At 34.7% G+C, this 115,343-nt stretch carries 92 protein-coding genes (2 of these 92 cut by a window edge); 39 read left to right on the forward strand and 53 right to left on the reverse strand.

Annotation, left to right across the window (positions count from 1 at the left end):
* The 5 genes from PQ462_RS14005 to PQ462_RS14025 all read right to left on the reverse strand — a co-directional run.
* Positions 1-2,604, reverse strand: the 5' portion of a protein-coding gene (locus PQ462_RS14005) for a glycoside hydrolase family 2 TIM barrel-domain containing protein (protein ID WP_274250438.1). Its footprint begins 738 nt before the window's first position; the window shows 2,604 of its 3,342 coding nt (coding positions 1-2,604); the start codon lies at positions 2,602-2,604; its stop codon lies beyond the left edge, outside the window.
* A 139-nt stretch (positions 2,605-2,743) separates the two neighbouring features.
* Complete coding sequence (locus PQ462_RS14010) at positions 2,744-3,868, reverse strand: glycosylase (RefSeq protein ID WP_274250439.1); 1,125 nt, start codon at positions 3,866-3,868, stop codon at positions 2,744-2,746.
* Positions 3,869-4,023: 155 nt separating this feature from the next.
* The gene (locus tag PQ462_RS14015) at positions 4,024-5,652 is read right to left on the reverse strand and encodes a hypothetical protein (RefSeq protein ID WP_274250440.1); all 1,629 of its coding nucleotides are present in this window, start codon (positions 5,650-5,652) and stop codon (positions 4,024-4,026) included.
* A gap of 387 nt (positions 5,653-6,039) precedes the next feature.
* Complete coding sequence (locus tag PQ462_RS14020) at positions 6,040-8,226, reverse strand: alpha-L-rhamnosidase-related protein (RefSeq protein WP_274250441.1); 2,187 nt, start codon at positions 8,224-8,226, stop codon at positions 6,040-6,042.
* Positions 8,227-8,709: 483 nt separating this feature from the next.
* Positions 8,710-9,528: an AraC family transcriptional regulator gene (locus PQ462_RS14025; protein WP_274250442.1), complete on the reverse strand. Its 819-nt coding sequence runs from the start codon at positions 9,526-9,528 to the stop codon at positions 8,710-8,712.
* A 101-nt stretch (positions 9,529-9,629) separates the two neighbouring features.
* On the opposite strand from PQ462_RS14025, the gene PQ462_RS14030 reads away from it, so the two are divergent.
* Positions 9,630-10,844 (forward strand): MFS transporter, encoded by a 1,215-nt coding sequence (locus PQ462_RS14030; RefSeq protein WP_274250443.1) that lies wholly within the window; start codon positions 9,630-9,632, stop codon positions 10,842-10,844.
* Positions 10,845-11,001: 157 nt separating this feature from the next.
* On the opposite strand, the gene PQ462_RS14035 is transcribed toward PQ462_RS14030, so the two are convergent.
* Positions 11,002-11,205, reverse strand: coding sequence for a SymE family type I addiction module toxin (locus tag PQ462_RS14035; RefSeq protein WP_274250444.1), 204 nt, complete (start codon positions 11,203-11,205; stop codon positions 11,002-11,004).
* Positions 11,206-11,369: 164 nt separating this feature from the next.
* On the opposite strand from PQ462_RS14035, the gene PQ462_RS14040 reads away from it, so the two are divergent.
* Positions 11,370-11,579 (forward strand): helix-turn-helix transcriptional regulator, encoded by a 210-nt coding sequence (locus PQ462_RS14040; protein WP_274250445.1) that lies wholly within the window; start codon positions 11,370-11,372, stop codon positions 11,577-11,579.
* A gap of 67 nt (positions 11,580-11,646) precedes the next feature.
* On the opposite strand, the gene PQ462_RS14045 is transcribed toward PQ462_RS14040, so the two are convergent.
* The 5 genes from PQ462_RS14045 to PQ462_RS14065 form a co-directional block, all read right to left on the reverse strand.
* Complete coding sequence (locus PQ462_RS14045; RefSeq protein WP_274250446.1) at positions 11,647-12,300, reverse strand: RloB family protein; 654 nt, start codon at positions 12,298-12,300, stop codon at positions 11,647-11,649.
* Between the two features lie 2 nt (positions 12,301-12,302).
* Positions 12,303-13,682 (reverse strand): AAA family ATPase, encoded by a 1,380-nt coding sequence (locus PQ462_RS14050; RefSeq protein ID WP_274250447.1) that lies wholly within the window; start codon positions 13,680-13,682, stop codon positions 12,303-12,305.
* A 233-nt stretch (positions 13,683-13,915) separates the two neighbouring features.
* The gene (locus PQ462_RS14055) at positions 13,916-15,496 is read right to left on the reverse strand and encodes a sodium:solute symporter (protein WP_274250448.1); all 1,581 of its coding nucleotides are present in this window, start codon (positions 15,494-15,496) and stop codon (positions 13,916-13,918) included.
* Positions 15,493-16,557, reverse strand: a complete 1,065-nt coding sequence (locus PQ462_RS14060; protein WP_274250449.1) for a Gfo/Idh/MocA family protein — start codon at positions 16,555-16,557, stop codon at positions 15,493-15,495. Before PQ462_RS14060 ends, PQ462_RS14055 begins: the two co-directional genes overlap by 4 nt.
* A 151-nt stretch (positions 16,558-16,708) precedes the next feature.
* Entirely contained in the window at positions 16,709-19,207 is a 2,499-nt protein-coding gene (locus PQ462_RS14065; RefSeq protein WP_274250450.1) for an L-rhamnose mutarotase, read from the reverse strand.
* A 433-nt stretch (positions 19,208-19,640) separates the two neighbouring features.
* On the opposite strand from PQ462_RS14065, the gene PQ462_RS14070 reads away from it, so the two are divergent.
* Both PQ462_RS14070 and pelA read left to right on the forward strand, forming a co-directional pair.
* On the forward strand, positions 19,641-21,323 hold the full coding sequence (locus tag PQ462_RS14070) for a glycoside hydrolase family 28 protein (protein ID WP_274250451.1): 1,683 nt from the start codon (positions 19,641-19,643) through the stop codon (positions 21,321-21,323).
* Between the two features lie 13 nt (positions 21,324-21,336).
* Complete coding sequence (gene pelA, locus PQ462_RS14075; protein WP_274250452.1) at positions 21,337-22,527, forward strand: pectate lyase; 1,191 nt, start codon at positions 21,337-21,339, stop codon at positions 22,525-22,527.
* 300 nt (positions 22,528-22,827) lie between these two features.
* On the opposite strand, the gene PQ462_RS14080 is transcribed toward pelA, so the two are convergent.
* The 5 genes from PQ462_RS14080 to PQ462_RS14100 all read right to left on the reverse strand — a co-directional run bounded on the left by PQ462_RS14080 (position 22,828) and on the right by PQ462_RS14100 (position 27,649).
* On the reverse strand, positions 22,828-23,664 hold the full coding sequence (locus PQ462_RS14080; RefSeq protein WP_274250453.1) for an amidohydrolase family protein: 837 nt from the start codon (positions 23,662-23,664) through the stop codon (positions 22,828-22,830).
* 6 nt (positions 23,665-23,670) lie between these two features.
* Positions 23,671-24,468: an SDR family oxidoreductase gene (locus PQ462_RS14085; protein ID WP_274250454.1), complete on the reverse strand. Its 798-nt coding sequence runs from the start codon at positions 24,466-24,468 to the stop codon at positions 23,671-23,673.
* A 184-nt stretch (positions 24,469-24,652) separates the two neighbouring features.
* On the reverse strand, positions 24,653-25,666 hold the full coding sequence (locus tag PQ462_RS14090; RefSeq protein ID WP_274250455.1) for a zinc-binding alcohol dehydrogenase family protein: 1,014 nt from the start codon (positions 25,664-25,666) through the stop codon (positions 24,653-24,655).
* A 217-nt stretch (positions 25,667-25,883) separates the two neighbouring features.
* On the reverse strand, positions 25,884-26,738 hold the full coding sequence (locus PQ462_RS14095) for a fumarylacetoacetate hydrolase family protein (RefSeq protein ID WP_274250456.1): 855 nt from the start codon (positions 26,736-26,738) through the stop codon (positions 25,884-25,886).
* Positions 26,739-26,884: 146 nt separating this feature from the next.
* Positions 26,885-27,649: an SDR family NAD(P)-dependent oxidoreductase gene (locus PQ462_RS14100; RefSeq protein WP_012026095.1), complete on the reverse strand. Its 765-nt coding sequence runs from the start codon at positions 27,647-27,649 to the stop codon at positions 26,885-26,887.
* A gap of 324 nt (positions 27,650-27,973) precedes the next feature.
* On the opposite strand from PQ462_RS14100, the gene PQ462_RS14105 reads away from it, so the two are divergent.
* From PQ462_RS14105 to PQ462_RS14170, 14 genes are all read left to right on the forward strand, one after another.
* Complete coding sequence (locus tag PQ462_RS14105) at positions 27,974-29,122, forward strand: ABC transporter substrate-binding protein (protein WP_274250457.1); 1,149 nt, start codon at positions 27,974-27,976, stop codon at positions 29,120-29,122.
* Complete coding sequence (locus PQ462_RS14110; protein ID WP_274250458.1) at positions 29,119-30,261, forward strand: CaiB/BaiF CoA transferase family protein; 1,143 nt, start codon at positions 29,119-29,121, stop codon at positions 30,259-30,261. The genes PQ462_RS14105 and PQ462_RS14110 overlap by 4 nt, the downstream gene beginning before the upstream one ends.
* 147 nt (positions 30,262-30,408) lie before the next feature.
* A complete protein-coding gene (locus tag PQ462_RS14115; protein ID WP_274250459.1) occupies positions 30,409-31,545 on the forward strand; it encodes a CaiB/BaiF CoA transferase family protein in 1,137 nt (378 codons plus the stop codon).
* A gap of 2 nt (positions 31,546-31,547) precedes the next feature.
* Positions 31,548-32,774, forward strand: coding sequence for an extracellular solute-binding protein (locus tag PQ462_RS14120; RefSeq protein WP_274250460.1), 1,227 nt, complete (start codon positions 31,548-31,550; stop codon positions 32,772-32,774).
* A 35-nt stretch (positions 32,775-32,809) separates the two neighbouring features.
* Positions 32,810-33,868: a Gfo/Idh/MocA family protein gene (locus tag PQ462_RS14125; protein ID WP_274250461.1), complete on the forward strand. Its 1,059-nt coding sequence runs from the start codon at positions 32,810-32,812 to the stop codon at positions 33,866-33,868.
* Positions 33,869-33,977: 109 nt separating this feature from the next.
* A complete protein-coding gene (locus PQ462_RS14130; protein WP_180856636.1) occupies positions 33,978-34,421 on the forward strand; it encodes a MaoC/PaaZ C-terminal domain-containing protein in 444 nt (147 codons plus the stop codon).
* A gap of 126 nt (positions 34,422-34,547) precedes the next feature.
* A complete protein-coding gene (gene fucP / locus PQ462_RS14135) occupies positions 34,548-35,846 on the forward strand; it encodes an L-fucose:H+ symporter permease (RefSeq protein WP_121360837.1) in 1,299 nt (432 codons plus the stop codon).
* Positions 35,847-36,124: 278 nt separating this feature from the next.
* A complete protein-coding gene (locus PQ462_RS14140; protein ID WP_274250462.1) occupies positions 36,125-36,712 on the forward strand; it encodes an RNA polymerase sigma factor in 588 nt (195 codons plus the stop codon).
* Between the two features lie 241 nt (positions 36,713-36,953).
* Complete coding sequence (locus tag PQ462_RS14145; protein ID WP_274250463.1) at positions 36,954-37,997, forward strand: FecR family protein; 1,044 nt, start codon at positions 36,954-36,956, stop codon at positions 37,995-37,997.
* A 200-nt stretch (positions 37,998-38,197) separates the two neighbouring features.
* On the forward strand, positions 38,198-41,581 hold the full coding sequence (locus PQ462_RS14150) for a SusC/RagA family TonB-linked outer membrane protein (protein ID WP_274250464.1): 3,384 nt from the start codon (positions 38,198-38,200) through the stop codon (positions 41,579-41,581).
* An 11-nt stretch (positions 41,582-41,592) separates the two neighbouring features.
* Positions 41,593-42,969 carry a RagB/SusD family nutrient uptake outer membrane protein gene (locus tag PQ462_RS14155; RefSeq protein ID WP_274250465.1) on the forward strand — a complete coding sequence of 459 codons (1,377 nt, stop codon included), beginning with the start codon at positions 41,593-41,595 and terminating at the stop codon, positions 42,967-42,969.
* A gap of 65 nt (positions 42,970-43,034) precedes the next feature.
* On the forward strand, positions 43,035-43,982 hold the full coding sequence (locus tag PQ462_RS14160; protein ID WP_121360832.1) for an ABC transporter ATP-binding protein: 948 nt from the start codon (positions 43,035-43,037) through the stop codon (positions 43,980-43,982).
* A gap of 11 nt (positions 43,983-43,993) precedes the next feature.
* On the forward strand, positions 43,994-46,261 hold the full coding sequence (locus PQ462_RS14165) for a Gldg family protein (protein WP_274250466.1): 2,268 nt from the start codon (positions 43,994-43,996) through the stop codon (positions 46,259-46,261).
* 12 nt (positions 46,262-46,273) lie between these two features.
* Positions 46,274-49,087 carry a M16 family metallopeptidase gene (locus PQ462_RS14170; protein WP_274250467.1) on the forward strand — a complete coding sequence of 938 codons (2,814 nt, stop codon included), beginning with the start codon at positions 46,274-46,276 and terminating at the stop codon, positions 49,085-49,087.
* Positions 49,088-49,208: 121 nt separating this feature from the next.
* Here the strand turns inward: PQ462_RS14170 and PQ462_RS14175 are convergent, their stop codons facing one another.
* The 4 genes from PQ462_RS14175 to PQ462_RS14190 all read right to left on the reverse strand — a co-directional run bounded on the left by PQ462_RS14175 (position 49,209) and on the right by PQ462_RS14190 (position 55,760).
* Complete coding sequence (locus PQ462_RS14175; RefSeq protein WP_274250468.1) at positions 49,209-49,697, reverse strand: hypothetical protein; 489 nt, start codon at positions 49,695-49,697, stop codon at positions 49,209-49,211.
* A 305-nt stretch (positions 49,698-50,002) separates the two neighbouring features.
* On the reverse strand, positions 50,003-51,409 hold the full coding sequence (locus PQ462_RS14180) for an efflux transporter outer membrane subunit (protein WP_274250469.1): 1,407 nt from the start codon (positions 51,407-51,409) through the stop codon (positions 50,003-50,005).
* 17 nt (positions 51,410-51,426) lie between these two features.
* Complete coding sequence (locus PQ462_RS14185) at positions 51,427-54,600, reverse strand: efflux RND transporter permease subunit (protein ID WP_274250470.1); 3,174 nt, start codon at positions 54,598-54,600, stop codon at positions 51,427-51,429.
* A gap of 5 nt (positions 54,601-54,605) precedes the next feature.
* Positions 54,606-55,760, reverse strand: a complete 1,155-nt coding sequence (locus PQ462_RS14190; protein WP_012026106.1) for an efflux RND transporter periplasmic adaptor subunit — start codon at positions 55,758-55,760, stop codon at positions 54,606-54,608.
* A 266-nt stretch (positions 55,761-56,026) separates the two neighbouring features.
* Between PQ462_RS14190 and PQ462_RS14195 the strand changes: the two genes are divergently transcribed.
* The 6 genes from PQ462_RS14195 to pdxR all read left to right on the forward strand — a co-directional run bounded on the left by PQ462_RS14195 (position 56,027) and on the right by pdxR (position 61,938).
* Positions 56,027-57,070, forward strand: coding sequence for a sensor histidine kinase (locus PQ462_RS14195; protein ID WP_012026107.1), 1,044 nt, complete (start codon positions 56,027-56,029; stop codon positions 57,068-57,070).
* A complete protein-coding gene (locus tag PQ462_RS14200; protein WP_012026108.1) occupies positions 57,070-57,801 on the forward strand; it encodes a LytR/AlgR family response regulator transcription factor in 732 nt (243 codons plus the stop codon). Before PQ462_RS14195 ends, PQ462_RS14200 begins: the two co-directional genes overlap by 1 nt.
* 19 nt (positions 57,802-57,820) lie before the next feature.
* A complete protein-coding gene (locus tag PQ462_RS14205) occupies positions 57,821-58,114 on the forward strand; it encodes a DUF3861 domain-containing protein (RefSeq protein ID WP_012026109.1) in 294 nt (97 codons plus the stop codon).
* 114 nt (positions 58,115-58,228) lie between these two features.
* A complete protein-coding gene (locus PQ462_RS14210) occupies positions 58,229-59,227 on the forward strand; it encodes a glycoside hydrolase family 130 protein (RefSeq protein WP_274250471.1) in 999 nt (332 codons plus the stop codon).
* Positions 59,228-59,554: 327 nt separating this feature from the next.
* Positions 59,555-60,451, forward strand: a complete 897-nt coding sequence (locus tag PQ462_RS14215) for a dienelactone hydrolase family protein (RefSeq protein WP_274250472.1) — start codon at positions 59,555-59,557, stop codon at positions 60,449-60,451.
* Between the two features lie 74 nt (positions 60,452-60,525).
* On the forward strand, positions 60,526-61,938 hold the full coding sequence (gene pdxR, locus PQ462_RS14220; protein WP_274250473.1) for a MocR-like pyridoxine biosynthesis transcription factor PdxR: 1,413 nt from the start codon (positions 60,526-60,528) through the stop codon (positions 61,936-61,938).
* Here pdxR and PQ462_RS14225 read toward each other — a convergent pair.
* The 3 genes from PQ462_RS14225 to PQ462_RS14235 all read right to left on the reverse strand — a co-directional run bounded on the left by PQ462_RS14225 (position 61,933) and on the right by PQ462_RS14235 (position 63,349).
* Entirely contained in the window at positions 61,933-62,538 is a 606-nt protein-coding gene (locus PQ462_RS14225) for a MarR family winged helix-turn-helix transcriptional regulator (protein ID WP_274250474.1), read from the reverse strand. The two genes, pdxR and PQ462_RS14225, sit on opposite strands and share 6 nt — an antisense overlap.
* A gap of 73 nt (positions 62,539-62,611) precedes the next feature.
* Positions 62,612-62,875 carry a DUF2024 family protein gene (locus tag PQ462_RS14230; protein WP_274250475.1) on the reverse strand — a complete coding sequence of 88 codons (264 nt, stop codon included), beginning with the start codon at positions 62,873-62,875 and terminating at the stop codon, positions 62,612-62,614.
* Positions 62,876-63,121: 246 nt separating this feature from the next.
* Positions 63,122-63,349 (reverse strand): thioredoxin, encoded by a 228-nt coding sequence (locus PQ462_RS14235; protein WP_012026115.1) that lies wholly within the window; start codon positions 63,347-63,349, stop codon positions 63,122-63,124.
* Positions 63,350-63,533: 184 nt separating this feature from the next.
* Between PQ462_RS14235 and PQ462_RS14240 the strand changes: the two genes are divergently transcribed.
* Positions 63,534-64,265, forward strand: coding sequence for a YggS family pyridoxal phosphate-dependent enzyme (locus PQ462_RS14240; protein WP_274250476.1), 732 nt, complete (start codon positions 63,534-63,536; stop codon positions 64,263-64,265).
* 30 nt (positions 64,266-64,295) lie between these two features.
* A complete protein-coding gene (locus PQ462_RS14245) occupies positions 64,296-65,027 on the forward strand; it encodes an AAA family ATPase (protein ID WP_274250477.1) in 732 nt (243 codons plus the stop codon).
* Between the two features lie 48 nt (positions 65,028-65,075).
* Here PQ462_RS14245 and PQ462_RS14250 read toward each other — a convergent pair whose 3' ends face one another.
* From PQ462_RS14250 to PQ462_RS14310, 13 genes are all read right to left on the reverse strand, one after another.
* Positions 65,076-65,690 carry a thioredoxin family protein gene (locus PQ462_RS14250; protein WP_121360820.1) on the reverse strand — a complete coding sequence of 205 codons (615 nt, stop codon included), beginning with the start codon at positions 65,688-65,690 and terminating at the stop codon, positions 65,076-65,078.
* Positions 65,691-65,693: 3 nt separating this feature from the next.
* Positions 65,694-66,170, reverse strand: a complete 477-nt coding sequence (locus PQ462_RS14255; protein ID WP_274250478.1) for a TlpA family protein disulfide reductase — start codon at positions 66,168-66,170, stop codon at positions 65,694-65,696.
* Positions 66,171-66,440: 270 nt separating this feature from the next.
* Entirely contained in the window at positions 66,441-67,094 is a 654-nt protein-coding gene (locus tag PQ462_RS14260; protein ID WP_274250479.1) for an Imm19 family immunity protein, read from the reverse strand.
* Entirely contained in the window at positions 67,087-67,680 is a 594-nt protein-coding gene (locus tag PQ462_RS14265) for a hypothetical protein (RefSeq protein ID WP_274250480.1), read from the reverse strand. Before PQ462_RS14265 ends, PQ462_RS14260 begins: the two co-directional genes overlap by 8 nt.
* A gap of 5 nt (positions 67,681-67,685) precedes the next feature.
* Complete coding sequence (locus PQ462_RS14270) at positions 67,686-68,438, reverse strand: DKNYY domain-containing protein (RefSeq protein ID WP_274250481.1); 753 nt, start codon at positions 68,436-68,438, stop codon at positions 67,686-67,688.
* 89 nt (positions 68,439-68,527) lie between these two features.
* A complete protein-coding gene (locus PQ462_RS14275) occupies positions 68,528-69,250 on the reverse strand; it encodes a DUF1963 domain-containing protein (protein WP_274250482.1) in 723 nt (240 codons plus the stop codon).
* 22 nt (positions 69,251-69,272) lie between these two features.
* Positions 69,273-70,217: a DUF6985 domain-containing protein gene (locus PQ462_RS14280; RefSeq protein WP_274250483.1), complete on the reverse strand. Its 945-nt coding sequence runs from the start codon at positions 70,215-70,217 to the stop codon at positions 69,273-69,275.
* A 432-nt stretch (positions 70,218-70,649) separates the two neighbouring features.
* A complete protein-coding gene (gene tnpA / locus PQ462_RS14285) occupies positions 70,650-71,111 on the reverse strand; it encodes an IS200/IS605 family transposase (protein ID WP_274250484.1) in 462 nt (153 codons plus the stop codon).
* Between the two features lie 262 nt (positions 71,112-71,373).
* On the reverse strand, positions 71,374-72,723 hold the full coding sequence (locus tag PQ462_RS14290; RefSeq protein ID WP_274250485.1) for a DUF6138 family protein: 1,350 nt from the start codon (positions 72,721-72,723) through the stop codon (positions 71,374-71,376).
* A gap of 7 nt (positions 72,724-72,730) precedes the next feature.
* A complete protein-coding gene (locus PQ462_RS14295; protein ID WP_274250486.1) occupies positions 72,731-73,402 on the reverse strand; it encodes an SMI1/KNR4 family protein in 672 nt (223 codons plus the stop codon).
* A 2-nt stretch (positions 73,403-73,404) separates the two neighbouring features.
* On the reverse strand, positions 73,405-74,106 hold the full coding sequence (locus tag PQ462_RS14300; protein WP_274250487.1) for an SMI1/KNR4 family protein: 702 nt from the start codon (positions 74,104-74,106) through the stop codon (positions 73,405-73,407).
* Between the two features lie 177 nt (positions 74,107-74,283).
* A complete protein-coding gene (locus PQ462_RS14305; RefSeq protein WP_274250488.1) occupies positions 74,284-74,727 on the reverse strand; it encodes an SMI1/KNR4 family protein in 444 nt (147 codons plus the stop codon).
* Positions 74,728-74,811: 84 nt separating this feature from the next.
* Positions 74,812-75,132: a winged helix-turn-helix transcriptional regulator gene (locus PQ462_RS14310; protein WP_012026132.1), complete on the reverse strand. Its 321-nt coding sequence runs from the start codon at positions 75,130-75,132 to the stop codon at positions 74,812-74,814.
* A 153-nt stretch (positions 75,133-75,285) separates the two neighbouring features.
* Between PQ462_RS14310 and PQ462_RS14315 the strand changes: the two genes are divergently transcribed.
* Positions 75,286-76,203, forward strand: a complete 918-nt coding sequence (locus PQ462_RS14315; protein WP_274250489.1) for a DsbA family protein — start codon at positions 75,286-75,288, stop codon at positions 76,201-76,203.
* A 63-nt stretch (positions 76,204-76,266) separates the two neighbouring features.
* Here PQ462_RS14315 and PQ462_RS14320 read toward each other — a convergent pair whose 3' ends face one another.
* Together PQ462_RS14320 and PQ462_RS14325 are read right to left on the reverse strand one after the other, a co-directional pair.
* Positions 76,267-76,614 carry a hypothetical protein gene (locus tag PQ462_RS14320; protein WP_274250490.1) on the reverse strand — a complete coding sequence of 116 codons (348 nt, stop codon included), beginning with the start codon at positions 76,612-76,614 and terminating at the stop codon, positions 76,267-76,269.
* A 115-nt stretch (positions 76,615-76,729) separates the two neighbouring features.
* A complete protein-coding gene (locus PQ462_RS14325) occupies positions 76,730-77,203 on the reverse strand; it encodes a CinA family protein (RefSeq protein WP_274250491.1) in 474 nt (157 codons plus the stop codon).
* A gap of 251 nt (positions 77,204-77,454) precedes the next feature.
* Here PQ462_RS14325 and PQ462_RS14330 point away from each other — a divergent pair, with 251 nt between their 5' ends.
* From PQ462_RS14330 to PQ462_RS14340, 3 genes are read left to right on the forward strand one after another with little or no spacing between them, the layout of a single operon-like run.
* On the forward strand, positions 77,455-77,937 hold the full coding sequence (locus PQ462_RS14330; RefSeq protein ID WP_121360802.1) for a hypothetical protein: 483 nt from the start codon (positions 77,455-77,457) through the stop codon (positions 77,935-77,937).
* Positions 77,938-77,966: 29 nt separating this feature from the next.
* Complete coding sequence (locus tag PQ462_RS14335; RefSeq protein WP_073410721.1) at positions 77,967-78,386, forward strand: hypothetical protein; 420 nt, start codon at positions 77,967-77,969, stop codon at positions 78,384-78,386.
* 13 nt (positions 78,387-78,399) lie between these two features.
* The gene (locus PQ462_RS14340) at positions 78,400-78,624 is read left to right on the forward strand and encodes a PrgI family protein (protein WP_274250492.1); all 225 of its coding nucleotides are present in this window, start codon (positions 78,400-78,402) and stop codon (positions 78,622-78,624) included.
* 144 nt (positions 78,625-78,768) lie between these two features.
* Here PQ462_RS14340 and PQ462_RS14345 read toward each other — a convergent pair whose 3' ends face one another.
* The 5 genes from PQ462_RS14345 to PQ462_RS14365 all read right to left on the reverse strand — a co-directional run bounded on the left by PQ462_RS14345 (position 78,769) and on the right by PQ462_RS14365 (position 86,290).
* Positions 78,769-79,149: an STAS/SEC14 domain-containing protein gene (locus PQ462_RS14345; RefSeq protein ID WP_012026140.1), complete on the reverse strand. Its 381-nt coding sequence runs from the start codon at positions 79,147-79,149 to the stop codon at positions 78,769-78,771.
* A gap of 408 nt (positions 79,150-79,557) precedes the next feature.
* Positions 79,558-81,324, reverse strand: a complete 1,767-nt coding sequence (locus PQ462_RS14350) for a RagB/SusD family nutrient uptake outer membrane protein (RefSeq protein WP_121360800.1) — start codon at positions 81,322-81,324, stop codon at positions 79,558-79,560.
* 3 nt (positions 81,325-81,327) lie between these two features.
* Positions 81,328-84,612, reverse strand: a complete 3,285-nt coding sequence (locus tag PQ462_RS14355) for a SusC/RagA family TonB-linked outer membrane protein (RefSeq protein ID WP_274250493.1) — start codon at positions 84,610-84,612, stop codon at positions 81,328-81,330.
* Between the two features lie 72 nt (positions 84,613-84,684).
* Positions 84,685-85,608: a FecR family protein gene (locus tag PQ462_RS14360; RefSeq protein ID WP_274250494.1), complete on the reverse strand. Its 924-nt coding sequence runs from the start codon at positions 85,606-85,608 to the stop codon at positions 84,685-84,687.
* 157 nt (positions 85,609-85,765) lie between these two features.
* Positions 85,766-86,290, reverse strand: a complete 525-nt coding sequence (locus PQ462_RS14365) for an RNA polymerase sigma-70 factor (RefSeq protein WP_044047986.1) — start codon at positions 86,288-86,290, stop codon at positions 85,766-85,768.
* A 267-nt stretch (positions 86,291-86,557) separates the two neighbouring features.
* On the opposite strand from PQ462_RS14365, the gene PQ462_RS14370 reads away from it, so the two are divergent.
* Complete coding sequence (locus PQ462_RS14370) at positions 86,558-87,607, forward strand: phosphatidylinositol-specific phospholipase C1-like protein (protein WP_274250495.1); 1,050 nt, start codon at positions 86,558-86,560, stop codon at positions 87,605-87,607.
* Positions 87,608-87,830: 223 nt separating this feature from the next.
* Here the strand turns inward: PQ462_RS14370 and PQ462_RS14375 are convergent, their stop codons facing one another.
* The 6 genes from PQ462_RS14375 to PQ462_RS14400 all read right to left on the reverse strand — a co-directional run bounded on the left by PQ462_RS14375 (position 87,831) and on the right by PQ462_RS14400 (position 105,069).
* Positions 87,831-89,756: a metallophosphoesterase gene (locus PQ462_RS14375; protein ID WP_274250496.1), complete on the reverse strand. Its 1,926-nt coding sequence runs from the start codon at positions 89,754-89,756 to the stop codon at positions 87,831-87,833.
* A 242-nt stretch (positions 89,757-89,998) separates the two neighbouring features.
* On the reverse strand, positions 89,999-92,872 hold the full coding sequence (locus PQ462_RS14380) for an RICIN domain-containing protein (RefSeq protein WP_274250497.1): 2,874 nt from the start codon (positions 92,870-92,872) through the stop codon (positions 89,999-90,001).
* 244 nt (positions 92,873-93,116) lie between these two features.
* The gene (locus PQ462_RS14385; RefSeq protein WP_274250498.1) at positions 93,117-94,742 is read right to left on the reverse strand and encodes a glycosyl hydrolase family 18 protein; all 1,626 of its coding nucleotides are present in this window, start codon (positions 94,740-94,742) and stop codon (positions 93,117-93,119) included.
* A gap of 180 nt (positions 94,743-94,922) precedes the next feature.
* A complete protein-coding gene (locus tag PQ462_RS14390) occupies positions 94,923-97,577 on the reverse strand; it encodes a beta-1,3-glucanase family protein (protein WP_274250499.1) in 2,655 nt (884 codons plus the stop codon).
* A gap of 172 nt (positions 97,578-97,749) precedes the next feature.
* On the reverse strand, positions 97,750-101,700 hold the full coding sequence (locus PQ462_RS14395) for a family 16 glycosylhydrolase (protein WP_274250500.1): 3,951 nt from the start codon (positions 101,698-101,700) through the stop codon (positions 97,750-97,752).
* A gap of 438 nt (positions 101,701-102,138) precedes the next feature.
* A complete protein-coding gene (locus tag PQ462_RS14400; RefSeq protein ID WP_274250501.1) occupies positions 102,139-105,069 on the reverse strand; it encodes a triple tyrosine motif-containing protein in 2,931 nt (976 codons plus the stop codon).
* 616 nt (positions 105,070-105,685) lie between these two features.
* On the opposite strand from PQ462_RS14400, the gene PQ462_RS14405 reads away from it, so the two are divergent.
* The 5 genes from PQ462_RS14405 (at position 105,686) to PQ462_RS14425 (ending at position 109,061) form a co-directional block, all read left to right on the forward strand.
* Positions 105,686-106,501 (forward strand): alpha/beta fold hydrolase, encoded by an 816-nt coding sequence (locus PQ462_RS14405; protein WP_012026153.1) that lies wholly within the window; start codon positions 105,686-105,688, stop codon positions 106,499-106,501.
* 87 nt (positions 106,502-106,588) lie between these two features.
* Entirely contained in the window at positions 106,589-106,885 is a 297-nt protein-coding gene (locus PQ462_RS14410; RefSeq protein ID WP_274250502.1) for a GNAT family N-acetyltransferase, read from the forward strand.
* Positions 106,886-106,897: 12 nt separating this feature from the next.
* On the forward strand, positions 106,898-107,518 hold the full coding sequence (locus tag PQ462_RS14415) for an alpha/beta hydrolase (protein WP_274250503.1): 621 nt from the start codon (positions 106,898-106,900) through the stop codon (positions 107,516-107,518).
* Positions 107,518-107,868: a hypothetical protein gene (locus tag PQ462_RS14420; RefSeq protein WP_274250504.1), complete on the forward strand. Its 351-nt coding sequence runs from the start codon at positions 107,518-107,520 to the stop codon at positions 107,866-107,868. Before PQ462_RS14415 ends, PQ462_RS14420 begins: the two co-directional genes overlap by 1 nt.
* A gap of 254 nt (positions 107,869-108,122) precedes the next feature.
* Complete coding sequence (locus PQ462_RS14425; RefSeq protein ID WP_274250505.1) at positions 108,123-109,061, forward strand: ring-cleaving dioxygenase; 939 nt, start codon at positions 108,123-108,125, stop codon at positions 109,059-109,061.
* Between the two features lie 75 nt (positions 109,062-109,136).
* On the opposite strand, the gene PQ462_RS14430 is transcribed toward PQ462_RS14425, so the two are convergent.
* The 3 genes from PQ462_RS14430 to PQ462_RS14440 all read right to left on the reverse strand — a co-directional run bounded on the left by PQ462_RS14430 (position 109,137) and on the right by PQ462_RS14440 (position 111,320).
* Positions 109,137-109,775: an HAD family hydrolase gene (locus PQ462_RS14430; RefSeq protein ID WP_274250506.1), complete on the reverse strand. Its 639-nt coding sequence runs from the start codon at positions 109,773-109,775 to the stop codon at positions 109,137-109,139.
* A gap of 94 nt (positions 109,776-109,869) precedes the next feature.
* Positions 109,870-110,334 carry an NUDIX hydrolase gene (locus PQ462_RS14435; RefSeq protein WP_274250507.1) on the reverse strand — a complete coding sequence of 155 codons (465 nt, stop codon included), beginning with the start codon at positions 110,332-110,334 and terminating at the stop codon, positions 109,870-109,872.
* A gap of 65 nt (positions 110,335-110,399) precedes the next feature.
* Complete coding sequence (locus tag PQ462_RS14440; protein WP_274250508.1) at positions 110,400-111,320, reverse strand: nuclear transport factor 2 family protein; 921 nt, start codon at positions 111,318-111,320, stop codon at positions 110,400-110,402.
* Between the two features lie 187 nt (positions 111,321-111,507).
* Between PQ462_RS14440 and PQ462_RS14445 the strand changes: the two genes are divergently transcribed.
* A complete protein-coding gene (locus PQ462_RS14445; RefSeq protein ID WP_274250509.1) occupies positions 111,508-112,677 on the forward strand; it encodes a DUF4861 family protein in 1,170 nt (389 codons plus the stop codon).
* A gap of 233 nt (positions 112,678-112,910) precedes the next feature.
* Here PQ462_RS14445 and PQ462_RS14450 read toward each other — a convergent pair whose 3' ends face one another.
* Entirely contained in the window at positions 112,911-113,984 is a 1,074-nt protein-coding gene (locus PQ462_RS14450) for a substrate-binding domain-containing protein (protein WP_337992977.1), read from the reverse strand.
* Positions 113,985-114,144: 160 nt separating this feature from the next.
* On the opposite strand from PQ462_RS14450, the gene PQ462_RS14455 reads away from it, so the two are divergent.
* Positions 114,145-114,594, forward strand: a complete 450-nt coding sequence (locus tag PQ462_RS14455; RefSeq protein ID WP_274250510.1) for a YhcH/YjgK/YiaL family protein — start codon at positions 114,145-114,147, stop codon at positions 114,592-114,594.
* 80 nt (positions 114,595-114,674) lie between these two features.
* Positions 114,675-115,343, forward strand: partial view of an SDR family oxidoreductase gene (locus tag PQ462_RS14460; protein ID WP_012026164.1) — the 5' portion only. Its footprint extends 144 nt past the window's final position; only the first 669 of its 813 coding nucleotides appear in the window; it begins with the start codon at positions 114,675-114,677; its stop codon lies beyond the right edge, outside the window.

Here is a 115,343-nt window from a genome sequence, read left to right on the forward strand (position 1 = left end):
GTCGTTATCTGTAAGTGGTCTTACGAAGTTTGGCAATAGCGGTGCAAAAACTTGTTCCTCTCCGTTAAAAACATAAGAACTCAAAGCTCCGTTTGTTTTTCCAATTGTAATATCAAAAGTTTTTCCTTTGATTTTGAAATCTGAATCTGATTCAGAAACATTCAGCGTTTCTTTTTTAGATTCTGGAGAAACAACTTCTTTCTTTTTCAATATGAATTGATCTTCCGCTACAGCGTAACCTTTTGAAGCCCATAATTCATCTTTTGAAAGTTGGAATTCTATATTTAAAATATATTCCGCATCAGCTTTCATTTTTGGAAGATAAGAACTGATATCTAATGTTGTTGATTGTCCAGCTTCTACTTTTAATGGTTTTAAAATCTGAGTTTTAATCACGTTTCCGTTTTCCAACACTTTTAAAACCGGAATATATCCTTCTAAAGACTTAACCGCCTGACGATTTTTAATTTCTAATTGATTTCCGTTTAAAGTCGAAATCGCTGGCTGATACACCCATTTGTTTTCAAAAATTGAACCTTTTGGTTTTCCGTTAGAATCTACAATTCCTTTTGTATTGAAGTTGCCATCATGGTATTTTTCGCCAAAATCTCCTCCATGAGCAAAATAATTCTGCCCTGATCTTGAATCAAATTTCAAGATTCCCTGATCTTTAAATTCCCAAATACAACCTCCAATAACTCTAGGAAGCGAACGGAATTCATCCCATAATTCTTTTAAATTCCCAACTGAATTTCCCATAGCATGAGAGTATTCCACAAAAATAATCGGACGTGTATCTTTCTTTTGATCTACTAAAAATTTCGGTGTGAAAACGCCCGGATAAAAACGGCTCACCATATCAACATACGAATCATCCTGCGGATTTTCGAATCGATAAGCGTGATCGATTGTTTTTGGATATCCTGGATCAAGCGGATCAATGTAACCGTCTAATTTGGCATTTCCTTGCGCTGGTTCGTAATGAACTGGACGTGTAATGTCGAAATCGTGAACCCAACCCGACATTGCAGCATGATTTGGTCCTTTTCCGCCTTCGTTTCCTAAACTCCACATCACGACCGATGGATGGTTTTTATCTCTTTCAACCATTCGGATCATTCGTTCCATATAAGCATTTGTCCAAAGCGGATCGTTGCTTAATTTTCCGCCAATTCCGTGTGTTTCCTGATTCGCTTCATCCATTACCATGATTCCGTATTGATCGCATAATTCGTAGAAATAAGGATCATTTGGATAATGGCTCGTACGTATAAAGTTGAAATTAAATTTCTTAATCGTGGTAATATCTTGTTTGATATCTTCTCTTGTAACCGCTTTTCCTCTCGTTGGATGATGATCGTGACGGTTTACGCCATATACATAGGTTTGTTTTCCGTTGATGAGCATTTTTCCATTCTCTTTCGAAAATTCAATCGAACGGAAACCAACTTTACAGCTTTTGGCTTCAGTAACATTTCCGTTTTTATCTTTTATAGAAATAACCATCGTGTATAAATTCGGCTCTTCTGAACTCCATTTTTTTGGATTTTTGATCTTTTCTTGAAAGAATCCGAAACGCACATTATCCAAACGAGGATAACTTTCGTTGATTAAATCTATCACAGGTCTTTGAAGCGGTTCTTTGAACATAGCTGTATTATTGGCATCATACAACTGAACATTCATCGTATAATCTTTGATTTTTGCTCCTGTAAGATTTTCTACTTTTGGACGCAGTTTAAAAATCGCATCTGTGTATTGTTTGTCTAATTTCGTTTGAACAAAGAAATCCTGAATACGCAGTTTCGGCTCAGCCATAATGAAAACTTCACGCTGGATGCCGCTCATACGCCAGTGATCCTGATCTTCTAAATAAGAACCATCTGTCCAACGGATTACTCGAACTGAAACTACATTTTCTCCTGCTTTTAAATAGGGTGTAATATCAAATTCTGATGGCAGAAAACTGTCTTCGCCATAGCCTAAAAATTCTCTGTTTAACCAAACTTCAAAACCTGAACTTACAGCTCCGAAATGCAAAGTTACCGTCATATCTTTCCAGTTTTCTGGAACGGTAAAACTTCTTTGGTAAGAACCAACTCCGTTATAATCTTTAGGAATATAAGGCGGATTTATTGGTCGAAACGGATAAACGGCACTTTTGTAAATGGGATTGTCATACCCTTTCATTTCCCAATTCGAAGGCACTTCGATTTTATCCCATCCTGAAACGGTATTTTTATAGAAATCTTTTGATGCTTCTTTTAGATTTACAGCATATTTAAAATCCCAATCGCCGTTTAGCATTTGGATTCTGCTTTTGGTTCTATCGCCTTTTAAAGCATCTTCAACACTTGCATATGAATAAGCTGTCGCTCTCGATGGCTGTCTGTTGATACTTGTAATTGTTGGATCTTCCCAAGGAGCAAATTCGTATTTTTTATGCAATTCTGGAACTCCCGCTGGTTCTCCTGTTACGGATTGTCCTTGCGTGTAAGTTGTGAATAGTAAAATGTAAAATGTATACGTCAAAAATCGTAATCTGAAAAATGGATTATTGTATTTTGATTTTGATGTATACATTGGTTTTATATTATTGTTCATTATTATTTTGATTCAATTGTCCCTATGGGACAAAATTTTCTATGCGATAATTTGTTTTTTCTACCAACCAAATACTCCTAACGGAGTATTACATTAAGACGTTTTACTTTTCACATTTAACATCTCACAATTAACTCAATTATTGTTTCTTCTTTTTCGCCGGCGGTGCCACAAAATTCAATTTGCTTTTTCCTAAATCTTTAGACGTTGCAATGGCAATTCCTCTTTGTTCTGCTTTGTTCACAGCGCAATAAAAATGATACACAATTCCGTCGTGTTTTACAACAAATGACTTATGCGCAAACATATCATCATAAGGTTCTGATGATTTAACTAAATCGTCTCCTTTCCAGTCGGTCCAGTTTACTAAATCATTCGAAACGGCAAAACGGTTAAATGCACCTTGATTCCAACCCGTCCAGAAAGCTCCAAAATAGAACATTACCCAAGTATCATTAATACGCTGAATATAAGCATCTCCCGAAATTCCCTTATGATGATTGATTAGAGGTTTATCGCCATAACGCTTCCACTCTTTCATATCGTTTGATACTGCCATCGCAATACGCTCTGCGCCTTTAGCAGGATTGATACTATCGCCACGGGCATTATAATACATGATAAAATTATGTCCTGTCACTTTATCTTTATCACGAATCACACTGTTTTTGTACATTGTGCTATTGTCCCACCATTTGGCATCTTTGTCTTTTGGTGTTAAAACCGGATTTTCTAATCTCTGGAATTCGTGTGGTTTTGTCGGCGCTTCTTTGCTGTATGCCATTCCGATTGACAAAACACCTGCTTCGTAACCTTTACTATCTCCACCAAAATAACTCATCCAGTATTTGTCATCGTATTTTTCCCATTCGTAGCTTCCGCCCCAAGTCAAATCTTGCAACGAAATATATCCTGCTTTTTGGTTAACATCCCAATGTTTTTCATTTTCTGAAAACGACATTACTTTTCCTAGATATTTCCAGTCTAGAAGATTGTCGCTTTCTGCTAACCAAGTTTCATAACCTCTTCCATCGTAAATTAAATACGTCATATACCATTTGCCGTCTTTTCTAAATACACTCGGACAATCCATTTTGTATGAGTTGTCAGTTGGAACCATCACCAAACCATATTTATAAGGCGTTTTGATTTCTTCGTAAATCTCCTGCATTACACTTTCGGTAATTTCTCTTTTCTTGTATTTGGTCGCACAGCTGGTTATGACAAGTGCTGAAATGGCTACGATTAGATATTTAATTTTCATTTTTATGTTTTTTTTGCCTTTTAGGCGCTATCCCGATAGCTATCGGGACTAAGTTTTTTTATTTTTTGTTTCACGCAGATTTTACAGATTTAAGCAGATTATTAATTGATTTTTATCTGCGTTAATCAGCCAAAATCTGCAAAATCTGCGTGAAATTATTTTTTCAATTCTTTTAATTTAGATTCCATTACATCTTTGTTCAGTTTGACTTTTACCATTCCTGTTGGATGAAATCTTCTTTTCAGATCGATTGCGTTATAGACTATGGTATAAACATCATTTCCTTCTGGGATTAAACACAAAGGCGTTCGCATAATATCCCACCATTTATCTACTTTGGTTTCTATTGGTAAATAATGTGCTTCTACCCAATTAATTCCATCTGCTGATAATGAATACGCAATCAAGTTTGGCAAATGATGCCCCCAGCCGTCTGGACCTCCGTCGAAAATCGCGATATACATTCCGTTTGGTAATTGACTTACAATTGGATTTTCTACGAATAAAGGATGCATTGTTTTAATGGGTTCCAAACCTTTGTTCATTCTTAACCAAGGACCTTCTAAACTTTTAGATTCGGCTAAAGCCACAAACCAGCCTTTTCCTGATTTCTTTGGATAATCTGCCCATGAATTGAACGGATACGCACCGCTGTAAAATCCGAAGTATTTATCGCCAACCTGATATGGAAAAAATGAAGCTACACCCTGACGACCTTCCCAAGGTTGAGAATCTAGTCCTGGTTCCATAATGATTCCCATATCTTTATAAGGCCCGCCAATTCCGTTGATTCCGTCTACAGTCGATTCACAACGCCATATTCTTCCGAATGAATGATTTGGTTCTATTTCTTTACTTACGGTATAAGCTAAATAATAGCCGTACCATTTGTTTGCTTTTTCATTAAAAACTGGCATATAAGACCAAATAGCTGCACGACGATCATTCATTGGATTATCGTCTTCAGTAACGGCGTAAGTTCCGCTTGCTTGGTAAATTGTAGATTCTCTTTTCCAGTGAATGGCATCTTTACTTGTCCAGTGTCCGATTTTGGTTTTTACTCGATCATAATAGTAATCAACGCCTTTTTCACCAGCTCTTTCCGTTGGAAACATATGATACGTATCGCCAACTTTTACGACACGTCCGCCTTCAAAACCTCCCTGAATACCTTCCGTTCCAGACATTCCCTCATCTATAACGGGTTTATTTTCTCCTCCAATAACTTCGAAAAGGGGTTTTTCATCTGAAAATCCTTCTACAATAAAAGTTGGATTCCAAAGTTTTCCGTCTGGTAATTTAGCATCTCTCGCATTCAACTGCTGGTCGCTTTTCAAAACTCCCAAAACAGCAAATAATCCTTTTTGATTTGGCAAAATAGTGTGAGTTCCTTTTCCGTAAGGAATTGCATAAACACTTACTGGCGGTAAGCCTGTAATTGTAACTCCGTTTTCAAGAATCTCATTATTATTTCCAATTTGATTGGGTTGTAGATATTCCGCATTTTTATCCTGAAAAATACCTATTAAAACTGTCACAGGTTCTTTAAATTTTAATTGTAATGGAGTATTAGTTCCGTTTTTATATTGATCTAAAGGAAGTTCAATTCCAGTCAAACCTTGCAATTCCGGAGCTAAACGAACGATATTGTGTTTGCTTCCTGAAAATACATGAGCGTATTGTGTGGTTTTGAACGTTTTGTAATTTGATTTTACAATTTCAAATGATGCTGGTTTCCATGCTGTGATTTGTGCTGTGGCTTGGATGCAAACGGTTAATAGCATTAAGAATGCTATTTTTAATTTGAAGCTGTATTTTGTGTTTTTTGAAAACATTGGTTTTTTATTTTTTATTAACTCTGAATTTCTTCAATCTTGTCATTTCGAGGAACGAGAAATCTTCGCGAGAAACTCTACAAAGATTGGCGACATTCGGTGCGGAGCTACTTGCGAAGATTTCTCCTTACGTCGAAATGACAAACTGTACGTGATAATCTTTGTGGTTACGAGTGTGATTTGCTTCGCCCATTCGCTATCGCTCGAGTCTCCTTCGTCGGAATGACAAACAAGAAGTTATAAGCTAACGGCTAATTACTAATTACTCATAACTCATAACTCATAACTCATAACTCATAACTCATAACTCATAACTCATAACTCATAACTCATAACTCACAAAGCCTTATAACTCACTTTATACTCTACATTCGGTTTTACAATCAATTGATATTTATTTTTTGCTAATTCTGTAATGGTACCTGAGTTTGTTTTAGGTTTGCTGGCACTTTCAAAAATCAATTTCCCTTCTCCTTCACCTGCTTTTACTTTGATTTCTTTGGTACTGCAATACACGGCAACTTCTCCGTTTGGAGTTGGCACTTTTCCTTCCATCCATTTTAAACCTCCTAAACTAGGTTTGATTTCGTATTCTGAATAACCCGGTGCGGTTGGTTTTACTCCTAAATAATATTTTCCTAGCAAATAAATCGGACTTGCGCCCCAAGCATGGCAAAGGCTTTTTCCGTAAGGGCGACCGTACATCGTTAAATGCTCTGTTCCTTTTTTGTTCGGATTGTATTCTTCCCAGAAAGAGGTTGCGCCTTCATTCAGCATTCCACCCCAATAATCTTTCATTTCTTTTAAAACGTAGTCTTGTTCGCCCATTGCGCACAAGGCTTCCAACTCGTAAAATCGCATATATGGAGTTGTGATTTGAAGAACATCTTTATTCAGCAACACTTTATTTTTCACACTTTGCTTCTGTTCTTCATTAAAGTAATTGAAGAAAATACCAAACATATTAGCATATCTGGTTACAATATCTTGCATTTTACCATCGATACGCTGGTGTTTCATGACGTTTTCTTTTTTATCCCAAAACACATCAAATAATTTCGTTTTTAAATCATCACCTAATTTTTGATATTGTTTTTGTTCTTCACTTTTACCAGCAATTTCAGCACTAACCGTCATAGCTTCTAAACTTCTTACTAAGAGCATTTGTTCAAAACTAACTTCACCCGTTTTCGGAAGTCCGTCAGCCCAATCAATAAAAACCCAATCGCCTTCTAATGGTTCAAGGAATCCGTTTTTATTTCTTCTATCTAAACAGAAATCCATAAGTGATTTCATTCTTGGATAAAAAGTTTTGATGAATTTCGTATCGCCTGTGTGCAAATAATAATCGTAAACACCAACAAACCAATACAGCGAATAATCCATTATGATATTTACGTGAGCCGTTACAGGATCTTTTCCGCGAAGTGCTAACAAAGTTCTTTCTACAGAAGCCGAATCAAAGAACAAATAATAATTCATTAAATAACTTTGATAAGCGTCGCCAGACCAAACCCAGCGGTCACGTTTGATTCCATCGATAAAAAATTCGCGGGACGTTAAGTGCATCGTGTAAGCCGACACATCCCAAATTTTGTTCAATTGTTCATCCGAAGATTTGAATGCGCCACGGTAATCTAATGGCAGATATTCATAAAGCATCGAAATTGAGTCATATTTTACCCCTGCGTCTGCTTGCACCTGAACATAACGAAAGGCTTTCGATCCATCATGCGTATAAGTTTCAGATTGTTTTCCGTCAAAAGATAAATGATCTAAAGTTTCGCATTTAGCAGAATCTAAAGCTTCTTCACGAGATTCTCCATAATACAATGCTAGTTTGCCTTTTCCTTTTAAACCGTGAATTTTAATATAACCGAAAGTTTCTTTTCCAAAATCTACTAATTGACCCGCTCCTATTTTTTCTGTTTTTTTAGCGCTTAAAGGTTTTGTCGTTAATTTGAATCCTGAAGGTTTATTTTCTGGTGAATTAAAATTCCAAGAACCAACAGGAACCCAAGGAGTACCAGATTGTTGTGCTTTTCCGGTTTCATCAATCCAAAGTTTATCTTCGTTGGTTACTTTCCAAGAAGCATCAGATTTCACATATTGACCCGAAATATAAATAGCCGGCAATACTTCCTGATTGTAAACTTTAAAAGAAATTTTGTGTTTACCGGCAGGAACTGTAATCGATTTTGGCTGTCCGTAAATTTGAACGCCATCTAAAAGTAATTGAAAAGGTCCTTCTGAAAAGATTTTTACCTCATCAGGTTTTGGAATATCTACTTCTGTCTGAAAAGTAACCAAAGCATACGGACTGTAATATTGCCAAAGCGGAGGAAATACGGCTTCACGTTCTGTACGTCTTACTTGCATTTTATTGCTTAACCAAACTTCAAAATCTCCTGGATACCAGATCCATGTCGCTTCTTTTGGTTTTTCTTGTGCAAATGACAGCGAACAGGAAAAAAGGGCAACAAAAAGAAGTAAAGTCTTAAAAATGGAAAAGCGGTTTAGCATAGTTAGTTTATTTTGGGACTAAAGATAAGTGTTATTTTTACATTTCACAAGCTGTAGTATCCTGTTATTTCATAAAAAACTATGATTCTTGATAAATTTTTAAGGGAAAAATTATGACTTATCACTTTTTTAGTATTAAAAAAAATGATGTTAGAATTTTATGGGACACGGATGAGACGGATTTTTTCTTTTTATACTATTAATAGCTTTGTCAAAGTTTTGAAATTAAGAATATAAGAAACTTTTATAAAGGCTTAAATTTAAAGCCAGCTTACGCATTTTTGTCATTTCGACGAAGGAGAAATCTTCGCAAGTAACTCCGCAACGAAAGCCCAATCTTTGTCGAGCTTCTCGTGGAGATTTCTCTTTCGTCGAAATGACAAAGATTGTGTTATTTTGGATAACTAAAAGAAAAAATCCGGATTAATCCGCGTCTTTACGAAGTAAATCCGTTTTATCCGCGTTCTAATTTAGGCTAACAATCTAAGCAATCATCTTTTCAGATTCATTTTCATCTTCTAAAATATAATTAGAAGGCGTTTTGCCCAAATGTTTTTTAAACATATAGATAAAGGCACTTGTAGTTTCGTAACCTAAGTTAAAAGCAATTTCTTTAATAGATTGTTTTTCGCCCAAACGTTTTATAGCTTCGAGTAATTTTAAACGAGTACGCCAGTCGCTGAAATTCATTCCCAATTCTTTTATGAATAATCGCGATAAAGTTCGGCTGCTCATAAAAGAAAGTTCGGCATAATAATCAATTGTTTGTTTACTCGAAACATCACTCATTAAAAGTTCTACCACTTTCTGTAGCCTTTCATCATTTGTAGTAGGCAAAAAAGTGGCGCTTGGCTCTATTAAAGCCAGTTCATCTAAAAAGACATAAATGATTCTTAATTGTGATTCTGTTAAGTTGCCACTTGTTCCAAAAGAAATGATTTTGAAAACCAACTGCTTTAAAAACATCGGAATATCAAACGAAAAACTCTTTTCTGGCAATCCTCCAATTGCAGAAGGATCAATAAAAACACTGTAATAGTTAACGTCTTTCTGAAAAGTAACCTGATGCTCTACTCCGCTTGGAATCCAAAGGCCTTGCAACGGATTTACAACCCAAATGTTATTGCCCACTACAACATTCATTACACCACGAGTTGCGTAAATCAATTGTGCTCTTGGATGCGAGTGGGAGATACACATTTCGTTGTTAACTGTTTCAGTATAACCTATAACTGGGATTGAGGAATCTACTTGATATCCAAAATCCGTTGCTACTCTATATGTCCGATATTGACTATTCATTGTCCAAATATAGCAATTCTGACATTAGTATTCTTTTAATCTTTGCAAAAAATAATACAGCTGTTGTTTTTTAGTCTAATTTAAAAATCAAAAAATACCACATGGACACTATTAAAGCAAATCCTGACATAGTTAAAAAAACCACTTATTCGATCTTATTTATCATTAGTTTTTCTCATTTAATTAATGATCTTTTACAGGCTGTTGTTCCTTCAATTTATCCGCTTTTAAAAGATAATTTCAGTTTAAGTTTTACTCAAATTGGTATTATTACTTTGACTTACCAAATGGTAGCGTCTATTCTACAGCCATTTGTGGGAATGTATACTGATAAAAACTCAAAACCATACTCGCTAATTGTTGGAATGTGTTTTACAATGGTTGGTCTTTTCTTTGTTTCAATCGCTTCGAGTTTTATCAATTTATTATTATCGGTAAGTTTAATCGGAATCGGATCTTCAATTTTTCATCCTGAATCTTCACGCGTTGCGCATTTGGCTTCGGGCGGAAAAAGAGGTTTGGCGCAGTCTATCTTTCAATTGGGAGGAAATGCAGGAAGTGCTATCGGACCTTTATTAGCTGCTTTTATTGTTATTCCGCACGGACAATCTTATATCGCTTGGTTTTGTATTATTGCGTTAGTGGGTGTTTTTGCTTTGTATAAAATTGCGATTTGGTACACGGCACATTTATCTGAAAGAAATGCAAATAAAGCTTCTCACCAAATCGAGACGCATCATTTATCTAAAAACCGAGTAATTGCTTCGTTGATTATTTTATTGGTTCTGATTTTCTCTAAGTATTTCTACATGAGCAGTATTACAAGTTATTATACTTTCTTCTTGATAGATAAATTCCATATTACGATTCAGCAATCACAAGTATATTTATTCTTGTTCTCGGGCGCTGTTGCAGCAGGAACTTTAATTGGAGGACCAATCGGAGATCGATACGGCAGAAAATATGTAATCTGGGTTTCTATTTTAGGTGTTGCTCCGTTTACTTTAATGTTACCTTACGTTTCTTTATTTTGGGTTGGAACTTTATCTGTAATTATCGGATTGATTCTTTCTTCTGCATTCTCAGCAATTCTAGTTTATGCAACTGAATTATTGCCCGGAAAAGTGGGTTTAGTCGCTGGTCTTTTCTTCGGATTTGCTTTCGGAATGGGCGGTTTAGGTTCTGCTATTTTAGGAAAAATTGCCGATGCTACTAGTATTGAATATGTATTTAAGATTTGTGCGTTTCTGCCTTTGATTGGAGTAATTACTGGGTTCTTGCCTAATTTGGAGAAGAAAAAGAAAGCTCAGAAATAATTTAATCTCGCAAAGTCGCTAAGACGCAAAGTTTTATTTGCAAAGCTTAAAAGAAAAACCTTTGCGTCTTAGCGACTTTGCGAGCAATTTTCAGCATAAAAAGATTTTTTCTTTATAAAAAACACACACAGTTCTGATTGAGAATTATGTGTGTTTTTTATTTCGTTTCAATTTCATTATTGGTTGTAATAATGATTTTATTTTGCTGATGTTCAATCGTTACGAAATTCCCGCAATTAAAACCGATTTTCTGAAGCCATTTTCCGCAAAGACGTATTTCTGGAAATATAACGTATCGATGATCTGATCTTGCAATATGTTTTGGCTGGATTTTTAATCGTCTTTTCGCTGATTGTTTCATTTTATTTTTTATTTCATTGAAACAAAAATAGTAAAAATTATACTACAAATAATATTTTTAAGACACTAAATTATTGTTTTAGGGCAATTTTGATGATTTCAACTATTCTTTTTCTTATATTTAAATTATAAGATATTTGCATGAAATATCAATAAATCAACATTGTGTCGAAACTTAAATTAAATAGAATAAAAGTTGTTTTGGTTGAAAACAATCGAACTAGCAAAGAATTAGCCATTCATTTAGGTAAAACTGTATCGACTGTCTCGCGTTGGTGCACAAATGAAGCTCAACCTTCTATTGAAACACTTTATGAGGTTGCTAAATATTTGAAGGTTGATATTCGGGAGTTGTTGGTTTCGACTGGGAAGTAACAAAAATTAGATGTATAAAAAAGAATGATAAAAAAAGCATAATATCCATATGAATATTATGCTTTTTTTACATCTTAATTAACTTCTCTACAATTTTATATACATGTGAACCTAATGATGTGGGAAAGTCTTCATTTTTCGCATTTAATCTTTTAGCTTGGTCAATAGCAATTTTTAAATGAGGAATAAATAATTCAGGTTTGGGATTACTTTTATTATAAGAGCCTAAAATTTCAGTTAGCTTAACATCAAGATAGTTTTTCTTTGAAGTTACCTTGGCATTTCTTAAAATTAATTCTAGTTCTTCTTCTTTATAATCAGAAACATTTTTAATGTGTAATAACAACCAAAGTTCGAAACAAGGGTTACTTACAGCAACGAACATATTGTCTAATTTCTTGCATTCTTCAATGATTTCAGGGATATTTTTCCATCTATCAGTGTCAATTACCATCCATAATTCGTCATGCTCATTAAAATTATATTCATCTTTAGCTTCCTTTTTTAATTTCTTAAAAACATGATTTGGAGCACTGTTTGTATCACTTTTTGGTCTTTTAAGCAAATGCAAATAAATTAAATCATCATTAAATTTTTCCGAATCTTTAAATTCTTCAAAATATATTTGTTCTGTATCATTTCCTTCAAAAGCTAAAACGATAATTTTTTCTTTATCTGCAAATCCACTATCTCGAAATAATTCTTCTCTTTCTCTAGGCATAATTACAAATTACTTTTATTTAATATTGTAAGTCTGCTTCTATTTCCAATACGAGGAATAGCCTTAAATCTGCCCAACAAATAATCTTTTCTAATTTCTTTATCAAATCTAATATTATAATCTTCAAGAGAATGCAATTTACTTGAACCAAAATTATCTTTTACTACAAACCAAACTTCATCCTTTCTTAACAACTTTTGAGTCAATAAAGAAGATTCATGGCTTGCTAAAATTAATTGACTATTAACATTGACTGCTTTTGATATAAATAAATCTATTAAATCATATATTAAATTTGGATGTAAACTTCTTTCCATTTCATCAATAATGAAAACATTATCTCCCTTTAGCAAGTCCATCATCAATGGAATAAAATCCATAATTCGATTAGTACCATCTGACTCGTCACTTGTATCAAATTTTTCTAATTCTTTTTTTCCTTTTACTAGATGCTTAGTCATGAATTTTTCATAAACTAAATCATTGTCTTTAACTGAGAGAAAATAAGTTGTATTCTGAATTGATAGAATAGATGCACGAAAATTTTCTGATTTTTTACTTAAAAGATCTTCCTTTATTCTATTTAAGATTGACTTAGGAACATCAACACTTTCAAAATCAACCTTTTCCAAACAAACACCATTTATACCTGTATCAAAATATTCTAAGAATTGCTCAAAAGTTGTAAGCAGTTCTTCATCTTGTTTTAATTCAAATTTAAGACCTTCGTTATATTTATCTTCAGGAAATATAACTTTTAACGAATTTTGAAACCAATCAATAACGTTTAATAAATCATCTATTTGTGAAACATTTTCTTTAACTTTTCTAGTTCTTATTTCATTCAAAAAAAGTTGATTATTAGGTGTTCCTTTTGCAATGAATTTCAAGAATTGTTGTTCTTCCTGAGATTTTATTTTTTTTGTTATATTGTCTAGGTCAAATATCTCTTCATCTTCAATATTTCTTTCAAAAATTTTGTTATCGTTTTTGATAGTTATTTCATATAACCATTCTTCTTTAATAATATCAGAATTAAATGTAAATCCATAAGCATAATTTTTACCTTTATGCTGTAGTTCATATTCGATTCTTGAATATTTATTTGCTGCTTGTAAATCTAATCTGAAATTTTGATAATCAATTTTTGTTTCTGATTTTGTTCCTTTTAGAACTAATTTTTGACCAAAATCAATTGCCTTTATTAAATTCGATTTACCTGATGCATTTGCACCAAATATAACAGAAGTTTTTAATAGTGAAACTCCCCTAATTTTCTTAGTTTTATGTTCACTTTTCAAAGTTCCTTTACCTGGTATTAATGAAAAAACCTGTCGATCACTAAATGACAAAAAATTCTCAACTGAAAACCTAATTAACATAATATACAATTTTACAAATACAAATGTAGTGATTTTTTCACATCCTAGACTATTAATATCTTATACAGATTATCTTGTCGTATGTTTAAAGTTTTAGTTATATCGTTTTTTGCATAAGTGAAAAATTAAAATCAAAAATCTGCATGTTTAAGAAAACTTATAAATGTTTAAATTAAAAAAAAAACGCTTTCCTTTTAAGAAAGCGTTCCAAATATAATTATCTTTCAAACTATTCAATTCCCATTAAAAACCAAATACAAAACCAAAATCACCAACCCCAACATCCCAAATAAAAGTTTCACCTTTTTGCTAGTTTTAGGAATATCCGTTTCATCTGAAACATTCACTTCAGGATTTTTATCGGTTAAAGAAATAATAACGGCTGCAATTAAAAGCGTAGCAAAAATGTAAAACGAAATCAATAAAAAGTGAGGCCAAACTGGATATTTATCTGCAGGTAAAATCCATAAATATAAAACTCCAACAAACAAACTAAACGCAGAACCCCAAGAAAGCGTTGCATTTACTGCTTTTTTGGTAGTGCGTTTCCAGAAAACACTCAAAAGAAAAACAACAGATAAAGAAGGCGCCAAGAAACCTAAAACCGCCTGAAAGATGTTGAATAAATTCTGCCCTTTTATATTGTCAATCGCAACAGCAATGAGAATTGCAAAAACACATCCAGCAGCAATTGTCAAACGGCCAATTTTAATCTGATCCTGAATCGTCGCCGTTGGGTTTATTTTCTTTACATAAATATCATTCGTAAAAACGGTACTTAAAGCATTTAACGAAGAACCAATTGTTCCTACTAAAACCGCAATCATCACACAGATTACCAAACCGTTCATTCCGCTTGGGAAAAGATTCGTAACCATGGTCATATAAGCCAAATCTGAATTGCTTCCTAATTCTGGATATAACGCATAACACAAAATTCCAGGAAGAATAAACAACGGCAAAGCCATCACTTTTAACCATCCAATAAAGTTTACTCCCAATTGTCCCTGCTCCAGATTTTTAGCTCCTAAAACACTCTGCACCATCGATTGATCGGTACAGAAAAAGGCAACCGCAGCAACAGGATATCCCAACAAAATAGCAGGCCAAGGATAATGCGCATCATCAGATGGACGAACTAAATTCCAAAAATTAGAAGGTGTTTTAGCAATTAAAACATCTATTCCGCCCAGTTTTTGCAAACCTAAAAAAGAAAGCGTCAATGAAACTACAATCAGCAGAATCATTTGAAAAACATTGACTTTGGCAATTGCTTTTAATCCTCCAGCAAACGTGAAAATTCCAGAGAAAATCACTAAAACCGTAACGCTCTGCCACATCGGAATTCCCAAAATCTGACGTACTAAAACGCCTCCGCTAAATAATCCTAAAGACAACCAGCTTACTAATATTTTTACCAAAGCGTACCAAGCCAAAATATTCTGGGTACTGTCGCCGTAGCGTTTTCCCATATATTCGGGCATGGTGCTTACTTTACTCGCAATATATCTTGGTGCAAAAACCATTGCCAAAAGCAGTAAAAACACAAATGCGTACCATTCGAAATTTCCTGCTACAATTCCCGTAGCGTAACCAATACTCGCAAAGGCCAATAATGATGAAGGCCCAACATTAGTTCCCCACATATTAAACCCGATGCTGTACCAGTTTAATGAATTTCCGGCCAGAAAAAGCGTTTCGTTTTTCTTTCTCTGCTTCATACTTACTACATATCCAATGACCAATAAAGCCACCAAATAACCCGCAACAATTACAAAATCGAGCGTGGTTAATTTATCGTAGATACTGTTCATAGTCCGTATTCGTTAAGAATATCGGCAATTTTAACCGGCATTCCAGTTTGCAAAGATTTATCCATTGCTTGTAACAAAGCCACAGTTCCAATTCCTTCTTCCATGTTTGGATAAGCTTCAAAACCTTGCTCGATACTATCTGTAAAATATTCTAAATAATTCTGGTATTCCCCGCCATGATGACTTTGTCCTTCAAAACGGAAATAATATTTTATCGTGCTATCACCCCAAGTAATTACTTTTTCTTCGCCAGTTTTGTCTGTAACGGCATAACGCAATTCATGATAATCAGCCTGACTTGCTCCTTCTGTTGCTCTCAGAATCGTACTCATTCCGCTGTCACGTTGTGCTGGCTGAGTTGGCGAAGTGTAAACACCGCTTACGCGAGCAATTCTACCGTCAGTTGCTTTGAAGATAAAATGCATCGTATCTTCATTCTTCAATCCTGCATTTTGTCCGTTACTGCTGATCATTCCGTACCCCATTACTTCCTGAATGTTTGGCAAATACCATCTGATGAAATCTACAGGATGGCTCAAACCTCCGTATAACCATTTAAACGATTGCAAAAGCGACCATTCTTTCTTTAAAAACCATCTATGATCGGCATGATATTGTGCTTCAATTGTAATTAAATCTCCAATTAAACCTGCTTCATAATCGGCTCTTTGTCTTTTGGCTGGTTCGAAAAAACGAGAACTTTGCCCAATGAAAACTTTCTTTCCTGTCGATTTGCTTAATTCTAGCAATTCTTTGGCATCAGAAAGATCATCGATAAATGGTTTTGTACAAACGACGTGTTTTCCGTGCAATAAAGCTTGTTTTACATGCTGTGCATGCAAGTGATCAGGCGTATAAATCGCTATAATATCAATTGACGAATCGTTTAATAAATCGTCGTAATTGGTGGTATACGAATGAAAATCGAATTCTTTTACTCGCTGTTTACACAATTCTTCGTTTCGGTCGCATATTTTAACTAGTTCTAGTTTTGAACTTTCGATTGCAGCCGACATTGTGCTTCGTCCTTCTCCAAGTCCCAGAATGGCTATTTTTAACATGGCATTTTATTATTTTTGATTGTTGATTAACGATTTTTGATTGCTGATTTGAATAACACTCGTTAATTTATTGTACTTAAAAATCTATATTTTTTTGATTGTTGATGTAGAAAAATCTAAAATCAACAATCGTTAATCTTAATTCTTAAATCTATACTTTATTCAAGAAAATCCAGGTTTCATCTGGTTTTGCGCCTTCAATTCCCGATTGGTATTTTTTCATTAAAGCGTTCCATTGATCTACTTTCGGATTATTTTCTGTTGTTTTCGGATTTAATTTATCCAGGTTTTCACCTTTCGGAATACTGATTACCAAGATCAATTGTCTGTCTTTCTTGAAAACCTGCAATTGCTGGAAATCAGCGTTACAGAAACCTTTGGCAACTTCTGGCCATTTTTCGAATTGCGTTTTGTGATACTCCACATATTCTTTTTGCAGTTTTTCATCTGCAGGAAGATTCGCTGTTAAAACAATATTTTCCCAATCCGATGCAGGTTTTGAATCTTTACATCTTTCGAAATTTTGGAAATCATAAACTAAATCTTCATATATTTTAATTTCTAAAGAAGGAAAAGCCCCCGCCAGTTTTCGTTTCGTCCTTTCGGGCTGATTCATTTTTCCGTAAATCACCAAATGATTTTTCCATTGGTACAATTCCTGACCTACAATTCTAAATCCAGTTAAAGTCGATTTGATTTTTTCAATATCAAAATCAGATCCTATCAATTCGATCGCATACGGTTTTGGCATTTCCTGCAATCCCCATTTTTCATCGATTACCACTTCTTTTTCTAAATCTTTATAAGGCGCTCTAATTCCCGCTGCATCTTTTATTTTAGAACTTACATACGGATCATTGTGTTCCCAAATATTTCCTTTCGGACCGTTATGGTTTTTAAGAATTTTCTTTTCGGCAATCCAGTTGTTTTTAATGGTAAAACCTTCACTTCCTTCATCGGTATACAAATACAGCCATAAAAACGGATCGTGCGCATACGGACTGTTATAAACCTTATCAATATAATTTTCTTCAATTCTACTTCCTGGCTGAGCCGAAAGCGTATAAATTCCCGCTACATCATGTAAATGTTTGGCATAATGATGAATTTTGTTTCCTAGAATTTTATTGTTCTGCATCACGTTTGGTGTGTGCGTCCAACCCCATCCCATTGCCATTCCGGAATACGATACATCCGAAATTTCGTTGTGTTCAATTGTAATGTTTCGAACAAATCCAGCGCTGATTCCTAAAGTTCCCCAATCTTCATTGGTTACGTTGGTTATTAAATTATCTGAAATCACTTCATCCGAACACATTTCTCTTTCGTCTTTTATAATTAAAGGCAAATGCGCTTCAAAAGCTTCTTCGGAGAAAATTCCAACATTGATGGCACTTCCGCCAATATCTTTAAATAAATTTCCTTTTACGGTATTATGATTTGTTCCTTTATTTAAATCTAAACCAGTCGAAGACAGATGCTCAAAACGACAAGATTCAAACTGAATATTATTAGCATAATTTACTTCAACCGCTCCGCGAGGCCTTCCCACCCAAGCCTGATTTTCTAAATTCGCCTGATTTGGCGTTCCCGGTTGTTTCAGTTTGTAAGCATCTAACAAATACAAACCGGACTGCAATGGCACATGACCTTGCTGTGAAGGACGAAGCCAGTTGCTGTATTGAAATAAAATTCCTTTAAATTGAAAATGATGTACAGGCGAATCGATTGTTCCTTTTACTTCAACTAGATTTTCTAAAACAGGCGCAGTTACAATTGCAGAATTAATATCTTCTCCAGCTCTCGGAACATAATAGATTTTAGCATTTTTCTTGTCTAAATACCATTCTCCAGGCTCGTTTAAAAGCGAAAAAGCGTTGTTTAAGAAATAAGCCGAATTTCCGTTGTTTTTAGAAATCCAAGGTGCTGGCCACGGATGTTCGCTTTGAATACGGCTTTCGGGTTCTTCAAACGAAAGTCGGGCGCTGTCTTTTTGTACTTCAATATTTTTGATTCGAAGATTAGCGTTCGACCACCATTGCACAATAAACATTTCCATTCCAGGTTCGAACTTAACCGACTTGTCTTTAAACGGAATCCAGCAGGTTTGCTCCTCATGATTCCAAGATAAAATACGTTCCATTGTAGTTCCAGCAGTATTTTTGGCTCTTACGGCTTTTTTACCGTTTACCCACAATTGTCTGTAATCAATTAGACTTCCTGCTTTTTTTGGAGCATCAGCTACCCAAACAGAGCCTTTTTTTAATCCGTTGATAACCGTTGTCGATTTTGTCCAATTTTTAATTTCGATTCCACCGCTTATAATTGGTTTTGCATTTACATCGGCTTCAATTGTTGTCGGACTTTCTGCTGTTCCAGAATCTTCTGGTCGTACAAATAATGGTTCGTTTAAATAATACATTCCATTCATTACTATGATTCGGATTCCGTCTTTTATCGATGGATCTTTTAAGCGACGAAGTTCTCTCGCTTTTCGCATTGCCATGTGAACTGTTGCCAGCGGGTTTGATTTTGTTCCGAGGTTTGAATCTTTTCCTGATGGCGAAACCCAAATTTCAGCGCCACTTGCCGAAAGTGTGAATACCATTAAAAAAACAATCAGTAATTTGTTGAAAGGAATTAAACGCATTATTTATAGTATTGATTTTTTTCTTGAGATAAAATTACGAGGCATTTATTTAAAGCGCTATAATTTTTACAAATAAATGTATTTTTAACACTTTTACCAAATAACTGGGACAATTTAAAAGAATATAAAATGACAAGCATCCTGTACCCTCCTGTACCAGTAAGCATTGCATTATTTTTTGAGTTAAAAAATGAGATAATGATTTTAAACCATTCCTCATTAAAAAAATCAAATTCACAAAAAATGTGTTATAATTAAATCAAAAATGTCGTTTCGTAATATTTTTTTAATAGATTTGTGTAATCGATTACATTATTAGATTATCCTTTTTATGAGAATATTTTTATTCATGAATCAAAAAATTAACTAATAAAAAATCGACTCAGCATCAAAAAATACTCAAAAAGTAAATTTTAACCATAATACAATACGAATGAAAACTAACCTAACTAACCTTTTCTGCACAGCACTGACCATTCTGGCAGTAAGCTTTTCTGTACCGGTTTTGGCACAAAAAGCGTCTGATAATTACAAAGACATTGAATTTAAAATGGCCAAAATCAAAGAGCCGGTTATTCCTAAAAACAGTGTAAACATAAAAGATTTTGGTGCGGTTAACGGTGGTTATGTCTTAAACACGAAGGCTTTCGCCGATGCTATTGATGCTGTTTCTAAAAAGGGCGGCGGAAAAGTTATTATTCCTCCGGGAATCTGGCTTACAGGTCCAATTATTCTAAAAAGCAATATCGAATTAAACGCTGAAAGAGGCGCTTTAATAAAATTTTCTACAGACAAATCTTTATATCCTATCATCGAAACTAATTTTGAAGGACTAAATACCTGGCGATGCATCTCTCCTATTTATGGTAAAAATCTTGAGAACATTGCTTTTACCGGAAATGGTGTTTGGGATGGTTCTGGAGAAGTTTGGAGACAGGTTAAAAAAAGTAAGTTGACAGAAAGCCAGTGGAAAAAATTTGTCAGTTCAGGCGGGGTTTTAAACAAAGACAAAACAAGCTGGTATCCATCTGAAACTTTTATGAACGCTTCTAAAGGTGCCGATCAAAACGTACGTCCGGATTTAAAAACGAAAGAAGAATTTGAAACTATTCACGATTTTCTGCGTCCGGTAATGGTAAGTATTCAAAACAGCAAAAGAGTTTTATTTGACGGTCCTGTTTTTCAAAATTCACCAGCCTGGAATATTCACCCTTTTATGGTAGAAGATTTAATTGTGAGAAATGTAACGGTTCGTAATCCGTGGTATTCTCAAAATGGTGACGGTCTTGATGTAGAATGCTGTAAAAATGTTTTGGTTGAAAATTCAAGTTTTGATGTGGGTGACGATGCCATCTGTATTAAATCCGGAAAAGATAAGGACGGACGTGAAAGAGGTATTCCGTGCGAAAATATCATTGTGAGAAACAATATCGTATATCACGGACACGGCGGCGTAACGGTTGGAAGTGAAATGTCAGGAGGTGTAAAAAACCTGCATGTTTCAAATTGTACTTTTATGGGAACTGATGTTGGTCTGCGTTTTAAAAGTGCACGCGGAAGAGGCGGTGTTGTAGAAAATATCTTTATTTCAGATGTTTTTATGACTGATATTCCATCCCAGGCTATTTCTTTTAACTTGTATTATGGAGGAAAATCTATTGCTGAAACTTTAGAAGAAGGCGGAGACAAAATCGTTAACAAAGCAATGCCTGTAACGGTTGAAACGCCTCAGTTTAAAAATATTTCAATAAAAAACATTACGATCAAAGGTGCGCAGCAGGCAGTATTTTTACAAGGTCTTCCTGAAATGAATCTTGAAAATATCGAAATTTCAAACTTAACGGTTACGGCTGAAAAAGGTTTTTCTATTATTGATGCAAACGGAATTAAAATCACCAATGCGAAACTGGATATCGAAAACAGCAATGTATTTGAAGTTTACAATGTAAAAAATATGTCTTTAAAAGATGTTCAGTTTAATTCTACATCTGCTAAAGCTGTAAATATAAATGGTGAAGGAAACGCAAATATAGAACTGGTTTCTTCTAAAAAATTAGATTTTTCAAAAACGACTACTCTTGGAAATGATGTTCCAAAAGGAGCTGTAAAATTTTAATCACAATTTCAAAATGAAATTTATCAATAGTTCAAAAGCAGTTGTTGTAAGTCTTTGTGCTTTTTCGTTTCTACATTCAAATGCGCAGACTAACAAAGAGGAAAAATCACTAATCAGCACCAAAGTTTTTACTGACGGCACCAACCATTGGTACCACATTAAAGATAAAACGAATATCGTAAATCCGATTCCAAATCAGCCTCAATATGCTGAAACGGATTATGCGAAAATTGCTGATAATATTTTGCTTTTTCAGCGTAATAATGGCGGATGGCCAAAGAATTACGATATGAAAGCAATTCTGACTCCAAAGCAAATCGATACGGTTATTAAAACAAAACCAATTCTGCATACAACTTTTGACAATGAAACAACTTACACACATGTCAATTATCTGGCTCAGGTTTATACTTTGACCAAAGACGCTAAATATAAAGACGGCGCGTTAAAAGGAATTGATTTTATCATGGAAGCGCAATATGGCAACGGAGGCTGGCCTCAATATTATCCACTGGAAAAAGGGTACAGCCGACATATTACATTTAATGACGGCGCTTATATGGGCATCATGAATCTTTTGAAAAAGATTGTAAACAATGATCCTGACTTTGAATTTATTGATGTTAAAACCCGAAAAAAAGTAACGGTGTCTTACGAAAAAGGCATTGATTGTATTTTAAAAATGCAGATTAAAGAAGATGGAAAATTAACCGCCTGGTGTCAGCAGCATGATGAAATTACGCTTTTACCAGCGTGGGCACGAAAATTTGAACCGCCAAGTATCTGTAATGCAGAAAGTGTTGATATTGTGCTGTTTTTAATGGCAATCGATAATCCGAATGAAAAAATAATTGCTTCGGTGCAAGGTGCTGTAAAATGGTTTCAGGATTCTAAAATTTACAATACAAGGGTTGAAAGTTTTCAGGCTCCGGAAATAGAATCTAAATACAAAAAAATCACTAATGATGTTCGTGTAATAACTGATACTGCTGCACCTCCAATCTGGACGAGATATTACGAATTAGGAACTCATAAACCTTTATTCTCAGACAGAAACAGTGAACTTTTGTATTCTCTTGCAGAAGTGAGCCGAGAGCGCAGAAGCGGTTATGCATGGTATACGGATAAACCGGAAAAAGCATTGAAAAAATATCCGGTCTGGCAGAAGAAATGGGATTCTGGAAATGATGTTTTGAAGAACTAGCTTTGTCATTGCGAGGAACGAAGCAATCTCACTAAAATATTCGACAAAGCTTGATATAACAAATGTGATTGCTTCGTTCCTCGCAATGACATACGACATCTAATTTAATTCTATCCTATATTCAAATATAGCCCGTGGTTTCAACCACGGGAACACAATACGAAGCGTGACAATATTACGTCCCCGGTTGAAACTATGGGCTATATTTAACAAGTTTGCGTGTAAAATATATTTTGCCACAGATTAAAGGATTAAAATGATTAAAAATCTGTGAAAATCCTTTAATCTGCGGCTAAAAAATTATTGCTTCAAATTATAAAACGAAACTGCATTTTCAAACCAAATTTTATTCTGGTCTTCGATAGAAAATTTCGAAATATAATCTTCTAAAGTTTTCACAACCTCATTATAATCAGAAGCTACATTTAGAACCGGCCAATCTGAACCGTATAGTATTTTATCTGTTGGGAAATTTTCAAAAATCACATCCAAGTACGGTTTTAAATCTTCTGGTTTCCAGTTTTTCCAGTCGGCTTCTGTGACCATTCCAGAAACTTTACACCATACATTATTGTATTTTGCAATTTCTTCTATACCGCTTTTCCATGAATCTATACTGCCTGATTTAATATCCGGTTTTGCAATATGATCTATTACAAACTTTTGATTAGGAAAATCTTTTACCAAACTTATTGCAGCTGGTAACTGACGATGAAAAATCAGAATATCATACGTAAAATCAAACTCTTTTAAAGCTGAAATTCCGTTGCGAAAATCTTCCCTAAACATAAAATCATCAGCTTCACCTTGTACAACATGTCGGAATCCTTTAATGGTTTTATTCGAAGAAAAATGACGTAAATGATCTGAAATATTATCTGCACGAAGATCAACCCAGCCTACGATTCCTTTTATAAAATCATTTTTTGAAGCCAGATCAACAAGGAAATTAGTTTCGTCTTGAGACTGACTTGCCTGAACTGCTACACAACCCGAAAATTTGTTTTCTGTAAGCAGAGGCAATAAGTCTTCCGGAAGAAAATCTCTTTGAATTTTCGACATACTTTCATCAATCCAGCTGTCTCTAACGGGATCAAATATCCAAAAATGCTGATGAGAATCAATTCGGTTATTCATCCTGAATTAGTTTACATCGTTGATTAAAGCACGATCTAAATGCACATAACCGCCATCTACAAAAACAAATTGTCCTGTAGTATGAGATGAACGATCAGAAATAATAAAAAGAGCCGTATCTGCAATTTCTTCTGTTTTGGTCATTCTGCCTTCAAACGGAATACTTTTGTTGATTTTCTTTAAAACGGTTTCTCCATCTGCCAAAGTTTTAATCCAGTCTTCGTATGCAGGAGTATAACTTTCAGCAATAATAATGGCATTAGAGCGGATTCCGAATTGGATTAAATCTACTGCCCATTCTCTAGTAAGACCTAAAACGCCGCCTTTTGCTGCCGCATAACCAGAAGTTCCCCCCTGCCCTGTTAAAGCTACTTTTGAACCAATATTTAAGATATTTCCTTTTGATTCTTTTAAGTACGGAAGCGCGTATTTAACAAGTAAAAAATAGCTTACTACATTCAGTTTTAAAGAATCCATAAATTCCTCGTAAGAAGCATCCAAACCTGCGCCGTCGTTTACACCAACATTGTTGATGACAGCGTCGATTCTTCCGTATTTTGCTATGATTGTTTTCACCGCATTTTCGATTTCTACAGGATCAGTTACATCTGTCTGCACAAATAAAGAATCAATTCCTCTTTTTTGGAAAGCTTCCGCGTAACCGAAACCTCTTGCATTTCTGTCAACCAAAACCGGAATCGCACCTTCGTCTGCAATTCGGTTAATAATTGTTTCTCCAATACTGCCTTCCTTTCCAGCCGAACCGGAAACAACGACAATTTTATTTTTTAAATTTAAATCCATTTTGTGGTTATTAAAGTTTAATAATAGTTAGATTTTTTAAACACATAGAAACATAGAATTTTCTTATTTCTAAAAGTGAATAAAAAAAAGAAAATAGTTTCTTAACACATAGCTATATGTTTTAATGCAAGTGAAACGCCTTTTATTAAGTTTTAAAATCTATGTTTGTATGTGTTAGAAAAAATTACTCAATCTCAATTAACGCTTTGATTACATTGTTTTTAGGATCAATTAATTGTCCAAAATCAGTAATCAGTTCTGAGAAACTTGTTCTGTGCGTAATGTATTTTTTAGGATCGATTTTACCTTCTTTCAAACATTTCATTACATATTCAAAATCTTCAATAGTGGCATTTCGACTGCTCATTAAAGTAGATTCTCTTTTATGGAAATCCGGATGACTGAAACTCAATTCACCTTTTTGAAGCCCGACTAGAACAAATCTTCCGCCATGCGAAATATAATTGAAAGCGCTGTTCATCACTTTTTGGTTTCCTGTAGCATCAATTACCACATTTGCCATATCACCGTTAGTCAATTCAGCCAGTTTTGCGGCTACATCATCGTTTAACGGATTAATGGTTTCATCAGCATTCAATTCGGTTTTACAGAAATTTAATCTGTAATCGTTGATATCCATTACGATCACTTTTGCTCCGGCAATTTTAGCAAACTGAATCAGTCCAATTCCAATTGGCCCTGCTCCCATTACCAAAACCGTATCAGTTGACTTAACAGCCGCTCTTCGTACTCCGTGCGCGGCAATTGCCAATGGTTCAACCAATGCCAGTTCATCATAATCTAATCCCTGACCGTGAAGTAAATATTGTTCCGGAATCGAAACATATTCGGCCATTCCGCCGTCAATATGAACTCCAAAAACCTTTATATTTACACAGCAGTTTGTTAATCCGTTTCGGCAGGCAACACATTTTCCGCAGTTGAAATACGGAATAAAAGTTACTTTATCGCCCGGTTTAAAACCTGCAGCATTTCCTTTTACATATTCTGCTGCCAATTCGTGACCCAGAATTCGAGGATATTCAAAATACGGCTGGGTTCCGCCAAAAGCATGAATATCAGTTCCACAGATACCAATTCTTTTTATTTTTAAAAGAACCTCACCTTCTTTTGGTTCGGGAATTTCTTTTTCTTTTAATTTAAATTCCTGCGGTTTTTCGCATACAATAAATTTCATCTTTGATTTTTTTAAAACTAACTCGTAGGCTACAATTCGTATTTTTTTTTAAAACACATAGAAACATAGATTTTTTTTGTTCGCAAAAAGAGAGTGAAAAAGAAACTAGTTTCTTAACACATAGCTATGTTTGTTTAAACAAGTGAAACGCCTTCTAATAAGTTTTCAAAATCTATGTTTCTATGTGTTTAAATAATTATGCTCAACGACTTAATAATTACTTTTTATATGCAACTGCAGTCTGTTTACTTGTTCCCAAACCTTCAATTCCAAGTTCTACAACATCGCCTGCTTTTAAGTAAATTGGATCTGGTTTAATACCTAAACCAACTCCCGGAGGTGTTCCTGTACTAATGATATCACCCGGAAGCAAAGTCATAAACTGACTTAAGTAGTGTACTAAATATGGAATTTTGAAAACAAGATTCAGTGTGTTGCTGTCTTGGTATTTTTTACCGTTTACGCTTAACCACATCGATAAATTATCAACATCTTTTACTTCATCTTTCGTAGCCAAAAATGGTCCAAGAGGTGCAAATGTATCGCATCCTTTTCCTTTTGCCCATTGTCCGCCGCGCTCGATTTGAAATTCTCTTTCGCTGTAATCATTCAATAATGCATAACCTGCAACATAGTCTAAAGCTTCTGCTTCTTCAACATAACTTGCTTTTTTGCTTACTACAAATGCCAGCTCCACTTCCCAGTCGGTTTTTACACTGTTTTTAGGGATAATAACATCATCATCCGGTCCGCATAAAGAAGTTGTTGATTTAAAGAAAATAATTGGTTCTGTAGGGATTGGAGCATTTGTTTCTTTACAGTGATCCACATAATTTAATCCAATGCAGATTATTTTCGAAGGTCTTGCAACAGGCGATCCTAAACGCACACTTGCATCAACTTCTGGTAAAGAAGGATTGCTTTCTAATGCTTTTTGTAATTTTTCTAAACCATTTTCTTCAAAAAAGCTTTCGTTAAAGTCTGAAACGATAGAAGAAACATCATATCTTTTTTCATTAATTAAAACTCCTGGTTTTTCTTTTCCGATTTCTCCAAAACGTATTAATTTCATTTTCTTATATATTTTAATTATTATTTTTTAGGTTCTAAGGTGCTGAGCGGCTAAGGTTCTAAGTTTTTTTTGAGGTACTAAGCGGCTAAGGTTCTAAGTCGCTGAGCTTTTTCTTAGCACCTTAGTATCTTAGAACCTTAGCATCTTTAATTATTTAACTTAATAAATCCTCCGTCGATTGGGTAATCGCATCCGGTAATGAATCCAGCTTCTTCACTGCATAAGTATAAAGCAAGAGCGGCAATTTCGTCTGGTTTTCCCATACGCCCTATTGGCTGTGATTTAGAAAGTTTATCGAACATTTCTTCTTCTTTTCCAGCGTAATTTTTAGAGATAAATCCGTCCACAAAAGGTGTGTGAACCCTTGCCGGAGAAATAGAATTACATCTGATATTTTCACTTAAATAATCTCTCGCTACAGATAAAGTCATCGCCATTACAGCGCCTTTTGCAGTTGAATACGCAAAACGATCTGAGATTCCAACCCACGCCGCAATTGAGGCCATGTTTAAAATCACACCGCCATTTGAAAGTCGGAATTGTGGGATTGCTGCAAACAAGCAGTTGTAAACTCCTTTTACGTTTACATCCATTACACGGTCAAAATCAGCTTCAGAAGTCGTATCAACTTTACCAACATTTGCGATTCCGGCGTTATTGATTAAGATATTTATATTTCCGATCTTTTCGAAAGTTGCCTTAACATCAGCCTGGCTGGAAACATTACAGGCATACGAAAAAACGTTTCCTCCTGCATTTTTAATTTCTTCAACAGCATCCTGTGCACTTTCAATAGATAAATCAATAATATGAACTTCTGCTCCCTGTTTGGCAAACAAGGCCGCAATTGCTCTTCCAATCCCGCTTCCGCCTCCTGTTATAACTGCTTTTTTATTTTGTAATGAAAACATTTTAAATGGTATTTAGTATTATAGAATTCAAATTAAGGCTTCGAACATCTTCTCATGAATAATAAATGTAAAAAGCACAATTACAAATGTAATCGATTAAAACAATATTTGTATTTTATTTTTATACTAATATAATAAAATGATCATTCTTTAATAAATTATAACATTTTTTATTCGCTTTGTAAAAAAACTAGCCTAGTTTAAAAGTTTTATCAAAAAAATCAATGTAAAAAGTTACATTTTCTTGCCTAATTCAATCTTATTTCTAATTTTGTAATTGTAATTTTTACATTTATTATTTTCCATACATATAAATCAATACCAATGGCAGTATTAAAAGGCATAACGTGGAATCATACAAGAGGTTTATTACCAATGGTTGCAACGGCACAACGCTTTACCGAATTAAATCCTGATATCGAAATTACCTGGGAGAAAAGAAGTTTACAAGAATTTGCAGATGCTTCTATCGAAGACTTAGCAAAAAGATTCGATTTATTGGTAATCGATCACCCGTGGACAGGTTTTGGCGCGCACACAAAAGCGATTCTTCCTTTATCTGATTATCTTCCGGCTGATTATATTAAAGATCAGGAAATAAATACAGTAGGAAAATCATACGGAAGTTATGTTTTCAGTAATAAATTATGGGCTTTGCCAATAGATGCCGCTACTCCGGTTGCTGCTGCACGTTTGGATATTTTAGAAAAAAAGGGACTTGAAGTTCCTAAAACATATGATGATTTATTGGCTTTAGCCAAAAAAGGACTGGTTGCCTTTGCAGGAATTCCGGTTGATGTTCTGATGAGTTTTTATATGTTTTGCTGCAGTTTAAGCGAAGCTCCGTTTCAGTCTGAAGAAAAAGTGATTTCTGTAGAAACAGGAAAAAAAGCTTTGCAGATGTTTCGCGAACTGGCTCAATTAATAGATCCGAAGAATTTTAACCGAAATCCAATTCAGGTTTACGAAGCAATGGTTAATACTGATGAAATTGCCTACTGCCCTTTTGCTTACGGATATTCTAATTATTCAAGAGCCGGATACAGCAAAAACCTGCTTCATTTTTATGACTTAGTTAAGCTGAATAATGCGCCTATGATAAGTTCTCTGGGCGGAACAGGATTGGCTGTTTCATCTTTCAGTAAACATATTCCGGAAGCGATTCGTTATGCTGAATTTACAGGATCGTCTCAGGTACAGCAGAATATTTTTGCCGATAACGGAGGTCAGCCGGGACATTTACAAGCCTGGAAAAACGACCGAATCAATTCTATAACCAATAATTATTTCAAAAATACTTTACCCGCTTTAGAAAGAGCTTTTCTACGGCCAAGATATTCCGGACACATGTATTTTCAGGATCATGCGGGCGATGTAGTTCGTGATTATTTAATGAATGGCGGTGACGAAGAACTTGTTTTAGATGCATTAAACGCGCTTTATACTAAATCTTTAAAACTGCAAAATTCATGAAACCATTAGAAGGATTAATTGTATTAGAGTTCTGCCAGTTTTTGGCGGGTCCTTCTGCCGGATTAAAGTTAGCCGATTTAGGCGCGAGAGTGATCAAAATCGAACGTCCGGTAAAAGGCGAAGCCTGCCGACAATTAAGCATTAAAGATCTTTTTGTTGATGACAGCAGTCTTTTGTTTCATACGATTAACAGAAACAAAGAATCGTTTGCAGCCGATTTAAAAAATCCTGACGATTTGGTTTTAATTAAAAAACTAATCGAAAAGGCCGATATTATGACGCATAATTTCAGACCGGGTGTCATGGAAAAAATCGGTTTAGATTTTACTGCAACACTTGCTATTAATCCAAAAATAATATACGGAACCATAACCGGTTACGGCGATAAAGGCCCTTGGGCAAAAAAACCAGGACAAGATTTGCTTTTGCAGTCACTTTCGGGTTTAAGCTGGCTTAGCGGACGAAAAAGTCAGGGTCCCGTTCCGTTTGGTCTGGCTGTCGCCGACTTAATGTGCGGTAATCATTTTGTGCAGGGAATTTTAGCTGCTTTATTAAAAAGAGCCAAAACCGGAAAAGGTGTTTTGGTTGAAGTGAGTTTACTGGAATCTATTTTGGATGTTCAGTTTGAAGCCATTACTTCTTTCTTAAACGATGGCGGACAACAGCCGGAACGAGGAGATATTAAAGGTAGCGCACATGCTTTTTTAAGTGCGCCTTACGGAGTTTACAAAACAAAAGACAATTATATTTCGCTGGCAATGGGTGATTTACTTTTTATAGGAAATACGCTTGGAGTCGATTTAAATCAATATGCTGCTAAACATCTCTGGTTTGAAAAAAGAGATGAAATCAGAATTCTTTTAGCCGATAAATTAGCTGAAGAAAAAGCAGATTATTGGTTAGAATTGCTTCAAAAACAAGGCATTTGGGCAGGAAAAGTTCTCAATTATGAAACTTTAGACCAACAGCCATTTGTTAATGAATTACACTTAAAACAAACCGTAAAAAATTCAGACGGCGAAACTTTGGTTACAACCCGAAGCCCCATTCAGCTTGACGGTAAAATTTTAAGCAGCACAAAAGCAGCTCCAAAAGTGGGCGAAGATAATGCAGTAATACACAAAGAGTTTATTCAGTAAACTGTTGAATCGTGGATTCGTTTAAACGTTTAATCGTGTTGAACAAAACGACGGATTAACGATTAAACGATTCTCCTCTTAAACGAATTAACGGTTAACAAATACAACGATTAAACGAATAAACAATAAAACGGTTAAACAAAAAAAATGAAACCCTTAGAAGATTATTTAATAGTAGATTTTAGTCAGTTTCTTTCGGGTCCGTCGGCGAGTCTCCGCTTGGCCGATCTAGGCGCGCGCGTTATAAAAATTGAAAAACCGGGAACTGGCGATATTTGCAGAACCTTATATACTTCTGACTTAATCATGAACGGCGAATCGTCTGTTTTTCATACTATAAACAGAAATAAAGAATCGTTTGCCATAGATTTTAAACAGCCGGAAGAACTTCAAAAATTAAAAAAATTACTGGCTAAAGCCGATGTTGTCATGCATAATTTCAGGCCGGGCGTTATGGAACGCATTGGTTTAAGTTATGATGATGTAAAAGCGATAAATCCAACGGTAGTTTATGCTTCGATTTCTGGTTTCGGGAATCATCCTGAACTTAAAGATTTACCGGGACAGGATTTGTTATTACAATCATTAACTGCTCTGACTTGGCTGAGCGGTAATCAGGAAGATGGTCCAGTACCAATGGGATTGTCGATTGTAGATATGCTGGCGGGCGCACATTTAGCGCAGGGAATTTTAGCGGCTTTATATCGAAAAGCAGCACAAAATATAGGCGGAACGGTTCAGGTAAGCATGCTGGAATCTGCTTTTGATTTTCAGTTTGAAACGATTACCACTTTCTTTAATGACGGCGGTGAACTTCCTGTTCGTACCAAAACCAATAATGCACATGCTTATTTGGGCGCTCCTTACGGAATTTACGAAACTAAAAACGGTTATCTGGCTCTGGCAATGGGATCAATTCCCGTTTTGGCTTCATTGCTAAAATGCGATGAATTGTTACAATTCCCAGAAAATAAATTTACGCTTAGAGACGAAATTAAAAATATTCTGGCTTCTCACCTATTGACACAGGAAACCCAGTTTTGGCTGGATATTTTAGAACCTGCTGACATTTGGTGTGCGGGAGTTTTAAACTATGAACAGCTTTTCAAAGAAGACGGTTTTAAAGTTTTAGAATTTACGCAGCAAGTTGAAATGCTCGACGGCTATTCGTATAAAACAACAAGGTGTCCTATAAAAATCGACGGTGAATACTTTACATCAACTAAAGGTTCTCCAAAATTAGGGCAGGATAACGAGCGAATTATAAAAGAATTTATAGCATAGATATGGAAAAATTTAGAATCGCTGTTAGAAAATTTTCTCCTTTTGAAAGCACGCTGCAAAAGCTGTGGGATAACTTCTGTCTGAAAAACAATATTGACATTGAAGTTGAAATGATTCCGCTTGAACTGCACGATCTTTATGAAGAAACCATTACCAATAAAGGTTTAAAAACCGGAAAATGGGATATCGCGCACCTAAATACCGATTGGATTTTTGATGCTGCAAATGAAAAAGCGGTTCTGGATTTAACTTCTTTTATTAACCAAAACCCGCCTCAGAATTATCCTGAAGGCTGGCATCAATCGCTGTTAAACCTGCAGCATATTAACGGCAGTATTTACGGACTTCCGTTTCACGACGGTCCGGAATGCCTTATTTACAGAAAAGATTTATTTGAAGATTTAACCGAAAAAGAAAACTTCAAGAAACAATTTGGTTACGAATTGTTCCCTCCAAAAAACTGGGAGCAATTCACCCAAATTGCTTCGTTTTTTAATAGGCCGGAAAGTAATTTATTCGGCTGTGTTTTCGCCAATTACCCCGACGGTCATAATATGGTTTTTGATTTCTGCCTGCAGTTATGGACTCGCGGCGGTTCTCTTTTAGATCATCAAAACAAAATAAACATCAATTATAATCAAGCAGTTGCAGCTTTAGATTATTATAGAAAAATCGTTAACAATACAAATGCGGTTCATCCGGGTTCAAAGAATTTTGGTTCTGTTGAAGCTGGAATGGCTTTCGCCGAAGGTCAGGCTGCAATGGCAATTAACTGGTTTGGATTTGCTTCTATGTGTGAAGTAATTGAGGAATCGAAAGTAAAAGGCAAAGTTGATATTACTGAATTACCGCACGATGAAAACCACAAAACGGCTTCATTAAATGTGTATTGGCTTTATACTATTGGTATTGGAAGTAAAAATAAAGCACTCGCCTTTGACTTTTTGCGATTTGCAACAACTGCCGAAAGCGATAAATTATTGACAACCGAAGGCGGAATTGGATGCAGAAAATCAACCTGGAATGATGCCGAAATCAATAAAACGATTCCCTATTATCATAAACTGGAAATGCTGCATGAAAACGCTTTGACTTTGCCGCAAACGCCAATTTGGCCAAAAGTGGCAGAATTGATAGATCAAATGGTTTTAAAAGCGATTGAAACAGATATTCCGTCGGAAAAACTTTTAGAACAAACACAGGAAAATATTGAAAAACTAACGAATTGATTAGAGCTGATCAATAAACTTAAAATAGCACAAAAATGAATATTCCATATAAACCTTTACTGCCCGAAACCAAACAGCCCATTATCATTATCGGTGCAAGCGGTATTGTAAAAGATGCGCACCTGCCTGCTTACAAAATGGCTGGTTTTACAGTTTTTGGCATTACAAACAGAACGATTGCAAAAGCACATGATTTAGCCAAAGATTTTGAAATTGAACATGTTTTTGAAAACGTGGCAGAAGCCGTAAAAAATGCGCCTTCAAATGCGGTTTACGACATTACTGTCCTTCCGGATCAATATATCGAAATATTAGAGCAATTGCCAGATGGCGCTGCGGTTTTGATCCAGAAACCAATGGGAAATGACTTGGCTCAGGCAAGAGAAATTGTAGAAGTATGCGAAAGAAAAAATCTTGTTGCAGCGATCAATTTTCAGCTTCGTTTTTCGCCTTTTGTCAGCGCTGCGAGATATTTAATTAACGAAGGATTGATTGGCGATTTATACGATTTTGAATTTAAAGTAACGGTAAATACGCCGTGGGAATTGTTTCCGCTGATTAAAGAACATCCTAGATTGGAAATTCTTTTTCACAGTGTTCACTATATCGATTGCATACGTTCGTTTATGGGAAATCCTAAAAGTGTGATGGCAAAAACAGCCAGACATCCGCTTAAAAAATTGTCATCGAGCCGTTCTACAATTATTTTAGATTATGGCGAAGACAAACATGTGGTGATTAATACAAATCACGATCATCATTTTGGACCAAATCATGAAGAAAGCTACATAAAATGGGAAGGGACAAAAGGCGCTATTAAAGCCAAAATGGGACTATTAATGAATTATCCTGACGGACTTCCTGACATTTTTGAATATGCGATTGAGGATGAAAAAGGCCAGTATGAATGGAAAAAAGTAAACCTTGAGGGTTCATGGTTTCCAGAAGCTTTTATAGGAACGATGTCTAATTTAATGCGCTTTAAAGAAGGCTCGGATTCTAAATTATTGGCAAGCGTTCAGGACGTTTTAGATACCATGAAGGTCGTTGAAGCCTGCTATATCAGTAACACAAACGGAGGAATTTTAATCTAAGTCTTAAAATCAAAAGTCGAAAGTCTTAAAGCCCTGAATTTATTACACTTTACAACTTTGGACTTTCAACTTTGGACTTTCGACTTTACAACTTTCAAACTAAAAATATATGTATTTCAAATCAACATTTTTTGAAGATTATCAACTTGAAGATAAAAGAGTTACATTAGGCAGAACCATTACAGAAACAGATTTTGTGGTTCATGCCGGACATACGGGAGATTTTTTCCCGCATCACATGGATGAAGAATGGTGCAAAACACAGCCATTCGGACAGCGTATTGCGCACGGAACTATGGTTTTTGCCATTGGTATCGGCTTGACAGCATCAGAAATAAATCCTGAAGCTTTTTCAAGAGGATACGACAAAATGCGTTTTGTAAAACCCGTTCATATTGGCGATACAATCCATTCTGAAATTACAATTTCTGAAAAAGGCGAAGCCAAAAATCCAGAAATGGGAACCGTAACAGAACATGTCGAAATCATTAACCAAAGAGGTGAAGTGGTTTTGGTATGTGATCACTTATTGCTGGTGAAGAAAAGATCCTAAGGCACTAAGTTTCTAAGATGCTAAGGTTTAAAACTTTTGCTTCTTAATGCCTTCACAGCATAGAAAAACTTAGAACCTTAGCAGCTTAGAATCTCAGCAGCTTAAAAACAAAAAACTATCTAACAAATGCAAGTAACAAACCAAACAGGCGATCTTCACGAAGTGCCAAACGAAGGCGGAAAAACCAACTATCTTCTGCCATTTATTTTAATTACCAGCTTATTTTTCCTTTGGGGAATGGCGCATAATCTGGATTCTATTTTAATTCCACATTTAAAAAAGGCGTGTGAATTAAACAACCGCCAGTCGACATTGATTGATACTTCGGTGTTTTTTGCTTATTTTATAATGGCGATTCCTGCGGGAATGCTCATCAAAAGATTTGGTTATAAAAACAGTATTATTACCGGATTATTAGTTTTTGCAGCGGGAGCATTTTTATTCGTTCCAGCAGCCAATACCAGAACCTATGAATTGTTTTTATTCGCCTTATTTGTAATTGGATGCGGCTTAACGATTTTAGAAACGAGTGCCAATCCGTATGCAGCGATTTTGGGCCCTGCTGAATCTTCTTCTAAAAGACTGAATTTAGCGGCTTCTTTCAACGGATTAGCAGCTATGGTAGCTCCAATTGTGGGTTCTCTATTTATACTTTCCGGAAAAAATCATACTCCGGAGCAAATGGCAGCAATGCCTGAAGCTGAAAAAGCATCGTATTTATTAGGCGAAGCTGCTGCTGTAAAAATGCCTTATATCATTTTAGGAAGTGTATTGGTTATAGTGGCGATTATATTCTACTTTATGCATTTACCTTCGATGAAACCACAACATACTGAAGCCGAAGTAAAACCGGGATTTTTCTCTGTTTTAAAGTTTCGTCATTTAAGCTGGGCAGTTGTGGCACAGTTCTTTTATGTAGGCGCACAGGTTTGCATTACAAGTTTCTTTATTAGAATTGCACAGCAGGGTGCACATTTAGACGAAAAAACGGCTGGATATTATCTTGGTATTTATGGCTTCTTGTTTATGGCAGGACGTTTTATTGGTACTTTCTTCCTGAAGTTTGTAAAAGATTACACATTGCTTTCTATTTATTGTGCTGCAAGTATCATACTTTGTTTGTTAGCGATTTACGGAACCGGAATTGTAGTAATTTATGCCTTAGGCGGTATCGGATTTTTTATGTCGATTATGTTTCCAACTATTTTTTCTTTGGGATTGGTTGGTTTAAAATCAAATACTGAAACGGGTTCATCATGGCTGGTAATGTCAATTGTGGGCGGAGCAATCCTTCCATACGGAATGGGAACTTTAATTGATATGAAACACGACGATATTCAGGCTGGATATATTATTCCGCTTTTATGTTTTGTGATTATTTTATCGTTTGGTTTGTACGGACATAAAGTGAAAACGGCTAAATAATATTTTCCTTTTAAGAGTTTAGAAAAGCCTTTAAAAAATCGATTTTTTAAAGGCTTTTTTACATAAATTCGATCTCGAATATCCCTGCTTCTAATTCTTTGTACACAAAATAGTACTTTTCGTTGATTTATAAAATGCTTATTATTTTTTTAAAAATCATGAAATATTTCTTGCATAATATTACCAAAACCATATTTCTCTCAATTATTTTACATTAAAACAACACATATATTCAAAAAAGTAATAATATTGTCAAAAGCAATACAATATTCTAAGCCATGTCATCAAATTTCAGTTCCGATCAAAGCAGACTCTTGTACGAGTTGTCTCAGGGAAGTGAAATGGCTTTTACGAAGCTGTATAATGAATATAAAAATGTTGTTTTTGGTACAGCCTTTAAAATAACAAAATCAAAAATTTTAGCCGAAGAAGCTGTACAGGATGTCTTTTTAAAAGTCTGGCAGAATCAGAAAAATTTAGCTGAAATTACCCATTTCGAAAATTATCTCTTTATTATTTCCCGCAATCATATTTTTGATACACTTAAAAAAATTGCAAGAGACACCAGTTTAGTCTCTGATATGAAATATCAAAATGCTTCTGCAAACGATACTGATACTGAAATAAAAGAACAGCAGTATGCTGTTCTTTTAAATGAAATTGTAGAGCAGCTTCCTCCGCAGCAGCAAAAAATCTACAAAATGGCAAAATGGGAAGGCTTAAGTCATCAAAAAATTGGTGAAGATTTGGGCATTTCTACAGAAACCGTAAAAAAACATATGTCTCAGGCTTTAAAGTTTGTACGTGTCAAAATTTCCCCTTACATGAATATGTTCATGACATTGCTTCTGTTTTTCAAAATATAAACTCTAAAGTTTTTTCTTTCAAAAAAAGGCATCTGGATATTTTTTTTACGTTTTTTTTACATTTTTTTTACTTTCCACTACTCCCTCCCTATTTTTCAATCGTCTTTATAATAAAGATCATTGCAATAATTGGTTTTACCCCAACAAACTGCAGGGTTCTTCAAAAAAAAAAAAAAAAAAAAAAAAAAAAACTGACCCCAATTTACCATTTACAAACAAGTACTAATTTAATTTACAAACAATGCAGCAAAACAAATTTGAAGAATTATTTGAAAGTTATCTGCAAAATAATCTCTCCGAAATCGAGCAGCAAAAAATGATGGAGATTATTAAAAAAGGCACACATGATGATTTTATAAAAGAAAAAATTCATTTGATGCTTAAAGATAATGATGCTTCTAAAGTGTTAGATAAAGAGCAGGGAGATTATATCCTGAAATATATTTTATCTAAACCTGTAAGCGAGCCAAAAGTGGTGACTTTGGAACCTCAAAAACGAAGCCGTAAAAAAATGGTACGCATTATCGTCGCTGCAGCCAGTATTATTGCTTTAATTGCTATTGGCAGCAAGTTTCTTTTTCAGCAAAAAAACACTTTACCGGTTCCAGTTGTTGAACAGAATATTATTGCCGAAAACTCTTTGATTGATTTCAGCGGAAAACAATTGGTTCACCTTCCGGATGGAAGTACGGTTCTTTTAAACGAAAACAGCAGTTTAAAATACGACCAAAATTCTTTTAACAATAAAACACGTGAAGTTACACTTACAGGAGAAGCTTTTTTTGACATTAAAAGAAATGAACAAAAACCTTTTATCGTACATACTGGTAAAGTACAAACCAGAGTTTTAGGTACGGCTTTTAACATCAATGCAAAAAATTCTTCTAAAAACATTGAAGTTACGGTTACCAGAGGTAAAGTTCAGGTTGGAGACACAGAGAAAGTGTACGGCATAATTACTCCAAATCAGCAGATTAAAGTAGACAAAAATACTTTGAGTTATGAACAGAATAATATCAGCGCAGCCATTGTAACCGAATGGAAAAGCAATTACCTGATTCTGGATGATCTTAATATGCAGGAAGCTGTTTCATTAATTTCTCAAAAATATAAAGTGCAGATTTTAATCTCAAATGAGAAAATTAACAAATGCAGAATAACGGCAAGTTTCTTAAATGAAGAAGATCTTGATCATGTTTTAAAAGTAATATGCAGTGTTATTGAAACTGAATATCGTTACAACAAAGCCGGAGCAGTTGTTATTGAAGGCAAAGGCTGTGAATAAATAAATAAATAAATAAATAAATAAATAAATGAAGATATAAAGCGATCTAACCTCCTACTTAGAAAGCTTTTAAAAATAGAATATTAACCTTAAAAAAAACAATTAACCAAAAACTAAAATAAAAAAGCCATCCAGCTCCTACACCAGATGGCCAAGATTCTTAATAATTAATCCAGTAACCATTAAAAACATGCAAATTTATGAAATTACGCTGTAAAACAACCATGTTTGACAGGGAAAAGAAATCCTCTTTTTTCCGTTTGTCAAAAAAAACAATTATGATCATGCGAATCAGTTTATTCCACATTTTCTTATTGACCTGTGGTACTCATATGGTCTTTGCAACCGAAATGAGCGGTCAGAATTTAGAATCAATATCTGTTGACATTGAGCTTCATAACCAGGATATTAAAACTTTATTTAAAACAATAGAAAATAGAACGGGATTACTGTTCGCTTATCAGCCGCAAATCATAAAGGATTTTCCAAAAGTAACAACACAAAAAGGACGCCGAAGTGTTAGCGACATTTTAAACACTGTTTTTCAAGGCAGTAATTTAGTCTATAAACAAGTAGATAAAAATGTTGTGATTTACAAAAAAGAAATTGCAAAAACTCCTGAAAAGACAGCAAATGACAGCGAAGCCAGCTACATGCTTAACGGAAAAGTTATAGACGAAAACGGTCAGCCGCTGCCTGGTGTATCTATTGCTGTTGTAGGAGGCAATAAACAGGGTATTTCAGATTTTGACGGACAGTTTTATATAGAGCTGTCATCTGGAAAACACATCCTTAAGCTGTCTTATTTAGGATATAAAACACAGCAGATTACAGTAGAAAACCAAACTACTGTTACCATTAAAATGCAGCCCGATTTGGCTAAATTAGATGAAATCGTAGTTATTGGATATGGTACAACTACCAGAAGAACTACGACAGGATCTGTTGTAAAAATTACTTCTGAAGATATTGCAAAACAACCTGTTACTAATATTCTACAAACCCTGCAGGGAAGAGCGCCGGGAGTTTTTGTAACGCAAACTTCTGGCTATGCAGGAAGCGATATGAACATTAGTATTCGCGGAAGAAATTTTATTGAAGGCAGTAACCTTCCTCTTTATATCGTAGATGGTGTTCCCTATATCGGAGATGATATCAAGCAGCAGGTACAGGACCTAAATGTTATTAGAGGAGCACAAAAATCAACAAGTCCGCTAAATATTATTAATCCAAACGATATAGAAAGCATTGAAATATTAAAAGATGCCGATGCAACAGCAATTTACGGTTCCAGAGGAGCAAATGGCGTTGTGCTTATTACTACTAAAAAAGGGAAAACCGGGAAAACAGAGTTTACCATAACTACCAACTCCGGAGTTTCTGAAGTAGCACATTTTACCAAAACATTAGACACGCCTGCATATTTAAATATGCTTCAAACAGCATTAAACAATAATGGCGATACTGCATCAAATGACAGTAACGGTATTGCTCTTGTAGACTGGGATCCAAATGCATATACAAATTGGCAGAAAAAATTAATAGGAGGCACAGCAAATTTCAATAATTATTCAGCCTCTTTAAAAGGTGGAAATGAGACAACTAATTTTCTATTAAGCGGTGCATACCATAAAGAAACTACTGTTGTACCGGGAAATTTCAGCTATGATAAATTCTCAACCAATTTTAATATTAATCACAGCACATTAGATAAAAAATTAAAAGTGGGAGCTTCTGTAATTTTTGCTGCAGATAATAACAAACTTCCTTTTTTCGATATTACAACTTATGCGGTTGGAACAGCTCCAAACCGTCCGTTATACAATGCAGACGGCAGTTATTACTGGTCTCCAGATTACTTTAGTGATATTAATCCGCTTGCTGCTTTAGAGAAAAGAGTTGATGACAAAGGGCTTAACTTAATAACAAGTTTTAATCTACAGTATGAAATTGCAAAAGGTTTTTCTTTTAAAACAGATCTTGGATACGGAAGAGCTCAAATGCAGACCAAACAATTCATGCCGGGATCTGCAAGTAATCATGTTTATACTGAAGCCAGCGGCGGCGAAATGAACTTTCAAAGATCTTATACTGTTTCAACAAATAACACTAATAATTTTACTGTTGAACCACAATTAAATTATACTACTGAGTTGTGGAAAGGAAATTTTACGGCTCTTGTGGGAGGTTCATGGCAGAATAGAAAATCTGAAATGCCTTCTTATGTTAGTTCAAATGGTTACAGTTCTGATAATTTAATTGGAAACCTGGCAACCGCAGAAAACGTAACTGCTACCAATGGTACAACAGAGTATAAATACATTTCTCTTTTTAGCAGGATAAACTATAATATTGCCAATAAATACATTTTAAATATCAATTTTAGAAGAGATGGTTCGTCTAAATTTGGAGCTAATAATCGTTTTGGAAATTTTGGTTCTGTTGGTGGTGCGTGGATATTTACTCAGGAAAATTTCATGAAAAATATTCCGGTGTTAAGTTTTGGAAAACTTCGCTCTAGTTATGGAGAAATAGGAAGTGACGACATTGACAATTATCAATACGCTGATACTTTTGATACTCGTACTTACGGTAATGGAAATGCATCGATGACAGCTGCCAGAATTCAAAATCCTAATATCAAATGGGGACTAACAAAGAAATTTGAAGCTGCTCTGGATTTAAGTTTCCTTAACGATCGTATTTCTTTTACTGCGGCTTATTATAAAAATACTTCTAGTAATCAGTTAGTAAACTATACACTTAGTGCTCAGGCAGGTTTTACAACGTATACAGCAAATTTACCAGCTGAAGTTGAAAATAAAGGATGGGAATTTACATTGGGAACAACTAATATTCGTACTAAAAACTTTAACTGGTCTACTGCTTTTAATATTTCAACCAATTCAAATAAGTTAGTATCATTTCCGGGGATAGAGTTTACGAGCTATTACTCGCAATATGTAATTGGAAATCCTTTAAGCAGCAGATATTTGTACAATTTTACAGGTGTAAACGATGCTGGAATTGCTCAGTTTGAAGATTTAAACGGAGACGGAAGAATCTCTACCGGATTTGCCCAAACTGGCAGAGGGGATAGAAAATATGCCGGACCAACTTATCCTAAATACTACGGAGGAATATCTAATACAATAAGTTATAAAGATTTCACACTTGACTTTTTGTTCCAGTTTGTAAAACAGGAAGGAACAACTTTAATGACTTCTACCGGAGCACAGCCAGGTTATCCGTATTCAACAGCTAATTTTCAGGTAGATGAGTATAACGATTATTTAGCTCAGGGAAATATTTTAAGCTCTGGTTATCAAAACAGTTTCTTTAATTATATGGGATCAAATGCTTCTGTAATCGATGCATCTTATATAAAACTTAAAAATGTAAGTGCTTCATACCAAATTCCTTTAGATACAGCAACTAAGAAATATTTGCAGGGAATTCGACTTTCGATTCAGGGACAAAATCTGGTAACGTTTACCAAATACAAAGGACTTGATCCGGAAACACAAGGTTTAGCATTACCTCCGTTGCGTACAATAACTTTTGGAACTCAGTTTACATTTTAATTCTACTCATCATGAAAAATATTTCTACTAAATATATCTCTATATTTTCGTTATTTCTTTTAATTGGATTTACGAGCTGCGATGCTGCACTTGAAGTTGATCTTCCAAGTAATCAGTTGTCATCGAATACCGTTTATGCTTCAGATCCTACAGCCGAAGCTGCTGTAAACGGAATTTACCAAAGCATGGTGACTGGATTTTATTACAATCAGATACATTCTATTCTTGGACAGACATCAGATGAATTAATACGAACAAACGGTATTCCAACTATTTATGGTACTAATGAAATACCTGAAACGGACAGTTCTATTAACGGAATGTGGGGCGAACTGTACAAAACTATTTATAACGCTAACAATGTTATAGAAGGTGTCAGTAAAAGTACTACGCTTAATGCAGTTAAAAGTAAACAGTGGATTGCCGAAGCTAAATTTCTAAGAGCTTATGCTCATTTTAATTTGACTAATTTGTGGGGAAATGTGCCTTTGGTACTGACTACTAATATTGATGTTTCTGCTTTGCTGCCACAATCATCTCAAGAGGCTGTTTATACACAAATTATTACTGATTTAACCGATGCTTCAAAAGATCTTCCAACAGATTATAAAAATTATGATGAAGAAAGAATCAGAGCAACAAAATGGGCGGCCGAAACCTTACTGGCAAGAGTAAATCTTTATTTAGGAAAATGGAGTGAAGCCTCAGCTCATGCATCTGCTGTATTAAGCCAGACTGGAACTTATGAATTAATTACTGATTTATCGCCAACAAATAGTCCGTTTATTTCAGATAATGACGAAGCTATTCTGCAAATTCCTTATTTTAATGTTAACTATACATACGAAGGATCATCTGTATTTATAGATGCCAATACAGCAGCCTTTTTATTGAGAAAAGGAAACGCACTTTTTGAAACCGGTGATGACAGAAAAACAAAATGGACCAGAAATATAACAAATGCTCAGGGTGTATTTATAGGAATTGCTCCAACTAAATATAAAAACAGATTTACATCATCGCCTATTGAACGTTCTACTGTATTTAGACTGGCCGAATTGTATTTAATAAGAGCCGAAGCCAGAGTAAAATTAAACGACATTACCGGAGCGCAGCAAGACATTAATGCTATTAGAAACAGAGCTTTACTAGACAATACTACTTTAACAGATCCAAACCAGCTTCTGGATTTAATTGCTCTTGAAAGACAGCGTGAATTTTTTGCCGAAAATGGCCATAGATGGCTGGATCTAAAAAGAACTGGAAAACTAGATGAAACGCTCTCTGTTTTATCTGATAAAATCTGGAAAACTACCGATAGTTTATACCCAATACCAGAACCTGCCATTCGTTCTAATCCCTTCTTAAACCAAAATTCAGGATACTAAATTATAAAAGTAACGCAAGAATGTGTTTTCAGTAAAAATACATTCTTGCGATTTTAAAAAACACTATGGAAACAACAATTGTAAGAGTTGAGGACTTGTCGCATCAATACAGTAAGGATTGGGCAATACAAAATATTAGTTTTGAAATTAAAACAAATAGAATTTTAGGTCTTTTAGGATCTAACGGCGCCGGAAAATCGACCACAATGAATATTCTTTGCGGCGTTTTAAACCAAACCAAAGGCAGCATTTTTATTGATGGAATTAACCTGAAAGAAAATCCTGTTGAAGCCAAAAAACTTATTGGCTTTTTACCGCAGACACCGCCATTGCATTTAGATTTAACGGTAAATGAATACTTGATTCACTGCGCACAATTGCGCCTTGTAAAAAAAGAAGATTTAAAAAACGCCGTAGAAAAAGCCAAAGAACAATGCGGTATTTCGCATTTCAGCAATCGTTTAATTCGCAATCTTTCCGGCGGATATCGCCAGCGTGTGGGAATTGCGCAGGCTATTATTCACGAACCAAAATTAGTTGTTTTAGATGAGCCTACAAATGGACTCGACCCAAACCAGATTTTAGAAGTTAGAAATTTAATTAAAAAAATCTCTAAAGATAAGGCCGTGATATTTTCTTCACACATTCTTTCTGAAGTTCAGGCAACTTGCCAGGATATCCGAATGATTGAAAACGGACACATGGTTTTTTCTGACACGCTTGACGCTTTCAATAATTATATCGAAGCAGATAAATTAACAGCAAGTTTTGAAAATCCGCCTGCTATTTCTGCCTTAACCGATATTCCGGAAATAACAAATGCCGTATTTCTTTCGCCTAAAAAAATACAGATCACTTTTACCGGAACACAGGAAGTGGCTGAAAAAATCATTTCACTAAGCGTTTACAACAACTGGAAATTACGCGAGATTCAATTTGAAAAAGTTTCTCTCGATGAGATTTTTGCCCAATTATCAAAAAAAGCGCCTTCTAAAAACACTATTATTTCTTAAAAAATAAACAAATGAAAACTATATACAGAATTGCTAAAACAGAACTCAACACGATGTTCTATTCGCCTGTTGCGTGGGTTGTTTTAGTTATATTTTCGATCCAGTCAAGCTGGAAATTTTTCAACTCTATTGAACGTTTTGAAAAAGCACAAAAAATTGGAGAAGGCCTAGGGAACTTGACTCAGACTATATTTTCAGGTTACAGCGGCTTATATACAGAAATGCAGAATTACCTGTACTTATATGTGCCTCTTTTAACAATGGGTTTGGTAAGCCGTGAAATCAACAGCGGCTCTATTAAACTTTTACTTTCTTCACCTATTAAAATAAAAGATATCGTATTAGGGAAATACCTTGCTATAGCAGCTTATTGTTTATTATTTGTTGGTATACTTGGTTTACAGGTTGTTATAGCTTATTTCTCTATTGATAATTTAGATTTAAAATTTGCCATTTCAGGACTAATTGGCTTGTATTTACTAGTATGCACCTACGCGGCGATCGGGCTTTTTATGTCTTGTCTTACTTCTTATCAGGTTGTGGCTGCAATAAGTACACTAGTTGTTTTGGCCGGATTAAATTTTATTGGAAAATTATGGCAGGATGTAGAGTATGTAAAAGATATTACCTATTTCCTTTCCATTGCCGGCCGTGCTAACGAAATGCTCGAAGGATTAATTATCAGTAAAGATGTCTTATACTTTGTTTTGGTAAGCAGTCTTTTTATTGGTTTAAGCATTTATAAATTACAAACAGGAAGAGATGCACAATCTGTTTCTCAAAGAATTTTAAAATATACAGCTTTAGTAAGTTCAATTCTTGCACTTGGCTATATTACATCGAGAGCTTCATTATCGATGTATTATGACATGACCAGAACAAAAGACAGAACACTTACAGAAACCAGTTTAAATATCGTAAAAAAAATAGACGGTCCGGTTAAAATAACAACTTATGTTAACTTGTTAGACATTAACTATTATATGGCTATGCCCTATTCTCAAAATTCAGATATTGCCAGTTTTGAAAAATATACCCGTTTTTTACCACAAATAGAAATGGAATATGTTTACTACTACGACACTTCAAACAATGAAGCTTTGTATGCTCAAAACCCTGGTTTGAATGACAAACAACTTGCGCAGAAAATGATTGAAACGCAAGATTTAAAATTGAAAAAATTATATTCTCCCGAAGAAATTAAAAAAGTTATTGATCTAAGACCTGAGCAGAACAGAGTCGTTAGAACGATAGAATACAACGGAAAGAAGACATTTTTAAGAATGTATGATGATATGTTTAAAGTTCCGATGGAAAAAGAAATATCTGCGGCTTTAAAACGTGTAGTTGTACCTGCGCCAAAAATTGCTTTTGCAACCGGAAACATGGAAAGAAGTGTAGACAAAAACGGAGATAAAAATTATAAAACAGGTTTTAATGAAATTTCATTTAGATATTCCTTAATAAACCAAGGGTTTGATGTTTCATCTGTAGATATTAATGCACAAAATATTCCGGAACAGACTTCAATTTTGATCATCGCCGATCCAAAAACACAATTAAGTCAGGGTGCTGTAGACAGAATCTCAAAATATATCGATGAAGGAAAAAATTTAATGCTTTTAGCAGAACCAGAAACTAATTCGGCTTTAGCTGCCATAACAGATAAATTAGGAGTAAGTTTTACAAAACAAGCCTTAGTTCAGGAAAGCGAAACCAATTCTCCTGATTATTTAGTAACCGATCTTCAAAAAAATATAGATCCTGCGATCATTAAATTCAGCAAAAATAAAAACAACAATCCTATTCCATTTTTAGGAAGCAGCGGTATTACAACCACAAAAAATACAGGATTTAAAGTAACGCCGCTTTTAAAAACAAACAGCCAGCCGGCTTGGGAATCTCAAACAGGAATTACGTCAATTCCCGAAGATTTAAAAAAACAGCCTTCTGTTACTTCAATTCCGCTTGTCGTTGCCTTAACAAGAAATATAAATGGAAAGTCACAAAAAATAATTGTGGCTGGAGATGCCGATTTTATGGGCAATGCCGAGTTAAGCCGAGGCGGATCAGGAACATTTCAATTTGTGACTGATGTTTTTAACTGGTTCAGTAATTACGAATTTCCAATTGATACGACCCGACCTGAAAATACGGATAAGAAAATAACAATAAATGCCAATCAGGTTTTCATTAATAAAATCGTTTTCATTGGGTTATTCCCTTTATTAATCATATTAAGTGGTGCTTTTATACTAATTAGAAGAAACAGAAGATAAAAAAACATCAAAATGAACACTAAAAAAAATATCATTATTGGGATTATGGCCTTGTCTTTTCAAGGCGCATTTTCTCAATTTAAAACCAACATTCCGCTGAATAAAGACGTTGTAACCGGAAAACTAAAAAACGGATTAACGTATTATATCATGCATAATGAAGAGCCAAAAGACAGGGCAAGTTTTTACTTTGTTCAAAATGTGGGCGCCATTCTCGAAGATGACAATCAAAACGGATTGGCACATTTTCTGGAACACATGGCTTTTAACGGTACAGAACATTTTAAAGGAAAAGGAATCATTAAAATGCTGGAAAAAAACGGCGTAACTTTTGGTAAAGAAATTAATGCTTATACTGCTCAGGATGAAACTGTTTACAACATCAGCACAGTTCCAGTTACCAACGAAAAACTAATCGATTCTACTCTTTGGGTTTTACACGACTGGTCTGGATCTTTATCTTTAACCAATCAAGAAATTGATGCCGAAAGAGGCGTTATCAGAGAAGAATGGAGAACGCGCCGTACAAGCGATTTTCGTTTAAAAATGCAGACAGATCCTGTTTTATACAAAGGTTCAAAATACAGCAAACGCGATGTTATTGGCGATTTAAATATCATCAATAACTTTAAATATCCTGAATTGAGAAACTATTATAAAAAATGGTACAGACCAGATTTACAGGCTGTAATAATTGTTGGGGATATTGATGTTAAAGTAATGGAAGAAAAGGTCAAAGCGATATTTTCAGGTATTCCCTTGGCAAAAAAAGCAGCTGTAAGAACGTATGCCGAAATTCCGAAACATGATGAATTATATTTTGGAACAGCATCTGATAAAGAAGCTTCATCTACAACAATTACTTTGCGATATATTACAGACGAACCATTGGTAAAAGACAGTACTGTGACAAGAAAAAATGTAATGAACTCTTTTTATACCAATATATTAAACAATCGTTTTAAAGAATTACTCTTAAAAAATCAAAGCTCAAGTTTAAATTTAAGCGCCTATTTTAGTGGAATTTCTAGATTAAACAATTCGTATAATATTACCGCTTCTGTCAAAAAAGGAAAAACACTCGAAGCATTTGAAGAAGCCTATACAGAAGCCGAACGTTTAAAACGTTTTGGAGCTTTAAAAACAGAATTAGAGAGAACCAAAAAGCTTTTTATCAGTTCATACGATGATTTTATCAGCAATAAAGATAAAGTCGATAATGACAGCTGGGCAGATAAATTGACCGATTATTTCTTAAAAGCAAAACCATTTCTTTCCCCTGAAGACGATTATAAGTTAATTGTTGGTATTATAAAAAGTATCACTTTGGACGAATTGAATGCTTATGCTCAAACCATTCAAAAACCAACAAATCAAGTTGTTTTAATAACAGGTTCAGACCAGGATAAAAATGATTTTCCAACGAAAGAAGCGGTAGTAAGTGTAATGAAAAAAGTAGAAAATAGTACTTTAGAACCTTACACAAAAAAAGAAAACAATGCTCCTTTAATTGATAAGGAATTAAAACCTGCATCCATAAAGAAAACATTTGAAGTAGCCGGAATCAAAGATGCAAAAGGGTATATTTTAGAAAATGATGCAAAAGTAATTATCCTTCCAACGACATATTCGCAGGATCAAATTATATTTTCTGCTTTTTCAAAAGGCGGTAAATCTCTTGTAAAAACAGAAGATCTGGCTTCTGCCGAAATTGCAACAACAATTGCAAGATCGTCTGGTTTAGGAAATTTTGACAACATTGGTTTAAAAGAAAAACTAACCGGAAAAGTGGCACAGGCAGCTCCTTTTATTGGCGCGAATACACAAGGTTTTCAGGGAAGTTCAAATAAAGCCGATTTAGAAACAATGCTTCAATTGCTTTATCTTTCTTTTGAAGCACCTCGTTTTGACCCCAACATTTTTAATATTCTAAAAGAACAGTATAAAAATCGTTTAGAAACTATTAAAAAAGATAACGGAAGCGCTTTTAAGGATTCTATTGATTTAGCCAATTCAAACCATAATGCAAGAACTTTTTTATTCAACGAAAAATTTCTTGAAACGATTGACTTAAAAAAAGCAGAAAGCATTTACCGTGACCGAATTAAAAATGCTGCTGATTTTACATTTGTTTTTGTTGGAAATATTCCGGATTCAGCTTTAGAATTGATTCAGATATATATTGGAAATATAAAATCGAATCCGGCTTTAAAAGAAAATTATATCGATCATAACATTGAGCCTAAAAAAGGAAAAACGATCGTGCATTTTAAACGCCCAATGGAAGTGGCTAAAACAACCGTTTATTTAAACTTAGCTGGAAAAACGGAATACAGCAAGGAAAATGCCTTGTCAATTTATATTATTGGAGAAATATTATCAAAACGATTCCTTCAGACTATTAGAGAAGAAGAAGGCGGCAGTTACGGCGTAAATGTGGGCGGTAATCTGGAAATGATTCCAAAACCCGCTTTTAGTCTTGCCTTGACTTTTGACTGCAATCCAGATAAAGAAGAAAAATTAATGCAGATTGTCTGGAAAGAATTAAACGATTTAAAATCAAATCCGGTAAATGCTAATGATTTGGAAGACATTAAAAAAGCACTTTTAAAAAACCGTGAAGAATCACTTAAAACCAATTCTTTCTGGAATACTACAATTTATAATAATACCTTAAATCAGATTCCTTTTTTACAGGATGATGAGTATAAAAATTTAATTTCTAAAATTAATCAAAAAACTATTCAGCAGTTTAGTAAGCACGTTTTGGATAGTTCTAGTAGTGTCGAAGTTATTATGAGCCCTGAAAGCCAATCAGGAAAGTAAAACTTTAGAATACATTTTTATTTTATTAGTCATTAAAGGTTGTCTTCCAAGACAGCCTTTTTTGGCTTTATACCAAAAAAAAACGCCTCATTCCTGAGACGTTTTTATCATATTTATTTAATTAATGACGATCATTGTGTGAATGTCCATGATCTTTACCGGATTGCTTTTGGGAATTGTTATTTCTTTTATTCTCAGACTTCTGTTTTCCTTGAGATTTGTTATTTTTTACCGGTTTTTCTCCTCTGTTTTTCTGAGGCTGTCCTTTGTAACCTTTTGGATAATTAGCCCTGTGTTTACTGTGATAGGTGTAAGGAGCATCTCCTCTATAATCTGTTAACACCACTTTATAACCTGAATACAAATCATATTGTCTGTATCTTGAAGGAAGTCTTTTTTCACGCATCCATTTTCCACCGTTATCGTAAATAAACACACTTTGGTTTACATCATAATACACATCGATGTCTGGTAAATAATAATATCTGTCGTCGTCATAACCTTGTGGTCCCCAGCTTGGAGGTGTTCCAATATTTACATTAATTGATACTTGTGCATGGGCAAAAAATACACTCATAAATAATACTGAGGCGAACACTAACTTTTTCATGTTTTTAGAATTTAGGGATTAATTTCATTTAGAAACTAATCTAAAGTAGTGCCAATATTCGCGTTTACAGAATGCATTATACAGAACCGCCAAACCAATCGACGAACAGTGTTTTTTAACCGATATAGATTTAAAATTAAAAACGCCTCATTGCTGAGGCGTTTTTAGTCATGTTTAAACTTAACTGAATGGCGGATAATCGTAATCTTAACAATTCAAAGTTAAATACAATTTTTAGTATTAAATTATTATTTAGACCAAGGTTATATTTTTAACGACCAACGTTAATTATTATAGGAAAATATTTATTTCCATCCTCCGCCTAAAGCTCTATATAAGTTTACAACGGCTTGTAATTTTTGTAAATTATCATTAATACCGCTTAACTGTGCTGCCAGTAAATTTTGTTCAGAAGTTAATACGTCTGTATAATTTGTTGCTGAACTGTATTCCAGAAGCTGCTGTGTAAAATCGACTGCTTTTTCTAAAGCTTCAATTTGTTTTTTTCTTGAATCTTCTTTTTCAACAGCCATTTGGTATGAATACAAAGCATTAGAAACTTCCTGACCCGCTGTTAAAAGACTTTGCTGGAAATTATTATAAGCTTGTAATTGTTGTGACTGTGCTGTTGTTAATCTGAGCTTGTTTTTACCCTGATTAAAAATTGGCTGCGTTAATCCTCCAATAATAGAATAAAAAATAGAATTAGTAAAGAAATCTTTTAATTCTAAATTCGAAAATCCGCCGCTTGCCGTAAGCGTTAAACTTGGATAAAAATAGGTTTTAGCCAGATTTGTAGATTCAAAAGCTACTCTGAAATTAAATTCAGCCTGACGAACATCAGGACGGTTTTCTAATAACTGTGAAGGTACTCCAACAGCAATGTTTTCCGGAATAACCTGAGTTCCTAATTCTCCTCTGTCAACTGGTCCCGGAGCTTGCCCTAATAAGATATTTAAAGCGTTTTCGGTTTCGCGGATACTTTGTTTTAAATCCGGAATCAAAACTTCTGCTGCATGCTGATTGGCTTCACTCTGTACAACTGCCGCTCCTGTTACAATTGCTCCTTCTTTTAAAGCTTTAATCGTTTCAACATTTTTAATACGGCTTTCTAATGTTTCCTGAGTGATTTTTAACGATTTATCGTAAGCCAAAAGCATAAAATAATTATTGGCAATGTCAGAAATTAATTGTGTCTGAATGGCTTGTTTGGCAGCATCTGTGGCCAAATAACTAGCTAAAGCGGCTCTTTTAGAACTGCTTAGTTTTCCCCAGATATCAGCTTCCCAAGACGTACTTACACCTAATTTATAAGTTGTAGTCAGGGTATTGATATTAATTCCGGCAGGAAAGTTAAGCCCCGCTTCTGACTGTTTCGTGTGCGTTGCACTTGCATCCAGCTGTAAGGTTGGGTAATAAGCCAATTTACTCTGACGCAATGAAGCTCTTGCCTGTACTATATTTTCAATAGCATTTTTCAGGTTCAGGTTTTGATCTAATCCTTTCTGGATTAAAGCATTCAGCTTTTCATCTTTAAAAACACTCTGCCACGGCATATCAGCAATCGTAGTCGTATCGGCAGAAGCCTCATCACGATACAGCTTGTCTGTCGAGAGTGCTGCTGGACGTTCGTACTTTTTGGTAATGGAGCACGCACTTAAAAGCGCGGCTGCAATTACCATAAGAATATATTTATTTGAACTATTCGTCATCTCTTTTTAATTAAATTTTACTCTTTGTGAGCTTCTATTAACTGAATTTCCTCCTCATCATCGTCATCATCATCATAACCGTCTTTTGCCGGACCGCTTACTTTTTCTTGTAAAGTCTGGAAAATGATAAATAAAACCGGAATAACAAATACTCCTAAAATGGTTCCAATTAACATACCTCCAACTGCTCCAGTACCAATCGATTTGTTACCAACGGCACCTGCCCCAGTAGCAAACATTAAAGGCACAAGTCCAAGAATAAAGGCAAACGAAGTCATCAAAATTGGTCTTAAACGCGCTACGGCACCTTCAATTGCCGCTTGTACAATTGGCAGGCCTTTACGCCTTCTGTCTAAAGCAAATTCGACAATCAAAATACCGTTCTTGGCAAGAAGTCCGATAAGCATGATTAAGGAAATCTGAAGGTAAATATTACTGTTCAGCTTGAAAATAATCGAGAATAAATACGCTCCTGCTAATCCAAACGGAATCGAGAATAATACCGCAAATGGTAAAATATAACTTTCGTACTGCGCACTCAATAAGAAATAAACGAAAACCAAACATAAAATAAAGATGAAAATCGTTTCTCCTCCAGAAGCTAATTCCTCACGTGTTAAACCTGAAAATTCATATCCATAACCTGCAGGAAGGTTTTCTGCAGCTACTTCCTGAATTGCTTTAATTGCATCTCCAGAACTGTAACCAGGTTTTGGCGCTCCGGTAATCGAAATAGAGGTAAACAAGTTAAATCTTGAAATCGATTCAGGACCAAAAACCCTCGTCATTTTTACAAACTCTGTAATTGGAGCCATGTTTCCAGCACTGTTACGAACGAAAATTTTATTTAATCCTTCTGTATTAGCTCTAAATTCTGGAGCAGCCTGAACCATTACACGGTATTGCTTACCGAATTTATTGAAATTCGAAGCATACAATCCACCATAATATCCCTGCATAGTCGATAAAATCGTATTTACCGAAACTCCTGCATCTTTGGCTTTCGCCAAATTAACATCCATCATATATTGCGGGAAACCAGGGTTAAATGGTGTTGTTGCATATTGTATTTCCGGACGTTCGGCTAATTTAGCAAGGAATTCATTGTTTACTTTATAGAATTCAGCAGTTGTATGTCCTCCTTTATCCTGTAACTGGAATTCGAACCCGCCGCTTTGTCCAAAACCTTGAATAGTTGGCGGCGAAATAAAGAATATATTAGCTTCACGAATACCGCTTGTTTTTGCAAAAAGCTGTCCAATTACATCATCAACACTTAAATCACGCTTATCCCATGGGTATAATTTTACAATTACCATACTGTAAGCACTACCCGCTCCAGCAGTAAAGTTCTGCCCCACGATACGAAGTGTATTTTTAACTCCCGGAATAGTTTTAGCAATACTGTCTACTTTTTTGGCCATGATATCTGAACGTTCCATAGAAGCAGACGGCGGTAAGCTGATATTGGCAAAAACAGTTCCCTGATCTTCTGAAGGAACGAATGCAGACGGTGTCGTTTTCATCATATAAACCAATGCAACACCTGCAATTACAATAGAAGCTAAAGCAATCCATTTTTTAACCGAAAGAAACTGCACTGATCTTTTGTATTTTCCTGTTACATTATCAAACGCAACGTTAAAAGCCGTATAAAACCTTTGTAAATAAGTAGTCTTATGTTCATGATCCTCACCATGCGGTTTTAAAAGCAGGGCACATAAAGCCGGACTTAAAGTCAAGGCGTTTACTGCCGAAAGAATAATCGCAACAGCCAGTGTAATACCAAACTGTTTGTAGAAAACTCCGGTTGATCCGGTAATGAAAGTTACCGGAATAAAAACCGCAGCCATTACAAGCGTGATTGATATAATCGCCCCCGATATTTCGTTCATCGCATGTATTGTAGCTTTCTTGGCCGATTTATAACCGTGGTCCAGTTTGGCGTGCACCGCCTCGACGACCACAATCGCATCATCGACCACAATACCAATTGCGAGTACCATCGCAAAAAGTGTCAATAAGTTAATCGTAAATCCAAATAAATTAAGGAAGAAGAACGTTCCTACAATCGCAACCGGAACTGCAATTGCCGGAATTAAGGTTGATCTAAAATCCTGAAGGAAAATAAATACTACAATAAAAACCAGTATAAAGGCTTCAATCAAAGTATGAATTACTTTTTCAATAGATGCATCAAGGTTTTCGTTAACGTCAACCATAATGGTATATTTCATTCCTTTTGGGAAACTCTTTGCTGCTTCTTCAATCAGTTTTTTAGAATTGATAATTACATCACGTGCATTCGATCCCGGAGTCTGGCTGATAGCCATCGCTGCCGATTCTACACCGTTTGTTTTAATCGTTGAAGCATAACTTAAAGATCCTAATTCTACCTTAGCAACATCTTTAAGTCGAAGCATCTGCCCATTTCCAACTGATTTAATTACAATTTCCTCAAATTCCTTAGCCGATGTTAAACGTCCTTTGTATTTAATTACATATTGAAACGCCTGATTTCCGTTTTCACCAAATTTACCTGGTGCAGCTTCAATATTCTGTTCTGCCAAAGCAGCCGAAATATCACTTGGAATCAGCTTATATTGCTGCATTACATCTGGTTTCAGCCAGATTCTCATAGAGTAATCTTTTGCACCAAAAACCGTTACATCTCCTACCCCAACTACACGCTGGATTTGCGGCACAAGATTGATTTTGGCATAATTTTGAAGAAACGTCTGATCGTATGCTTTATCATCACTGTATAAAGAGAAAATCAATAAGTTACTACTCTGGCTTTTGGTTACTGTAACCCCGGCCTGAGTTACCTCTACAGGCAGTAAACTTGTTGCTCTTGAAACCCTGTTCTGAACGTTTACCGCTGCTAAATCAGGATTGGTTCCTACTTTAAAGAAAACTTTGATCGAAGCATTTCCATCATTTGTTGCTGTAGAAGTCATGTAAGTCATGTTTTCTACACCATTAATCTGCTCTTCAAGCGGAATTACAATACTTTTCAGTACCACATCAGCATTGGCTCCTGTATAACTTGCTGCCACGTTTACCGTTGGCGGTGCAATATCCGGATATTGTGAAATCGGTAACTCTATTAGGCCTAAAACACCTAAAATAACGATAATAACAGATATTACCGTCGAGAGTACGGGTCTTTGTATAAATCTTTTAAACATTTCTTTTATTTTAAATCGGCGTAAACTGTTTCCGGGCTTTGTTTTTTAGCTTTAATTTCAGATCCCTCTTTTAGAGAAGCTACTCCTTCTAAAACTATTTCGTCTCCAGGTTTTAAACCGCTTGTTACTACGTAATAGTTTCCTGCTGTATTTTCAAGTACTGTGATATTAGCATTTCTTGTTTTTCCGTCTTTTCCTAAAACTACTGCAAACATTTTATCCTGAAGTTCAAATGTTGCACTTTGAGGAACAATGATTCCGTCTTTTACTTCTTTTGGAATTCTTACTGTAGTACTGCTTCCGCTTCTAATAATTCCTTTTGGATTTGGGAAACGAGCTCTTACGTTTACAGTACCTGTTTCAGTATTGATTAATCCGTTTACGGTTTCTATGTTTCCTTTTTGATCATAAGCAGAACCATCTGAAAGCAATAAAGAAACTGCCGGCATGCTTTTTAATTTTTGGTTTAATGAAGCTCCTGAATCTTTAGTGAAATTTAAAAGCGCTTTTTCATTTAAAGCAAAATAAGCATATACGTTTCCAATACTTGAAACCGTTGTTAAAGGTTCAGCTGTATTTGAGCTTACTAAACTTCCTAAACGAAACGGAATTGAACCTACAACTCCATTAACCGGACTTGTAACCGTAGTATATCCTAAATTAGTTTTAGCATTTACCAAAGCTGCGTTTGCCTGAGCTAAAGATGCTAAAGCAGACTCATAAGTATATTGTGCCGATTCTAAATCGTATTTACTTATAATTCCTTTTTCAACCAAAGGTTTTACTTTGTTTACAGCCAGTTTTGCAGAACTCAAATCAGCCTGAGCACTTTTAATACTTGCTGTTGCTGTACGAACTTGCTGCTCATATTCTGGCGCGCTGATTTTGAATAACGGCTGTCCTGCTTTTACAACAGCACCTTCATCTACAAAAATTTTATCGATGTAACCTTCCACTCTTGGTCGGATTTCTATATTCTGCTGTCCTTGAATACTGGCTGGATAATCGCTGTTTAATGTAGCAGATTCCGGCTGTAAAGTCAGCGTTTTATACTCTTTAACCTGCGGTGCTCCTCCGGCCTGAGCCGATTTATCATTTTTACCGCATGATGCGATAATAACTGATGCTGCGAGAATGCTTAAAAATGATTGCTTATTCATTAGAAATAATATGTAATTATCGATTATATGACAACAAAAGAAATAAAATATAACATACAAAAAATTTCAAATAGACGAAAAGCAAAAGACAATCGATAAAGATGATTTTACACCCGATGGTTTCTATTTCAAAATTAAACAAGCGTTTAATTTTGAACTCGTCGGCTCTAAAATGGTTTTTACAGACTGTAATTCTCTATTTGCCGATTGCTTCAAAATTGCATTTAAATAAAATGTAATATTGTCAATAAAACACAAAACTTGTAATGGCATCAAACGTTTACAGACCTTATTTTTTTACCGGACTGCATATTCTAAGCTGGTTATTACTGGGATTTATCATGCTGTTTTACATGCCCTTAACCTGGAATGTAATTCTTCCTGGTATTTTCTGGCTTTGGCAGATTATTATATTGATTTTGTTAATCATTATTTTTTATACTAATGCTAAAATCATAGTTCCCAAAACCATTATAAAAGACAATACTTCTCCGTTTTTAATCTGGGCATTTATTATTGTTTTTGTCATGCAGCTTATTGCCTATTTTTATACTTCGCAGACTGATCTTCATAATAAAATAAGCTTGGTTTTAGGATTCAAAAAATATAGAAATCCCTATTTCGACAATTATGTTTTAATGCTCACTTTATTGGTTTTAGGAATCAGCACGAGCTGGGCAATGTTACAATACTGGCAGAAAGCCGCACAGCACAAACAAAAACTGGAGCAGGATAAAACAGTTGCCGAACTGGCTATGCTGAAAGCACAAATTAATCCGCACTTTTTCTTTAATTCCTTAAACAGTATTTATTCGCTTACTTATACAGATATTGAAGATTCCAGAAATGCGCTTCATACTTTAAGCCGAATGATGCGCTATTTATTGTACAGCACCGAAGAGAGAACAACTTTATTAAAAGAAGCCGAGTTTATGAGAGATTTTATCGCCCTTATGAAACTTCGTGCCAATAAAAAACTGACGATTACAACCGATATTCCAGAAAAAATACACGATTACCCAATTGTTCCAATGTTATTATTACCTTTAGTAGAAAATGCTTTTAAACACGGCATTCATGCTACCGATAAAAGTGAAATTCATATTAAACTGAGACAAAACGGAAGCAATCTGGAATTTGAAGTAGAAAATACCTATTTCGAAAAAACGTCTACTACAGATGAAGGCGGCATTGGGTTAACAAATACAAAACGCAGACTGCATTTAATTTATCCGCATAAACATACTCTGATAGCAGGTATCGCTAAAAACGGTATGTATAATGTACAGCTGCAAATAAATTTAGAATAATGACAACATTAAAATGTATAGCAGTAGATGATGAACCTCTCGCATTAAAACTGGTCGAAACTTTTATTGACCAGACTCCTTTTTTGCAATTGAGCGCCAGCTGCGATAATGCGGTTGAAGCGATGAGTTTAATCAGAGAAAAACAGCCGGATTTGGTTTTTCTGGACATCAATATGCCCAATTTAACGGGAATGGAACTCGCAAGACTTTTGCAGGAACAGCCGGGACAAGTGCCTAAAATCGTTTTTACTACCGCTTACAATCACTATGCAATTGAAGGTTATAAGGTAAATGCAGTCGATTATCTTTTAAAACCTTTCAGCTACGAAGAGTTTTTACGCGCTGCAAATAAAGTGCTTCAAATAACCGAAGAAGCATCAAACAACTTCCAGCCCATTACAGCCGATGATGAATTTATTTTCTTAAAAGTAGAATATCAATGGGTTAGAATCTCTCTAAAAGAAATTTTATATATCGAAAGTTTAAAAGATTATGTAAAAGTTCATTTAGATGACAATCAAAAAGCAATACTTTCTTTGATTTCCTTAAAAGCCTTAGAAGAAAAATTACCGTCAGCGAAATTTATGCGTGTTCATCGATCATTCATTGTTTCACTTGATAAAATAAACGCCATAAGCAAGAATTCTATTTTTATAGATAAAACAGAAATTACAGTAGGAGAACAATACAAAGAAACGTTTAAAACCATTGTAGATAAATGGTTAAAGTAAAATTGAAAATTTTAGTATCATGCAAAAAAGATCAAACAAATATTATTTGACATTAAGCCTAAAGGAATATGCAAATGGTGATACCGAACCGGCAAAAGAACTCGGAATTGAATTTGATAATCACGATGAAATTTTTGGAATCATCCAAAGAATAAAAGACAAAAACATATTCGAAAATCCGTATGAAGCAACACAATTTGCTCTTGGGTTAAAATTGTTCAGCGAAATAAAACTGAAACACCGAAACAATCCATTATTTGATGAATTAAACGAAGTTTTTCCAGTATTCATGAAAAAATTAAAAAGCTTGTAGTTTACTGCAGGCTTTTTTTTATTCGGAATTATGAAAGAATTTCAGAATGTTATGTAAATCAAGTTATTGTCTATTTCATTAATTTTATTGGAATGATCTAAAAAAAACAGCTTTATGATACATAAACATGGATTAATTATCACTAAAACCGAATTAGATTTTGAAATCGAAGGCGTTTTAAACCCAGCAGTTATTGCTGCAGATGGAAAAATACATATTTTTTACAGAGCTGTTGCTTTAGGAAATCATTCCACAATTGGATACTGCCGTCTTTCTGATCCTTTAACTATCGAAAAACGATATGAACATCCAGTCATAGTTCCCGAAACTCCCAATGAAAAATACGGTGTTGAAGATCCCCGAATTGTCAAAATTGATGATCTTTATTACCTTTCGTATTGTGGTTACGACGGCGAAAATGCATTTGGATGTGTAGCAACTTCTTCAGATTTAAAAAACTTTACCAAACACGGCATTGTCGTTCCTCAATTATCAGGCGATGAATTGCGTTCGCTTATAAAACACCAGCAGGATTTAAATATCAAATATTTTCAGCCAAGTACAGGAAGCAGTTATGTATGGGATAAAAATGTGGTTTTCTTTCCAAGAAAAATAAACGGAAAACTTCATTTCCTGCATCGAATTCGTCCCGGAATTCAAATTGCTTCGGTCAACAATCTTGACGAATTAAATCAGGACTATTGGAAAAATTACATGCTGGATTTTAAAAACCATATTGTACTCGATCCAAAATTTACACACGAACTAAGTTATTTAGGAAATGGCGCGCCGCCAATAGAAACAGAACACGGCTGGCTTTTAATTTATCATGGCGTTCATGATACTATCAACGGATATATGTATGTAGCCTGTGCCGCACTTTTGGATATTGACGACCCAACAAAAGAAATTGCACGTCTGCCCTATCCGCTGTTTGTTCCAGATCAGCCTTGGGAACTCAAAGGTTATGTCAATTACGTCTGCTTTCCAACAGGAACTATTCTCGACGATGAAGAACTTTATATTTATTACGGCGCCGCCGATGAAGGAATTGCCTGTGCATCCATTAACATAAATATTCTGCTAACAGAACTTCTAGCTAATAAAATTTAGTTTTTAGTCGCAGTTTTTAGTCACAGTTGCAGTCGTAATCTTTAGTCACAGTGGCAGTCACAGTTTTCAGTCTTTGCAGTGAAACCATTCACTAACAACTAATCACTAACAACTAATCACTAATCACTAATCACTAATCACTAATCACTAATGACTAATCACTAATGACTAATCACTAATCACTAATCACTAATGACTAATGACTAATCACTAATGACTAATCACTAATGACTAATCACTAATCACTAACCACTAATCACTAATCACTAATCACCAATCACAATTCACTTTTATTCCCTAAATTAGTTATTCCAAAAAATTAAAACCATGGATAACAAAATAACCAAAGAAGACATTAGTCAGGAAGTATTTGATTTGTATGATGACTATGCGCACAATAAAATTAACCGAAGACAATTCGTAGAAAAACTCTCCATATTTGCCGTAGGATCACTTACACTGCCTTCGCTTTTAAGTTTTATGACGCCAAATTATGTCGACACTATTTTGGTTCAGCCAACAGATCCAAGACTTAAAACAGGTTATATTAATTATGATTCTCCAAAAGGAGGCGGATCTATAAAAGGTCTTTTATCACAGCCTGCTGAAAGCAAAAAGAAACTTCCCGGAATAATTGTAGTCCATGAAAACCGCGGACTTAATCCGTATATTGAAGATGTAGGCCGAAGAGCTGCTCTTAAAGGTTTTATAACACTCGCTCCCGATGCTTTGTCTCCGCTTGGCGGTTATCCAGGCAATGATGATGAAGGACGAGAACTGCAAAAAAAGCGAACCAGAGAAGAAATGCTCGAAGATTTTATCGCCGCTTACGAATATCTTAAATCACACAAAGACTGTAACGGCTATGTTGGCGTTGTAGGTTTTTGTTTTGGAGGATGGATTTCGAACATGATGGCCGTAAAAATTCCGGATTTAAAAGCTACAGTCCCATATTATGGCGGACAGCCGACTAAAGAGGAAGCTGAAAAAGTTAAAACACCGCCTCTTTTGCATTATGCAGGTTTAGATACGCGCGTAAACGAAGGCTGGCCTGCCTATCAGGAAGTTTTAAATAAAAATAAAGTCGAAAACACCGCTTACTTTTATCCAAACGTAAATCACGGTTTTCATAACAATACTACACCAAGATATGATGAAGCAGCCGCCACATTATCCTGGACCAGAACTATTGACTTTTTTAAAGCCAAATTAAAAAAGAAATAACCTCAATTCTATAAAAGCTTTTGTAAATTTGGTCTGTCTCCTTAATTCAATTTCAACACAAAAAGACAGACCAGATGTTACGACCTTGGCAATTTGAAATTCATTTAGATAAAAAATCAGACAAAGCGCTTTATCTGCAAATTGCCGATGCTATAATCAATGCGGTAAAATCCGGTAAATTAACCAGCGGGAATGCTTTGCCCGGAAGCCGTCAGCTGGCAGGATTATTAAATGTAAACCGAAACACGGTAATCGAAGCCTTAGATGTTTTAATTGCCGAAGGCTGGCTGATTACTGTAGATCGAAAAGGTACTTTTATTGCCGATATTCTTCCTGAAACCAATTTCAATAAGAAAACAGAAACCAAAGCCAGTATTACAGTCGAAAACCCTAAACCGCATCTTGTTTTTGATGATGGACTTCCTGACAGCCGTCTCGCTCCTATGAACGATCTCGCACGCGCATACCGCGAAATATTCAACAGAAAATCACGCTGGCAGATTATGGGTTACAGCAATGAATTGGGAAATGCTGAATTTCGAAAAGCGATTGTGCAAATGCTGAATTTTAAAAGAGGAATGAATGTTTCTCTGGATGAAATCTGTATAACACGAGGAAGTCAAATGGCGATGTATCTCGCAGCGCATTGTTTACTTTTAAAAGGAGATTATGTTATTATTGAAAATCCTGGATACAAACCTGCGTGGGAAGCTTTTGAAAATGCCGGCGCGGCTCTGCTTCCTGTGAATATTTTAAAAGATGGTTTAGATTTAGAACAAGTTGAAAATCATCTTAAAAACAATAAAGCCATAAAAGCGATTTACGTTACGCCTCATCATCAATTTCCAACTACCGTTACAATGAGTCTCAAAAAGAGATTAAAACTTATTGAACTTTCCAATCAATACGGATTTACGATTATTGAAGACGATTATGATAATGAATTTCATTTCGGGCAAAGACCAATTCTGCCAATTTCAAGTTACAGTAATGCTAAAAACTTCATTTATATTGGCACTTTAAGCAAAATTGTAGCTCCTGCTCTGCGTATTGGATATTTGGCCGCTTCTATTGAAAACATACAAAAAATTGCCCAGCATAGAAAAATAATAGACGTTCAGGGCGATAACATTATGGAAGAAGCTGTTTTAAATCTTATAAACGAAGGAAAAATTAAGAGGCATCTCAAAAAAACGAATTTAATTTACAAAGCCAAAAGAGATCATTTTGAAAATCTATGTAAACTTCATTTAAAAGACAAAATCACTTTTACTAAACCCGAAGGCGGTCTGGCTTTTTGGATTGTTCCAAAGTCAGAAATTGACCTTCAAAAAGTCTGCAATGAATTATTAAAAAAAGGAATAAAAATAATAAGTCCGGAAAAATTCAGTTTTGGAAATCCGGCTTCCGGTCTGCGTCTGGGATATGCTTCATTAACTGAAGAACAAATGGAAGAAGGCATTTTAGCACTTTCAAAATATTTATAACCGAACCGGTTTATGATCGAAACAATCCAGTCTTATATCGCTTGTTTCTAGTTTTACATCTAATAATTTACAAAAGTTACTTCCGTTTTTCTCTACAAAGTAAACGCAGTTATAACAAGTGCTTTGTACATTTATAAGCTGTAAATCTTGCAATTGCTGAATCAAAGAACTTATAGTTTTCCATAAAACCAGTTTCTCTTTTTGAGAACCTGCCGAAACTAAATCAAATAACGGATCTGTAAAATCTTCGGTTAAAAGCACCATTTCTAAACCGTTTGTTGTAAGCTCGATTATAGAACTTCTGGAATCGTTGGCATTTACCGTTTTTGTAATATATTTTTTTTGTTCCAAAATTTTAATTGTATCACTGATGGTGGCTTTTGTTAAATTGAATTCTTTTGCCAGACAACTTACGGTTGCTTTATTTTTTGCGTGATGTTTTATAAATATTAAAACCTGAATTTGTATTGGGCTTAGATCATGTTTTTTGGCTTTTTCCCAAAGCAAAACCCTGAAAACCTGAGACAAACGCTCGAATCCGGCTGTAATTTTCCCGTCCAGATTATTGTTTTGTGTTTCTAAATTGAAGATGTCTTTCATAATTACAGCAAATAAAACAGACTGAAAGTCCCCACACTTTCAGCCTGTCGAATTAATAATTCTAAACGAAAAATTAATAACAGTTTTCCATTTCAATAATCGAAAATCCGTTTTTAAGAATTTGATTTTCAATATCTGCAGGCGCTTTATCGATATGACAAAATCGGCATTCTTTTGAGGTCAAATGCTGACCTTCCTGTAAAACTGTTTTTAGGTATTCTTTTCCGTATTCAAAAACCTGATTTGCATCGTCTGTATTTTCATCTACCAAAATATCAAAATGCATTATTTTACCGTCTTTTCGGGTTACATAAGTATCCCATACTGCTACTTTCATTTTTATTTTTTATTTATTGTTATATTTTTTAAACACATAGGAACATAGTTTTAAAACTTAGTAAAAGGCGGTTCACTTGTTTGAACAAATCCCGATAGCTATCGGGACTATGTGTTAGAAACTAGTTTCTTTTTTACTCTTTATAAAAGAAAAAAAAATCTATGTCTCTATGTGTTTAAAAAAATCCTTGTTTAAAATTAAAGTTTATAAAACCTCTTTGAAAAAACTCCAAAGAGGCGTTTATATTTACCCAATTACTTCTTCTATAGAAGCACCAAAATTAATGTGCAGCACATTTCCGTTTGGCGTTACCAAAGCCGGAACTGATTTTATACCCGCTTTTTGAGCTTCCGCAATTCGGGATCTGTCTTCACCGATGTTTACTACTTCAACATCTTTAACTAAATTTAAAATGTCGTGTTCTGCGCTTACGCAAACTGGACAACCTGCGTGATAAAAAATTGATTTACTCATTTGATTTGATTTTAATTTGACTTTATTGCCGAGACAAAATTAGGCAGGATACCTAACCATTAAATAATCCAGTTTTTTCATTTTTGGGCGTTTTCTGGTCTGGTTCTTTTATTTATCTGGACTACTTTATATAGAAAAAACTGGATCTTTTTTACAATCCACTTTACCTTTAACTTTGCTCATTATGAAAGAGGATATTATTTATAATTTAAAGCAGGTTCACGATCGTATCGAAAAAGCCTGTAAAGCTTCGGGAAGAGATACAGCAGATGTTCAGTTATTATTGGCAACCAAAACGGTTCCTGCCGAAAAAATACGAATTGCTATTGAAGCCGGAGAAAATTTAATTGGCGAAAATAAAATGCAGGAATTTCGGGATAAGGATTCAGAATTAAAAAATTTGAATATCGAACGTCATTTTATTGGTCATCTGCAGACAAATAAAGTAAAAGAGGTTTTGAAATACGTAAGCTGTATTCAATCTCTTGACCGATTAACTCTGGCAGAAGAATTACACAAACAGCTCCAGAAAGAAAACCGGACCATTGCTGTTTTTGTTCAGGTTAATACCTCTTTTGAAGAAAGTAAATTCGGTCTCTCTCCAACAGAAGTAATTCCGTTTATTAAAGAAATCAAGAAATATGATACTCTAAAAATCAAAGGTTTGATGACAATTGGTTTATTAGATGTTGAAAAAGAAAAAATGCGTCCGTCGCTTCATCTGCTTAAAGAAATAAGAGATCAGATTTATGAGGCAGAAATTGAAGGTTTAAGCAATTTAAAACTTTCAATGGGAATGTCTCAGGATTTAGAATTGGCTATAGCCGAAGGTTCAAACATTGTTCGAGTGGGAACTTCAATTTTTGGAAACCGCTTTTTAGGCAAAGAAATCTGGAACGAAAATATTGCAGAATAAAACCTAATTTTGCACCAAATAAAATCTCAAATGAATCTGTACGAACTTGTTGTAAACGATACTGAAAAAGTTGCACTCGATGATCTGTTTTTCAGCGAAGAAAATAAAACAGCCCTTCTTCAAACCATAAAGGAGCATAAATATCTTGAGGAATTAAAAAAGTACAATTTAAAAGTTGATAATAAAATACTGCTTCACGGGCATTCGGGCTGCGGTAAAACAACAACGGCAAAGGCAATTGCAACGGCTTTAAATAAAAACATTGTCATTATCAACCTCAGCACTTTAATTAATGCTAAAATTGGGGAAACTTCTAAAAACGTAAAAACGATTTTCGACAAAGCAATTCGTGAAAAAGCGGTTTTATTTCTGGATGAATTTGACCAGATTGGAAAAAGCCGTGAAAGCGACGACAAAGATGTTGCCGAAATGAGACGTTTGGTAAATACTATTATTCAGCTTATAGATTATTTCCCAACAGACAGTTTATTGATTTGTGCTACCAATTTTTACAACAGTATTGATACGGCTTTACTGCGCAGATTTCAAATTAAGCTGCAATTTGAAATGCCTGACCAGCACCAATTGAATGTTTATTATGACAAACTGCTGGCTGATTTTCCGGAACATCTGCAGGACATTCTGCGAAAATATGATATTTCTTATGCAGAGGCAAAAGATTATATTCACACTACAATGAAAAGGCAGATTATTGCCGAACTGGAACTTAAAGAGCAGAAAATCAACGAAACGATTATATAAAAAAACGCCTCATATCCTGAGGCGTTTTAACAAATTAAATTCTGGTAATTAAGCTTTCGCTTTTCTTTTTACTGTACAGCCAATTTCTTTGGTTTGTGTTACAGCCGGCTTTTGACCGCTTTTTAAAGATGCAATTACATCTTCTGCATATTTTACCTTATCGGCTTTTGTTCCTTCCGGATCGTTGTCGATAGCGCCTACATATTCTACTACGTTTCCTTTTGCTGTTTTAGAAACAATGAAAACGTGCGGTGTGCGTTTTGCTCCGTATTCGTCTGTAATTTTTTGTCCCGGATCAAATAAATATGGGAAAGGGTATTTTTTTTCTTTTGCCAAATCCTGCATTTTACTGAAAGTATCTGCTGTAGAAGCTTCAGGATCGTTTGGATTAATTGCAATTACAGGATATCCTTGTGGTTTGAATTTTTTATCTAAATCGATAATTCTTTGCTCGTAACCTACTGCATAAGGACAGGTATTGCAGGTAAAAACTACGATATAACCTTTTGCATCTTTAAAAGTCCCAAAAGAAACTTCTTTGTTGTCTACATTTTTCAGTTTAAAATCTGGTGCAGTATCTCCGGCTTTAAGTGTTGTTCCTGTTTGAGCCTGAGCTAAAAAGGCAGAAAATGCCAATGTTAGTAATAAGATTATTTTTTTCATGGTTTACAGTTTTTTATATTCAGTTAATAATTGTTCGTATGTAAATTCGCTTTCTACAAATTTTCGTTTATCGTTTTTAATGAAAAGTGTTGCCGGAATACTTCCTGACCAGTTTGGATCAATTCTATCAATAAATTCCTGCGGACTGCTTTCGTTTAAAAGAAATACTTCGTTTTTAAGGTTTTTTCTTTTTACAAACGGAACTACATTCGATGCCAGCTTTGATTTGAAATCCAAACTTACTAATAAAACAGCCAGTTTTTCTGATTTGTGTTCGGCGCTTAGCTTTTCAAAATGCGACAGTTCTTTAATGCATGGCGCGCACCACGTTGCCCAAAAATTCACAACATACGTGCTGTCTTTTCCATTTTTAATTCGTTCGTTCAGCTGATCGATGTTTAACAGCTTCACATTCTGACTGTAAGCCGAAATCGAAAAAACACCAAACAGAAATAGATACAAAAAAGACTTGATTTTCATGAGGTACAATGCTTTAGGATTAATTTGTGCCTTACAAATATAAACTAATGAAATCTTACTTTTTGTTAATAAAAGTTTAATGGAGTTTTTTTGAGGTTCTAAGGAGCTAAGATTCTAAGTCATTAAGATTTATAAATCGTTGCTTCGGAATTTTAAAAATTTAAAACAAAAGAACTAACGGTTCGAACTATATTGCAGCGTTGGATTTTAATCCAGCGTCATAAAACCGCAAACAAAAAGAGAGCCGTAGGCTCGGCACATTTTAATTTTTTATCTTTTAAAAGAAACCAATTTTTTATTCAATTCTATTACATCTTCTTTATAGCGCGGATATGCTGTTATGTTTCTCACGCTATGATTTTGATTATTGGTTAACCCAATTTCTTCTGTTTGTTGAAATGGAGATTCCATAATTAAACCATTTAAAATACAATCTGCGATATAATCCGAATGTGTTTCAAATTTTGGAATTTCTCTCAGATGTTTTGCGATTATGGGTTTTAAAATAGATTTCTGATTTTCTGTAATTCCTGTAATAGGAAGAAAAAGCAAAAATAATGAAGGATATTTTTCAAAGGCCAATAATTCATCTAATGTAAAAAACCAGGCTTCAAAATGTCCGCCTAAATTGCCAATGTAAATATCATTTAGAAAAAAGTTGATTTCATATTCCTGAAATTCAACAGCATAATTTAAATCATCTGTCAGTTTTTCTGCGATGTATCTTGGGTTTTCTTCTATATCATTCTGATTAAAAAATACGTGTTCCCACTCATAAGCTTTTGTTTCATCCGTTTCTACAACTTCCAGAACCTCATCAATATTTATTTCTTGTTTTTCATCATAACCTCTTGACCAGCAGAAATAAAATTTCCAGAAAAAAGTATTCTGATTCAGTTCTTCAATTGGGATCTGTCTATTCATCTACTTCAACTTTAAATGGATACGTAAAATCAGCTGTATACTCTGGTTTTTCAGCAGAAGGTTTTAGCACAAATTCAAAAGTAGGTTCCATGCTTTCAAATTCTTCTATTTTTCCCGAAACCGTTTCTACTTCTAAAAGCTGTTTGGTTAATCCGGCCAGAATAGTAACCGAATACCAGCCGTTTGGCAGTTCAATTGACGCGTGTTTGTATTTCTTTAATAACCCGACTTTGGTTTCTGTAAAATCTCTCAAATACGGAATCGTATACAGGTAGATTCTGCCATTCGCAACTTTTAAACAATATCCGTCACGCTGGTGCTGTACTTCATTTTCTGCTTTTAACAACTCTGGTGTTTCATCTGATAAATTAAAATAAACGGTATAAGGATAATTTTCTATTCCTATCATTGGCACAATTACGCCTTCTTCTACAACCTGATCTCCGGTTTCTTCTGTTGTGAATTCCGTCAGCAGATCATCCGGCAGGTCATTTTCTATTTTATATTGAAGCAGATAATCTGGATCGCCCAGAATAAAATAATCCATTAGGTCATTTAGTACTTCGTCGAATTTATATACCGTCATTGTTTTTAGATTTTAGTTCTTTTTCCCATATAATAACTGTATTCCTTATCAAAAGCATATCCTCTTTCATCAATAACTTTAAAATGAAAATCGTTCAGGCTTTTGGTTTTTATAACTTTTACTTCCTCATTGATTGTTCTGATGTAATAAGCATATTTATCATCTTTGGCATAAAAAACATTATCGCATTCTAAATAATAAGTTCCGTCTAAACAGCCTTCCAGAACTTTAAATGCATTTGGATTGGCTTCTGGAACTATATTTCCTTTGAAAAAAACATGATTTTTATCTAAAGCCATATTTCCAATTAAATCCGGATGCGGAATTGTAAATGACTCTAAATCGACATTTTCAATCAGTTTTACGTCTCCAAAATATAATTGATCTTCAACCTGAATGTGATAATTATTGAGGTGTTTGGCTTTACTCAGATCAAAAGGCATCTTATCATCATGCCGATAATAATTTCCATTTGAAAATGTATATCCTTTTTTAATATCTATTACTTTAAAATCATTAGATTTTGCATCTTCAAGAATCGCAAAAGCGGTAAAAGCGCTTTGAATATAAACATGGTTTTTATCTGTAAAATAAATCGTAGATGCAAAACCATCATTGTCATATTCTGCGTTTGTGACTGTTATTTTAAAAGTTTCAAAATCAATCGTTTTGTAAAACTTTTTAAACACTTCGCTTTCATAACAAAGAATAAATTTGTTGTCTATAATTTTATAACCATGTCCTAGATCTTTAATCATGATCGCTTTATTTTTATTTTTTATCTAATTATTTCGAATTGATTAGAGTTTTTTTGGACGTATACAGATAATGGAACTTACAGCCATTTTTATGATTGTCCCCAGTAGAATTCACAGTTATCAAATTTAAGGGCTTTAAGATCATTTTTATCAATTAAAACACTAAAAACACCTTCGTCATTAAATCCGTTTTCTCCTATCTGCAAAAGCACTATTTTGTCTGAATTTACTATTTCTAATATCTGATTTTCCTGATACTGGCAATGTGTAAAAATTCCGAATATTTTAGAGGTTTCACTTCCTTCAAAATAATCCCATAACAAACCATCTTCGTTTGTATATTCTTCTTCATCTTCGTATTCTGGTTCACGGTAACGATTTGAAAGATTTTCAGTATTGGCAAAAACTTCTTTTATCAATACGCCTTCAAAAAAGTTGTCTTCATGATCTTTAACCACTCTCACCAATTCACTGTTGTCAACATCTGCATATACTGCCAGGCCTTTATCTTCCATGATATCAGCAAAAAAGAATAAATGTCCGGTTTTAGGCAAAAGTCCCAATTTATCATGTGGCGCAATTTGTTTTAAATCCAATTGAGCAGCAAAACGCAGCTCATCTGGGTATTCGAAATCTTTTGGAAGATCAGCAATTGGTCCGCCATAGCGGGAATGCCCAAACGGAATATCTAACGTGCTTGCTTTTACCAGCAATCCATCTTCTAACAGAATTTCAGGCATTTTTAAACTGTCTCCATAATAATGTTTGGTCGCCGGACGTAATTCTATTATATCAAATGTTTCTTTTTTCATTTGGTTTAGTTTTATGGTCAATTTATTTGCTTTTATTATTATCCTTTTCGGCAATCCAGGTTAAAAATGCGGTATCGGCACCTCCTATTTCAACAATTCTGTTTTTATGTGTCATCACGCCCAAGCCGTGTTCGCTGTCCCATGAACAGGAGAAAAGAAAACCAATGTACGGCAGATCGTCTTTAAAAACAGATGTGACATAAATCGCTGTTGGCGATATCAGATTTGCAAAACCTTTTATATTCGTTACATCTGGCATAAAATCAGGTTTGTCTTCTTCACTGTAACCATAATCTTTCTGCCAGTCGGGATATACTTTTAGTAATTCTGTTATAATACTTTCCAGTATTTCGGTTTGGTTGTTTTCAAGATAGTCGATTCCGTTTTCGTGTTCTTCCCTGAATTCTTCTTCCTCGTCATCATCAAATAATATTTCACATTGTATTTCCGGTTCTTCTTCATTAAAAAATGACTGCCATTCTCCTAATTCAACCCATTCGAAATAATCGTCCTGAACTTCTTCCTGTTTTGGAAGTTCACGCGGATTTTCTAAATGTTTATTGAAAAATTCATAACAAAAAGGTGCTCTTGTAAATATATAATCGGGATTTTCATTATAACACAAATTGAAATATTCTAACGCTTTTTCTTCGTTACCACATTCTAAACAGCATTGTCCTTTGTAATAATTTCGAATATAAGGTTCGTTTCTGCCCGAAGCTGCATGACGGTCATTCATATCAAGCCAGCGTTTCATGTTCGGGAAATCTTTTGCCCAGATATATTCATTGGTCATTCTTCCGGTAATGATATAGGCCTGATAAATATTGTATTTTTCATCATCGGCTTCTGCCCATTTTTCTTCAATAAAACTAATCAAATCTTGTTTGGTCAGTTTGTTTGTTTTTAATGAAAATTTATCTAAAAACGTGTCTATTTCGTTTATAATGCTTTCTGCGTTTGACATTTTTTCTATTTAATGATTTTACTACCGACGATATGTTCCTAACGGAACATTTTTCGATATGCTTTTTCTATATATGATGTTCTTAATGGAACATTTGATCTACCGACGAGATGTTCCTAACGGAACATTTTTCGATATGCTTTTTCTATATATGATGTTCTTAATGGAACATTTGATCTACCGACGATATGTTCCTAGCGGAACATTTTTTCGATATGCTTTTTCTATATATGATGTTCTTAATGGAACATTTGATCTACCGACGAGATGTTCCTAACGGAACATTTTTCGATATGCTTTTTCTATATATGATGTTCTTAATGGAACATTTTTTAAAACAGATATATAATCTTATGTTCCGTTAGGAACATATCGTTGGTAACACCAATAAATGCTTAGGTTCATATCGTTCCGTAGGAACGTTTGAAATCACTAATCTATAGGTTCTTTAAAAATATACTGCTCATCATATTCTACTTCGAATGCTTTTAAAAACTTTTGATATTCTTCTAAAAACGTTTCTTTTGTATGGTGTACTTCTTGATTTTGTATATATCGAATTACATTAGGAACATGACTTCTGGAATAAGAAAAAGCACCATAACCTTCCTGCCACGCAAAATATGATGATAATTTTTGCTCTTTAATCCATTTGCTTGTTTCTGTTTTGATATTCTGAATAAGTGACGAAATAGATTGTGTGGGCCTCATACCTATAAATATATGGATATGATCGGGCATACTGTTTATACATAGCATTTTGTGTTGATTACTCTGAATTATTCCAGTTATATATTGATGTAATCTTTCCTTCCAATCTTTTGTGATTAATGCTTTTCTATATTTCACTGCAAAAACAAACTGAACATGCAGCTGTGTATATGTATTTGCCATAATAAATATTCAATTGATGCTAATCAAACGTTCCTACGGAACGTAAAATCATCGCAAATTATTTTATTTTTCTACCGACGAGATGTTCCTAGCAGAATATTTTCGATACGTTTTTTTTCCTATCTGATGTTCCCAACGGAACATTTAATTTACCGACGAGATGTTCCTAGAGGAACATTTTCGATACGTTTTTTTTTTCCTATATGATGTTCCCAACGAAATATTTAATTTACCGACGAGATGTTCCTAGCGGAACATTATTTTATAACAATTTCTCAAAAAGTGCTTTTTGCTCCTCATTTAATTCTTTTACAATTTTGGAGAAACCTTTACTTTTTCCAAAAGTGGTATACATAATACTTCCCCAGCAGTAATCTGCCATTTCCTGCGTATCGTTTCCACTGTCTGAATACTCTTTTATATCTTGATCTGTAAAATAATAAGCTGTAAAATTTTCTTTGCTGTCTAATAATAATTTCAAACTGTTTTCAGCAGCAAAATACGGAATAAAGGCTTTATTATGCGGATGTTCCTGCATTGACAACAATGCATTAATATATACACGAATTGACTTTTCGGTTACGCCGAATTTTTCTAAAAATGCCGGAGTAAATTTTGCCTGAATCGATTGGTGTTCTTCATCTACAGTTTGATAATAATCGATGAGTGTTTCAAAATATTTTTCGTCTTGCAATCCTAAAGCAAAAACGGCAAAGGTCGAAGGCATGGCACAATTTTCATCTTCGAGGTTATTGTACCATTCGTATTCTTTTTTCGAAAGATTAATGTATTCTAAAATGCTTTTATGAAGGTTTGGATATTTAACTGCTTCTGCAAACAGATAGTTCTGTCCGCATTTTGGAAGCCCTTTTACAGGAAGCAGTTCTTTATTTTTTGATGAAAACGCTATTTCATAACTCTTAGGAAAATCAGATTTTAGAAGCGCATTTACAAAACTCAATGCTTTACCATAACTTTCTTCTGTTTCATTATTGAGCTTGATATTTATCGTGGCAAAAACATCATTAGCTTTAGCTGTAAAATCACTGTCTTTATAATCTGTCAGTTCTTTTGGGAGTTTTCCTGTTCCAAATTTCTTAAGTTTTTCTACTTCATCAGAACCTAATTCAATTACGATATCAAAATATTCATTTGCTGTAACCGAGGCATAACTTGGTCCATATTTAATATGAGAAACCGCTAAATAACATAAAAAGCTTAAGAGTTCTTTTTGATCTTCTGACAAGTCTGGCTGAGAATGTTTTTCTTCTGTTTTAGGAATAAAAATCTTGTATTTGCCTTTTTTAACTCTTTCAAAAGTATTAAAAACCAGTTCTTCAGTTTGTTTTCCAAGCGAATAATAGTAACTATCAAATCCGTTTAACTTTCTTAATTTTTCAAAAAAAGCAATATACTGGTCTTTTGAGAAAGCTCTGGTTGTGAAAAAATATTCAATAATTTTATCAAGAAGGAATTTTTCTCCCGTATCCAGCAAATAAGGATTTGGATAAGCTTTATCTACTTTAACCGTTCCGTTTTCTATAGCGCTAATGAATCTTTCTAAAAGGGCTTCGTTTCCTTCAATTTTTACTAAATAATTTAATTCTCTCATTATAGTTTTATTCGTTTTCTTGTAATTTCTTTAAATCTGATTCTATTCGCTTTTTTGAAAGCAGATACGTTTTTAAGTCAATTTTTGCTTTATTCTCTTCCAGTTCTTTTAATTCTAAGCGAAGTTCACGGTTTCTAAGCTCTTTTTCTGAAAGCTCTTTTTCAGGATAAAGTATATCGAGTTCATCTTCGACATTGGTGGTTTTGCTCAAAACTTCTTCGAGTGTATTTCCTAAAAATACCCAGCAGTCGTGATCATATCCCAGATTTCCCGCCGGAACCAAAATTATCGGGAAACCATTATTTTCTCTAAGATCATAAGCATAAAACTTTCCGCCGCCGTTAAATGCTATTGGCAGAAATGCAGGCGCCCAAATAGGGAATCCGTAATTTATATACATCTGCCGAATTTCTTCTAAGGAGAAAAAACCAAATTCACGTTCGCCGTTTATAATGCCTCCGCCGTTTGAATATTGCAAAAGCTCAATATATTCTTTGGGAAGTTTAAGCTGATGTGGAATAGGAAAATGTTTTGGATCTCTTCCGTTTGGATACAAACTGTTGATATCAGGAAAGTTTTCAAATTCTTGTTTTGAAAATGGTTTTGTAAAGAAATCGTCTGAAACCAATTCTGTTAAACCGGACTGTTTATCGAAAAAGCTAAATTTACTGAACCACATAATTATTCATTTTCTTCATCGTCATAAGCTTCGTCGTCATCATACGAAAGGTAAGACCAATCGATGTCTATACAATCCAGAATTTCGTCAAAACGATTTTGATCGCTGGTTCCGATAAAAGCAGCAGTACAATTTTTATTTTGATCGAATGACAAACTAATTACATCATAAAAATTGTTTGTATATACTTTTTGATTGTCTCTGCTTATTTCGGGTGCAGGCTTCCAGTTTTCTTCTACAAATTTTACAATTTCTGAGTCTATTGGACCTATATAATTTCCATTGTATTTCAGTCCGCCTAAAGTTCCGTTATATACGCCCATAAACAGAAAGAAATTATCTGTAGTCTGGGTTTCAACTTCCCAATCTGTTTGTTCGATGGTATCGTAACTTCCGTAAACCGGGGGATTATCCAGTTTTAAATCGTCTTTTTTAATTCCCCACATCGCCACAACCTGATTTTCTTCATAAATAACCAGAACATCATCTTCAGAGAATTCAATTTCTCCATTGGGTTTCATTAGTCGGTTATGTGCGTAATTGAGGTTTTCTTCTTTTCCTAATTCCAGATAATATTCTTTGAGTTTTTTCGGAAATGTAATTTCTAAATCTTTTTCAACTGCAAGGATTTCATCTTCAGAAAATCCGTAGTTTTCCTTTTCAGAAAGTCCGTAAAGGCGTTTTATTTTTTGTATATAATTCATTGTAAAGTCTTCTTTTATTAAGAGATTAATATCTCCATTTTTTAACCGTTTTTTCGTCCAGCAGGCCTATAACAATTTCTTCTGTCCAATTATCAATTTCTTTATCATCAGAAAAATCATTTTGGGCAAAAATTAAACAGCCTTTTAAATAGTCATCAACGGTATCAAAAAATTTAGTCAGTAAGGTCTGTCGTCGTGGTCGTAGTAATAGATTTCTTTTGTTTCGCTGTGAAAGCAAAACATATTTCCATTGCCCAAATAATCGCTGAAAGAAATTAAATATGGCAAAAGTAATTTATCTTCTTCGGTAAAATCCGGACCATATTGCGGTGCATCTAACCAAATATCTTTTATCCAGTCTACTTCTTCAAAGTCCTGAAGCTGTTCGCCAATATCAGCGATTCCAAATGTTTCGTAAAATAATTTTAAATTTTCTGGTAATGCAGTTCCTAATTTTGTTTCGAGTGCCAGAATTTCTTCTTTTGAAACAGGTTTCTTTAAATCGTCTCCAAAATTATCAGCAATGGCTTCGATAATTTTTTTAGTATTTATTTTCCAGTCCGGATCTCCAATTTTGTCAAACGGAATCAGAATATCTTCTTTTTTATGTATCTCAATCATGGTGCAGGCTTATATATTTTACGAAATGTGAAAATACATAATTCCTTGTAAGATTGCAATTACTTTATGATTGATAATACAATCTTAATTATTCTCAGAAAAAAATTCAAGCTGTTTAAATACCGGAATAAGCGATTTTCCTTTTTCAGATAATGTGTATTCTATATGGAGCGGTTTTAATTTGATAATGTTTTTATCTAAAAGTCCAAATTCTTCAAGCTCGCGCAGTGCAGTAGAAATAGATTGTTTGTTTGCGCCTTTAATGTCTCTCAAAAGTCCGTTAAAGCGTAACGGGCCGGCTTCAGCCAAAAGAAAAATCTGTGGTTTCCATTTACCTGATAATAATTTTAGAAGTCCCTGAGCCGGACATTCGTTCTTTTTTGGGGAGCTGTTTTCTGTAGTCATCTTTTTTAGACTAATTGACTTGTGATTAAATACGGACGAACTTTGCGTAAAAATAAAAAACTAAGTGTAAATAAAACAGTTGTTATGAAAATACTGCCGCTGTTGTTAATCTTGATTTGCAGTACAAACTGCCAGTCGCAAAATAATTCGAAAATGAACGAAAACAAAACAAATCCGTTATTGTGTGATCCTGTAAACGGTATGTGCGAAATGCCGGCGGGTGAAATATCAAACGAAAAAACGGTTATTAAAACAGAAAATAAACCTGTAAAAATAATTTATTATACTGATCCTATTTGTTCTTCATGCTGGGGAATTGAGCCTCAGCTTCGAAAATTAAAACTGGAATATGGTGATTATTTTGAAATTGATTACAGAATGGGCGGTTTACTGCCGGATTGGAGTTACAACAGCGGCGGAATCAGTAAACCATCTGACGTAGCGCATCATTGGGACGAAGCCAGTTTGCATTATGAAATGCCTATTGATGGCGATGTCTGGCTTGAAGATCCGCTGGATTCTTCTTATCCGTCTTGTATTGCCATGAAGGCGGCGCAGATGCAGGATAAACAAAAGGCGATACATTTTATGCGGATTCTGCGTGAGAAATTGTATCTCGAAAAGAAAAATATTGCGAAATGGGAAAATATTGCCGAGGCAGCTAAAGTGGCAGATCTGGATACCGAAAAACTGAAAAAAGATTTTGAAATTGATGCCGTAAAGCTTTTTCGAAATGATTTAAATATGGCCAAAAATCTGAATGTAAGAGGTTTCCCGACTTTTTATTTTTCTGACGGCAATAACAATCAATTAACGGTTTATGGCTCTAAACCTTATGCTTCTTACGAAAATGCCCTGCTTGTCCTGGTTCCTGATGCCAAAAAGAAAAAGTTTGAAAATAAAAATACTTTGTCTCTTTTTGAAGTTTACCCAACACTGGCTCCAAAAGAATATGCAGTTATTCAGGATATATCTGTTAAAGATGCTGAGATCATTCTCGAAGAATTGTTACGAAAAGGAAAACTGGATAAAAAAACCATTAAAAATGGTTCGCTGTACAGTATAAAATAGTTTTAAAAACAAAAGCCGTAAATAGATGTTTACGGCTTTTATTTTTATTTTTTTTTTAATATTTCATATTTCAAGAAAAGGCAGTTTTTGAGGAGAAAGCAACCATGAAATTCCATCTTCTTCTTGTTTTACATGCCATACAATAAAACCTAATGCAATTTCTTTAAATCCGTATTCTGAATATACAAATGGAGGAATCCATATAAGTTCAATGTCACCATCTCCTTCCCATCCTGCATTTTTAAATAAATTTGCTGCTATTTTTTTATATTCATCTGCGTTTGGTAAAAAATGATTTGGATCAAATGTGAAATTTAAATTATCAATCCATTCATAAACATACAATTTAAAAGTTTTTAATTCTTCTGGTTTGTATTTTATTACTTCATCTTTTTTTATCGAATAGGCCATTCTTTAAATTCTTTGATTAATAAGCAAAACTATTTTTTTTTAAATAAAAAGACAGTTATTAAAAATCATTTTTTTATCAATTTAAGCCAAAATAATATACATTAAAAATAAACTTTTAAATTCCTTCCAAAATCAATTCAGCTGCTGCATCAATTGCCTGATTAATTATACTTTCGGGATTTCCAGTAAATTCAAAACGACGTGCCGTTTCTTTATCCGAAAAAATGATATGAACAAAAATGGTTCCAACGGGCTTTTCTTCGTTTTCACTTCCGCCTGGAGTCGTAAGTCCGGTTAAGGCAACACAGATATCTGAATTCATGTAACGATAAAAATTCTGTGCCATAAGTTTGGTCACTTCTTCAGATTCTGCACTGTATTTTTCGATTGTGCCCCACGGAATATGAAGCAGATCTTCTTTCATTGATGAATGATAACACACCATTCCTCCTATTAATATTCGTCCGGAATTAAAAACTGTCGAGAATTCATAACTCATTTTTCCTGCTGATGCGCTTTCTACAAATGTTATGGTAAGATTTTTTTCAATCAGAGTTTGGCAGCAGGCAGTTACTTTATCAGAAGCCATTTTCTATTTTGTTTTAGTTAAACAATTTTACTAACCAAATTTAAAATGGATTGCAGAAACGAAACTTACACAATTTCTTACAGTTATTATATTATAAGTAACTGTTAATTATGCAGCTATAATGTATTTTCCTGTAAGATACTCAGACGACTCTCTTGCTAATTTTGTAAAAACACAGTATTAGTTACTGAAAACTATTTTGCTGAAACTACAGCAGAGACAGAAAAAATAATAACTAAAATAATGATGTTATGGAAAAGCAAAGCAACTTTGAATATGGTCAGACGGATCCTGACTATATCGATCAAAATACACTTATTGATGGTACTTACTATAATGATGATCAATATAGTAAGGAGTTAACAAAGGAAACTCCACAGGAATTTGGAGAAAGCGATCCCGATATAATTGAACAAAATACTCTTGTTGATAATGATAATTATGCAAGAGATGAGGACCAATACCAATATCAGGAAGAATTTATTGAAGATTTGAATCATCCTGAACAGGATTTTGAAAAGAATACCAATATAAGAGCAGAAAATATCCCGAATGAGGAACGAATTGTAAATGAAGATGATCTCATTACAAACGACGGTAATCGCGATGATTTTGATAATGATTCTGAACCAGCCTATGATAATGATGTTGAAAAAGACAGTGATCTTGACGACGATGAAGAACTTGATGATTTTGATGCTGAGCATTATCCTGAAAATCATCCTAGAGAATAGAATAAAAATTAGTTTAAAAATATGGTTTTATGACTTTAGCGGCTCAAATTGTCTGGTTATTTGTTCTGGCTGTTCCTATAGCCTGTATAAGCTGGACGGTAACACATGAAGAAATTTTTAGAGAACCTCATGAATGGTGTGTTAAACGTTCTAAAAATGACCGATATATTTTGTCAAGAAAGTTTTTCTACCTGCTTACTTGCGAATACTGCTTCAGCCATTATGTTACAATTGCGTTTTTAATTCTCTGCAATTATAAACTTTTGTTAAACGACTGGAGAGGATATATTTTGGCCGGATTTTCGCTGGTGTTTATAGCAAATGTTTATATGAGTTTTTTTGCATTGCTGCGTCAGGCCATAAAAAAAGAAAAAGTTGAAATTGAAAAAATTGAAACTGAAACCGATAACGAAAAAAATGTCACACAAAATAAAAATACGTTTAATTAAATAAAGAAAAATCATGGAAAATTTACAGTTTATTGACCCATTATTGCACGGAATCAAACCTATTGAAAACAATACAAAAAACCTTTCTGTTAAACAGCTGGCGTGCGCCGGTATTGGTTCTCTTTTAGTTGGAGCCGCTTTAAAGAAAACAGGACATAATAAAGCTGCCGCTTTTGTTGGAAGTCTTGCTCTGCCATTATTATCTGCAGCAGTTTATAAAAAAATAGCAAATAAATAAAAGGGAAAAACGTTTGCTGATTGCGAAAATGCCCGTTAAGGTTTAAAACCTAACGGGCATTTTCTATTAATGTCATGTTTATATCTTGCTGGGTAATTTTTACGCACTTTGGTTATTTGAAATCAAAAATGGCAGTATCTGATTTTAATTTGCAGGAAGATTAATATTTCCTTCAACCCAGTTTAAAGCTTTATTAAATGCTTCTTTTTTAAAGCCGTGAAACTCTCCTGGAACCACATAACTAAATCCGTTAGTAAAAGAGATAATATCTTCAGAATCGGTTACGATTGCAGCTCTGTTCCATTTTCCCAAATGTTTTAATCCTAAAAGAGCGTCCTGAAGCCATGCTCCTGCTGTAAAATTTTTAATATCGGTATCTAAAACTAATAAAAAATTAATTTCATTGGTTTGTTTTACCAAATGTTCTACTGCAGGTACAACTGCTGTTAAAAAATCGTCTTTTGTTACTTCTGCCAATGCTCTAAAAGCAACAATATTATCGGTAGTGTCAATTTGATGTATCATGATTTTTATTCATTTTGAGTTATTTTTATACAATTTCTGCCGAGACATCGCCAACAATAATTAGTCTGTCTGACAGATCAAATTTAAATATAGATCAACAGATATATCTTATATTTTTATTATCTGTTATTACACAATACCTATCTCTATATTTTTAAAGTAATTCTCTTTGGTCATGGTTTTTCAGGATCATATAATTCTAAAGTCGATTGTTCTAAAAACAGGTACTGCTTTCATAAGAATTTATTATAAATCGCACTAGTAAATTTACTAAAATAAAAAATGTAACACACTGTAATTAAGGCGTTTTATAGAATTATTAACTCAAATCGAGACCAAAAGAAAAAGCCTGTTTCTTCCGAAAACAGGCTTTTTACAAAAAAATAAAAAATAAACTAACACAAAATCTTAATTGTACCCTTGGTTTTGTTGAAACACTTTTTGGTCGATAACAGTTTGAGGAATTGGAAATATTCTTCTAAATGGCTGTGAAGCTGCTTTTGCAGTTCCGGCTAAATCGTATTTTCCAAAACGAATGCTCTGTGGTCTTCTTTGCAATTCCCAATATAATTCGAAACCTAATTCTTTGTACAATTGCTGTGAATCTAAAGATGTAAGGGCTTTTCCAGCAGCGTTTCCGAATAAAGATTCTCTTTTTCTGCTTGTACGCAGTTTGTTTAAATCATCCATTGCAGAACCAGTGTTTCCTTTTCTGAAATAAGCTTCGGCTCTCATTGCGTAAATTCCTCCTAAACGGAATAATGGAATATCAACATTACTGTTTCCGTTTCCTCCTTCGGGGTCAAATTCATATTTAAAAACACGAGCTCCCTGATTAATTTCATTTTGAGCAAAAACAGATTTAGTTGGATCTGAGAATGTTAATGATGGTGTAAAATTCATTCTTGTACCTGTGCTTTTTTCCATATACAATGGAGAAACTTTAATACGGTTTCCTACCATTTCAAGAGAACCAGAAGCTAATAATATCGGTCCGTATTGAAGTCCAGCCTGAATTCCTCTGTTGAAGTGAAACCAAGGTAAATTAGCGCTTTTTGGAACAATATCTGTTGCCGGAACACTTACATCTGTACCGTCATTCATAAACCATGTACCATCAGCATATTGATAATGCTGTTCAAATCTTGGATCATCGTGATTGCCATCCCATGTTGCATAAAACTCAGGAGTTGTACAAGCTGCATTTGTTCCTCTGTTTGCTGCAGATGTTCTTTGGTTACGTTCCATACATACATAAGCAAAGCTGTTAGAACCATTACGGATGTAATCTATCTTTTGAGAAATCGCAAAAATAAGTTCTTTACCATTGTCATTATCTCTGGCAAAGTTTTTAAAATAATCACTTTCTAAACTAAATTTTCCTGAATCGATCAACAATGATGTGTAGTAAATAACACGATCCATATCAGTTCCTCCGCCTGATAATGCCGGTTCATTAAAATTAAAATTTGATGATGCATTGTAACGGTCTTTAAATACCGCACGGTTTAAGTACATTGTAGCTAAGAAACCATAAGCTGCCTGTTTTGTAAATCTTCCGTGGTAAGTTCTCTGCGTTCCAATATCAGCTAAATCCGGAATTAAAGCCTCAACATCGGTAATTAATTTATCGATTTGAGTATCTGCTTTTAAAATTTGTAAAGTCGCTTTAGGATCCATTGGATCTTTGTATGGAGCCTGTCCGTACAAATCCAAAGTAGTATATGTATAAAAAGCCAAAAGTGCTTTTGCTTCTGCAGAAAATAATTTCTTTTCAGGAATTGAACTTTGTTCAGCCGATTGTATAGCTGTTATACAACGTGTAATACCATTTGTTAATAAATCCCAGTTTCCTACAATAATTGCATTACTAGAGCTCCATGTAAATTCGTGCATGTCTCTCCATTTTCCGCCATCTCCCCAGTCACTTCCGCGGGTTGGTAAAATAGCTTCATCTGTAGTATACTCCTGCATAGCAAAAATGGCTCCGTGATCAACGAAAGTTCCGTCACCTAATCTGTCATAAGCGGCAGCCAGTGAACCCGCAGGATCTGAAACTGTATTTCCGGGAATTTCATCTAAAAAGACTTCATCCAGATCAGTACAGCTGTTTAGAAGAAAAATAAAAGAGAATAATGTTAAAACTTTTATGCTTAAAAATGTCTTTGTCTTCATAATTTATAATTTTAAAGTTGCTCCAAAACTGAACGTTCTCGAAGTTGGATAAGCTGCGTAATCAATTCCAATAGATTGGTTACCATCGGTAGCTTTAGGAGTATTTACTAACGGATCAAATCCAGTATAATTTGTAATTGTAATTAGGTTATTTCCTGTTACATAAAGTGTTAAGCCATTAATCCAGTTCAATCCTTTCAAATCAAAATTGTAACCTATACGTGCCGCATTTAATCTTATAAAATCAGACTTTTCTAAGAAAAGTGTAGACAAAATTGGTGAGTTTGCCGGGTTTGCCCCTGACTCATAATATCCTGCTGCAACGTTACGATCTGATGCTAAGTTGTTAATATTTAAAGCATTCAACCCTGTATTGTTCAACAAATAACCGCCTGTTTGTCCAATTATAGAAAATGAGAACGTAAAGTTTTTGTATCTCATATCACTGTTGAAACCGTAATAAAAAGTTGGTAAAGCTCCTTCAATAATAACTCTGTCGCTGTTATCAATTTTACCGTCTCCATTTTGGTCTTTAAATACGTTTGCTCCATTTTGATCAAAACCAGTATGTTCTAACAAATAGAATGAACCTGCTGCATAACCGCTTTTATAAATGTTAGCATTAACACCTGATTGTCCGGGACCAGAAATAGCACCTGTTAAGATTTCTGAAAGCGGCAGGTTTTCGATTTTATTGTTTAATGTTGATCCATTCACATCAACATTCCAGCTGAAATCTTTTCTATCGATGATTTTAGAACCCAGCATAATCTCAATACCTTTATTAACGATTTTACCGTCAATATTTGTCCAGATAAATTTTGTCTGGCTCAAAGGAGTTGAAGGTATATACAAAATAGCATCTGTAGTTGTTTTATTAAAATAGTCTACAGTTCCGTAAAATTTATCATTCCATAAATTAAAATCAAGACCTAGATTGTATTGTGTAACAACTTCCCATTTTAAATCTGGATTTGCTGTTCTCGAAACAGAAACACCATTTACAAGATTCAAATCATTATATAAATAATATCCGTCCGGGCCAGCCAAAGAGTAACTTGCCTTAGTTTGTTTATTTGGTACTTCTTGATTTCCTGTTTGTCCCCAGCTTGCTCTAAGTTTTAGGTTATTGATTGTTTGAGAATCTTTTAGGAAATTTTCATTAGAAATATTCCACCCCAAAGCAAATGAAGGGAAATAACCGTATTTGTTATTATCTCCAAAACGTGTAGAACCATCAGCTCTCATAGAAGCTGTCAATAAGTATTTATTATCAAAACTGTAATTTAATCTTCCAAAATAAGATTGCAATTCGTTTTCCTGAGCATAACCTGTTGTACCAGACTGCGTTCCTGCAAAACCTGGGTTAATAGATGGTTTTACACCTGCTCCCTGCGCAGAAATTCCATCGATACTGAAACTTGTTCCTGATCTTTCAAATTTTTGATAAGAGAATCCGCCAAGAACTTCAAATTTATGCGTATCTAATGCTTTACTATACGTTAGATAATGTTCAATCAATGAATTTTTTGAATCAAGATTGTTTTGAACATATTTACCTTTTGGATTTAAATCAGTAAGGTTTGGATAAATTGTAGTATTTCTTTCTGATGTAGAACGGTCAATACCAAGATTTAATTTATATTCTAATCCGTCGATAATTCTAAAAGAAGCCTCTAAATTTCCAAGAACTCTTAAAGTACGCGTTTGATCTTCAAAAATGCTTAATAAATAAGCCGGATTGTAATGCGCGTTCATGTTAAAGTTCGTGTAATTTCCATTGGCATCAAATACAGAACGAGTTGGATTTGCCATTAAAGTATGAACGATTAATTGTCCGTTAGAACCTCCGTCGTCACTTGTAGGAACTCCGTCGTCTGTAGTCTGGCTGGCAGTAAGATTCATTTTTAGTTTCAAACGTTTGTTATCCAAAAATGATTCAGCAGCGTTAATTCTACCTGAAATACGTTTGAAATTACTATTACGGATAATTCCTTCCTGATCCATTTGTGCCATAGAAGCATAATAGTTTCCGGTTTCAGTTTGTTTAGCAAATGACAATGAATTATTTGTTGTAATTGCCGATCTAAAAATTACATCCTGCCAGTCTGTGTTGCCTCCGTGGTCAAAAGCTGGATCTTTAATTGCATTTCTATATTCACCAGCGTTTAAAACATCTAATTTGTGGGCTACAGTAGAAACTCCCATATAAGAGTCAACTGTAAGTGTTCCTTCTCCTTTAGATCCTTTTTTAGTGGTAACCAAAACAACTCCATTAGATCCTCTCGCACCATAAATAGCTGTTGCAGAAGCATCTTTAAGAACTGTAATCGATTCGATATCGCTTGTATTTAAAAAGTTTAATGGATTTTTTGCAGTTGAACTTCCAAATCCAACATTTGTTCCTGATGGGCTCACATCATCATTAGTCAAAGGCATTCCGTCTACAACAAATAAAGGCGTACTTCCGCTTCTGATAGATCCAACACCTCTAATAGTTACGTTTACTCCTGCTCCCGGCTCACCGCTTGTATTTACTACACGCACACCGGCAACTTTTCCTTGTAATAAATTATCTACAGAAACGTTTACACCTTGCTTAAAATTTGCTGCTTCTAATTGTGTAACAGCTCCGGTAACATCTTTTTTAGATTGTTTTCCGTAACCTACAACTAAAACTTCATTTAATTCTGCTGTGCTTGGCTCTAACTGAATAGTCATAAAAGATGCCTGTGCAGGAAGTGATTTTGTTTTATATCCTACATATGAAACCTCAATAGTTTTTCCATCACCTACAGAAAGTTCAAAAACCCCGTCAAAATCAGTAACTGTTGAGTTTGAAGTACCAGTTTCAATTACGGTTGCTCCCGGAATCGGCACTTTATTTTCGTCAACAATTTTTCCTTTTACTCTAATTTTGTCTGCTGCTTTGGTATTTACCGCTTTTTGAGCAGCCGTTTTTTGAATTAAAACTAATTTCCCGTTAATGTTGTAATTGAAATTAGCTTTTTTAGAAAGATCACTCAAAATTGAGGTAACCGATTCTCCTGTAAAATTTACAGTATATGTTGTATTATCAGCAATTACAGCTTGTCCGTAGCTGAATTTATAATCTGTCTGCTGGCTTAGTTTTGAAAAAATAGAAACAAGAGTTGCTTTTTCTATTTTATTTTCTACTTTTGATTTTTTTAAAGAAATAGTTTTACTAAAACCACTCTCAATGGTTAGTAACGCTAATACTAAAAAGATAAAACTCTTTAGATTTAAATAAGAAGGTTTAAAATACATGATTTAAGTTATTGGTTTTTTACGATACTTAATTATTAATGGCAGTTGTTCTCAGCAGCTGCTTTTTTGTTTTTAATCCACTTTTACTGTTTCGCCATAAACTTTGAATTTTAGGTTGGTTATATAATTTATTTGTTCTAAAACATTCTCTAATGCTGCGTCTTTTTTAATGAATACCGTTAACGGCGTTGCTAATACCTGCTCATTTTTATATTGAAATGAAACTCCGTATTTATATTGTAAAATGGTGATAACCTGTTTTAAAGTAGTCTGGTTCAGTGTTACATCGGTATTGTACCAATTAACCAAAAATGATTTATCTGCCAGTTGTTTTGTTAGTTTTTGAGATTCGAATAAAGCTTCTTCATTTGGCACTAAATCAACGCTGTGACCTTTCGAACTAACATTTACTTTTCCGGTAACGACAATTACTTCGCATTTTGATTTTGACATTTGAATGTGAAATGAAGTTCCTACAACTCTCGTTTTTATTTCACCGGAAGTAATGATAAAAGGGTGTTTTTTGTCTTTAGTTACTTCAAAAAAGGCATTCCCTTTTAAAAGAGTAACTTTTCTTTCGTCTCCTTTAAAATTTTCAGGATACTGAAATGATGAGTTTGCTGCCAGATAAATTTTCGAGCCGTCACTTAATTTGATAGATTTGGGGGTATCTGACGTTTTAAATCCTAATTGCTTTTCGGCTGCAATTGTGGGTTTATAGAAAAATCCTAAACCTGCTAGAAAAAGAATACTGGCAGCTGCCATATATTTTATATAAGGACTGATGGTTTTCTTCTTTGTAATTCGAAGCTGAATTCCATCGTATATATTTTTAGAAACTTCATCAGAATTTCCCATTAAAGCTTCATTCCATTTTACATTTTGGTATTCGCTTAAAGCAAAATTAGTAAGCAGGTTTTCTTCTCCCTGTGAAGTTTTATTTCTTGAACTTTTATCAATTAAATATTCTAAACTATGTTTGATTCTTTTTATCATACTACTTTGTGTAATTTTTTCAACACATAGAAAAACTATGTTTCCATGTGTTTAAAAAAACCAATTCAATTAAAAAGGTTTGTTATTACAAGTAAGTACCAGAATCTTGAAATCGTACTATCGCCAAATATTATGAAAACATCAACAGAAAGTTATCTTAAAAATTTTGTTTAAAAAATACAATTGGAGCCAGCCAGACCAGATCTTTCAAGCCTTCTCGCAATTGTTTTAATGCCGATGAAATTTGGTTTTTCACCGTTTGTTTTGAAATTCCAAGTTCATCTGCAATCTGGTCAATTGACATATCCTGGAATTTGTACATTAATAAAACCTCTTTTCTTTTTTCGGGAAGTTTGTCTAATAAAGAATAAAGTAAATCTGTTACCTCTGGATCAATAGTCGAAAAATTGTCGATAATGTAATCTTCAAATTTGTCTTCCATAATCGTCTTATCAAAACGATTATTCTGGTAATGTTTAAAAATCTGATTTTTTACGGCACGAAATAAATAAGGTTCAATTGCATTGATGTTTAAATCGTCTTTTCGTTCCCATAAATCAATAAATACATCCTGAACAATGTTCTGTGCCAAATCTTTATCCTGAGTCATCGTATAGGAAAAGGCATTGAGTTTCTGCCAGTAGTCTGTATACGTTTGTTCAAAAATTTCAGGATTCTTCATTGGTAATTTGGGTAACATTAAGTATTGTAAAATAATAAAATACAACACCAATATTTTTTGCCTGAAAGTTATCTTTAAATTAAATAATAAATGTTTTTGATGTATAAATACTACTATTTTTGTCTGGAGATGATAATAGTTTTTCGATTTCTTTTTATTAAGCTAACACAAAAGATAAACCACAACTTTACTTTAGTAACACTCTAAAAAAAGCAATTTTCTTTTGCTGCGTCTTCTTAATTCACACATTCTAATTTCATTAAAATCATGAAACAAATTCTGTTTGCATTATTTTTTGCAGGGATACAATTAGGCCACGCACAAAATGATAATTTAAAAATCAACCAAATACAGGTTATTGGTTCACACAATAGTTACCGCCATAATATTGAACCTGATTTGTACAATCTAATTCAGGCAAAAGATACTACACGTTCTCTAAAAGGCCTGCAATACACGCATATTAGTATTACAGATCAGTTAAACAAAGGACTGCGTCAGTTAGAAATTGATGTTCAGGGCGATACTCAAGGCGGAAAATTTGCACACCCAAAAGGTCTTGACCTTGTAAAACCACAAGAAGCTTATGATCCAAACGGTGAAATGAAAAAACCGGGTTTTAAAGTTTTCCATATGATTGATATCGATTTTAGAACTTCTTGCTACACGCTGCACGGCTGTCTTGCAGAACTAAAAAAATGGTCTGATGCAAATCCTGATCACGTTCCGGTTTTTATCACTTTAGAACCAAAAGACGATGACAGCTATTTAGGAACAAAAGCCGAGAAATTTACACCTGAGCTTTTTGATGCTTTAGACAAAGAACTTCGCCAAGGGTTAGGAAATAAACTGATTACTCCTGATATGGTTCGCGGTAAATACAAAACACTGGAAGAAGCCGTTTTAAACAATAACTGGCCAACGCTGAAAAAAGCAAAAGGTAAATTCTTGTTTATTTTGGATAATAACGGAGCAAAAAGAGATTTATATGCTTTAAATCATCCGTCATTAAAAGGACGCGCGGTGTTCATCAACGCAGAACCTGGAAAACCGGAAGCAGCGACTATTTTCAGAAATAATCCGGAAGATGCTTCAATTGCCGATTTAGTTAAAAAAGGCTATATCATAAGAACCAGAGCCGATGCTGATACTAAAGAAGCAAGAGCTAATGATTATACGCATTTTAATGCCGCAAAAGCTTCTGGCGCACAAATCATCACTACTGATTATTATCTGCCAAGTACTTTCTTTAATTCTCCTTATCAAATTGAATATGATGATGGGACTTATGCGAGGGCTAATCCTGTGAATAATTAATTTAACCGCAAAGCACGCAAAGGTTTTTTATCTTAGTTTCTGCTAATAAACGCAAAGTTCGCAAAGCTAAATGTATAAAGCTTTGCAGATTTTGCTGCTTAAATTTGCTCGCAAAGACGCAGAGTCGCAAAGATTATAAAAACTTTGCGACTCTGCGTCTTTGCGAGATTAAAAGAATACTTTGCGTGCTTTGCGTAAACCTTAGCGTTCTTTGCGGTTAAAATTACTTCAAACTTTTAATCTCTCCACTCTTCAAATCAACAGTAAAATGATCTGCCGGAACTTCGTGCATGAATTTGTTAAAGATGATAAGAAATAACTTCATCTGCTTTTGTAGAGGTTTAGAAACTTCCTCTTTGGAATTCTCTAAATACAACTTTGATATAACTTTATAAGCTGCAACACGCTTTTCTCCAACATCAGCAAGAGCCAGTTCATCAGCGCTTCTAAAACGGTAAAAATCGATTAAGAGGTCGTTTCCTGTCCAGTTAAAATCTTCTTTTTGCAGATTGTTTTGAGCTAAAATTTGTTCCGATTTTATTTCGGCTTCGTTCCATTCTTTTTGAAACTGCGATTTATTTTTCAGAATAAAATCAAAATCTTTATCGGATTGAATATTAGCCAAAACCAATAAATCCTTTGCCGAAACATTCAGAATAAAATCTTTGAAAGCTGAAGGCCAGTCATCTGATAAAAACCTTAATCGGACTAATTCCTTTAAATGAAAATCGGTGAAATCGTGGTAATTTTTAGTTTTCAGAATATCGATATTCCAAATATCTTTTGAGTTCTGACTTTGTAAAAACTGATATTCCATTTTATACAAATCAAAAAGTTCGTCAAATCCTTTAACCTCATCAATTGTAATAGTTTGAATATCTACCAGATTATCTTTTTTTATCGTTAATAATTTATAAGCCGGAATATAAGCGGCAAGCGAAGGCGTTTGAATATTAACTAACGTATTTCCTTTTTCTGTCGTGCGTGTTCCTGTATCATTAATATGCATGTGGCCGCCAAAATGAATCTTCAAACCTGCATCGGCAAAAACCTGTGCTACTTCTTCAACCGGAACCCGGTTTAACTGCCATTTATTCGGACCTAATAATTCTTTTATTTCCGCAGAAGCGTCATCATTAAAATCAATCATTGGAAAATGGCTGAAAGCAACCAGCGTTTTACCGCGAAGTCTGGCTTCTGCCGAAATATCCTGAACCCATTTTATAAGATGTTTTTTGTTTGAAAGTACATTATTATAACCTGTACTGGCTTCTGAATAACTTTTAGAATCTTTTGGGTCGCTGTCTGTTTTCTTTGGAATATAAACATTTCCATCAATTGCCATAAGCCACAATCCGTCAATAGGTTCTACAACGTAACTCACGTCCGGAACTTCAAATCCGGGCGCAACATTATAAACTCTTTTATTTAGCTGTGAAGCTTCAACAGCTTTTTTGTAATTGTAGTTTTGTGAATTGTAACCGGCAAAGGGAGTCGACCAGAATTTGTATTTTTTATTTGGATAAAAACCAAAATTCTGCAGATCGTTTGTTATGCCAAAATAACCCATTTTAGCAATATCGGCTGTTATGACAACTGGCTGTTCGATATTCATGTTTGGCTTATACATGCCGTCTTTGCTAAAAATGGGTTGGCTTTTACCTTCCTTACCTAAAAAATCTTCTTTACCGGATTCTTGGGCAAATGGTCCAACCGGATCATGATTTCCGGTGGTTATAAAAAATTCAATACCATATTTTTTTTGGTACTGATCTAAAATTTTCTTCAATCCGCGCACGTGTATCGGCTGTCCGTCATCCGTATAATCGCCCGGAAGTGCAACGTATTTTATCTTTCGTTTTGTAATATCTTCAAGAGCGGCGATGAAGGCAAAATAATTTTCATTGAAAATTCTCGTCGAATGTAACTGCGAGGCCATCGTTCTTATTAACGCATATTTTCCGGTTTTGGTATTTAAAACACCTTTAAAATCATTATCAGAAAACGTACCAAACAAATCCTGAAGGTGTACATCTGATAAAAAAGCAACCTGAACTCCTTCTAAATTCTTTTGGTTTTGGGCTGAAATTGTATAATTGGAAAAAATTATAAAGAGTAAAATTAATCGCGAAGTAAGCTTTAAATTCATAGGTTTTAAACTTTTGCAAAATGGGGAATTCATCAGGCAATTTTATAGATTTAAAGATGAAATGAGTTTATGTTATTGTTATCGAATGATAATGTTTATGGGATTTTTAATGTGTCGAAAATCTATTGTCCCTAAGGACTACACCTTTTTAAAATAAAAAAGGCTGTCATTTCTGACAGCCTTCCATTAAATTAAAACCAAAAATTTAATGTATCTAAACCATTATGGCAAATGGGTTAAGATTATTTTTTAATAAAACGTTTAATTGTTTTCTGCCCGTCTTTTTCTAAAACAATAAAATAAATTCCTTGTTTTAAATTCGAAACGTTCAAACTATTTTCTGCAGCATTTTGAGACCCGATAACTGCTCCCTGAGAATCTATAATATTGATTTTTCCTCCAGTAACATCTGTTGTAAACGATAATACATCTGAAACCGGATTTGGATATATATTTAGGATATTTTCTCCTGTTTTTTCTTCGGCAGAAATTGCTGCAACCGCTGCTGTTGCGGCAGCATTTCCAATTTTAGTAATTCTAATCCAGTTAATGTTCATTCCGGTATTTTGAATGTAGATACCAAAATTGTACGTTCCTGCATTTACGTTTACAGTCTGCGTAACCGTTTGCCAGTTTTGCCATCCGCCTGTGTTTGGAATATCAACATTTCCTAAAATAATAGTTCCTCCATTTAAATCAGATGATAATCTGCCGCCGGTAACACCGCTTGCAACACGATATTCAATTAAATAAGAACCTGTAGTTGGGAAATTAATATTGTTGTATGCCATCCAGTCTCCAGTTTCAGTATAACCAACATTTGAACCTCCTCCAGTATCTGTAGTTGGCTCAACCTGAATACCACTCATGGCAGAATAATCTTCGGCCTGAATTAAAGTAGAAGTTTGAGAGGTTGTTGTAGCTATTAATTTCCATTGTCCGCAAGTCTGGTTGTTGTTATCCCACTGCTGTACAATAGCTCCAGAAGCTGTACTCGCTCCGGCAACCTCAACAATTCTGCCGCTGTGACGTGCTACAATTTTATAAAAACCGTCGCCTGTTGAAACTAAAATAAACTGCTGGTTCGTAGTTCCGTTATACGGATATTGTTCTACACGCGCACCATTGGCCTTATTGAAATTATTGACATCCATTGACTGACCGCTGTGATTGGCAATAATTCTATACATTCCGTCTCCTAAATGAGTAAACGTAAACTTTTGATTATTTCCAGAATTAAGTCCGCCCTGATTTATTCCAGATCCGTTTGAAATGCTTGAATTCCAAACGTCCATGTATAAACCGCTGTTTCTGTTTTGTAAAAAGAAAGTCTGATTTCCTAAAGTTGTTGTTCCGTTTGCAATAACTCTAATCGAACTTACTTTATCATTCCATGTTGTATTTAAACAAGAATTATCAGAATTAATTACAGTTGAAGCGCCCCCAAAATTATCATCCTGATATAAAATAGCCTGATAACCCTGAGTAATTCTAAGTGAAGAAATATCATCATTTAAAACTCCTAAAGAATTTAAACGTGCCAGATTATAATCGCCAATTGTCAATCCGCCTGAGAAACCTGTATAATTACAGTCTTTATAAACCGTAATCACATCGGTTGAAGGACTTATATTTCCTCCCGGCGGAATGGTTCCGGTAATAGAATAACTTCCTATAGAACCATAAGCCGAATAACCGCCGCTTCCGGCATTTCCTGCTCCTGTTCCATCAACTCCAATATAATATTTACCAGCCGGAAGATTAACATTCATAGAAGCATTTAAAGCAAATGGGTCTGAATTCCAATACGTTCCCATTTCTGTTCCTGCCGAATTATATAATCGAATTAATAAGTGCAGATTTCCATCTCTCGAAACGGTATTCGCATTTATAGAAACATTTCCTCCTCCTGTTGTAAAACAGAAAAAATCATAATCGGCTTCACTTGAAATAATTCCGTTTTTCTGATTGATCTGTCCGCTTGAATTGTAATCTAAAGTGGCTGTAGAAGCGATATTGTTTCCGTAATCATCTCCGCGGTATCCTACTCCAAATTTAGCGCTGGCAATAATCGCCACATCATCTTGTTTGTTGTTCGCGTTATTGTATTCGCCTTTACTCCATTGTACAACAGGTCTGTAATAACCTGCACCCATAATAGGCGCCCATGAAGTTCCGTCTAAACCTACGAAATAATCTTCGGCAGGACTTGTGCGCCCATCGTGTCCAAGATCAAAAGTATGTCCTACTTCATGAGAAGAAGCATCTCCACCCGATTTTCCAGATGTGATAAATACCCAGCAAGGCACATCATTATCCCAGTTAAAAGAACCAATATACGCTACTCCTCCTGCGCCCGGAGCTGCAGTATTGGTTGGTGTAACGACAACGCGCATTCTTCTGTTTTTAGGATAAGAATTAAAAACGGCTTCGTTTGTAGTAACGTTTACATTAAACGGACGGTAATCTTCTGAAACTACTTCCCAATGCTGCTGTACTGCTGCATCGTTCATTCCAGAAGGAGCTGCATTAATGGCATTTCCGTTGTTCCAAAGATTCCCTGCCGGCATATAATAACCGTCAAAATCCAGCATAACGCAACCTGCCGCGCCTGGTAAACTTTGTAAATCCAGCAGAGCCGGAGCTATTTCTGCCGCTGCAGCTGTTTTACTTGTTGTATTCTCTTTTGTTGGCAGGTTTTTGTAGTCAATACAAACCAAAGTATTAATGTCTACTTTTTCTACAAATGCATTTCCTTGTGCATCAGAAAAATACTTGTAGGCTTCTTTCGTTTTTTTAAGAAGAATGTGTCCTTCTAATGATTTGTCTTTTACTTTGATGTAAAAAGATGATTCTGCAATGTTTTTAATTTCTCCAATTAAAAATTCACTCGAAGCATTCGACTCTTTGAAGTTTATTTTTCCGTTGAAACTTGTTTTTTCTGCCTGAAGCAAAATTGTTTTGTCAGTACTTTTTGAAGCTGCAGAATTGGTTAATTCTTTCTTTAAGGTGCTCATAAAAGACTTACTCGAACCTAGTGAAGTCTGGGCAGCAACAAAACCGCTGAAAGCCAGAAAGACAAGAAATGTCAAACTGAGTCTGTAATTGTTTTTCATATTTATTTGGGGTAAAAAGGGTTACAATAATATGCGGGTAATTTTTAAACACATAGAAACATAGATTTAAATTTGAAAGAAGGTTATCTAAAAACTAGTTTTTACACATAGTGAAACGTTACAAACTATGATTATTAATGCAAGTGAAACGCCTTTTTTAGAAAAATAAACTATGTTTCTATGTGTTAAAAAAAGCACTATTCTTTCCTGTCGAAACAAAAAAGAGATAGTGCCTTTTGAAAAATTATTTTTTAATAAAACGTCTCACCGTTTTGATTCCGTCTTTTTCAACTAAAATCAAATAGATTCCGCTTTTTAAACCTGAAACATTAATACTGTTGTCGTTTGCTTTTTGTGTAGAAACTGTTGCTCCGCCCTCAGAATTGATAATGCTTACATTTGCTCCCGAAACTTCTGCCGAGAAGAAAAGTGTATCTTCTGATGGATTTGGATATACGGTCAGACTTTCAATTTTATCTGCCGAAGTCGATTTAGCCGCTAAACCTGAAGCTGCTTTTGTGATTCTAAACCAGTTAATATTAAACCCTGTATTTTGAACATATATTCCGAAGTTATACGTTCCGGCATTTACATTTACGGTCTGCGTAATCGTCTGCCAGTTTTGCCATCCTCCAGTATTGGGAACATTTACAGCACCAAGCTGAATCGTTCCTGCATTTAAATCAGATGATAATCTTCCTCCGGTAACGGCGCTTGCCACTCGGTATTCAATTACGTAATTTCCTGAAGTTGGAAAATTAATGTTGTAATATGCCATCCAGTCGCCAGTATCACAATATCCAACGTTTAATCCGCCTCCCGTATCAGTTGTTGCTTCTGTCTGAACACCGCTCATCGTGTTGTAATTTTCAGCCTGAATTAAAGTTCCTGTTCCTGTTGGAGGGTTGCTTCCTTTTACAACTTGATCAACAGCTGTAAGTAATGATTTTGCACCCGTTGCATCCTGAGATAATTCCCAGATCATAACACCGCCAGCGTTTTGAACAGCAAAAGTTGTTTTTTGTTTAATCGTTGGGATTCCGTTATAGTAAATTGTATTTCCAACCTGATCCAGATTTTCAGCTCCCGGATACTGCGCTACGATATTGGCATAAGAAATTCCCTGATTAGCCGAAGCTCCAAAACCATATCCGTAAAAAGGAAGTCCAATAATAGCTTTACTTGCCGGTAATCCTCTGCCAGTCCAATAATTGAATTGGTTTACAGCCATGCTGTATGGAGAATGCTGTCCCGGATTTCCAGGTGCCCAAGGTCCTGTTGCATCATACGCCATGATATTGATCCAGTCATAAGCTGCAAAAGTAGATGAAGGTACATTTGCACCACCATATCCTTCTGAAAGCGCTGCTGAGATTAATTTACCATTAGCATGCAGTTTATTAGCAAGTGCAATTACAAATCCTCCGTAGTCGCCATTAATTGCCGGACCTTCTAAGTCTACGTCGACACCGTCAAAATTATGCGCCACTACATAATCGTAGATTTTTTGAATAAAAGCGGTTCTGTTTGCCGGCGTAATCAAATTAAAATAATTGTCGCGAATTGCGCCACCTTCAGAAACAGAGCCTCCTCCAAGCGATACAAAAACTTTAATATTCTGGGCATGAGCCGCATTAATAATGGCATTACTTCCTGAATTAAAACTCAAATAACCATTTGCATCGGGATTTTCGAACGCAATATTAATGTGCGTTAATTTACTGTACTGAATTGTACTTGAAAAAGCATTTAAATCTATCCAGTTCGGGATATAAGCTATTACTTTCTTTTGGGCTGACGCTAAATTAAAAAGACCCAACACTAAAATAATCATGCATTTCTGCAGCATTCTTCTGTAATTGTTTTTCATAATAATTGTTTTAATAGATTAATAAACTCGTAAATAAGGGGACGGTTATTGAGTTGTATATTTTTATTTAAGATTTCAGACTTTAGATTTTAGATTTGACTGCTGTGCAGTCTAATTTTGCAGAACTAACACTACCTAAATTATTACCTAAGACCTAAAGCCTGAGATCACTTTTTAAAACTATTTTTTGATAAAACGTTTGATCGTCTGTTTGCCGTCTTTCTCAAAAACAATCAAATAGATTCCTTTTGCTAAATGCGAAACGTCGATACTGTTGCCATTGCTTTTTTTCGATAAAACAGTATTTCCTGATTGTGCATTAACGATTTTTACATCTCCTCCTGAAAGGTCTGTTGTGGTAAACAATGTATTTTCAACCGGACTTGGATAAACATTTAAAACGGTTTCTTCCGGCGCTTCTTCTGTTTGAACCGAAGCCGTTTTAGCAGCTAATCCTGCGCCTACTTTTGTAATTTTAATCCAGTTGATGTTCATTCCGGTATTTTGAATATAAATTCCGAAATTGTACGTTCCTGCATTAACATTTACAGTCTGAGAAACAGTCTGCCAGTTTTGCCATCCTCCAGTATTTGGAATATCAACATTTCCTAAAACAATTGTTCCTCCGTTTAAATCAGATGATAATCTGCCGCCTGTAACAGCACTTGCTACTCGGTATTCTATTAAATAGGATCCTGTTGTTGGGAAATTGATGTTGTTATACGCTAACCAGTCGCCTGTTTCTGTGTAACCTACATTTGATCCGCCGCCAGTATCTGTAGTTGGTTCAACCTGAATACCGCTCATAGCTGAATAGTCTTCTGCCTGAATTAAAACCGATGTCTGCGAACTTACTGCCGGAACTAATTTCCATTGTCCGCAAGTTTGATTGTTGTTATCCCATTGCTGTACAATTGCTCCAGAAGCCGTGCTTGCTCCTGCTACCTCAACGATTCTGCCGCTATGACGCGCTACAATTTTGTAATACCCATCGCCTGTAGAAACCAAAATAAACTGTTGGTTTGTTGTTGCATTGTATGGATATTGCTCTACTCTTGCACCATTGGCTTTATTGAAATTGTTAATATCCATTGACATACCGCTGTGGTTGGCAATGATTTTATACATTCCGTCGCCTAAATGCGTGAAAGTAAATTTCTGGTTGTTTCCTGAATTCAGAGCACCCTGGTTGATTCCTGCACCGTTTGACATGCTTGAATTCCAAACGTCCATGTATAAACCGCTGTTTCTGTTTTGAAGAAAGAAAGTCTGGTTACCTAAAGTTGTCGTTCCGTTTGCAATAACTCTAATCGAACTTACTTTATCATTCCACGTTGTGTTTAAACAAGAATTATCAGAATTGATTACGGTTGAAGTTCCTGTAAAATTATCATCCATATACAAAATCGCCTGATAACCCTGAGTGATTTTAAGTGAAGAAATATCATCATTTAAAACTCCTAAAGAATTTAAACGAGCCAGATTGTAATCTCCAATTGTTAATCCGCCTGAGAATCCTGTGTAGTTACAATCTTTATAAACCGTAATGACGTCTGTAGAAGCCGGAACTGAAGGTGTTAATCCTGCATAACCTCCAAAAGTAGCAATAACCTTTGTTGGCTGTGGCGAATGAAGCGATGGTGACTGATCTGCAACATCATCATAAGCAAATCCATAAGCCAGATTATCAATATTGATTCCCGGTAAATGCCAGAATTTAGAATAATGGTTTGTTGGGTTTACCTGATAATATTTCGATGCATCGTACCAGTTTTGCTGTCCCGGATTTGCAGTTGTCGTGTTTACAACGTGACGGTTAATTGCAGCTGTTAACTGCGATTGAATTACAAGGTCTAAATCGCCGTCAACCAGTCTTCTGTCCAGAACACCTTTTCCTTCAAGAGCTTCCTGAGTAGTCGGTCTGTTTTGCACACGTCCTGTTCTTCCAACAAAAGCCCCCGACTGCCCAACCATTTCCAGCTGTTCGCCAATAACTCTTCCTTTAAAAACTCCGGCATCTCCGGCATAAAAAATTAAATCTTCATTTTTGTATTTGTTCCAGATTGCGTCGATATACGATTTTAAATAATTTGCATATTGTCCTGATCCTTCGGCATAAGCAGGAGTTTTAGACGGTGCCGTAATTTCTCCCGTTGCATCGTTAACGCAGCCTTGAAATTCTGCAGGAACATTAGCTTTAAAAGCCGCAACAATTTCAGCATGTTTCTTTAAATCTCCCACTTTCTTTTGGTAACCATTTGCTCCAAATAATTCCAATCCCATTGGATATTTATATGAATCAACTCGTGTTGGGTTTCCGAAGAATCCATGCTGATTGTTTGTTAATTCAATCATTTCATATAAAATTCCCTGATTTGGATCTGTAGCATTCTGCGGATTTGGCGATGCATATCCCGAAGGTGCTCCGCTTGCGCCAAAAAAGTAGAAATACAATTGTGAACCTTTAGAAATAAAAACACGGCATCCTGCGATTAAAGGTAAAGTGAAGGTTTTGTTTGGAATTTCACTCAACTTGGTAAAACAAGCGGCGTATTTTGAATTTTGTCCCGGTCCTGTATTACCTCCGTAAGTTGGTCCGGTAACGGTATTATAAGAAGCATTCATTGGTAAAACCTGACTTGTTTTGGCATTTACCCAAACATGGTTTCCAGTTGTATAATCGATCCCGACAATGGCTACATATAAATCGCTGTCGGCAAAAGTTGAATTATTGGCAATCGTAAAGGGAACTGGTCCCTGACCATACATTAAGCTTGAAAACACCAGAAACAGTGCTGTCAAAATGGATAATCCTTGAAGTTTATTTTTCTTCATATCTAAATAATTTTGGGGTTACATAAATAGATTCTAAACCTAAGTCATCTTCTAAAAAATGACTTTAAACAATCCGTCTGGTGCAATTCGCGGTGCTATCCTTTTAAGTTTTATTCCAGCTTTTTGAATTGGGGGTTACTTTAAAATGAATTACACCCAACGGATTTTTAAATTATTGCTTGATCAGTTTTTTGGTCCAGCTTTTTTGATCTGATTTGAAATTCAAAATGTAAATTCCTTTTGTCAGTCTGCTTAAATCAATTACACTTTCACTGGCATTTGCTTCGGGTTTATTTTGAAGCATCAGCGTTCCTGAATTGTCGTAAATTGTTATGATTTTATTGTCTAAATTTTCAGGAAGTGAAACCTGAATGTAATTACCAGCAGGGTTTGGATACACAGCAAAAGCGGTATTTTCTGCCTGAGTTTCTTCGACAATATTGGCTTTTTTAGCCGTTGAAGCCGATCCGTATGCTTCGATTTCATATAATGAATAACCGTAAGGAGCCAGAGCTTTTGCTGTACATAAAATACGAAGGTATCTTCCGGTTCCGCTTACTGTTAAATCATCTGTTCCTCCATCGCTGGCAGTCTGCGTGTTTATAGTTTCATTTTCTGTGAAAACATTATCTGTAGAAAGCTGTACTTTATATTGCGCTGCATAAGCCGCTTCCCATTTTAATACTACACGATTAAGGTTGTAATTACTTCCTAAATCCACGTAAATCCATTCTGTTGCATTGGCAAAAGAGCTTGCCCATCTTGATACTGTTCCGTCACCATCTGTAGCTTTACCCGCAGATAATGTTGGATTTTCTTCTGTAGAAGCCGTTGCTGTTTTACCTAAAGCTAAATTTACATTTGGGTTTGAAGTAATGTTTCGAACAATTACATCACTGAAAACTCCAGTTGCTAAAGTTCCATTTGCATGAGACGTAACTGCCATTCCTGCATAAATGGTATTTGCCATTGTAATTGTTTTTGGCGTGCCAACCTGCGTCCAGGTAGTTCCATTGTCAGATGAATAAGACGTAAATGTATTTCCAGATCTTACCAGACGAACCCATTTTGGAGCTGCGCCGGTTACTACCTCAGCTGTAGTTACTCCCGAAGTTGCATTACGAGATAAAAACTCAATTCCTGCAGCTGCGCTTGCATCGGTCATTACGTGTTTAGAAGTTGGTGTAAGTGTTTCACGAAACATTACTCCCGCTTTTGCATACGTATTTGTATTGGTAAGCGAATTTACTTTGGCAATAATTTCAGCATCGCCAGTAATTGGCTGATTTACATATTGAAACTGATCGCTGGTTTCCCAAATATCTGTTCCTGAACCTTTAATTGTAAAAGTTCCACTGGCATGTGTCGCTTCTCCGGCTGGTGTTACCGCTCCTAAATCTGTACTGATCCAAGGAGAAGGCAATCCTGCCGGAGTTTCTGTAGAAACTAAATTTAAAGCTCTTAAATTATCAAAATAATACGTGTTTCCAGAATTGGTTCCCGGCTCAAACAAGAAAACAAAACGGTTTACATCATTATCTGCTGTCGAGGCATCCGGCGTGCTTACATACGTAAACGTAATCGTGTGCCAGGTGTTGGTTTGTTTTACAACTCCCTGATAAATACTATGTCTCCCTACTGGATAATTAGACGGAATTGAAGCACTGCTTTCTGCCTGCCATGAAATAATTGATCCAACCGGAGCCGATGTATAGACATCCATCGCAAACTTTTTAGTTCCGGCTTTAAAATCACCAATGTTGTTTAAAGTCGTATTAAATGAGAAGTTATCATACAATTCTGTTGACTTACGAACATATCTTCCAACGTTTGATGAAGTGTTGATACCGCCTGCACTTGGATTAGCCACATTTGCAGTGTAGGTTCCAATAGCATCTCTAAAAGTAATATTGTGCGTGTTTTGGTAATCTTCATAAACAACGCCCGGCGTAAAAGTATCCGGCAGTTTTGTTGATGCAATTCTGATATTATCAAAATAATATGTATCGTTTGTATAAGAACCTGAATTAAACAATAAAACCATTTGGTTAACTGCTAAATTTGAAGTTCCTGCATCCGGACTTGAATTGTAATAAAAAGTCAAGGTTTCCCATTGATTCTGTTTTGTTGTAATAGCGACATAATTACTATTTCTTCCTGTTGGATAATTTGCAGGAAGCGAAGCTGCGCTGTTTTCAAAATTCATGCTTACAACCGTTCCAACGGGAGCTGTCGTGTAAACATCTATCAGGATTTTGTTGGTTTGGTTTTTGAATAAACCGGCATCTTCAATAGAAGTTTGTGTATTAAAGAAAAGTACATCGTACTGCTCTGTTACATTTCGGACGTATTTCGCCACATTTGCCGACGAGTTAACTGAATTTGAACCCGGATTTGCCACAACAGAATAAGTTCCCGTTGTAGTTCCTTTTATAATTTTATTGATGCCGTCGTAATTCTGCAAAACATCTGTGGCAGCAATTGGTTTTTCTGGTACTGCTTTTGTCAATAAATTATCGAAATAATACGCTGCCCCAGAGTTTGAATTGGATTCAAAAAGCAGTACAACATTATTAATTGTCAAAGCACTTGTATTTGGATCAATGATTTTTTCGAATTCAAATTCTATGGTTTCCCATTTATTCTGAACTGTTGTTGTCGCTTTAAAACCACTATGTCTTCCTGATGGATAATTTGTTGCTGTTGTTACGTTGCTGTTTTCTAACTGCATCGAAATTTTAGTTCCAACAGGCGCCGAAGTATAAATATCAAAAGAAAGTCTTTTTCTTCCGTAAACATAATCGTTGGCGTTTGTGATCGTTACGTTTCTAATATTCAAAACATCGTACAATTCGCTAGAATTACGAACATATCTTCCTACCAAAGCCGATGTATTAATTCCTGTTGCAGAAGGATTCGCAACAGCTTCTGTCAAAACTCCGGTTTTTACAGGATACAATACATTTCTATTACTTTGAAAATCTTCATGTATTTTTTCTACAGGAATGGCAGGTTCTGTTGTTACAGCCAGTTTATACGTATTTGCAGTACAGCCTGAAGTTGTAGCAGTTACCGAAACATCTCCGCCTGCTGTTCCCCAATTTACCGTTATAGAATTAGTTCCCTGTCCAGAAGTTATGGATGCTCCCGCAGGAACTGTCCAGTTATATGCCGCTCCTGCAATAGCGATTATTGAATAGGTTTTACTTGTTTCGTTTTGATATACTTTTGCATCTCCGGCAACGCCGTATTTGTAACTTCCGTCATAAACACGAACGTAATCTACCTGAAGTTTTGCAGGGAAATCACCCGGAACTGGAGGAACTCCTGCTCCATTAACGCTTGTATAAGGCGTTCCTGCGCTACCCACAGCCAAATTCAAAATAATATAAAACTGACTATCGTTAAAAGGCCATCCGCCATTTACAGTCGTATTTGGAGTAGCGGTATGAAACAAAACATCATCTACAAACCATTTAATAAAATTTGGTCCCCATTCTACAGCATAAACATGAAAATCAGTAGACAAATCTGTTGGAGAACTGTAACTTCTGCCAGTAAAATGATAACCATTTCCGTCATAATGAATAGTTCCATCTACCGACTGCGGGTTTCTGTGTTTGGCTTCCATGATATCAATTTCACCCGTATAAGGCCAGTTTCCGTTAACAGGAAGCATCCAGAATGCCGGCCAGGCACCTTGTCCGTTTGATAATTTCATACGGGCTTCAACCCTTCCGTATTTAAGCGAATATTTTCCTTCTGTAGTTAATTTTGAAGAAGCATAAGGCTGATCTGGAAATGATCCGCTGGGCTGGTATTTAGCCTCAATGTTTAAGTAACTGTTCGTTCCTTCTTTTACAATTGTAGCCTGATTTGGATCGTAACGCTGAGCCTCAGCATTTCCGAATCCGCAGAGTGAAGGACAGCCGTTTCCTGAAATACTCTGCCATTTGGTTAAGTCGACTGTAGTACCGTTAAATTCATCAGACCAGACCAAAGTTTTACATTGTGCCTGAACTTTTAAAAACGGAAGCAATACAAATACTGCCACAGCCAAAAATTTGAAATAAGAGAAATTGTTTTTCGGTGGTCGGCCGAAAAAAGAGTCATTTTGATTCATTTTTTTTAGTTTTTTGTTAGTAAAGTTTATTACCGTAATAAAACCCATTTTGCAGTAAACAGGTTATTATCTTAATAATAATCCGACAATATTAACAAATAAATCAGGCTAGACTTACATTTTTGAGTACGGTTTGACTACGGTGATTTAAAAAAATTGAAGAAAAAAAGCGTAAAACTACTTAGGATATTACTTACGAGATATAATCCCGTTTTTTAGAAGTTATTCTTAATCGTAAAGGCTGCAAAAAAAGATACAGGAGATTTTAAAGGCGTGAAAAATTCTAAATACATAGAAACATAGATTTTCTTCTTACTTCTTATTTTAGAGTATAAAAAAAGCTCGCTTTCACAAATAGCTATGTGCATTTTAACTATTGAAACGCCTTTTCTGTAGACAAAGTAAAACTAAGTTTCTATGTGTTTAAATAATAATAATCTAGAAATTAAGAATAAATTCTGTTATGTTGGTATCAGACGGAAGCTGTAATTTTTTACGAATACGGTATCTGGTATCTTCAACACCACGAACAGAAATTCCTAAAAGCGGTGCAATTTCTTTTGTATTAAAGTTCATTCGCAGATAAGCGCACAAACGCATATCACGAGGTGTTAGTTCCGGATAACTCTGTTTCAGCCTCTGCATAAAATTATCATGAAGCTGGTTAAAGATTTCTTCAAACTCATTCCACTGCTTATCTCCCTGCAACTCGTGATCGATTAATTTGTTTATTTTGGTTAACAGACTAAAGTTTACATTCGGTTCATTTTTCTTATCAATCTGGCTGATAAGTTCTTTTATAGAAAGCAGGATTTCATTTAAATGAATGAGGTTTACGGTACTGGAAGCTACTTTAGCATTTTTTAGATTAATCGTTGCTTCGAGATTTTCACGTACAATAGCCATGTTTTCCTGTTCCAGTGTCAGTTTCTGTTCGTTTAGTTCAGCACGGCTTCTTAGCAGTTCCTTTTCCTGATCCTGAATTAACTGCTGGCGCTGTCTTCCGGCAAGTGTTTTCTGGTATTTAATGATGAGATAAATCACTACACTATAAAGCAAAAAATACAAAATATAAGCCCAGATCGTTCTGTACCAAGGCGGTAAGATTTCAAAACGAAAAACAGCTTCTTCACTTACCACATCATAAATGTTTTTTGCCCTTACATGAAAAACATATTCATTTTCAGGAAGGTTAGTATATTCTTTTTCTGTCTGAAGACTGCAGTCAGACCATTTTGGTTCAAAACCTTCCAGCCAGTATTCGTATTTCGTAGCTTCGGCTTCATCATAAAAAAGTGAGGCAAAAGAAAAATGCAGGGCATTATTCTCATAAGATAAAATGGCTGATAATTTGTCATCAACAGATTTGTTTTTGTTAGGGAGCACATCGTATCGGCTTGAAAACAGGAGACTGTCTTTTGGAATAATACATTTTACTTCAGAAATTACCGCCTTATATTTGGTTTGATACTTTTTGTTTTTAACTGCATTGTAATGAATTAAACCATCCTGTGTTCCAAAAAACACATCTCCTCCGGCAGTAGTCTGAATATTCTCAAAACCCGGAACATACAAATAACGAAGCTTTCTAAAAGGCAGTTCTTCAACATCAAACGTATTATTCACTTTTTTGGTCATTTTTCCTGTATTTTCTCCAGAAATGTACCAGATATTCTTTTGACTGTCTTGTTTCAAAAGGCGGATATGATTTTCAAGTCCAAGATATTTTTTGAAAACCGGATCCGGTAACATTTTCTTTGAAACAGGATTCTGCTTATAAACGCCTTTAGTTGTTCCAAAAAGAATTTGATTATCGATTTTAAAAGTATTAAGAAACAAGCTGGAAGGAAAACCATTTTTTTGATTATAAAACTGAACATCAGAAACTGCATCAAATGTCTCATTAAGTTTAATTTTAAAAATGCCTTTGTAACCGTGAGCAATCCATATGGCATTATTTGCATCGGTTTCTATGACACGACTGCTTTCTTCAAATCCTTTTAATTTATGCTGATACACCCAGCTGCCGTTTATATTTTTTAAAAGATACAATCCGGTATAACCGCCTGCAAGCAGTAAATCAGGATGATTGGGAACAAGAATTCCCTGCCATGCGCCGTCTATTTTTGCCAAAATTCTGGCTGAATTTCCTGAAACTTCAAAAATTCCGTTTTTTTCAAAAGCCAAAAGCGAATTTCCAAAAACGCCGATATTCCAAACATTTTCAGACATTCCTTGAATATGCTGAAAATGAATATTATCCCGTTTTCCGTTTTTATACGCCTCCCAGTCAAGCCAGAACAAACCATTATCTGTCGCTATATACAATTTATTTTGATAAATCTGGCTGCAGTATATTTTGGTTTCAGAATTTGAAGAATCTAAAACTCTCGACAACGGCGAAGAAATCTGAATGAGTGAAATTCCCTCTTTGAGCATTACCCATAAGTTTCCTTCTCTATCAACTTTAAAACTAGTTACATAATCATTTTGAAGTCCAATTTGTTTATTGATATGCTGAATTAAATGTCCTTCACTATCTATAACTATCAAACCGGACTGACGTGTCCCAATTCCGAAATAACCATCTGAAAATTGAATCCCGGTTGAAATCTGATTCTGCTTCAGCAAATAATCTGCTTCCGTTACAAAAGGTTTTATCTGCTTATCGGTATATAAAAAAAGACCTTCTTTTTGGGTAAACAATAAAAGACCTTTTGGGGTTTTAAAAATCTTTCTAATCTTCATTCCGGCAAACTTCTGTCCGTCTGGAAACGGAAATAAAGTATCGTTTTTTAACTGCAGTAATCCTTTGTCATTATCAGAAACATAGATTTCATCACCAGTTTCAAAAAAATCATCAAAATTATATTTTGACTTTAAAACCTTGATTTTATTGTTTTTGTAGATAAAAATAGCTTCATGAGAAAAAAAAATGACTTCATTATCTCGAATAACAGTGTGAACAACATCTCCAAAGTTTCCAGCCGAAGCAGGAAGCAGTTTTACTAAAGATGTATATCTATATTGACCGTTTGATAATTGAATAACATAACCAAAATCGCCCTGTGCGCCTGCGTACATTTTATCATCTTTATCAATAGCAAGAGAGCGAACCATACTGCGGTTCTCTGGCTGCGTGATAATACTCCATCGAACACCGTCAAACTGCATAATTCCAAAATGATTGGCAAAAAACATCATGCCTTTTGAATCCTGAATAACATCCCAGTTTTCTGAAGCCGCTTTATAGGTTTTGGGACTATAGCTGGTAATAAACGGAACACCGATTTTTTTAATTTGAGAAATAACAACCGGAGAAATAAGTGATACTAATAAAACTAAAAATCTAATTATAAATTTCGTCATTTTGTTTCTGTCTGTAGGTTAGTTTGTGATTTTTGGGAATCACAGCTTTAAAAAATGCCTCTTTGGGAAAAGTCATTCTCTATGCAAAAAATTCAGTTTTACTTCATCTCAATTAACAATTCAGCATTATTAATAGATTAAAAAAATGAATGTCGAAATTCAAATATATAAAAATTTATTTTAATGTAACAAATTGCATTAGTTATTAAGAATACTAAAAACCAATAATTAAAACCTCAAACCTTCCTCAATTTTTTTCATTTAGACAAAGCCTGAAAAACGTATTAAATACAATTATTAAGATAAAAAGTAATTCAATCGTAACACAATTAAAAAAGATTTATAAATAAAAAAGCTTTAAATTTATTATACAAATCTTAAAATCAATAAATTAAAAACAAACGAACGAGTAACTTACTCATTACAAAAAACAAAAATTTTAAAGCATTTTTTACTTCTTAATCTAGGTTAATCGATAAACATTTATCGCTGTAATAAATTTGCATCATAATCATAACAACATTAAACATCGAGGAAGTTAAATGTTAAAAAGAAAAATTTAATTAGAATTTAAAATCAAAATAACAAATAATAGTAATCTTAAAAACTTAAAATCATGAGCACATTTGCAGTAAACGACGGAACAGAAATTTATTACAAGGATTGGGGAACTGGACAGCCAATTGTTTTTCATCACGGATGGCCGTTATCAAGCGATGACTGGGATGCACAAATGATGTTTTTTCTTCAAAAAGGATACAGAGTTATTGCACACGATCGCCGCGGACACGGACGTTCTGGCCAGAGTTCTGAAGGAAACAACATGGAAACTTATGCATCTGACATTGCTGAATTAACTGAAGCTTTAAATTTAAAAGATGCTATTCACGTTGGTCATTCAACTGGAGGCGGTGAAGTAATTCGTTACGCAGCAAAATACGGAAAAGGACGTATTGCAAAAGCAGTAATCATAAGCGCAGTAACACCAATAATGATTCAAAACGAGTCTAATCCTGAAGGTGTGCCATTGTCAGTTTTTGATGAAATCAGACAGGGAACAGGTTTTAACAGAGCACAGTATTTTTACGATTTCCCTACCGCATTTTACGGCTGGAACCGTGAAGGACAAACTGTTCAGGAAGGTATTAAACACAACTGGTGGCGTCAGGGAATGATGGGGTCTGTTTTAGCACATTATGAAGGAATTAAAGCCTTTTCTGAATCAGATTTTACAGAAGATTTAAAAAGTTTAGATATTCCAGTACTTGTGTTACACGGTGAAGACGATCAAATCGTACCTTATGCACAGGCACCAAGAGCGGCAAAACTATTGAAAAACGGAAAATTAATTTCTTATCCGGGATTCTCTCACGGTATGCCGACTATAAATGCTGAAACAATCAACAACGATATTCTGGCTTTTATAAAATAAATCAATACAGACTGCCTGTAAAGAATTATGTGTACAGGCAGTTTGATTTTCTCTTAAAAATTACAAACAAGCACACATTCAAATACTATGGAAACAATAAAATTAGAATTAAACGAAAAAAAACACGGCAGTTTTAATTTGTATGTTGATGATAAAAAATTAGGCGAAATGACAGTAAGCATTAAACCCGGCCTGCTGACAGTTTACCATACAGGAGTTGAGCCCGAAGGTGAAGGAAAAGGTTATGCTAAGAAACTTTTAGAAGAAATGGTTTCTTATGTTCGTGCCAATAATTTAAAAGTTTTACCCCTTTGTCCTTACGTTCACGCTCAATTTAAAAGACATCCGGATGAATATGAAGATATCTGGCAGAAACAATCTTAAAAACAGAATAGTATGAACACAGAAATTTTAACAGACGGTGTACCTTTAAATGAAGCTAAAAAAGCTTTAATTATGATTCACGGCCGTGGTGCCGGTGCTCATGATATCCTTTCGATTGCCAGACATCTTAAGGTTGACGATTTTGCACTGGTTGCGCCTCAGGCAGAAAACAGAACGTGGTATCCGTATTCGTTTTTAGCACCTTTAAACGAAAATGAACCCTCTTTTTCAAAATCATTAGAAGCAATTCATCAGATTGTAGTAGCGGTGCAGCAAAACGGAATCGAGAAAGAAAACATCTACTTCTTAGGATTTTCGCAGGGTGCTTGTCTTGCTTTGGAATTTACAGCACGAAATGCCTCAAAATATGGCGGAATCGTTGCTTTTACAGGCGGATTAATTGGTGATCAGGTTTATGAAAATCATTATTCAGGAAACTTCGAAAATACGCCTGTTTTTATAGGAACAAGTGATCCTGATTTTCATGTTCCCGTAGAAAGAGTAAATGATACCGAAGCCTTGATGACAAAATTGGGCGCAGATGTTACTAAAAAAATCTACCCAAATATGGGACACACCATTAGTCAGGATGAAATAAATTGTGCCAATGCATTAATTTTCAATAAAAAGTAATGATTACGATAACTCGCGTTTACAGCGATGCAAATGGAGAAAGTCATTTTGAAGACTTTGAAGTTCCGTTAAAAAACAACGGCAATATCGGATTTTTATCTGATGACGAACCCGTAAAATCTATCGTTTTTAGAGAAGTCAGCCCTTCTTATGATTACGATTTTCATAATGCACCAGACCGCCAGTATATTGTTTTACTGGAAGGCGGTGTAGAAATTGAAACTTCATTAGGAGGAAAAAGAACATTCGATACCGGTTCAATTCTATTAGTAGAAGACACTACAGGAAAAGGACACAAAACAAAAAATATTGAACCTAAACTAAGGAAGTCAATATTTATCAAATTATAAATTCATCAACATCTTATAATCTGCTGTGATTAGTTTTTAGTCACAGCAAAAAAACACTGACAGCAGATTTTACTGCTTTCAGAATACATTTCTATTCCCTGTTTTAAAACTATTGCCGCTGGAGACAAAAACTAAAAAACAGCGGTAAAATATTGTCCTCAGTTCTTTCTTAATCTAGGTTAATCGATTAACAGACAGAGTAGACGTAAATTTGTAAAAGAAAAATCAAACAACAATTTAATATAAAAAATACCATGGAAAATAAAATTTTAGGCTTACACCATATTACTGCAATTGCAGGTGACGCTAAACGCAACTTTAACTTTTATTCAAAAATATTAGGATTAAGATTCATCAAAAAAACAGTGAATTTTGACGATCCGGGAACATACCATTTTTACTTTGGCGACGAAGTGGGAAGCGCAGGAACTATTTTAACTTTTTTCCCTTGGGGAGAAGGAATCCAGCAAGGCAGAAAAGGTTCTGGAATGGCTACAGAAATTGGTTATTCTGTTCCAAAAGGAAGTCTTGATTTCTGGCAGAAACGTTTTGAGCAGTATAATGTGATTTACAATAAACCTGCTGAAAAATTTGGAGAAAAATACCTGACTTTCTTAGATCCGGACGGATTAAAGTTAGAGTTAATCGAATCTAAAACGGATGATAACAGAAAAGCCTGGGAAACTGACGAAGTAAAAGCTGATGTGGCAACTAAAGGTTTTCATAACATTACTTTGACTTTAAACGATATTAAACCAACAGCAGCGGTTTTAACTGAAATATTTGGTTACAAATTGATCGATCAGGACGTAAACCGTTACCGTTATGCAACAGATGCTGTAGAAAATGCTGCTATTGTTGACTTGGTAGAATTAGCTGATGAAAAACGCGGTTTAAATGCCAACGGAACTGTTCACCACGTAGCTTTTCGTGTAAAAAATGATGAAATATTAATGCACTTCCGTGAAAAAGTCGAAGCATACGGATTGTCTATTACACCACAAATTGACAGACAGTATTTCCACTCTCTATATTTTAGAGAACCGGGAGGCGTTTTATTTGAAATCGCTACCGATAATCCTGGATTTACAGTAGACGAAAGCTTAGAAGAATTAGGCCAAAACTTAAAACTTCCGGCACAATACGAACCACAGAGAGCAGCAATTGAAGCTCATTTGGTTAAAATAAATTAATTATTAAACTACAGCACAACTAATGTAAAGCTGTCCCCAAAAAGGACAGCTTTTTTTATAGATTATTTTCTAAAATTAAATTGACAGCATTTTACTCAATTCTTCGTAGCTGTCAAATAAAATGGCTCCTTCTTCTTCTAAATCTTCGTTATTAAAACCATTAACAAAACCGTACACTTTAAAACCTCCGCTCACACCTGCCTTTACTCCTGCTTTACTGTCTTCTATTACAATGCAGTCTTTTACATCAAAACCCATTTGCTGAGCGGCATGCAGAAAAATTCCAGGTTCTGGTTTCCAGCTGCCAATTTGATACGAACTGAATATTTTATTTTCGAATTTGTCGATCAATCCCGACACTTCTAGATTCAAACGGATTTTTTCGACAGGTCCGCTTGATGCCACACAATACGGAATTTTTAATTTCACAATAAAATCTTCAATACCTTTCATGGGTTTTACCTGTGTTTTAAAAGCTTCAAAACTTTTCTCGCGATATTCTGTTTCAAAATTTTCAGGCAGTTTCTGGTCAATTGCTTCTTCAATATGACGAAAACAATCTTTTAAATTTCGGCCGTTAAAATATCGGTATGCATCTTCGAGTTCCATTTCGAATCCGTGTTCCTGAGCCATTGCCAGCAGTATTCCGTTGCCAATTTTCTCAGTATCAACCAAAACTCCGTCACAATCGAAAATAATACATTTTACATTCATAATTTTTAATTTACTTTTTAGAACCACTTTATAACATAAGCAGTAAACCAAAATGGAAAGTACAAAAATTATTTTGCAAAGCTGTTATTGTGATTTAAAGTGAAGACGAAATTTTAGAAACCATCTGAACAATAAAATCAGCCTGTGCGGGATTTATTTTCTTTATGGCTTCCGCACTTTGAAACCATTCACCTTTGTCTACTTCGGGAAAACTTTGAAGTTTACCGGATTTTGGAGGCCATTCCATTTCAAAATCATTGCTTTTAATCAAAGATTCATCGAGTTCAAATTCGACAGCCCATGCATGAACCATTTTACCCGACTTCAATTTTACATATTCGAGTTTAATAAAATCTCCATCGACTTTAAAACCGGTTTCTTCCTCAAATTCTCGTTTAGCAGCTTCTAACGGATCTTCTTCAATAGTAAATTCTCCTTTTGGAATTGACCAGCTTTCTAAATCTTTATTTTTCCAAAACGGACCGCCCGGATGAACCAAAAAGAAAAAAATGGTTTTATCTACAAATTTATATGCTAATATTCCGGCGCTCTGTTTCATACAATTGCTGTTTATTTTTTAATCTTACTGTATAAATATCGTCATTCTTTTTCAATCTTAACTATTTAGTTATGATTTACCATCTGACGGAACAACATTAAAACGCCATTTTCATCTCTTTTCCAAACGTTGGTGCTTTTTCCCGTTACAATGGCCCTTCCCTTTTTATTGTCCCAGGAAACATCTACATAATAATAACCGTATTCAATAACAAAATTATTAATGGGGATCATTTTTCCTGCCTTAATAGATATTGAATCAATCGAAACTCCATTTGGCTTTTCATGTTCTTCAAAATAAGGCTTAATGTTTTCTATTCCAACAAACATTGGTGCATCATAAGTAAGATATATGGCATCTTTTGTAAAAAATTCTACAGCGTGTTTTTCACCTTCTCTTTTCGAGACCAATTCGGCGATGCGTTCATTTCGTTTACCCACTTCGGTTTCTAAAGTTTTATTTATTTTAGGTTTTGGCATTTCACTTTCTTTCGTTTTTATAGAGGCAAAATTAGAACCGTCAATCGCTTTATTCGCTCCCCAGATTTCTGACTCCAGAATGAGTTTTCCATTTTTCTCAACCTTCCATACATTCAGATATTTTCCATCATAAACCAAAACAGCACCGTTTTGATTTGTTGAATGAATATTAAAAGTCCCTATTTCGACGGCATAATTGCCTATTTGTTGAATTTCGTAGATATCTCTTTTATAACTATTGATTGTAAATTTTGAAAGCCATTGCTGATAATAGGATTTAATATCTTCTTTTGTATACAAAGCTTTATGATATTCAGGCATACAAGCCGGTTCATTATCATCATACAAATTGGTAATAGCACTAAAATCTTTCCGCAAGAAAGAATCGGCAATCTGGCTGTTTACCTTTTTTAGTTTTTCTTTCAACTCGTCTGAACTTTTTAGCTGTGCCCAGGAATTGATAAAAACCAAAAGAAAAATAACCATTGATAAATATCTCTTTTTCATCTTTTTAGAGTATTAAAATTGATTCATTAAATGTAAAGAAAAGAATCATAATCTGTTAAAAAAAACATTTATATAAAATTCATTATCAAACACTTGTACATTATTACCCTATTTATGGATTTAAACAATCTTTTAGATTCGTATTTTTATGAAATAAAAAAAAGCAGAAATTTAAAATATTCATATTGTGAAAAAACATTTTTTATCAATCGCAATTCTGGCAGGAACTTTTACGGTTCAGTCTCAAAATAAAATTATTACGATCAGCAATAATTTAAAAACTGACAGAGAATTTGAAACTGTAGAACTAACAAAAAAAAATCTTGGATTAACAGCCGATTCAAAACTTGAAAATTATGCTGTTAAAGATCTGGGCAGTAATTCATTTTTAGAAACCCAGACTGTAGACAATGACGGAGACGGAACGGCAGATGTTTTGTTGTTTCAGCCAAAGATCAAAGCATCTTCTAAACAAGATTTTGAAGTTTTAGCTGGTGCGAATCCTTCACCTTCAAAAGAAATTAACTGCTATTCGCGCTTTGTTCCGGAACGTACAGACGATTATGCCTGGGAAAACAACAAAGTCGCTTTTAGAACTTATGGTCCTGTGGCTCAAAAAATGGTCGAAGATAAAATTCCCGGAGGTACTTTAACAAGCGGTATTGATGCCTGGCTGAAAAGAGTCGATTATCCAATTATCAACAAGTGGTACGAAAAAGCCGCTAACGGAACAGGAACGTATCATAAAGATACTGGTGAAGGTCTGGATAATTTTCATGTTGGAGACAGCCGTGGTGTGGGCGGAATTGCGGTAAAAGCTGACGAAAAGTATTATTTCTCGAAAAATTTCATAAGCTGGAAAACAATTACAACCGGTCCAATTAGAACGAGTTTTATTTTAACTTATGCTGACTGGGACGCCAAAGGAAATAAAATAACCGAATCAAAACTAATAAGCTTAGATTACGGAAGCCAGCTTTCCCGCTTTGAAATCAATATTACAGGAACTAAGGAAATTGCAGCCGGATTAACTCTTCATGATAAAAAAGGAACAATTGGAACTAATTTAAAAGAAGGCTGGTTAAGCTATTGGGAACCTATTGATGATTCTGAAATAGGAACTGGTTTAGTGGCTTCAAAAAACACTTTGCTGAGTTTTGACCATCATGTAACAAATGAAAAAGATTTAAGCAATCTTTACGGAAACATTGCTGTTAAAAACAATAAAGCCATCTATTATGTTGGTTTTGGATGGAAAAAAGGAAGTCTGTTTCAAACCAAACAAGAATGGGAAAAATATCTAAGTTCTTTTGCAGAAAAAATCAACAATCCATTGATTGTGAAGATTAAGAAATAATAATCATTGCCACTAATTTGCTAAGAAACTAAGATTTCCCTTCTGAAATTGAACATAGCCAATGGTTTCAACCATTGGGCGCAATGTAAATTATACCTATTATTGTGTTCCCCTGGTTGAAACCACGGGCTATGATAATTATTTAGCCTGCGGATTTTACGGATGAAACGGATTGACGCAGATCCATTTAAAATAAACCTGCTTAATCCGTAAAATCTGTGAGCTAAATTAAATCACTTCTTAGCAGGAAAATAATTTTCTTTTAAAATAATCTCCAGCGGAATATAATTTGTGCGTTCTGTATCTTCCTGCAGCACCAGTTTTTTATACAAATAATTAATTCCCATATACCCCTGATCTTCGGGTCTTTGGTTAATTAAGAAATCAATAACGCCTTTATTTAGGTATTCAATATTTTCTTTAAGCAAATCAAAACCAATAATTCGAACACCTTTTATGTTGTTCTTTTCTAAAAATTCGGCCACAATATACGCTCGCGAATTGGGTACAAAAATGCTGTTTACCCCAGAAAACATTTCAAGATTCAGCTGGTCGATTCCGGAATCTTTTAAAGTGAATTCTGAAAAATTAAAATTCGTCAATTCATCATGATCTTTAAAATACGAATAAAATCCTTTAATTCTCTGCTGATAAACTGATGTACTTTCGATTTCGCGGGTAATTTTAAAAATCAAAACATGCCTTTCATTTTTAACGGCAAAGCTGATGAGTCTTCCGGCTAAATAACCACTCTGAAAAGCATTTTGACCAACATAAGCATGTTCATTTTCTTCAGAAATATTCGAATCGATCATTACAATCGGAATGTTTTTGCTTTCGTATTCTTTTAAAAACCGAACCGAATCTTCATAAAAAATAGGCGCAAACAACAAACCGTCGCAGTCAAATTCCATCACTTTTTTGACAGATTCCTTAAAAGAAGCCAGATTATAATCGTAAAAAAAATAATCCAATACAATACCGAATTTACCAAATTCCAAAGCTGCTTTTTCGATTCCGTCCGTCTGGCTCTGCCAATATTCCAAAGTTTCGGACTTAGGAAGAAAAACCGCAAAATGAAATTTTTTGTTTAAAGCCAGATTACTAGCCAGGATATTTCGCTTATAACCAAACTCTTCAATTATCGCATTAACCTTGTCTACAGTTTCCTGAGCCACCTGTCCGCGTTTATGAATAATCCTGTCAATAGTTCCGGGAGAAACATTTGCCAATTCGGCTATTTTTTTAATTGTTATGATATTGATTCTTTTTAAGTTAAAATAATAAAAGCTCCTTTGTAAAATTATATTTTTTTAGCAAAAATAAGTTGTTTTACATCACAATTTACATACATTTGTAAAATACCGTGTGCGTACACGTAAAATTACACAAATTGTAAAAATAATTTTATTTTTTTGTATTCTTTATTCAAAATACGCCTTAATAATCAAGATAAACTTAAACCAAATGATAATAGATTCAGTACATAATGCAGCAAAATACTACAGACTGCATCCAAATTTTCAAAAAGCTTTTGAATATGTAAACCAAACCGATATCGCCAGTCTTGAAGCCGGCGTTATTGAAATAACCGAAGGTTTAAAATTAATCGTAATACACGGCGACGGAAGTTCGAGAGAAGAAAGTATAAAAGGATTTGAATGCCATGACAAAAACATTGACATTCAGATTTCAATACAAGGTCCGGAAACTTTTGCATGGAAACCAAGAGAAAAATGCATAAGCCCAAATGGAGATTACAGCGATGAAAAAGACGTTCGTTTTTTTCATGATAAACCAGATATGTTTTTTGAGCTTCAGGAAAAACAATTTGCGATTTTATATCCAGAAGATGTTCACGCAGCCATGATTGGCGAAGGTTTTCTGAAAAAACTTGTTTTTAAAGTAAAAATTTAAATAGTAAACTAAACCATAACCATACTTTATTTTCCAAATTGGAATTTGGGATTTTAAAGTATTGAAAATTTAAACTAAAAATGGATTCAATATTCAATTTAAAAGGAAAAATTGCTCTGATTACGGGAGGTGCCGGAGTTTTAGGAAGCAATTTTGCAAATGTATTAGCAAAACAAGGCGTTATTGTGGGAATCGTTTCGCAGTCACTTGAAAAAGCCGAAAGCACTGTAAAAACTCTTGAAGCAAACGGCGGACAAGGTTTTGCGGTTCAGGCCAATGTTTTAAATAAAGAAGAAGTAGAAAAAGTAAGAGATTTTATTGTTGAAAAATACGGACGTCTTGATATTTTGATTAACGCAGCCGGCGGAAATATGCCGGGAGCGACTATCCAGCCGGATCAGGCAGTTTATGATATGAAAAGCGATGATTTACAAAAAGTAATCGATTTGAATATCATTGGAACCATGCTTCCTACTCAGGTTTTTGCAGAGTTATTTGCTAAACAAAAACAAGGAAATATCATCAACATTTCATCGGCTTCGGCACAAAGGCCTTTAACGAGAGTTGTAGGTTATTCGGCTTCAAAAGCGGCGATTGATAATTTCACGCAATGGATGGCAGTTGAATTAGCCCAAAAATATGGTGAAGGAATTCGTGTAAACGCTATTTCACCAGGTTTTTTCATTGGAGAACAAAATCGTGCTTTATTATTAACTCCGGAAGGAAAATTAACTCCAAGAGGTGAAAAA

This window comes from Flavobacterium sp. KACC 22758 (assembly GCF_028736135.1).
Classification (GTDB): domain Bacteria; phylum Bacteroidota; class Bacteroidia; order Flavobacteriales; family Flavobacteriaceae; genus Flavobacterium; species Flavobacterium johnsoniae.

What these genes read in the sequence shown, in the direction of transcription:
- PQ462_RS14020 (WP_274250441.1), bottom strand. Translation starts at nt 8,226, where the DNA reads ATGCTAAACCGCTTTTCCATTTTTAAGACTTTACTTCTTTTTGTTGCC.
- PQ462_RS14270 (WP_274250481.1), bottom strand. Translation starts at nt 68,438, where the DNA reads ATGATTAAAGATCTAGGACATGGTTATAAAATTATAGACAACAAATTT.
- PQ462_RS14310 (WP_012026132.1), bottom strand. Translation starts at nt 75,132, where the DNA reads ATGACTACAGAAAACAGCTCCCCAAAAAAGAACGAATGTCCGGCTCAG.
- PQ462_RS14415 (WP_274250503.1), top strand. Translation starts at nt 106,898, where the DNA reads ATGAACACAGAAATTTTAACAGACGGTGTACCTTTAAATGAAGCTAAA.
- PQ462_RS14380 (WP_274250497.1), bottom strand. Translation starts at nt 92,872, where the DNA reads ATGAAAAACAATTACAGACTCAGTTTGACATTTCTTGTCTTTCTGGCT.
- PQ462_RS14095 (WP_274250456.1), bottom strand. Translation starts at nt 26,738, where the DNA reads ATGAAATTAATACGTTTTGGAGAAATCGGAAAAGAAAAACCAGGAGTT.
- PQ462_RS14120 (WP_274250460.1), top strand. Translation starts at nt 31,548, where the DNA reads ATGGAAAAATTTAGAATCGCTGTTAGAAAATTTTCTCCTTTTGAAAGC.
- PQ462_RS14240 (WP_274250476.1), top strand. Translation starts at nt 63,534, where the DNA reads ATGAAAGAGGATATTATTTATAATTTAAAGCAGGTTCACGATCGTATC.
- PQ462_RS14070 (WP_274250451.1), top strand. Translation starts at nt 19,641, where the DNA reads ATGAAAACTAACCTAACTAACCTTTTCTGCACAGCACTGACCATTCTG.
- PQ462_RS14205 (WP_012026109.1), top strand. Translation starts at nt 57,821, where the DNA reads ATGCAAAAAAGATCAAACAAATATTATTTGACATTAAGCCTAAAGGAA.
- PQ462_RS14395 (WP_274250500.1), bottom strand. Translation starts at nt 101,700, where the DNA reads ATGAATCAAAATGACTCTTTTTTCGGCCGACCACCGAAAAACAATTTC.
- PQ462_RS14365 (WP_044047986.1), bottom strand. Translation starts at nt 86,290, where the DNA reads ATGAAGAATCCTGAAATTTTTGAACAAACGTATACAGACTACTGGCAG.
- PQ462_RS14250 (WP_121360820.1), bottom strand. Translation starts at nt 65,690, where the DNA reads ATGAAAAAAATAATCTTATTACTAACATTGGCATTTTCTGCCTTTTTA.
- PQ462_RS14435 (WP_274250507.1), bottom strand. Translation starts at nt 110,334, where the DNA reads ATGAAACAGAGCGCCGGAATATTAGCATATAAATTTGTAGATAAAACC.
- PQ462_RS14190 (WP_012026106.1), bottom strand. Translation starts at nt 55,760, where the DNA reads ATGAATAAGCAATCATTTTTAAGCATTCTCGCAGCATCAGTTATTATC.
- PQ462_RS14085 (WP_274250454.1), bottom strand. Translation starts at nt 24,468, where the DNA reads ATGGATTTAAATTTAAAAAATAAAATTGTCGTTGTTTCCGGTTCGGCT.
- PQ462_RS14225 (WP_274250474.1), bottom strand. Translation starts at nt 62,538, where the DNA reads ATGAAAGACATCTTCAATTTAGAAACACAAAACAATAATCTGGACGGG.
- PQ462_RS14410 (WP_274250502.1), top strand. Translation starts at nt 106,589, where the DNA reads ATGGAAACAATAAAATTAGAATTAAACGAAAAAAAACACGGCAGTTTT.
- PQ462_RS14170 (WP_274250467.1), top strand. Translation starts at nt 46,274, where the DNA reads ATGAACACTAAAAAAAATATCATTATTGGGATTATGGCCTTGTCTTTT.
- PQ462_RS14185 (WP_274250470.1), bottom strand. Translation starts at nt 54,600, where the DNA reads ATGTTTAAAAGATTTATACAAAGACCCGTACTCTCGACGGTAATATCT.
- pelA (WP_274250452.1), top strand. Translation starts at nt 21,337, where the DNA reads ATGAAATTTATCAATAGTTCAAAAGCAGTTGTTGTAAGTCTTTGTGCT.
- PQ462_RS14305 (WP_274250488.1), bottom strand. Translation starts at nt 74,727, where the DNA reads ATGATTGAGATACATAAAAAAGAAGATATTCTGATTCCGTTTGACAAA.
- PQ462_RS14035 (WP_274250444.1), bottom strand. Translation starts at nt 11,205, where the DNA reads ATGAAACAATCAGCGAAAAGACGATTAAAAATCCAGCCAAAACATATT.
- PQ462_RS14300 (WP_274250487.1), bottom strand. Translation starts at nt 74,106, where the DNA reads ATGAATTATATACAAAAAATAAAACGCCTTTACGGACTTTCTGAAAAG.
- PQ462_RS14330 (WP_121360802.1), top strand. Translation starts at nt 77,455, where the DNA reads ATGGAAAAGCAAAGCAACTTTGAATATGGTCAGACGGATCCTGACTAT.
- PQ462_RS14045 (WP_274250446.1), bottom strand. Translation starts at nt 12,300, where the DNA reads ATGCCTAGAGAAAGAGAAGAATTATTTCGAGATAGTGGATTTGCAGAT.
- PQ462_RS14350 (WP_121360800.1), bottom strand. Translation starts at nt 81,324, where the DNA reads ATGAAGACAAAGACATTTTTAAGCATAAAAGTTTTAACATTATTCTCT.
- PQ462_RS14355 (WP_274250493.1), bottom strand. Translation starts at nt 84,612, where the DNA reads ATGTATTTTAAACCTTCTTATTTAAATCTAAAGAGTTTTATCTTTTTA.
- PQ462_RS14060 (WP_274250449.1), bottom strand. Translation starts at nt 16,557, where the DNA reads ATGTTAAAAATAGCCATTCTGGGACTTGGAGAAGGACGAAGCACAATG.
- PQ462_RS14245 (WP_274250477.1), top strand. Translation starts at nt 64,296, where the DNA reads ATGAATCTGTACGAACTTGTTGTAAACGATACTGAAAAAGTTGCACTC.
- PQ462_RS14015 (WP_274250440.1), bottom strand. Translation starts at nt 5,652, where the DNA reads ATGCTATTAACCGTTTGCATCCAAGCCACAGCACAAATCACAGCATGG.
- PQ462_RS14130 (WP_180856636.1), top strand. Translation starts at nt 33,978, where the DNA reads ATGTATTTCAAATCAACATTTTTTGAAGATTATCAACTTGAAGATAAA.
- PQ462_RS14105 (WP_274250457.1), top strand. Translation starts at nt 27,974, where the DNA reads ATGGCAGTATTAAAAGGCATAACGTGGAATCATACAAGAGGTTTATTA.
- tnpA (WP_274250484.1), bottom strand. Translation starts at nt 71,111, where the DNA reads ATGGCAAATACATATACACAGCTGCATGTTCAGTTTGTTTTTGCAGTG.
- PQ462_RS14400 (WP_274250501.1), bottom strand. Translation starts at nt 105,069, where the DNA reads ATGACGAAATTTATAATTAGATTTTTAGTTTTATTAGTATCACTTATT.
- PQ462_RS14140 (WP_274250462.1), top strand. Translation starts at nt 36,125, where the DNA reads ATGTCATCAAATTTCAGTTCCGATCAAAGCAGACTCTTGTACGAGTTG.
- PQ462_RS14010 (WP_274250439.1), bottom strand. Translation starts at nt 3,868, where the DNA reads ATGAAAATTAAATATCTAATCGTAGCCATTTCAGCACTTGTCATAACC.
- PQ462_RS14340 (WP_274250492.1), top strand. Translation starts at nt 78,400, where the DNA reads ATGGAAAATTTACAGTTTATTGACCCATTATTGCACGGAATCAAACCT.
- PQ462_RS14055 (WP_274250448.1), bottom strand. Translation starts at nt 15,496, where the DNA reads ATGAACAGTATCTACGATAAATTAACCACGCTCGATTTTGTAATTGTT.
- PQ462_RS14260 (WP_274250479.1), bottom strand. Translation starts at nt 67,094, where the DNA reads ATGAATAGACAGATCCCAATTGAAGAACTGAATCAGAATACTTTTTTC.
- PQ462_RS14385 (WP_274250498.1), bottom strand. Translation starts at nt 94,742, where the DNA reads ATGAAAAACAATTACAGAAGAATGCTGCAGAAATGCATGATTATTTTA.
- PQ462_RS14125 (WP_274250461.1), top strand. Translation starts at nt 32,810, where the DNA reads ATGAATATTCCATATAAACCTTTACTGCCCGAAACCAAACAGCCCATT.
- PQ462_RS14265 (WP_274250480.1), bottom strand. Translation starts at nt 67,680, where the DNA reads ATGACGGTATATAAATTCGACGAAGTACTAAATGACCTAATGGATTAT.
- PQ462_RS14025 (WP_274250442.1), bottom strand. Translation starts at nt 9,528, where the DNA reads ATGAATAGTCAATATCGGACATATAGAGTAGCAACGGATTTTGGATAT.
- PQ462_RS14165 (WP_274250466.1), top strand. Translation starts at nt 43,994, where the DNA reads ATGAAAACTATATACAGAATTGCTAAAACAGAACTCAACACGATGTTC.
- PQ462_RS14100 (WP_012026095.1), bottom strand. Translation starts at nt 27,649, where the DNA reads ATGTTTTCATTACAAAATAAAAAAGCAGTTATAACAGGAGGCGGAAGC.
- PQ462_RS14430 (WP_274250506.1), bottom strand. Translation starts at nt 109,775, where the DNA reads ATGAATGTAAAATGTATTATTTTCGATTGTGACGGAGTTTTGGTTGAT.
- PQ462_RS14405 (WP_012026153.1), top strand. Translation starts at nt 105,686, where the DNA reads ATGAGCACATTTGCAGTAAACGACGGAACAGAAATTTATTACAAGGAT.
- PQ462_RS14455 (WP_274250510.1), top strand. Translation starts at nt 114,145, where the DNA reads ATGATAATAGATTCAGTACATAATGCAGCAAAATACTACAGACTGCAT.
- PQ462_RS14230 (WP_274250475.1), bottom strand. Translation starts at nt 62,875, where the DNA reads ATGAAAGTAGCAGTATGGGATACTTATGTAACCCGAAAAGACGGTAAA.
- PQ462_RS14065 (WP_274250450.1), bottom strand. Translation starts at nt 19,207, where the DNA reads ATGCGTTTAATTCCTTTCAACAAATTACTGATTGTTTTTTTAATGGTA.
- PQ462_RS14390 (WP_274250499.1), bottom strand. Translation starts at nt 97,577, where the DNA reads ATGAAGAAAAATAAACTTCAAGGATTATCCATTTTGACAGCACTGTTT.
- PQ462_RS14050 (WP_274250447.1), bottom strand. Translation starts at nt 13,682, where the DNA reads ATGTTAATTAGGTTTTCAGTTGAGAATTTTTTGTCATTTAGTGATCGA.
- PQ462_RS14280 (WP_274250483.1), bottom strand. Translation starts at nt 70,217, where the DNA reads ATGTCAAACGCAGAAAGCATTATAAACGAAATAGACACGTTTTTAGAT.
- PQ462_RS14425 (WP_274250505.1), top strand. Translation starts at nt 108,123, where the DNA reads ATGGAAAATAAAATTTTAGGCTTACACCATATTACTGCAATTGCAGGT.
- PQ462_RS14325 (WP_274250491.1), bottom strand. Translation starts at nt 77,203, where the DNA reads ATGGCTTCTGATAAAGTAACTGCCTGCTGCCAAACTCTGATTGAAAAA.
- PQ462_RS14180 (WP_274250469.1), bottom strand. Translation starts at nt 51,409, where the DNA reads ATGACGAATAGTTCAAATAAATATATTCTTATGGTAATTGCAGCCGCG.
- PQ462_RS14290 (WP_274250485.1), bottom strand. Translation starts at nt 72,723, where the DNA reads ATGAGAGAATTAAATTATTTAGTAAAAATTGAAGGAAACGAAGCCCTT.
- PQ462_RS14375 (WP_274250496.1), bottom strand. Translation starts at nt 89,756, where the DNA reads ATGAATTTAAAGCTTACTTCGCGATTAATTTTACTCTTTATAATTTTT.
- PQ462_RS14080 (WP_274250453.1), bottom strand. Translation starts at nt 23,664, where the DNA reads ATGAATAACCGAATTGATTCTCATCAGCATTTTTGGATATTTGATCCC.
- PQ462_RS14215 (WP_274250472.1), top strand. Translation starts at nt 59,555, where the DNA reads ATGGATAACAAAATAACCAAAGAAGACATTAGTCAGGAAGTATTTGAT.
- PQ462_RS14320 (WP_274250490.1), bottom strand. Translation starts at nt 76,614, where the DNA reads ATGGCCTATTCGATAAAAAAAGATGAAGTAATAAAATACAAACCAGAA.
- PQ462_RS14315 (WP_274250489.1), top strand. Translation starts at nt 75,286, where the DNA reads ATGAACGAAAACAAAACAAATCCGTTATTGTGTGATCCTGTAAACGGT.
- fucP (WP_121360837.1), top strand. Translation starts at nt 34,548, where the DNA reads ATGCAAGTAACAAACCAAACAGGCGATCTTCACGAAGTGCCAAACGAA.
- PQ462_RS14210 (WP_274250471.1), top strand. Translation starts at nt 58,229, where the DNA reads ATGATACATAAACATGGATTAATTATCACTAAAACCGAATTAGATTTT.
- PQ462_RS14090 (WP_274250455.1), bottom strand. Translation starts at nt 25,666, where the DNA reads ATGAAATTTATTGTATGCGAAAAACCGCAGGAATTTAAATTAAAAGAA.
- PQ462_RS14335 (WP_073410721.1), top strand. Translation starts at nt 77,967, where the DNA reads ATGACTTTAGCGGCTCAAATTGTCTGGTTATTTGTTCTGGCTGTTCCT.
- PQ462_RS14295 (WP_274250486.1), bottom strand. Translation starts at nt 73,402, where the DNA reads ATGTGGTTCAGTAAATTTAGCTTTTTCGATAAACAGTCCGGTTTAACA.
- PQ462_RS14200 (WP_012026108.1), top strand. Translation starts at nt 57,070, where the DNA reads ATGACAACATTAAAATGTATAGCAGTAGATGATGAACCTCTCGCATTA.
- PQ462_RS14420 (WP_274250504.1), top strand. Translation starts at nt 107,518, where the DNA reads ATGATTACGATAACTCGCGTTTACAGCGATGCAAATGGAGAAAGTCAT.
- PQ462_RS14235 (WP_012026115.1), bottom strand. Translation starts at nt 63,349, where the DNA reads ATGAGTAAATCAATTTTTTATCACGCAGGTTGTCCAGTTTGCGTAAGC.
- PQ462_RS14145 (WP_274250463.1), top strand. Translation starts at nt 36,954, where the DNA reads ATGCAGCAAAACAAATTTGAAGAATTATTTGAAAGTTATCTGCAAAAT.
- PQ462_RS14150 (WP_274250464.1), top strand. Translation starts at nt 38,198, where the DNA reads ATGAAATTACGCTGTAAAACAACCATGTTTGACAGGGAAAAGAAATCC.
- PQ462_RS14115 (WP_274250459.1), top strand. Translation starts at nt 30,409, where the DNA reads ATGAAACCCTTAGAAGATTATTTAATAGTAGATTTTAGTCAGTTTCTT.
- PQ462_RS14440 (WP_274250508.1), bottom strand. Translation starts at nt 111,320, where the DNA reads ATGAAAAAGAGATATTTATCAATGGTTATTTTTCTTTTGGTTTTTATC.
- PQ462_RS14370 (WP_274250495.1), top strand. Translation starts at nt 86,558, where the DNA reads ATGAAACAAATTCTGTTTGCATTATTTTTTGCAGGGATACAATTAGGC.
- PQ462_RS14160 (WP_121360832.1), top strand. Translation starts at nt 43,035, where the DNA reads ATGGAAACAACAATTGTAAGAGTTGAGGACTTGTCGCATCAATACAGT.
- PQ462_RS14110 (WP_274250458.1), top strand. Translation starts at nt 29,119, where the DNA reads ATGAAACCATTAGAAGGATTAATTGTATTAGAGTTCTGCCAGTTTTTG.
- PQ462_RS14175 (WP_274250468.1), bottom strand. Translation starts at nt 49,697, where the DNA reads ATGAAAAAGTTAGTGTTCGCCTCAGTATTATTTATGAGTGTATTTTTT.
- PQ462_RS14195 (WP_012026107.1), top strand. Translation starts at nt 56,027, where the DNA reads ATGGCATCAAACGTTTACAGACCTTATTTTTTTACCGGACTGCATATT.
- pdxR (WP_274250473.1), top strand. Translation starts at nt 60,526, where the DNA reads ATGTTACGACCTTGGCAATTTGAAATTCATTTAGATAAAAAATCAGAC.
- PQ462_RS14030 (WP_274250443.1), top strand. Translation starts at nt 9,630, where the DNA reads ATGGACACTATTAAAGCAAATCCTGACATAGTTAAAAAAACCACTTAT.
- PQ462_RS14155 (WP_274250465.1), top strand. Translation starts at nt 41,593, where the DNA reads ATGAAAAATATTTCTACTAAATATATCTCTATATTTTCGTTATTTCTT.
- PQ462_RS14360 (WP_274250494.1), bottom strand. Translation starts at nt 85,608, where the DNA reads ATGATAAAAAGAATCAAACATAGTTTAGAATATTTAATTGATAAAAGT.
- PQ462_RS14255 (WP_274250478.1), bottom strand. Translation starts at nt 66,170, where the DNA reads ATGAAAATCAAGTCTTTTTTGTATCTATTTCTGTTTGGTGTTTTTTCG.
- PQ462_RS14345 (WP_012026140.1), bottom strand. Translation starts at nt 79,149, where the DNA reads ATGATACATCAAATTGACACTACCGATAATATTGTTGCTTTTAGAGCA.
- PQ462_RS14275 (WP_274250482.1), bottom strand. Translation starts at nt 69,250, where the DNA reads ATGAAAAAAGAAACATTTGATATAATAGAATTACGTCCGGCGACCAAA.